The organism is Alteromonas sp. ABH4_453, from assembly GCF_056160665.1.
This window is the reverse complement of sequence record NZ_JBSWXP010000001.1, coordinates 519,043-634,385: the sequence shown is the minus strand read 5'-3', so window position 1 is coordinate 634,385 and position 115,343 is coordinate 519,043. Positions and strand designations below refer to the sequence as shown.

106 protein-coding genes (2 of these 106 only partly in view) are annotated in these 115,343 nt (G+C 44.7%); 46 read left to right on the top strand and 60 right to left on the bottom strand.

The genetic code is table 11. The features are described from left to right. A protein-coding gene (locus ACXAGV_RS02725; protein WP_474871660.1) for a chloride channel protein crosses the window boundary here: on the bottom strand, nt 1-1,410 show its 5' portion. It extends 267 nt beyond the left edge of the window; 1,410 of the gene's 1,677 nt are visible here — the first part of the coding sequence; it begins with the start codon at nt 1,408-1,410; its stop codon lies off the left edge, out of view. A gap of 106 nt (nt 1,411-1,516) precedes the next feature. Here ACXAGV_RS02725 and ACXAGV_RS02720 point away from each other — a divergent pair, with 106 nt between their 5' ends. Beyond that, nucleotides 1,517-2,224 carry a DUF6776 family protein gene (locus ACXAGV_RS02720; protein ID WP_474871658.1) on the top strand — a complete coding sequence of 236 codons (708 nt, stop codon included), beginning with the start codon at nt 1,517-1,519 and terminating at the stop codon, nt 2,222-2,224. Nucleotides 2,225-2,282: 58 nt separating this feature from the next. Here ACXAGV_RS02720 and ACXAGV_RS02715 read toward each other — a convergent pair whose 3' ends face one another. After that, a complete protein-coding gene (locus ACXAGV_RS02715; protein ID WP_474871656.1) occupies nt 2,283-3,518 on the bottom strand; it encodes a putative manganese transporter in 1,236 nt (411 codons plus the stop codon). A 76-nt stretch (nt 3,519-3,594) separates the two neighbouring features. After that, nucleotides 3,595-4,044: an azurin gene (gene azu, locus ACXAGV_RS02710; RefSeq protein ID WP_474871654.1), complete on the bottom strand. Its 450-nt coding sequence runs from the start codon at nt 4,042-4,044 to the stop codon at nt 3,595-3,597. A gap of 185 nt (nt 4,045-4,229) precedes the next feature. Here azu and ACXAGV_RS02705 point away from each other — a divergent pair, with 185 nt between their 5' ends. From ACXAGV_RS02705 to minE, 5 genes are all read left to right on the top strand, one after another. Then, nucleotides 4,230-4,568: a hypothetical protein gene (locus ACXAGV_RS02705; protein ID WP_474871652.1), complete on the top strand. Its 339-nt coding sequence runs from the start codon at nt 4,230-4,232 to the stop codon at nt 4,566-4,568. Between the two features lie 153 nt (nt 4,569-4,721). Continuing rightward, nucleotides 4,722-6,095, top strand: coding sequence for a class II fumarate hydratase (locus ACXAGV_RS02700; protein ID WP_474871651.1), 1,374 nt, complete (start codon nt 4,722-4,724; stop codon nt 6,093-6,095). Nucleotides 6,096-6,446: 351 nt separating this feature from the next. Then, nucleotides 6,447-7,229: a septum site-determining protein MinC gene (minC, locus tag ACXAGV_RS02695; RefSeq protein ID WP_474871649.1), complete on the top strand. Its 783-nt coding sequence runs from the start codon at nt 6,447-6,449 to the stop codon at nt 7,227-7,229. Nucleotides 7,230-7,259: 30 nt separating this feature from the next. Continuing rightward, on the top strand, nt 7,260-8,069 hold the full coding sequence (minD, locus tag ACXAGV_RS02690; protein ID WP_474809451.1) for a septum site-determining protein MinD: 810 nt from the start codon (nt 7,260-7,262) through the stop codon (nt 8,067-8,069). Further along, entirely contained in the window at nt 8,069-8,329 is a 261-nt protein-coding gene (gene minE, locus ACXAGV_RS02685) for a cell division topological specificity factor MinE (RefSeq protein WP_014950572.1), read from the top strand. The genes minD and minE overlap by 1 nt, the downstream gene beginning before the upstream one ends. A gap of 48 nt (nt 8,330-8,377) precedes the next feature. On the opposite strand, the gene ACXAGV_RS02680 is transcribed toward minE, so the two are convergent. Further along, nucleotides 8,378-9,211, bottom strand: coding sequence for a polyphosphate kinase 2 family protein (locus ACXAGV_RS02680; protein WP_474871647.1), 834 nt, complete (start codon nt 9,209-9,211; stop codon nt 8,378-8,380). A 248-nt stretch (nt 9,212-9,459) separates the two neighbouring features. On the opposite strand from ACXAGV_RS02680, the gene erpA reads away from it, so the two are divergent. Both erpA and ACXAGV_RS02670 read left to right on the top strand, forming a co-directional pair. Continuing rightward, entirely contained in the window at nt 9,460-9,804 is a 345-nt protein-coding gene (erpA, locus tag ACXAGV_RS02675; protein ID WP_014950570.1) for an iron-sulfur cluster insertion protein ErpA, read from the top strand. Nucleotides 9,805-9,995: 191 nt separating this feature from the next. Further along, complete coding sequence (locus tag ACXAGV_RS02670; protein WP_474871644.1) at nt 9,996-10,568, top strand: glutathione S-transferase family protein; 573 nt, start codon at nt 9,996-9,998, stop codon at nt 10,566-10,568. A 72-nt stretch (nt 10,569-10,640) separates the two neighbouring features. Here ACXAGV_RS02670 and ACXAGV_RS02665 read toward each other — a convergent pair whose 3' ends face one another. Beyond that, a complete protein-coding gene (locus tag ACXAGV_RS02665; RefSeq protein ID WP_474871642.1) occupies nt 10,641-11,633 on the bottom strand; it encodes a D-2-hydroxyacid dehydrogenase in 993 nt (330 codons plus the stop codon). Nucleotides 11,634-11,788: 155 nt separating this feature from the next. On the opposite strand from ACXAGV_RS02665, the gene ACXAGV_RS02660 reads away from it, so the two are divergent. Both ACXAGV_RS02660 and ACXAGV_RS02655 read left to right on the top strand, forming a co-directional pair. Next, nucleotides 11,789-13,600, top strand: coding sequence for a trans-sulfuration enzyme family protein (locus ACXAGV_RS02660; RefSeq protein WP_474871640.1), 1,812 nt, complete (start codon nt 11,789-11,791; stop codon nt 13,598-13,600). A gap of 200 nt (nt 13,601-13,800) precedes the next feature. Next, nucleotides 13,801-14,247, top strand: coding sequence for an SRPBCC family protein (locus ACXAGV_RS02655; RefSeq protein WP_474871638.1), 447 nt, complete (start codon nt 13,801-13,803; stop codon nt 14,245-14,247). A 102-nt stretch (nt 14,248-14,349) separates the two neighbouring features. On the opposite strand, the gene ACXAGV_RS02650 is transcribed toward ACXAGV_RS02655, so the two are convergent. Both ACXAGV_RS02650 and ACXAGV_RS02645 read right to left on the bottom strand, forming a co-directional pair. Beyond that, a complete protein-coding gene (locus tag ACXAGV_RS02650) occupies nt 14,350-15,471 on the bottom strand; it encodes an alkene reductase (RefSeq protein WP_474871636.1) in 1,122 nt (373 codons plus the stop codon). A 210-nt stretch (nt 15,472-15,681) separates the two neighbouring features. Then, nucleotides 15,682-17,001: a carbohydrate porin gene (locus ACXAGV_RS02645; protein ID WP_474871634.1), complete on the bottom strand. Its 1,320-nt coding sequence runs from the start codon at nt 16,999-17,001 to the stop codon at nt 15,682-15,684. Nucleotides 17,002-17,500: 499 nt separating this feature from the next. On the opposite strand from ACXAGV_RS02645, the gene fucP reads away from it, so the two are divergent. Continuing rightward, a complete protein-coding gene (fucP, locus tag ACXAGV_RS02640; RefSeq protein ID WP_474871632.1) occupies nt 17,501-18,838 on the top strand; it encodes an L-fucose:H+ symporter permease in 1,338 nt (445 codons plus the stop codon). A gap of 51 nt (nt 18,839-18,889) precedes the next feature. Here the strand turns inward: fucP and ACXAGV_RS02635 are convergent, their stop codons facing one another. Together ACXAGV_RS02635 and ACXAGV_RS02630 are read right to left on the bottom strand one after the other, a co-directional pair. Next, nucleotides 18,890-20,092 (bottom strand): anhydro-N-acetylmuramic acid kinase, encoded by a 1,203-nt coding sequence (locus ACXAGV_RS02635; protein ID WP_474871629.1) that lies wholly within the window; start codon nt 20,090-20,092, stop codon nt 18,890-18,892. A gap of 10 nt (nt 20,093-20,102) precedes the next feature. After that, complete coding sequence (locus ACXAGV_RS02630) at nt 20,103-21,428, bottom strand: OapA family protein (RefSeq protein WP_474871628.1); 1,326 nt, start codon at nt 21,426-21,428, stop codon at nt 20,103-20,105. Nucleotides 21,429-21,854: 426 nt separating this feature from the next. On the opposite strand from ACXAGV_RS02630, the gene tyrS reads away from it, so the two are divergent. From tyrS to ACXAGV_RS02610, 4 genes are all read left to right on the top strand, one after another. After that, the gene (gene tyrS, locus ACXAGV_RS02625) at nt 21,855-23,054 is read left to right on the top strand and encodes a tyrosine--tRNA ligase (protein WP_474871626.1); all 1,200 of its coding nucleotides are present in this window, start codon (nt 21,855-21,857) and stop codon (nt 23,052-23,054) included. A 281-nt stretch (nt 23,055-23,335) separates the two neighbouring features. Continuing rightward, the gene (locus ACXAGV_RS02620) at nt 23,336-24,046 is read left to right on the top strand and encodes a hypothetical protein (RefSeq protein ID WP_474871623.1); all 711 of its coding nucleotides are present in this window, start codon (nt 23,336-23,338) and stop codon (nt 24,044-24,046) included. A gap of 69 nt (nt 24,047-24,115) precedes the next feature. Continuing rightward, on the top strand, nt 24,116-24,643 hold the full coding sequence (locus ACXAGV_RS02615) for an RNA polymerase sigma factor (protein WP_474871621.1): 528 nt from the start codon (nt 24,116-24,118) through the stop codon (nt 24,641-24,643). Then, nucleotides 24,640-25,266: a hypothetical protein gene (locus tag ACXAGV_RS02610; RefSeq protein WP_474871619.1), complete on the top strand. Its 627-nt coding sequence runs from the start codon at nt 24,640-24,642 to the stop codon at nt 25,264-25,266. Before ACXAGV_RS02615 ends, ACXAGV_RS02610 begins: the two co-directional genes overlap by 4 nt. 15 nt (nt 25,267-25,281) lie before the next feature. Here ACXAGV_RS02610 and ACXAGV_RS02605 read toward each other — a convergent pair whose 3' ends face one another. The 13 genes from ACXAGV_RS02605 to gltB all read right to left on the bottom strand — a co-directional run bounded on the left by ACXAGV_RS02605 (nt 25,282) and on the right by gltB (nt 40,457). Then, the gene (locus tag ACXAGV_RS02605; RefSeq protein ID WP_014980153.1) at nt 25,282-25,635 is read right to left on the bottom strand and encodes a DUF1428 domain-containing protein; all 354 of its coding nucleotides are present in this window, start codon (nt 25,633-25,635) and stop codon (nt 25,282-25,284) included. A gap of 97 nt (nt 25,636-25,732) precedes the next feature. Further along, on the bottom strand, nt 25,733-27,091 hold the full coding sequence (locus tag ACXAGV_RS02600; protein ID WP_474871617.1) for an NAD(P)/FAD-dependent oxidoreductase: 1,359 nt from the start codon (nt 27,089-27,091) through the stop codon (nt 25,733-25,735). Between the two features lie 29 nt (nt 27,092-27,120). Continuing rightward, nucleotides 27,121-27,717 (bottom strand): GNAT family N-acetyltransferase, encoded by a 597-nt coding sequence (locus tag ACXAGV_RS02595; RefSeq protein WP_474871615.1) that lies wholly within the window; start codon nt 27,715-27,717, stop codon nt 27,121-27,123. Continuing rightward, nucleotides 27,714-28,115, bottom strand: coding sequence for a DUF2721 domain-containing protein (locus ACXAGV_RS02590; RefSeq protein ID WP_014950552.1), 402 nt, complete (start codon nt 28,113-28,115; stop codon nt 27,714-27,716). The genes ACXAGV_RS02595 and ACXAGV_RS02590 overlap by 4 nt, the downstream gene beginning before the upstream one ends. A gap of 136 nt (nt 28,116-28,251) precedes the next feature. Further along, nucleotides 28,252-28,656 (bottom strand): rhodanese-like domain-containing protein, encoded by a 405-nt coding sequence (locus ACXAGV_RS02585; RefSeq protein WP_474871614.1) that lies wholly within the window; start codon nt 28,654-28,656, stop codon nt 28,252-28,254. Nucleotides 28,657-28,789: 133 nt separating this feature from the next. Then, nucleotides 28,790-29,713: a cobalamin-binding protein gene (locus tag ACXAGV_RS02580; RefSeq protein ID WP_474871613.1), complete on the bottom strand. Its 924-nt coding sequence runs from the start codon at nt 29,711-29,713 to the stop codon at nt 28,790-28,792. Then, nucleotides 29,710-30,657, bottom strand: coding sequence for a cobalamin biosynthesis protein CobD/CbiB (locus ACXAGV_RS02575; RefSeq protein ID WP_474871611.1), 948 nt, complete (start codon nt 30,655-30,657; stop codon nt 29,710-29,712). The genes ACXAGV_RS02580 and ACXAGV_RS02575 overlap by 4 nt, the downstream gene beginning before the upstream one ends. Before the next feature lies 1 nt (nt 30,658). Further along, the gene (locus tag ACXAGV_RS02570) at nt 30,659-31,360 is read right to left on the bottom strand and encodes a 5'-methylthioadenosine/adenosylhomocysteine nucleosidase (protein WP_014950548.1); all 702 of its coding nucleotides are present in this window, start codon (nt 31,358-31,360) and stop codon (nt 30,659-30,661) included. A 149-nt stretch (nt 31,361-31,509) separates the two neighbouring features. Next, nucleotides 31,510-32,097 carry a DUF2726 domain-containing protein gene (locus ACXAGV_RS02565; RefSeq protein WP_014950547.1) on the bottom strand — a complete coding sequence of 196 codons (588 nt, stop codon included), beginning with the start codon at nt 32,095-32,097 and terminating at the stop codon, nt 31,510-31,512. A 209-nt stretch (nt 32,098-32,306) separates the two neighbouring features. Further along, on the bottom strand, nt 32,307-32,756 hold the full coding sequence (locus tag ACXAGV_RS02560) for a hypothetical protein (protein WP_474871608.1): 450 nt from the start codon (nt 32,754-32,756) through the stop codon (nt 32,307-32,309). A gap of 159 nt (nt 32,757-32,915) precedes the next feature. Beyond that, a complete protein-coding gene (locus ACXAGV_RS02555) occupies nt 32,916-34,433 on the bottom strand; it encodes a M20/M25/M40 family metallo-hydrolase (RefSeq protein ID WP_474871606.1) in 1,518 nt (505 codons plus the stop codon). Between the two features lie 128 nt (nt 34,434-34,561). Beyond that, entirely contained in the window at nt 34,562-35,977 is a 1,416-nt protein-coding gene (locus tag ACXAGV_RS02550) for an FAD-dependent oxidoreductase (RefSeq protein WP_474871604.1), read from the bottom strand. A gap of 13 nt (nt 35,978-35,990) precedes the next feature. Further along, nucleotides 35,991-40,457, bottom strand: a complete 4,467-nt coding sequence (gene gltB / locus ACXAGV_RS02545) for a glutamate synthase large subunit (protein ID WP_474871602.1) — start codon at nt 40,455-40,457, stop codon at nt 35,991-35,993. Nucleotides 40,458-41,117: 660 nt separating this feature from the next. On the opposite strand from gltB, the gene ACXAGV_RS02540 reads away from it, so the two are divergent. From ACXAGV_RS02540 to ACXAGV_RS02520, 5 genes are all read left to right on the top strand, one after another. Continuing rightward, entirely contained in the window at nt 41,118-42,053 is a 936-nt protein-coding gene (locus ACXAGV_RS02540) for an N-acetylmuramoyl-L-alanine amidase (protein WP_474871600.1), read from the top strand. 99 nt (nt 42,054-42,152) lie between these two features. Further along, nucleotides 42,153-44,507, top strand: a complete 2,355-nt coding sequence (gene arcB, locus ACXAGV_RS02535) for an aerobic respiration two-component sensor histidine kinase ArcB (RefSeq protein WP_474871598.1) — start codon at nt 42,153-42,155, stop codon at nt 44,505-44,507. Between the two features lie 172 nt (nt 44,508-44,679). Then, entirely contained in the window at nt 44,680-45,234 is a 555-nt protein-coding gene (locus ACXAGV_RS02530) for a PH domain-containing protein (protein ID WP_474871899.1), read from the top strand. Then, a complete protein-coding gene (locus ACXAGV_RS02525) occupies nt 45,234-46,928 on the top strand; it encodes a PH domain-containing protein (protein WP_474871597.1) in 1,695 nt (564 codons plus the stop codon). Before ACXAGV_RS02530 ends, ACXAGV_RS02525 begins: the two co-directional genes overlap by 1 nt. 116 nt (nt 46,929-47,044) lie before the next feature. Next, nucleotides 47,045-48,622 carry a sodium:solute symporter family transporter gene (locus ACXAGV_RS02520; protein WP_474871596.1) on the top strand — a complete coding sequence of 526 codons (1,578 nt, stop codon included), beginning with the start codon at nt 47,045-47,047 and terminating at the stop codon, nt 48,620-48,622. A 10-nt stretch (nt 48,623-48,632) separates the two neighbouring features. On the opposite strand, the gene ACXAGV_RS02515 is transcribed toward ACXAGV_RS02520, so the two are convergent. The 6 genes from ACXAGV_RS02515 to ACXAGV_RS02490 form a co-directional block, all read right to left on the bottom strand. Beyond that, entirely contained in the window at nt 48,633-49,889 is a 1,257-nt protein-coding gene (locus tag ACXAGV_RS02515) for a response regulator (protein WP_474871594.1), read from the bottom strand. A 129-nt stretch (nt 49,890-50,018) separates the two neighbouring features. Continuing rightward, the gene (gene prpF / locus ACXAGV_RS02510) at nt 50,019-51,200 is read right to left on the bottom strand and encodes a 2-methylaconitate cis-trans isomerase PrpF (protein WP_474871592.1); all 1,182 of its coding nucleotides are present in this window, start codon (nt 51,198-51,200) and stop codon (nt 50,019-50,021) included. 278 nt (nt 51,201-51,478) lie between these two features. Then, nucleotides 51,479-54,070: a Fe/S-dependent 2-methylisocitrate dehydratase AcnD gene (gene acnD / locus ACXAGV_RS02505; RefSeq protein WP_474871590.1), complete on the bottom strand. Its 2,592-nt coding sequence runs from the start codon at nt 54,068-54,070 to the stop codon at nt 51,479-51,481. Between the two features lie 18 nt (nt 54,071-54,088). Continuing rightward, a complete protein-coding gene (prpC, locus tag ACXAGV_RS02500) occupies nt 54,089-55,213 on the bottom strand; it encodes a bifunctional 2-methylcitrate synthase/citrate synthase (RefSeq protein ID WP_474871588.1) in 1,125 nt (374 codons plus the stop codon). A 237-nt stretch (nt 55,214-55,450) separates the two neighbouring features. Beyond that, nucleotides 55,451-56,326: a methylisocitrate lyase gene (prpB, locus tag ACXAGV_RS02495; protein WP_474871586.1), complete on the bottom strand. Its 876-nt coding sequence runs from the start codon at nt 56,324-56,326 to the stop codon at nt 55,451-55,453. Nucleotides 56,327-56,391: 65 nt separating this feature from the next. Continuing rightward, entirely contained in the window at nt 56,392-57,054 is a 663-nt protein-coding gene (locus tag ACXAGV_RS02490) for a GntR family transcriptional regulator (RefSeq protein ID WP_474871585.1), read from the bottom strand. Between the two features lie 790 nt (nt 57,055-57,844). Here ACXAGV_RS02490 and ACXAGV_RS02485 point away from each other — a divergent pair. The 3 genes from ACXAGV_RS02485 to ACXAGV_RS02475 all read left to right on the top strand — a co-directional run bounded on the left by ACXAGV_RS02485 (nt 57,845) and on the right by ACXAGV_RS02475 (nt 60,892). Next, the gene (locus tag ACXAGV_RS02485; RefSeq protein ID WP_474871583.1) at nt 57,845-60,109 is read left to right on the top strand and encodes a TonB-dependent receptor; all 2,265 of its coding nucleotides are present in this window, start codon (nt 57,845-57,847) and stop codon (nt 60,107-60,109) included. Between the two features lie 126 nt (nt 60,110-60,235). Continuing rightward, nucleotides 60,236-60,508, top strand: coding sequence for a hypothetical protein (locus tag ACXAGV_RS02480; RefSeq protein ID WP_039226219.1), 273 nt, complete (start codon nt 60,236-60,238; stop codon nt 60,506-60,508). 51 nt (nt 60,509-60,559) lie between these two features. Then, on the top strand, nt 60,560-60,892 hold the full coding sequence (locus ACXAGV_RS02475) for a hypothetical protein (RefSeq protein ID WP_474871581.1): 333 nt from the start codon (nt 60,560-60,562) through the stop codon (nt 60,890-60,892). Nucleotides 60,893-60,899: 7 nt separating this feature from the next. On the opposite strand, the gene ACXAGV_RS02470 is transcribed toward ACXAGV_RS02475, so the two are convergent. From ACXAGV_RS02470 to ACXAGV_RS02425, 10 genes are all read right to left on the bottom strand, one after another. Further along, nucleotides 60,900-61,520, bottom strand: a complete 621-nt coding sequence (locus ACXAGV_RS02470; RefSeq protein ID WP_049589067.1) for a response regulator transcription factor — start codon at nt 61,518-61,520, stop codon at nt 60,900-60,902. Beyond that, the gene (locus ACXAGV_RS02465) at nt 61,517-62,707 is read right to left on the bottom strand and encodes a sensor histidine kinase (protein ID WP_474871579.1); all 1,191 of its coding nucleotides are present in this window, start codon (nt 62,705-62,707) and stop codon (nt 61,517-61,519) included. Before ACXAGV_RS02465 ends, ACXAGV_RS02470 begins: the two co-directional genes overlap by 4 nt. Nucleotides 62,708-62,723: 16 nt before the next feature. Continuing rightward, the gene (locus tag ACXAGV_RS02460) at nt 62,724-63,053 is read right to left on the bottom strand and encodes a DMT family transporter (protein WP_071815800.1); all 330 of its coding nucleotides are present in this window, start codon (nt 63,051-63,053) and stop codon (nt 62,724-62,726) included. 27 nt (nt 63,054-63,080) lie between these two features. Continuing rightward, nucleotides 63,081-63,677, bottom strand: coding sequence for a DUF7010 family protein (locus ACXAGV_RS02455; protein WP_474871577.1), 597 nt, complete (start codon nt 63,675-63,677; stop codon nt 63,081-63,083). A gap of 131 nt (nt 63,678-63,808) precedes the next feature. Next, a complete protein-coding gene (locus ACXAGV_RS02450; RefSeq protein ID WP_474871897.1) occupies nt 63,809-65,185 on the bottom strand; it encodes an MFS transporter in 1,377 nt (458 codons plus the stop codon). Nucleotides 65,186-65,204: 19 nt separating this feature from the next. Beyond that, the gene (locus ACXAGV_RS02445; protein WP_474871575.1) at nt 65,205-65,780 is read right to left on the bottom strand and encodes a BON domain-containing protein; all 576 of its coding nucleotides are present in this window, start codon (nt 65,778-65,780) and stop codon (nt 65,205-65,207) included. Between the two features lie 23 nt (nt 65,781-65,803). Continuing rightward, nucleotides 65,804-66,400, bottom strand: a complete 597-nt coding sequence (locus tag ACXAGV_RS02440; protein ID WP_039218864.1) for a phosphoheptose isomerase — start codon at nt 66,398-66,400, stop codon at nt 65,804-65,806. Nucleotides 66,401-66,567: 167 nt separating this feature from the next. Then, nucleotides 66,568-67,656: a glycosyltransferase family 4 protein gene (locus tag ACXAGV_RS02435; RefSeq protein ID WP_474871573.1), complete on the bottom strand. Its 1,089-nt coding sequence runs from the start codon at nt 67,654-67,656 to the stop codon at nt 66,568-66,570. Nucleotides 67,657-67,815: 159 nt separating this feature from the next. Further along, a complete protein-coding gene (locus ACXAGV_RS02430; protein ID WP_474871571.1) occupies nt 67,816-68,157 on the bottom strand; it encodes a YraN family protein in 342 nt (113 codons plus the stop codon). 4 nt (nt 68,158-68,161) lie between these two features. Then, entirely contained in the window at nt 68,162-70,177 is a 2,016-nt protein-coding gene (locus tag ACXAGV_RS02425; RefSeq protein ID WP_474871569.1) for a penicillin-binding protein activator, read from the bottom strand. A gap of 141 nt (nt 70,178-70,318) precedes the next feature. Between ACXAGV_RS02425 and rsmI the strand changes: the two genes are divergently transcribed. Together rsmI and ACXAGV_RS02415 are read left to right on the top strand one after the other, a co-directional pair. Then, nucleotides 70,319-71,155, top strand: a complete 837-nt coding sequence (rsmI, locus tag ACXAGV_RS02420; protein ID WP_474871567.1) for a 16S rRNA (cytidine(1402)-2'-O)-methyltransferase — start codon at nt 70,319-70,321, stop codon at nt 71,153-71,155. Between the two features lie 106 nt (nt 71,156-71,261). Then, on the top strand, nt 71,262-71,525 hold the full coding sequence (locus ACXAGV_RS02415) for a hypothetical protein (protein ID WP_474871565.1): 264 nt from the start codon (nt 71,262-71,264) through the stop codon (nt 71,523-71,525). 56 nt (nt 71,526-71,581) lie between these two features. Here the strand turns inward: ACXAGV_RS02415 and nspC are convergent, their stop codons facing one another. From nspC to ACXAGV_RS02395, 4 genes are all read right to left on the bottom strand, one after another. After that, complete coding sequence (nspC, locus tag ACXAGV_RS02410) at nt 71,582-72,712, bottom strand: carboxynorspermidine decarboxylase (RefSeq protein ID WP_474871563.1); 1,131 nt, start codon at nt 72,710-72,712, stop codon at nt 71,582-71,584. Nucleotides 72,713-72,885: 173 nt separating this feature from the next. Then, nucleotides 72,886-74,088, bottom strand: coding sequence for a saccharopine dehydrogenase family protein (locus tag ACXAGV_RS02405; protein WP_014950514.1), 1,203 nt, complete (start codon nt 74,086-74,088; stop codon nt 72,886-72,888). 300 nt (nt 74,089-74,388) lie between these two features. After that, entirely contained in the window at nt 74,389-74,799 is a 411-nt protein-coding gene (locus tag ACXAGV_RS02400; RefSeq protein ID WP_474871561.1) for a hypothetical protein, read from the bottom strand. Between the two features lie 206 nt (nt 74,800-75,005). Beyond that, nucleotides 75,006-76,043 (bottom strand): AraC family transcriptional regulator, encoded by a 1,038-nt coding sequence (locus ACXAGV_RS02395; protein WP_474871559.1) that lies wholly within the window; start codon nt 76,041-76,043, stop codon nt 75,006-75,008. Nucleotides 76,044-76,142: 99 nt separating this feature from the next. Here ACXAGV_RS02395 and ACXAGV_RS02390 point away from each other — a divergent pair, with 99 nt between their 5' ends. From ACXAGV_RS02390 to add, 3 genes are all read left to right on the top strand, one after another. Then, nucleotides 76,143-76,571, top strand: a complete 429-nt coding sequence (locus ACXAGV_RS02390; RefSeq protein ID WP_474871557.1) for an SRPBCC family protein — start codon at nt 76,143-76,145, stop codon at nt 76,569-76,571. Further along, a complete protein-coding gene (locus tag ACXAGV_RS02385; protein WP_474871555.1) occupies nt 76,558-77,370 on the top strand; it encodes a sterol desaturase family protein in 813 nt (270 codons plus the stop codon). Before ACXAGV_RS02390 ends, ACXAGV_RS02385 begins: the two co-directional genes overlap by 14 nt. 308 nt (nt 77,371-77,678) lie before the next feature. Continuing rightward, nucleotides 77,679-78,692, top strand: a complete 1,014-nt coding sequence (add, locus tag ACXAGV_RS02380) for an adenosine deaminase (protein WP_474871553.1) — start codon at nt 77,679-77,681, stop codon at nt 78,690-78,692. A 68-nt stretch (nt 78,693-78,760) separates the two neighbouring features. On the opposite strand, the gene ACXAGV_RS02375 is transcribed toward add, so the two are convergent. Together ACXAGV_RS02375 and ACXAGV_RS02370 are read right to left on the bottom strand one after the other, a co-directional pair. Then, entirely contained in the window at nt 78,761-79,006 is a 246-nt protein-coding gene (locus tag ACXAGV_RS02375) for a DUF4282 domain-containing protein (RefSeq protein WP_039232003.1), read from the bottom strand. A gap of 172 nt (nt 79,007-79,178) precedes the next feature. Beyond that, complete coding sequence (locus ACXAGV_RS02370) at nt 79,179-80,105, bottom strand: 1-aminocyclopropane-1-carboxylate deaminase/D-cysteine desulfhydrase (RefSeq protein WP_474871550.1); 927 nt, start codon at nt 80,103-80,105, stop codon at nt 79,179-79,181. Between the two features lie 276 nt (nt 80,106-80,381). Here ACXAGV_RS02370 and ACXAGV_RS02365 point away from each other — a divergent pair, with 276 nt between their 5' ends. Both ACXAGV_RS02365 and ACXAGV_RS02360 read left to right on the top strand, forming a co-directional pair. Then, the gene (locus ACXAGV_RS02365; protein WP_474871548.1) at nt 80,382-80,870 is read left to right on the top strand and encodes a chalcone isomerase family protein; all 489 of its coding nucleotides are present in this window, start codon (nt 80,382-80,384) and stop codon (nt 80,868-80,870) included. Nucleotides 80,871-80,930: 60 nt separating this feature from the next. Beyond that, the gene (locus ACXAGV_RS02360) at nt 80,931-81,491 is read left to right on the top strand and encodes a DUF3833 domain-containing protein (protein WP_474871546.1); all 561 of its coding nucleotides are present in this window, start codon (nt 80,931-80,933) and stop codon (nt 81,489-81,491) included. 84 nt (nt 81,492-81,575) lie between these two features. On the opposite strand, the gene ACXAGV_RS02355 is transcribed toward ACXAGV_RS02360, so the two are convergent. The 3 genes from ACXAGV_RS02355 to aceK form a co-directional block, all read right to left on the bottom strand. Continuing rightward, nucleotides 81,576-82,976 carry a HAMP domain-containing sensor histidine kinase gene (locus tag ACXAGV_RS02355; protein WP_474871544.1) on the bottom strand — a complete coding sequence of 467 codons (1,401 nt, stop codon included), beginning with the start codon at nt 82,974-82,976 and terminating at the stop codon, nt 81,576-81,578. Beyond that, a complete protein-coding gene (locus tag ACXAGV_RS02350) occupies nt 82,973-83,653 on the bottom strand; it encodes a response regulator transcription factor (protein WP_474871542.1) in 681 nt (226 codons plus the stop codon). The genes ACXAGV_RS02355 and ACXAGV_RS02350 overlap by 4 nt, the downstream gene beginning before the upstream one ends. 264 nt (nt 83,654-83,917) lie before the next feature. Next, complete coding sequence (aceK, locus tag ACXAGV_RS02345; protein WP_474871540.1) at nt 83,918-85,651, bottom strand: bifunctional isocitrate dehydrogenase kinase/phosphatase; 1,734 nt, start codon at nt 85,649-85,651, stop codon at nt 83,918-83,920. Nucleotides 85,652-85,830: 179 nt separating this feature from the next. Here aceK and ACXAGV_RS02340 point away from each other — a divergent pair, with 179 nt between their 5' ends. After that, nucleotides 85,831-86,229, top strand: coding sequence for a response regulator (locus tag ACXAGV_RS02340; RefSeq protein WP_474871538.1), 399 nt, complete (start codon nt 85,831-85,833; stop codon nt 86,227-86,229). 88 nt (nt 86,230-86,317) lie between these two features. Here the strand turns inward: ACXAGV_RS02340 and arsB are convergent, their stop codons facing one another. From arsB to ACXAGV_RS02310, 6 genes are all read right to left on the bottom strand, one after another. Continuing rightward, nucleotides 86,318-87,346, bottom strand: coding sequence for an ACR3 family arsenite efflux transporter (gene arsB / locus ACXAGV_RS02335; protein WP_474871536.1), 1,029 nt, complete (start codon nt 87,344-87,346; stop codon nt 86,318-86,320). A gap of 23 nt (nt 87,347-87,369) precedes the next feature. Further along, complete coding sequence (gene arsH / locus ACXAGV_RS02330) at nt 87,370-88,053, bottom strand: arsenical resistance protein ArsH (RefSeq protein ID WP_474871895.1); 684 nt, start codon at nt 88,051-88,053, stop codon at nt 87,370-87,372. A 65-nt stretch (nt 88,054-88,118) separates the two neighbouring features. Beyond that, nucleotides 88,119-88,586, bottom strand: a complete 468-nt coding sequence (locus tag ACXAGV_RS02325) for an arsenate reductase ArsC (RefSeq protein WP_474871534.1) — start codon at nt 88,584-88,586, stop codon at nt 88,119-88,121. Nucleotides 88,587-88,720: 134 nt separating this feature from the next. Next, on the bottom strand, nt 88,721-89,065 hold the full coding sequence (locus ACXAGV_RS02320; RefSeq protein ID WP_474871532.1) for a metalloregulator ArsR/SmtB family transcription factor: 345 nt from the start codon (nt 89,063-89,065) through the stop codon (nt 88,721-88,723). A gap of 136 nt (nt 89,066-89,201) precedes the next feature. Further along, complete coding sequence (locus tag ACXAGV_RS02315) at nt 89,202-89,873, bottom strand: protein-tyrosine phosphatase family protein (RefSeq protein ID WP_474871530.1); 672 nt, start codon at nt 89,871-89,873, stop codon at nt 89,202-89,204. A 171-nt stretch (nt 89,874-90,044) separates the two neighbouring features. Then, complete coding sequence (locus tag ACXAGV_RS02310; RefSeq protein WP_474871528.1) at nt 90,045-90,812, bottom strand: hypothetical protein; 768 nt, start codon at nt 90,810-90,812, stop codon at nt 90,045-90,047. A 173-nt stretch (nt 90,813-90,985) separates the two neighbouring features. On the opposite strand from ACXAGV_RS02310, the gene ACXAGV_RS02305 reads away from it, so the two are divergent. Together ACXAGV_RS02305 and ACXAGV_RS02300 are read left to right on the top strand one after the other, a co-directional pair. Further along, nucleotides 90,986-92,254 carry a sensor histidine kinase gene (locus tag ACXAGV_RS02305; protein ID WP_474871526.1) on the top strand — a complete coding sequence of 423 codons (1,269 nt, stop codon included), beginning with the start codon at nt 90,986-90,988 and terminating at the stop codon, nt 92,252-92,254. Beyond that, nucleotides 92,251-92,895, top strand: coding sequence for a response regulator transcription factor (locus tag ACXAGV_RS02300; protein WP_474871524.1), 645 nt, complete (start codon nt 92,251-92,253; stop codon nt 92,893-92,895). The genes ACXAGV_RS02305 and ACXAGV_RS02300 overlap by 4 nt, the downstream gene beginning before the upstream one ends. A 64-nt stretch (nt 92,896-92,959) precedes the next feature. Here the strand turns inward: ACXAGV_RS02300 and ACXAGV_RS02295 are convergent, their stop codons facing one another. Then, nucleotides 92,960-94,117, bottom strand: a complete 1,158-nt coding sequence (locus tag ACXAGV_RS02295) for an S-(hydroxymethyl)glutathione dehydrogenase/class III alcohol dehydrogenase (RefSeq protein ID WP_474871522.1) — start codon at nt 94,115-94,117, stop codon at nt 92,960-92,962. Nucleotides 94,118-94,306: 189 nt separating this feature from the next. Here ACXAGV_RS02295 and ACXAGV_RS02290 point away from each other — a divergent pair, with 189 nt between their 5' ends. From ACXAGV_RS02290 to ung, 6 genes are all read left to right on the top strand, one after another. Next, nucleotides 94,307-95,185 carry a LysR substrate-binding domain-containing protein gene (locus tag ACXAGV_RS02290; protein WP_474871520.1) on the top strand — a complete coding sequence of 293 codons (879 nt, stop codon included), beginning with the start codon at nt 94,307-94,309 and terminating at the stop codon, nt 95,183-95,185. A gap of 81 nt (nt 95,186-95,266) precedes the next feature. Continuing rightward, nucleotides 95,267-97,816 carry an excinuclease ABC subunit UvrA gene (locus ACXAGV_RS02285; RefSeq protein ID WP_474871518.1) on the top strand — a complete coding sequence of 850 codons (2,550 nt, stop codon included), beginning with the start codon at nt 95,267-95,269 and terminating at the stop codon, nt 97,814-97,816. Nucleotides 97,817-98,193: 377 nt separating this feature from the next. Beyond that, nucleotides 98,194-100,659 carry a bifunctional aspartate kinase/homoserine dehydrogenase I gene (gene thrA, locus ACXAGV_RS02280; RefSeq protein ID WP_474871516.1) on the top strand — a complete coding sequence of 822 codons (2,466 nt, stop codon included), beginning with the start codon at nt 98,194-98,196 and terminating at the stop codon, nt 100,657-100,659. A gap of 121 nt (nt 100,660-100,780) precedes the next feature. Continuing rightward, nucleotides 100,781-101,725 (top strand): homoserine kinase, encoded by a 945-nt coding sequence (thrB, locus tag ACXAGV_RS02275; protein ID WP_474871514.1) that lies wholly within the window; start codon nt 100,781-100,783, stop codon nt 101,723-101,725. Nucleotides 101,726-101,881: 156 nt separating this feature from the next. Then, nucleotides 101,882-103,165: a threonine synthase gene (gene thrC / locus ACXAGV_RS02270; protein WP_474871512.1), complete on the top strand. Its 1,284-nt coding sequence runs from the start codon at nt 101,882-101,884 to the stop codon at nt 103,163-103,165. Next, entirely contained in the window at nt 103,165-103,836 is a 672-nt protein-coding gene (gene ung / locus ACXAGV_RS02265; RefSeq protein WP_474871510.1) for a uracil-DNA glycosylase, read from the top strand. The genes thrC and ung overlap by 1 nt, the downstream gene beginning before the upstream one ends. Before the next feature lie 74 nt (nt 103,837-103,910). Here the strand turns inward: ung and ACXAGV_RS02260 are convergent, their stop codons facing one another. The 3 genes from ACXAGV_RS02260 to tal form a co-directional block, all read right to left on the bottom strand. Further along, on the bottom strand, nt 103,911-104,087 hold the full coding sequence (locus ACXAGV_RS02260; protein ID WP_012519516.1) for a DUF3545 family protein: 177 nt from the start codon (nt 104,085-104,087) through the stop codon (nt 103,911-103,913). A 361-nt stretch (nt 104,088-104,448) separates the two neighbouring features. Then, on the bottom strand, nt 104,449-106,098 hold the full coding sequence (gene pgi, locus ACXAGV_RS02255) for a glucose-6-phosphate isomerase (protein ID WP_474871508.1): 1,650 nt from the start codon (nt 106,096-106,098) through the stop codon (nt 104,449-104,451). A gap of 14 nt (nt 106,099-106,112) precedes the next feature. After that, the gene (tal, locus tag ACXAGV_RS02250; RefSeq protein WP_474871506.1) at nt 106,113-107,072 is read right to left on the bottom strand and encodes a transaldolase; all 960 of its coding nucleotides are present in this window, start codon (nt 107,070-107,072) and stop codon (nt 106,113-106,115) included. A 383-nt stretch (nt 107,073-107,455) separates the two neighbouring features. On the opposite strand from tal, the gene yaaA reads away from it, so the two are divergent. Then, nucleotides 107,456-108,232 carry a peroxide stress protein YaaA gene (gene yaaA, locus ACXAGV_RS02245; RefSeq protein WP_474871504.1) on the top strand — a complete coding sequence of 259 codons (777 nt, stop codon included), beginning with the start codon at nt 107,456-107,458 and terminating at the stop codon, nt 108,230-108,232. A 44-nt stretch (nt 108,233-108,276) separates the two neighbouring features. Beyond that, nucleotides 108,277-108,630, top strand: coding sequence for an RNA recognition motif domain-containing protein (locus ACXAGV_RS02240; protein ID WP_474871502.1), 354 nt, complete (start codon nt 108,277-108,279; stop codon nt 108,628-108,630). Between the two features lie 60 nt (nt 108,631-108,690). Here the strand turns inward: ACXAGV_RS02240 and ACXAGV_RS02235 are convergent, their stop codons facing one another. Next, the gene (locus ACXAGV_RS02235; protein WP_474871500.1) at nt 108,691-109,950 is read right to left on the bottom strand and encodes an MFS transporter; all 1,260 of its coding nucleotides are present in this window, start codon (nt 109,948-109,950) and stop codon (nt 108,691-108,693) included. A gap of 666 nt (nt 109,951-110,616) precedes the next feature. On the opposite strand from ACXAGV_RS02235, the gene ACXAGV_RS02230 reads away from it, so the two are divergent. The 3 genes from ACXAGV_RS02230 to ACXAGV_RS02220 are packed head-to-tail and all read left to right on the top strand — an operon-like array spanning nt 110,617 to nt 112,170. Beyond that, a complete protein-coding gene (locus ACXAGV_RS02230) occupies nt 110,617-111,108 on the top strand; it encodes a helix-turn-helix domain-containing protein (RefSeq protein WP_080589203.1) in 492 nt (163 codons plus the stop codon). Next, nucleotides 111,105-111,827 (top strand): AzlC family ABC transporter permease, encoded by a 723-nt coding sequence (locus ACXAGV_RS02225; RefSeq protein WP_474871498.1) that lies wholly within the window; start codon nt 111,105-111,107, stop codon nt 111,825-111,827. Before ACXAGV_RS02230 ends, ACXAGV_RS02225 begins: the two co-directional genes overlap by 4 nt. Further along, nucleotides 111,817-112,170, top strand: coding sequence for an AzlD domain-containing protein (locus ACXAGV_RS02220; protein ID WP_474871496.1), 354 nt, complete (start codon nt 111,817-111,819; stop codon nt 112,168-112,170). Before ACXAGV_RS02225 ends, ACXAGV_RS02220 begins: the two co-directional genes overlap by 11 nt. Nucleotides 112,171-112,198: 28 nt before the next feature. Here ACXAGV_RS02220 and msrA read toward each other — a convergent pair whose 3' ends face one another. Beyond that, the gene (msrA, locus tag ACXAGV_RS02215) at nt 112,199-112,810 is read right to left on the bottom strand and encodes a peptide-methionine (S)-S-oxide reductase MsrA (RefSeq protein WP_474871494.1); all 612 of its coding nucleotides are present in this window, start codon (nt 112,808-112,810) and stop codon (nt 112,199-112,201) included. 447 nt (nt 112,811-113,257) lie between these two features. Here msrA and ACXAGV_RS02210 point away from each other — a divergent pair, with 447 nt between their 5' ends. After that, nucleotides 113,258-113,692, top strand: a complete 435-nt coding sequence (locus ACXAGV_RS02210) for an OsmC family protein (RefSeq protein ID WP_474806673.1) — start codon at nt 113,258-113,260, stop codon at nt 113,690-113,692. Nucleotides 113,693-113,841: 149 nt separating this feature from the next. Here the strand turns inward: ACXAGV_RS02210 and sodC are convergent, their stop codons facing one another. Beyond that, nucleotides 113,842-114,387, bottom strand: coding sequence for a superoxide dismutase [Cu-Zn] SodC (gene sodC / locus ACXAGV_RS02205; protein WP_474871492.1), 546 nt, complete (start codon nt 114,385-114,387; stop codon nt 113,842-113,844). A 429-nt stretch (nt 114,388-114,816) separates the two neighbouring features. On the opposite strand from sodC, the gene ACXAGV_RS02200 reads away from it, so the two are divergent. Then, nucleotides 114,817-115,343 carry the 5' portion of a glutathione S-transferase family protein gene (locus tag ACXAGV_RS02200; RefSeq protein WP_474871490.1) on the top strand. 115 nt of this gene lie beyond the right edge of the window, so 527 of the gene's 642 nt are visible here — the first part of the coding sequence; the start codon lies at nt 114,817-114,819; its stop codon lies off the right edge, out of view.

The window sequence follows — 115,343 nt, the reverse complement described above, 5'->3', positions numbered from 1 at the left end:
TGTTGGATCGCTTTCTAAGTAGTTAATTAACGCTTGCTCTGGCGCATCGTGAAATAGCTTGTACTCGGTATTCATTGCTGCAAGTACGCCTGTTTTCTCAAGTGCTTCACGAATAGACGAGATAGCGTAAGGGAGATTTTGATAATCAAGCTGGCGTATGAAAATAGAGCGGTTGCCAAAGAACTGCGTAGAAGTCACGTAAGCAGGCACAATTACCAACATGGCTGGTAGAATAATTTGCGGGCTGTACGATAGTTCCATAACCGCGGAAAGCGCAGCAAGAGGTGCGTGCAATACGGCGGTCAACATACCAGCTATGCCTAACAGGGCGAAGCTGTTGGTAAATTCGGGTATGTCAATAAAGTACGACAGTGGCAGTAAAAGTACGGCGCCAGCGAGCATGCCAATGACCATTACAGGGCCAATGATCCCTCCTGGAATACCGAGGCCAATAGCAAATACCGCCAAGATAACTTTAAACACTAAAGTAGAAACCAACAGCAGCGCGCCGGGGGAGCTATCAAATAAGTGCTCAACATCGATAAAGTTGGCGCCAAGGGCTTCAGGTATAAACATACCAATGGTACCGGTAATTAGCGCAGCAAGTATTAAACGCCACACCATGGAAACCGGCCTGAACCACGTCATTACCCGCATGAGCTGGCTATTAAATAATACCGCAAGCATGCCTAACAGAATACCTAGTAGCACCAAGTAAAAATACATCCACTGGCTAAATGCATTAAACGATAAAAACGAAAGCTCGTTTACTTCCCCAAATACAATGCGAGTGAGCACAGAGCCACAGGCAGCGGCCAGCATGATAGGAACAAATATGTGGATTTTGTATTCTCTAAGCACCACTTCCATTACGAAGATGACGGCAGCAAAAGGGGTATTAAACGAAGCAGAAATACCCGCTGCAATGCCACAACCAGCCAGAATTCGAATACTGTTGTAAGGCAAGCGAAGCCATTGTCCAAGAAAACTACTGCTCGATGCCCCCATATGCACAGAAGGGCCTTCTCGGCCCACGACAAAACCGCCTGCTAGCGCGAGCATGCCACCAAAAAATTGGTTTATGGTTGTCCTAAGAGGTACATAACCGTAATAGTATTTCACTCGGTGAATAACAAAGGGAATACCCAAGCGGTAATGTTTGAAGCCAGTGAGAAAAGCAATGAATAGTATTAGGCCAACACTTATAAGCGGCATGATTAGCCATACTAACCAGTCGTAAGCAAGGACTGACTTAAGCGACGATACCCCTGTTTCTTGAAGCCATTCAACGCATAGCCGAAACAGTATGATGATAAGCGCCGCGCAGGTTCCCCCTACAATGCCCAGCATGCACAACTGAATGGATGTGCGTGGATGAGCTACTTCCTCTCTTAAAGCCTGCAAGCGCATGTTGTGGTACAGTAGATTAACGTAAAAAGAAGCTTACCATAAACACCTAAAATTCATAATGTTTAGAGCGCCTTAGCGCACGGTGTTTTTTGTTGATGTAGATATCATGACGACAGATCAGTTAAAAGAAGTTTTAGGCAACTACAAGTGGACACTGTTAGTGGCGCTTATTATGTTTGCCATGGTTGGGTTCGGCTATAAGCTAGCGCGAATTATTGACGAAGGCGACAGCAAGAAAGTACAGGCTCAGCAAGAAACTATTGCTATTTTGTCTGAAGAAAACCATGCGCTTACTACCAAAGTGAATCAGCTGGAAGTCGCCATGGAGCTTGCCACGCTCGAGACGGAGAGCATTACCAATACGTTAGGCGAACAGAAAAAAGAACTAGAGGCGCAACAAGAATTACTGAGTTTCTATGAACGCGTCGTGGCGCCTGAGAAAACCGACGAAGGTTTTGCCATTGAAGGGGTAGAAGTTTTTAAGTTAAGTGACAATACCTATCAACTTAGGTTGGTTTTACTGCAATCTAAACAGCAAAAAGCAGTGATAAATGGCAGTTTAGATATTGCCGTAGTCGGTCAGCGAAACGGTGAAGCGATCACGCTGAAATCGGGCGAATCGAGCCTGCTGGCAGAAGATATCAAATACCGCTTTCGCTTTTTCCAAGCCGTTAACGTAACTCTCACTATCGAGGAAGATATAAACCCCGAATCCATTGCTTTTTCTACAAGGGTCTATCAATACAAAACCCGTAAAGGCAACTATGAGATAAGCGTGCCGTGGAATGAAGCGCTTTCTGTCGAAATAGAGTAATCGCTGTAGGGCAGCGCTTTCCTATCCGTTAATTCAACCTTTTAACGCATCGAGAGCTTTATTCAAACAAATACCAGTAGCCATAACCCACAAGAAACGCAGGAATAGCAGAGTACACTGTGGCAATAAGCGCTGCTTTGGGTGAGAGCGCAATGGCGGGAAACAAGGCATCGCCGTCATTACTTATTGCATTGCCAAGTTGTGCTGAAAACGGAACAGCGCCATTAAGGTATAAGCTGGTTACCAATATCTGCGGACCGCAACCAGGTAAGAACCCGATGATGATCGCCAAGCCAACTAAGCCGGGGCCCATGGATTGAAGCAGCCCTGCAATGTCTAGCCCAAACCAGACAACAGACAGCTCGAACATAAGAAACGCGAGTACTACCCATGCCAATACAAACTGTGTGTCTAATGCGGCTTTCTCTTGCCATTTAGGCGGAGGCAAAATTATATCTTCTTTCGTAATCGAAGCGTATCCGCTTCCCGAACCACACAAAGACCATAGTCCAAGACTCGAAATACATAACGCGGCGCCAATCAGCGTTAGTGTACTTTCACTGATAGCAAGGTAACTGTGTACGGGAAGTTGAAACGCCAAACCAAGCGCAATCGCCAACGAGGGTAAACTCGCAATCATCCAGAATACCTTAGAAAGTGATATGGCTTTGTGGCTTACTGCTTTGGGTTCATCACAGTTTTGTGATTGTTGTAGCGCACCATCAGCTTCAGGAGCCTGGTAATTATGAAATTTATTGACCGCTAGCCCCGTCATTGCACCCACCGTGACGCTGACGGCCATTACGGTTAAGGCATCTAACGGCGCTTGGGCGAGTAACAGAAATGCGGCATCTCCCATAGTGCTGGTTAGCACTGCTACCACGGCTCCAAAGCTTGTCACACCTCGCGTGTACTGCGTGACAACGATAATAGCACCGCCGCAGCCTGGCAGAGCACCAAGTAGGGCAGATAACCCTACTTCATGCACAGGGTGCGCTTTCATATAATTACCAATGGTTTCGGCTGAAATGCGCAACGTGGCGACGTAATAAAGCGCAAGCGATGCATAAACAAACGCTGCCACTTGAAAAAATGCATCTGACAACACAGACAAGGTAACCGCCCGGGTGGCGTTATAAGTAAGAAGAATGGCTATAAACAGCGGCATCAACAGCCGTTTATTGGTTAAGTAAGGAAAAAAAACGTTTCTTAATAAAGCGCTAGTAAAAGAAGGTAAGTGCTTATACCGGACCACCGCCTTAGCGCTTTTTGATGTGTGAGACGCCGTATCCATTACAACTACACCCTCGACCTACTGTTATCCATGTTTAAGGCGTGCCGAGTTACGCACGCCTAGTTTTCGCAACAACTTAGCTCGAAAGCGTAACTGTGCCTTTCATGATGCCGATGTGACCAGGGAACGAGCAGAAGAACATGTATTCTTCATCTTTACTTAAACCTTCAACAGAAAAGGTCGTCGAAGTCTGTTCACCGCCGCCAATAATGTCAGTGGCGCCAATCACACGCTTATCGTCTGGCTTAACGTAATTGTTGTCTAAACCCGCACTCATACCGTCTGTTGCTACTGCTTGTCCGTTGGCTTTTGTTGTCATCACCCAGTTATGGCCCATGGCTTGTTTTGGCAGCTGACCTGTGTGCTTCAACGTCACGGTAAACTCGCTACAACTCGCCGGGATAACGACGTTCGACGTATTGAATTGCATGGCATCGTTTGATTCCACAGTCACTTCGCATTCGTTAGCAAATGCACCAGAGGCCATAAGAAAAAGGGCTGTGCCACCAAGTAACTTCTTGATCATAAATAATGTCCTTTGAATTTTGGTTAACTTCACCTATCGGTGGAATTGGAAGATTCAATTTTCTTTACGAAAAAGAATAGCACTGGATCATTGTAAATGCTAACGATTATCATTTATATTAAGTGGTATACAAAGAGATATATAAACAAAGCTCTTTTTTATTTTTTCACGCATAAGGGATGCACATGTCTTCGATACGAAATGTAGTTCAACACGTTCGATTTGGATACAACGACAATGAGCTGAACTCAACGCTTTTAAGAAACTATCTCGATGGCGTAACTTTCGTTGCCAACTTATTGCCAAGTGATAGAGACAAATTTTCTATCTATAAAAATGCGGTTGAGGTGCTTTATGAAACCCTGTGCGATCCGCAGGTCGGTCAGCAATGGCGGCATAGTTGTTTAGAGCATTTGTACAAGCCGTTACTTAAAGCTGAGCGCTACGCGTGTAACGAGAGTGATCGAATTGCGCTTGCGAGAATAAAAATAGACATGAACACCAGAGAGCCTGTTGATCTTTGATGTACAGCAAAGGTCTGCAAGCGCTAGTGCACCATTTTTATAACTCACTTACTAGGGCCTAGTTTTCTAATGCCACTAGCCCTAATAGGATTCTGATAAAAGCGTGGCAACCACGCCGGAAAAACTAGCTATATCAACACAAGGATACGAGTCATGACAGCAACACGCACAGAACGCGACAGTATGGGCGAGCTACAGGTCCCCGAAAATGCACTCTACGGCGCGCAAACTCAGCGTGCCATTCAAAACTTCCCTATAAGCGGGCAGCGCATGCCCGAAGCCTTCGTACGCGCGTTGATTACCGTAAAAAAAGCCGCAGCACAAGCCAACATGAAACTCAAAGTGCTGGATAAAGATCGCGGCCAAGCGATAGTTAAAGCCTGTGATGAGCTGTTGGCACTTGATGATGTGATGCAGCATTTTCCCGTTGATATATTTCAGACTGGTTCAGGCACCAGCACAAACATGAACGCCAACGAGGTCATTGCTCGCTTAGCCTCTCGTTATTCTAGCGAAGAGGTTCATCCGAATGATCATGTAAATTACGGGCAAAGTTCAAATGATGTGATCCCTACCACCATTCATGTTAGCGCGGCTATTGCATTGTCAAACGAGCTTATACCGGCCGTTGAAAGTTTAGTTCGTACTATCGAAGTCAAAGCCAAGTCGGTAGCGCAATACTGCAAGACCGGACGCACTCACCTCATGGATGCGATGCCTGTGGGCATGGACCAAAGCTTACTGGCTTGGGCATCTCAGCTTAAGCAGCAGGTGAAAACTCTGCGCGCTGTGCAGCCAGCTATTCAAACCCTTGCCCAAGGAGGCACTGCGGTGGGAACAGGTGTAAACGCCCATGCGAATTTTGCTACGACATTTTCAGATGCACTAGGGGAGCTCACCGACATTGCGTTTAAGCCCGCTGACAATTTCTTTGCATTGATTGGCTCTCAAGACACTGCAGTGACGCTTTCCGGTGCGACGAAAAGTTTGGCTGTCACCCTTATGAAAATTGCTAATGACTTGCGCTGGATGAATTCTGGGCCTTTGGCTGGTTTAGGTGAGATTGCGCTGCCTGCGCTACAGCCAGGTTCATCGATCATGCCCGGCAAGGTAAACCCGGTTATTCCAGAAGCAGTGGCAATGGCTTCAGCACAGGTAATAGGTAACGATACGGCGATTACTGTAGGTGGGCAGTCTGGGAATTTTGAGTTAAATGTAATGCTACCGATGATTGCCAGCAACTTGCTTTCAAGTTTGTCGCTAATGACCAACAGTGCAACGCTAATCGGCGAGCAGGCGATAGAAGGCTTCACTGTGAATCAAGACAACATTGAAGCTGCGCTTTACAGAAACCCTGTACTTGTCACTGCACTTAATCCTGTCATTGGCTATGCAAAAGCCGCGGAAATCGCAAAAGCCGCTTACAAAGAAAACAAGCCCGTTATAGATGTGGCCGAAGCCATGACAGATATCCCCAGAGGCGAGCTAGAATCACTGCTAGACCCGAAAAAACTTACCACACCTTAAGCGCTGTGAGAAAACGAAGGTGATAAAAGTGCGATCTACGATCGCACTTTTTTTGTGGTGAAAGAGGCGTTTGTATACAAACTGGACGCACTAAAAACTCGCATAATTTACGCTTGATTAAAAACTGCTCAACGATTGGCACGTTCTTGGCTTATTCAAGGGTTAATATCAGGGTAAAACGTGTTTTAACCGGTATACAGTTGCTGTATGCGAACGGGATTTTTGATACAGTGACACAATAAATAAATTGTATAGCTGCGTAAGACAGCAACAGACACTAGCGCTAATAGGTTTTGCTTATTGTCATGGCTAATTGCTATGAGGAAAGTGACGCCTTTTCGGGAAGAAAAAATGACAGAAACTTGCTTTCGCATGAAGGGCACTACGCTCACCAGTATTGTGTTAGAAGTAATAGATTTTGAGCCAGATAATTTTGAAGCTCAGTTATCTCAGAAGGTCGCGAGCGCGCCGCAGTTCTTTACCCGTTCCTCACTGATTTTACATTTAATAAAGCCTTTATCTGCTACAGAGTTCGAGCTGCTGGTGGCGCTATGTCGTCGATTGCAATTACAGCCCATGGCCGTGAAAGGTGAGGTGGCAGAGCTGAAGCCTACCATCAATGATTTGGGGTTAGCCGATGTAAGCCAAAGCAAATTTACAGACAGCGCCCTTCGTTCGCACAAAGCGAATGGTAGTGATAACAATAACGGAAGCGGCGAAAACCTTTCTCAAACCGCACAACAAGATCAAACCGTTTCTGCGCCGCCAAAAAGTGAACCGGCTCCTGCAGCCGCAACCACGCTCAAACCTGCCAAAGTAATTAACCGTCCGGTACGTTCTGGTCAGCAAGTCTATGCCGAAGGCGGAGACTTGGTGGTAACGGCTTCTGTAAGCGAGGGGGCTGAGCTGCTTGCCGATGGTAATATTCATGTTTACGGCACACTGCGCGGCCGTGCGCTGGCAGGCGTAAAAGGCAATACGGGAGCCCGTGTATTTTGCCAGTCGTTAGACGCGGAACTTATTTCAATTGCAGGGCAATTCATTATGCACGAATCCGTGAAAGGTGAATGCTGGAAGAAACCTGCACAAGTATATTTAGAAGAAGAAACATTACGTATAGAGCCGTTGGCTTAATGCTTTGTACGCACTAATAGGAAAGAATAGATGGCAAAGATTATCGTAGTAACCTCAGGAAAAGGTGGTGTAGGCAAAACTACATCGAGTGCAGCAATAAGTACGGGACTTGCGTTAGCAGGCCATAAAACGGTAGTGATCGACTTCGATGTGGGCTTGCGAAACCTAGACCTTATCATGGGGTGTGAACGCCGCGTTGTTTACGATTTCGTAAACGTCATTAATAAAGAGGCCTCACTTAAACAGGCGCTAATTAAAGACAAAAGAACGGAAAACCTTTTCATTCTTCCGGCATCGCAAACTCGCGATAAAGACGCGCTTACCGTTGAAGGTGTGCAGGCCGTATTAGACGAGCTTAAGAAAGACTTTGAGTTTATTATCTGTGATTCGCCAGCGGGGATTGAGCAAGGCGCACAGATGGCGTTGTATTTCGCTGATGAAGCCATTGTGGTTACTAACCCTGAAGTGTCGTCTGTACGTGATTCAGATCGTATTTTGGGGATTCTTCAAAGTAAATCGATGCGCGCAGAAAAGGGCGAACCGGTTAAAGAACACCTTTTATTAACCCGTTACAACCCAAGCCGAGTTGAAAGTGCTGAAATGCTAAGTGTCGCAGACGTTGAAGAAATTTTGGCGATTCCACTATTGGGTGTTATTCCAGAATCTGAATCGGTGCTGAAAGCATCTAACCAAGGTCAGCCGGTTATTCTTGACGAAGAAGCTAATGCAGGACAAGCTTATGCTGACGCTGTAAAACGTCTGCTAGGCGAAACTGTTCCACATCGTTTCCTAGAAGCAGAGAAGAAAGGGTTCTTTAAGCGTCTGCTAGGAGGGAAATAATGGGAATTTTCGACCTGCTCAAAAAGAAGCAAAAGCCAAGCACCGCAGCGGTCGCCAAAGAGCGGTTACAAATCATTGTTGCGCACGAACGTAAAAAGCGAACAGAGCCTGATTACTTGCCAATGATGCAGCAGGAAATTATTCAGGTAATTCGCAAATACGTGACGATTGCTGACGATCAAGTATCAGTACAGCTAGACAATAACGATGATTGCAGCGTACTTGAATTGAACGTGACTTTGCCAGACAGCAATAACTAAGGCTTAATCGCTTAATTAGTTATGGCTGCCTGCCAGCGTTCTATCACCTTAGTTGCTCATTAGATCTTCATCGACATCTAGTTGTTTGGAGGCTAGCGCGATTAAACGCTCATCAAGTGGAGGCGGAGAAATTTCTACGCCTTCACTGAGTTTGGCGATAACGGCGTCAAGCACGTTAACCCTTGCTTGCCACTTAAATTCCCCGTTAATTACATGCCATGGCGCATAACGCGTGTGGGTGTGCTTGAACATGTCATTTGTAGCTTCTGCGTAGGCGTTTCGCATCTTGCGGTTATGCAGGTCTTCTTCGGTTAACTTCCAGCGCTTGAAAGGGTTGTGCAGCCGCTCTTCAAACCGCTCCCGCTGTGCGCTTGACGAAATATGCATAAAGAGTTTGATAATGCGAACCCCGCTGTCACTGAGCGTTTTTTCAAATGCGTTTATTTCGTTATAACCGCGCTGCCATACCTCTTCATCAACCAACTTATCTACACGTTCTACAAGCACTCTTCCGTAATGCGAGCGATCAAATATTTTAAGTGTGCCAGGGGAGGGGATGTGTTGCCAAAAGCGATAGAGAAAGTGTTTGTCTTGGTCTTCCTTTGCGGGCTTCGCCACAGGAAATACGCTCACGCCACGAGGGTCCAATTTCTCTGTTATACGCCTTATAGCGCCGCCTTTCCCTGACGCATCCCATCCTTCAAACACAATGAGTGCTCGTTTTTTCTGATGAAAGTAAGATTGCTGAACGTGAAAGAGTTTTTCTTGCTGTTTCACTAACGTGTCTTTGTATTCTTCTTTGCTCGTAAAGCGAGACTGTCCGAAATCGTCAAACAGCACTGGGGTAGAAGAAGGTAATTGAGAGTTGTCGGTTGTACTCATATGCCGCCCCTTTATTCGTGTATCGTCAATATTTTAGATACGTTGACCACACTGCTATTTTCTATCTGTTAGTGTTAACTAGTTTACTTAACTTTTCTATCTCAACGTGTCACTTAAAAGAAATGCCGTTAATGTGCAGTAACTTGAATCGTTAAGTTTTGCCCCAATAATTGCTAACTATCCGCAAGTATTAGATAATTGCGACCAAGCACAAAGTGCGAAAGCACGAGGTTAATGTAGAGGTGGGTATGTCTGTAGAAACGGCGTTGCCAATTGAGTTTTCAGACGCTGCAGCAGCGAAAGTGAAAGCCCTTGTTTCAGAAGAAGAAAATCCTGATTTGAAATTACGTGTATACGTAACAGGTGGTGGTTGTTCTGGCTTCCAATATGGTTTCACGTTCGATGAGAAGGTGAACGAAGGCGATATGACCATTGAAAAAGACAGCGTAACTATGGTTGTCGACCCGATGAGCTTACAATACTTGGTCGGTGGCATTGTCGATTATGTAGATGGTCTGGAAGGTTCACGGTTTTTAGTTCAAAATCCAAATGCCACGACGACCTGTGGCTGTGGTGCAAGCTTTAGCGTTTAAGGGCTTAAGCTATACACTACTGCGCTTTTTAAGCGTTGAACGTTCAGCTTTGAGCGCTTGATGTCAATACGATAGGTATACATCGCATCATTTTGTATGCCTGTCGGTTGTCTTGTTCTCAACACTTCATTTTATTTTCAAATTCCGGCTACACTGATTTCATAGAACGACTACGGTTTAGGACAGCGTTTATGAAATTATATGGCTCTATCACTTCTCCCTACGTGCGCCGCATTCGCATCGTACTTGCGTCTACAGAACATGAATTTCTCAATCTTCAAATTTTTTCAGGTGAAGATCGCGAGTTGCTCGCCTCTCGCAACCCTACGCTCAAAGTACCTTGTCTTGAAGATGACGGCCAAATGATTTTCGACTCTCGCATTATTTATAACTACCTTGCCGATAAGCTTGATCACGAAGGGTTAAGTTGGGAAGAAGAGAATCAACTAACCCTGATTGATGCAGCTAACGATTCCTTTGTTCAGCTTATGCTGCTGAAACGTTCAGACTTTGATATTAGCGAAGACAAAATGTATTACCGTCTTCAAAACGAGCGAATTGAAGCTGTGTTAGATGCGCTGTCAAACCAGCTTGATGCGGGTGGATTTAGTGGTTGGACTTATCCCGAAATCTGTTTGTACAGCATGATTGACTGGGTACTATTCCGTGAGTTACACAGCATGAAGGATTATCCTCAGCTGTTATCGTTTCATGAAAAGCACCATGATCGCATTGAGATAACGGCAACTGACCCTAGAATTTAAGCGTCAGCGTAACCCGCTACAGACAGGCTTTGTTTTAGCCTTGAGTGGATGACGAGAAGGGCTATTTAAACGCTAATAGCCCTTTGCAAAATCAAACTGGTAATTAAGCGATTCGCCGTTGATGTAACGCAGCGCATTCTCTAAAAACACGTCGGCTACGTCGCTTGGCTGTGATTCCGCTGCAGTGTGAGCGGTTACTGAAATACGAGGGTGCTGCCAAAACGAATGAGCTGGGTCGAGAGGCTCGTTACGAAAGACGTCCAATACTGCATGGGCCAATGCGCCGTTGTCTAAAACTTGCAAGAGCGCATCGTCGTCAACCGCACTGCCTCGCCCTGCGTTTATAAATACACTGTGGGGTTTCAGCGCACTAAAAAATTCGTGAGAAAGCATGTTTTGCGTAGATGGCGTGTCGGGCATTAAATTCACCACGTGGTCACATACTCTGGCAAACGCTTCGATAGTGTCGGGTGTATAAACAGCATCGGCACCTTCCACTGCTTGCCCGCTTCGGGTTAAACCCACAACGCTCATACCCAATGCGTGAGCAACGGGGATCAATGCTTGCCCAATACTTCCCAGTCCAGCAATGCCAAGCGTTTGTCCATTTAGCGGCATTCGCTTTGATGCTTCCCAAATTGGCTGAGCGGCACGCTGGTTTTGCTCAAAAGCCTTTACGTTTCTGGCATGCCCAAGCAAGTAAGCAAAAACATATTCCCGCATTAGCTTACCAAAAATTCCCTTTAGTCCGGTAAGTATGTAGTTCTTCTTATCGGCATTTAGAAGGGGAGCATTGCCTGCCCAGGTAGACTGACACCAGGTGAGTGCTGAACATGTATCAATAATTCGAGACGCAAGGTCGGGGTCTGCAAGCAGTACCGTAACGGTTTCTGAATTTACATCTTCAGGGCATTGAGCAATTTTTTTAAACGTTAAAAGCGGGAGACCATCAGCGCCTATGAAGTCGTTATTATCTGCTATTCTTTGGCGAATCGCTTCGGCAATATCATTCGCCTCATCGCTTAAAATAGTCAGTTCAATCCTCTTTGAATCCTTTGCAGCCATTCGCTTAACACTCCTAAAGTAAACTTTTCTTTCCTCTGTCTGACTGCACAATCGTAACGCCAATTGTTCTAAAAGCGTGATTTAAGTTTTACATTTTTGTAAACAGTGTTGGTGTCATGTACATGCACCTGAAGTCAATTTGCAACGGAATCGCTATGCAGTCAGAAAACAAATTCCAAAACTCAATAGATGTTGATGTAACGCACGCTAAGGTACTTTCACCTAAGCGTAACACAACCCAAGCCGAAACAACGCAGGCTTTAGTTGAGGAACAATTATCTCATTTCGGTATAAATGCTGAGAGCGACTACGGTAGGGCACTCGCCAACACCGCTCATCACTTATATGGTGCTCAAGCCAGCGTTATGCAGCTATGGGATATTACGAGTAATACGCTACAAGGACTTGATAAAGAAGACAGACTGGCTTATTTCAACGCTAAAAAGTTTCTGTCTTTTCAAATTGCCAAGATACTGGATACGTTGCAAAACCCATTTCGTGCCACGTACCAAAGTTTGTCGAGTGGCAATGGTTCGCAAGGGCACTATCCACTATTCGACAATGTCACGGCACTTTTTTCTGCAACACCCGTGGTGGTAAGAACAGCGACTTATGTGTATGCCTGTACTGAATGGGTCGACGACGCGTTTCAAGGCAAAGAATTTACTCACCAAATTTATTCACGTCTTTTAAACCCAACGAATATTTCCCTTGCTAACGCCATTGTGGATATGGAAGCGGGTCCTTACGCAGCCGAATATCTAGCCTGGAACTTCAACTCGGGCATGGCTGCCATTGATGCGTGTTTATCAAATGTTCTTAGTCATGGTGATGTACTGATTGTTTCGAGGAATGTGTACGGCGGAGTGTACCAGCTACTTCATGATTATTTCGCCCGCAGCAACCGAATGGACATACAGATTGCGTGGTTTGACGGTTATGACGCACAGAGCTTTGCAGAGTTCATGCAGCAAACTAAAACTGAACATGCGTCGCGCTTAAGCAATGGTGCGAAAATGCACGTGTATTTAGAGTCGCCTTGTAACCCACATGGTTACGTATTGGATGTGCCTGGGATCTGTGAGTTAGCGCATGCACAAGATGCGTTGGTAATGTTGGACTCCACCCTTGCTACACCTGTACTGCACCAGCCACTTCAGCATAAAAACAAAACTGCACGACCAGACTATGTGATCCATAGCTACACCAAAGATTTGTGTGGTAGCGGTGCTACCACAGCAGGCGTAGTTATTGGCGAAGGGCACCGCATGTTCCAGCCAAAAGGCAGTTCAGCAAATGGTGTTGATTGGTCACAGACCATGTTTTGGGATGTGTACTACATCAAAGGTGCGTTCTTAGACTCTGAAAAGGCCTTTGACGTATTAAACGGCATGAAGACCTTAGAGCAGCGCATGATGACCAAGGTCATCAATACGCAAGTGTTTACTGCATTTTTGAATGCCCACGATCAAATTCGCGTTAACTGTCACGCACTGCCTGAACACAGTAATGCCGGTTTGCGTGAAAAGCAGCATACACACGGCTGGCCGTGTACTTTATTCACGGTTGATATGGCGCCGGCACACCTGCCTCGCGATGTATTTGTGCGGTTCTTCGATGCCTTAGAGCCGGCATTCAGTCACCAAGTGAGTATTGGCCAGAATAATACGATAATTTTATGCCCGGCGCTGACCTCTCACTCTGAGCTCAGCTCAGACGAGCAGAAGAAAGCAGGAATAGAACTGACGACTATGCGTATCGCCATGGGTACCGACAACGTTAAACAGCTCATTGCCCACTTTATGCTAGCCGCCAAACATTTTATCGAGCCTCATGTTCCAGGGTTTTGTGAGAAGTTTATGGCAAATGCCGACATCGACAATCTGTATTTGTCGGTAAGTGAAAGAGTAAGTTCACAGCACTTTGGCAGCAAGGCCAGTATGGATTCACTGATGAAAGGTGCATAGGTTCATTTTTTAGCTCAAGAAGTTGCTTTGAGCTGTCGATAAAAAATATTGAGGATGTTCTCCTTCTCCCGGGCCTTTCCTTACGCGGGCTCGGGATTTTTTATTTATAGCAAAGGTAAATGACGCTAGAGCGCCTAACCTTTGTTATAAGGTAAGATAGACACAGATCTTTAACGTCAAAGAATATCTAAGGCAGCTTTATGCACGAGTTTAAAATTGATGTAACGCTAGATGCATCATTGCCCTTTGTTTTTGCAGCATTTCACGAGCCTGAATATCTTAGTGAGTGGTTTGCACCAGGCGATTGTTCGGTCACACAAATCATGAGTGATTTCAAGGAAGGCGGTCGCTATCGCATAAAGATGATGAATCCCAGCGGTATTGAAATGTCATTGACTGGTGAGTACGTGACTATTTTAGCGAACGAGCAGCTGTCGTTCTCTTGGGCGTGGGAAGATGATATGGAAGAGTCGGTGATGACATCAGTGGACATTCACTTCGAAAAGACCGAAGAGGGTAATGTAAGGCTAGTGCTCATTCAGCAGGGCTTTCTAAATAAGCAAGAGTGCGATCAGCACAACTACGCGTGGATGTCGTGTCTAGAAAAGCTTGCCGTATTAGCCGCTAAGAAAAAGTCGTTTAACTAGGGCATCTTTAAATAGTGAGAACGCGTTAGCATTATGCATTGATTTAATTCAAATAACGCTTTTGAAAAGGGCAGAGCGCTGCGAGGCTCTGCCCAAAGACAATCAGGTCAGCGAAGTCATCGCGTCCTTCCCACTTTTCTCACGGTAGGTTTCAAAATCGTTGTAGCCTTCTGCGCCACCTCCGTACCATGACGATGGATCGTCAAAGGACTCGAGAGGGTAACTATGCTTAAATCGTGTCGGCAGATCTGGATTCGTGATCCAAGGTCTTCCAAACGCAATCATGTCACCATCGCCATCAGATAAACGTTTCTCGGCTTCTTCTTTGGTGTAGCCACAGTTTCCAATGATCATCCCGTCGAATAGCGCTCTAAATTCAGCTAGGGTCATGGCTTCGCCTCGTTCATGGAAGCCAAAGGCCAAGCCATCCATTACGTGTAAATAACCTATCTCCAATTTGTTTAGCTGTTGGGCAACAAAGGTAAAGGTTTCACGAAAATCATCGGCCCCCATATCGTTAAATACACCGTTTGGCGATAATCTCACGCCAACGTGCTCCTTATCCCACACGCTCAATACTGCGTCCATCACCTCGGCCAAAAAGCGGTAGCGGTTATCGACACTACCACCATAATTATCGTTTCGCTGATTGCTGCGGCTATCCAAAAATTGATTGATGAGATAGCCATTTGCCGCATGAACTTCCACACCGTCGAATCCCGCTGCCTTGGCGTTAATGGCCGCTTTTTTGTAGTCTTGTACTGTGCGTTTTATATCGTCAAAGGTCATCGCCTTCGGCACTTCGTAGGGCTTTTTGCCTTTAGGCGTGTGAATTTCGTCCCCTTCAATTTTTATTGCTGATGCAGACAGGGGCAAACTTCCATTGTGGAAGTCGCTGTGTGATGCGCGTCCAGTATGCCAGAGTTGCAAAACGATTTTACCCCCTGCCTCGTGCACTCTATTGACCACCGAGCGCCAGCCCTCGACCATTTTGTCGGTATAAATTCCAGGGGTATCAACCCAGCCAATGCCTTCTTCTGAAATGGCCGTGGCTTCAGTAATAATGAGCCCTGCATCTGCGCGTTGTACATAGTGATCGCCCATAATTTTATTGGGTATGCGATCGGCGCCAGCTCTACCTCTCGTCATGGGGGCTAATACCATGCGGTTTTGCAATGTTTTTTCTGCCCAATCAAACGAGCTAAAAAGTACTGAGTCTGTCATTCTTATTCCTTATTCAACGTAGAATAGATTGATGTTGAAACGCTAAGCGTATTGGTGCTCAAAACGCTATAAGATAGTAGTGAATACAGAGATAGCGAGAAGTTGGATTGGTAGAAAGTTGTCCTTGAAACTAATTAAAAACAACGGCAGGGAATGGCATCGGTTTGAAAAAAGCGCCCGAAGGCGCTGTAAAGTGTATTGCAGGGAGATTTAAAGTATCAAAGCCGCTAGGTTTACGTCGAACCTTAGGCCCAGAACAATCGCATCATCAAGTGCCATGACTCTGTCGCGCTGTGCGAATTGGTCGGGGTTGATAATGTAATGAACGTTCGGCTGAATTCTTACGTGGTCGTTGAGTTGATAACCATAACTTAGCTCTAACATGGTTTGGCTGCTTGCTGGTGTACCAAACCCGCCGTTTATGCTTCTTAATATACGCTGATCTTCTAGCGCTTCGTCACTGTACTGTTGACGGGTAAATACGAAGCCAATGGTATCGTCGGGGCGTGAGGCCAGTGTGCCTCGCAATACAAAGCCCGCTTTTATATAGTAGTCTTCAATCAGCTCGCCCGATGTACCGGTTAGCACTGCACCGAATAGTGTTAACCCTTCTTTCGTTAGTGGGTTAGGACGAGTAACAGTTTGTTCAAAACGTGCGAATATACCCGAGCGACCGTTTCTAACAGCGTAATCATTGCCTGACTGCGCCGCATAGTTGCCCTCCTCATCAAAGACTGGGTCGGTGTAGTCTGCCCCATCGTACCAACCGCCAATTTCATAGCGTCTTGGAAGTTCGTCATTGTCCCACGTAGTTTGATATCCCAGAGTGAAGGGCACAACAATGCCTGTAGCCTCATTAGTCGCCCAATCGAAGCCGTGATCGCCTAGGTCTTGATGACTGGTGTTATCTTCATAGACGCCGGTATGAAAGTATGTTTTTGGCGAAAACCAGTATTTCGCATGACCACCCCAACTCGAAACTGGCCACCAAGTAAAGTTACTGGTTCTAAATACAAAGGTTGGGTTCCCACAAGCAGCATTGGTTTGAAAGTACTGACAAAGTTCAGAGCCTAAAAAGCTGATATTCGCTACTGTGCGGCCACCTTCCAGTTCTAAATCGCCATCTAAAAACGAGGAAGAAATCGTAAACCTAGCAAGACGGGTATTTTGGCCGCCAAAGATTTCTTGTACGGACGTACTGTTCCCAATGTAGTGCTCAGCTAAGTTTTTGCCGTGTCGGTTTGTCATGGCAATATGGATTTTAGTGTCTTTCCAGCCCGCTAGCGTATTTAAATCTAATTCCCCACCTACAAAAAGCTGACCAGCATAGGCACTGCCTCTGCGTTCACCACCGTCAATATTGGTGGCTGACTCACCCGTATAACTTGCTTGAAAGTCAAACGCGTCTTGAAACTTACTTTGTGATGCTGACGCAGTGGCGGCAACAATGGCGGTGCTTGCGAGGAGCGCTGTTTGCAAGCCTGTCTTACATCCAGAAAAGCGACGGGTAACTGTAGGTGTTTTCATCATTATTCTCTCAATTAAAAATGTTTATCAACCGCAGCTTGTTATAAGCGTGTGACTGATGACATCTACGCATTTGTTGCTAACTCCTTGTTGACGCAAGATAAATCAGAGTTAGCTAACGTTACAACGCGTTAACATATGCTTGTTTTGAACGAAATCTAACTAACCTTTTCCATTAAATCAACCTTGTTTATTTATTTCTTTTGCTACATTTGTGTGTTTTTCGTTAATAGTGGGGAGATGCGATGGCAATATTTCAAGGTGAGTAGAGAGCTCTCTGTGAAGCTTTTTATCTTGGTTATGTTGTTGTCTATTAAGAAATTTTTAAAGGAGGTTTTATCCGTTTAATAATAGTCACGCATTGTCTGTTAACGGTCGTCTACATATAAAGTCTAATCTTTAACGCAATTTTAAATAAGTAAATCAAATTGATTTATTGACAGGGGTAAATAGCAATGCTTAAATTGGTTAACTAATTTTTTACAAGCGAAAGGCCGTTACTATGAAAAACAACGCCCCTTTGGTTTCCAAAGACACATTGATTCCCTTTGTATTGTTAACAATTTGCTTTGCTGCATGGGGTGTGGCTGCGAACATGACAGACCCTTTGGTAAAGGTATTTAGTAAAATATTTACCATGTCGTCTTTGCAATCGGCATTGGTTCAATTTGCCTATTATGGCGCGTATTTTTGCTTAGCCATTCCAGCTGCTTTTATCAACAAGCGCTTTTCTTATAAAACAGGTGTATTGACCGGACTGGGATGCGCGGCCGCGGGGGCATTTCTGTTTTATCCAGCCAGTCAAACTATGACTTACGGCTTTTTCCTTGCTGCACTTTTTGTATTGGCTGGTGGATTATCCATTCTGGAAACGTCGGCGAACCCTTACGTCATGGCGATGGGAAATCAAAAAAGTGCGACACGCCGTTTAAATCTAGCTCAAGCATTTAATCCCGTTGGTACTAATTTAGGTGTGTTTTTGGCTGCAACGCTTATATTGCCAAACCTGAATCAGGCATCTGCACAAGAGCGTGCCGCCATGTCGGCAAGCGAGCTTAAAAACGTGATAGGGGCTGAGCTTGATGCGGTAATGCTCCCTTATGTAGGTATGGCATGCGTACTAGTTCTGGTTTGGGTTGCTATTTTCTTAATTAAAGCACCAATTCAAGAATCGGTTGAGTCTAGTGTGGAAGACGTTAAGTTGGGCGCCTCGCTTAAGCGGTTAGTAGCCAACAGGCATTATCGGTTTGGCGTATTGGCTCAGTTTTTTAATGTCGGAGCACAAACGTGCGTGTGGACCTTCACCATCCAATATGCAATGAAAGCGACAGGTGGCAACGAAGTGAGTGGTGGTGAAATTTTACAATACAGCATGATTGTATTTCTAATTTCTCGCTTCGTGATGACGTGGGTTATGCAGTACCTCTATCCAGCTAGACTATTAATGATCATGTCACTGATTGCCATGGCGCTATGTATCTTCATGACACAGTCTCCTAATTTAGCAGGCGTAATCGCATTGGTATCTATCTCTGCCTGTTTATCACTCATGTTTCCAACGATTTACGGCATTGCGCTTGAAGGTCTGGGTGAAGACACCAAGCTAGGTGCAGCAGGCCTTGTAATGGCAATTCTCGGCGGCGCTATCATGCCGCTGTTTCAAGCCGCCATTATTGATAGCGCAGGTGTTGTTGTGTCATATATTGTTCCAGCTATTTGCTTCTTGCTTGTAGGTGGCTATGGCTACTTCGACATGCGCGCTAAAAAGAGCAGCGCTAAGTCTCAGTCCGATATAGACGCAGATGCCCTTAAAAAGATGGAAATGGGAATAGCTAAATAGTATTTCGGAAGTAATGTGTACGGGGCCAATGATTTTATCATTGGCCCTTTTTTACGCTTTTTTATATAAGGCTCCAAGTACCGTGGCTTTAGATGCCCCTGTAACTGCGGGCACGTTACCTGGAATATCATTCATATACGCATGTGCAAACCACGCAAATGCTGCGCCTTCAACGTGCTGTGGATGAATGCCCAGAGCATGGCTGTCTGTTACTACATAATCACATAACGCATTGCTTAGATAGTCCATGAGCGTCTTATTAAATGCGCCACCGCCGCATACTACAACTTCGCTTTTTGCGCCTTCTCTATTTGTTTTAGGAAAATGCTTCACAATTTCCTGAGCGATAGTGCTACCTGTTAGCGAAAGTAGGGTAGCTTGCACGTCTTTAGGGGCTAAATTATTGTTCTTTTCTTCGCTTTGCAGCTCTGCACTAGAAGGGAAGTAATCGGCAAGCGCATTGCTTAACCAATTAATATTGAAATACTCTCTGCCAGTGCTTTTAGGTGCGGGCAAAGCGAAGTAATCATCCAGTAATAGCCTGTCTAACAGGCCTGAGTGACAATGCCCTGACGCAGCCCATGCGCCGTCTTTATCAAATCTTTTATTTAAATGAAGGCTTATCCACTGATCCATCAAGGTGTTACCGGGTCCTGTATCAAACCCTTTGGGGGACGAAGCATCTTGTTTTGGCGCAAGCAGAGAAACGTTTGCTATACCACCAATGTTCACAAGTGCTCGGTGTTTATCACCACTGGCAAATACTGCATTGTGAAAAGCGGGCACTAAGGGAGCACCCTGACCACCAAGGGCTATATCTTTGCGCCTAAAGTCGGCAATAACATCAATGCCGGTAAGAACAGCGATGGTATTAGGATCGCCTATCTGACAAGTGAAGCCGCGTATGGATGATTCTGCAAAGTGTGCTGACAATACATCGGAATTCGGGTGGTGACGTATGGTTTGGCCGTGCGAGCCAATAGCCGTAATATCCGAAGGATGTAGGTTGTTTTTTTCAAGCAGCGCTAAGGTGACCTTTGCAAAGGTTTCAGCAACCAGTCTATCAGCGATGGCCAAACTATTAAGTTCATCAGGACCTTCACTACAAAGTGCATTGAGTGCAGTAAGTAATTCGGCAGAATAAGGGATTGAATGGGCGGCGAGGGTGGTGCAAGACGTTTGCGAGATGTCGCACAGGACGGCGTCGACGCCGTCCATGCTAGTACCTGACATCAGGCCAATATATTTTGCCATTTAGTCGTCGCTATTTCATTGCAAGCATAATGCGCTTGTTATTATCTAGCTGCTCTTGGCGTATTGCGGCAATTTCCATAAACCTTTCTTTCTCTTCCTTGGCAATAGGAAGCGCCTTCGGTAGCTCAACCGTACGAGGATTTCGGTGAACACCATCCACTAAGAACTCATAGTGAAGATGGGCGCCAGTAACCATTCCTGAACTACCTAAATAGCCCACGGTTTGGCCTTGCTTAACCGTATCTCCTACCTTCACTGCACGCTTTTTAAAGTGAAGGTATTTGGTTGTGTATTTCTCGCCATGCTGAATGAATACATGGTGACCGTTATATTTATCGTATCCGGCTTTAATTACCTTACCGTCACCCGCAGCCATAATTGGCGTACCAACCGCAGCAACATAATCTGTACCGCGGTGCGCTTTCCAACGCTTTTGCACGGGGTGGAAGCGAGCTTTTGTGAAGTTAGAGCTTACATATCTAAAATTCACCGGCGCACGTAAGAAACTCTTGCGCATACTGCGCCCTTCAGGCGTGTAGTAGGTGCCATCTTCGTGAAGAATAGCGCTAAAATGCTCGCCTTGGTTGGTAAACTCCGCTGCAACGATGTCGCCGTAACCGACAAATTCACCGTCGATGTATTGCTCTTCGAATACTACGTTGAACGTATCGCCAGAACGGATCTCAATGGCGAAGTCGATATCCCAGCCGAAAATACCCGCCAAATTCATAATTTGGTTGCTGGTTAAGCCTGCATCACTGGCGGCGTTCCAAAAGCTTGAGTGAATTTCACCTTGGGCGAAGTTGTAGCGAATGTCTACATCTCGCTTTTCAAGCTCAGCGGTTAAGGCGCTGTTCTCATCCGAAGATTCTGGACGTACAAACAGGGTTTCAGTGGAAGACAGTTTGTACTTTAGCTCGCCGAAGCTGCCGTCTTTATTCGCTTTAAACGATAGTTCATCGCCGGGCAATAAAGTAACCAGTGTTTTTGTTAGCTCTCCTGCCTGCGTTACGTTATATACATCACGCGAAGTGAAGCCAGCACGCTTAAATAGCTTTGCTAATGTATCGCCACTGCGCACCTTGTACGTCTGCCATGAGGACTCTTCTTCATTTGAGAATACATTAGTAGATGGCGTAATATTTAACTCTACAGGATAGCGAACACCTGCATCTAAAATATGTGCGTCTTGATGACGACTTGCTTCTACTGACTCGCTTGGAAAAAGAATAAGCCCGCTCAGAAATAAGCTCGCAATTGCCAACCCAGTTCTGTGCTGTTTAGGTAATTTTTTATATAAATGTAGCGCTTTTGAAGCGTCTAATTTCTTTCTCATACTACTGCCCACCTGAGAAATGTTATGTGCACAACACTATTTCACATACGTTGCTTAAAAATGCAACTTTTCTCATTATATTGTTAGCGCAAATTGTTACACCCAATAGCTCTTAAACTCGTAATTGCATAATGCGCTATCTAAATATCAGTGAATGTAGGGGGAGGGCTGGAGCAAACCCTCCACCGCAGGGAAGCGGTGGCGGAGCGCCCATGGATGGGTTTACCGCGTGTTTGCGAAAGCCCTTCCCCTCTCTTTCAGTTCAGCTATATTAATACGCTAATTTTGCGTTCAAAGCTGTTGGGTTTAACAACATGAGTGTTTGTCATCCGTTTTTTGACGCGCAAACCTTTTAATGGTTCCGTTGTACGCGTAAAATGCTCGCCAATATTGAATATACAGTTTTTTTAAGAGTGTGACGTACAAATGAAAGATTGGCAAACAGCGGTAGCTGAGATTAAACGGGGCGTTGATGAGATACTCCCCGAAGAGGATTTAATTGAAAAACTAAAATCCGGCAAAACCCTAACTATCAAAGCGGGTTTTGATCCAACTGCGCCTGATCTGCATCTTGGTCATACTGTGTTGCTCAACAAGTTGCGTTCATTCCAGCAACTAGGCCACAAAGTTGTTTTTCTTATTGGCGATTTTACTGGCCTAATTGGCGATCCTACAGGTAAAAATGTAACACGCAAGCCCTTAAGCAAAGAACAGGTATTAGAGAACGCGAAAACGTATCAAGAACAGGTGTTCAAAATCCTTGATGAGGATAAAACGGAAATACGTTTTAACTCAGAGTGGATGGATGGCCTTGGCGCAGCGGGTATGATTAAACTTGCGGCAAGCCAAACCGTGGCGCGTATGCTAGAGCGTGATGATTTTAAGAAGCGCTACAACAACGGCCAGCCTATTGCTATCCACGAATTCCTATATCCACTGGTGCAAGGATGGGACTCGGTAGCCCTTGAGTCAGACGTTGAAATGGGCGGTACTGACCAGCGCTTTAACTTGCTTATGGGCCGTGAACTTCAAAAAGAGCAAGGACAAAAACAGCAGTCAATTGTGATGGTTCCGCTTCTAGAAGGCTTAGACGGCGTTCAGAAGATGTCTAAGTCGTTGAATAATTACATCGGTATTACGGACGCGCCAAACGACATGTTTGGTAAAGTGATGTCTATTTCTGATGATTTGATGTGGCGTTACTATGACCTTATCAGCTTCCGTCCACTAGAAGAGATAGCTGAGCTTAAATCTCGTGTTGCTAACGGCGAAAACCCACGTGATATTAAAATCATGCTAGCGAAAGAAATTATTGCACGCTTCCATGACGACGCAGCGGCAGAAGGCGCGCATCAAGACTTTATCCAACGCTTCCAGAAAAATGCTATTCCTGATGACATGCCAGAGCTTGAAATAGCGCTAAGCGATGAAGGCATTGCCATTGGTAATTTGCTAAAAGAAGCGAAGCTTGTTGGGTCAACGTCAGACGCCATGCGTATGATTAAGCAAGGCGCAGTTAAAATTAACGGCGACAAAGTGGAAGATACCCGTTTAGTTATTACTGAAAAAGGTGAAAACGTATACCAGGTGGGTAAACGCAAGTTTGCGCGCATTACATTAGCCTAATGTTTTTCTGAAATGTTTTGAAAGCCCGCTTAGCTAAGCGGGCTTTTTTTTGCTTGAAATATCAGCTTTAGAACGTGGTTAATAGATTTTAGTTGTCAAAAGTTATTGATATTTATATCTTTTTTAATAACCTTTTCTTTTTTTAAAAAAGTTTGTCAGGTTTTTGTCATCGCCATCGTCTATAGGGGAAAGTTAATCAATAATCCCAAATGTACGAAAAGCAGTTTACGCGTTGCAGCTTGGGGTGAAATACAAACGCTTACGCAATGTAAAAGGATAATATGATGACAACCGTAACCTCAACTCATGCAACATACCAACAAGAAAACAAAAGTCTTCCGGCAAAAGAAGCGGTCACATGGCTTAAAGAAGGTTGGCTGCTTTTTGCAAAAGCGCCATTTAAACTGTTAGGTCTTTCATTTTTAATGTTATTCACTGCTGGCCTTATTCAGGCAGTGGCGAGCCCTGTTGGTTTAGGAATATCTAAATGGGTAAGTCCGATTTTAGCTACCCTAATGTGGTTAGCAATTGCTAATTTAGCAGTAAAAGGCAAGGCTAGCCTAACGGGGGGAACGATACGTTCATGGGCAAATATTGCGTTATGGAGCTTAACCGGGCCTGCAATAGCGTGGATTCAATTTCGAATTGGCGATATGTTAATGGGGGCTGAGTCAATGGCGGCTCTAGCAAGCGGGAGTATAGTAGATGTACCCGCTTGGAAAGTGGGGCTAATGATGGGCTCGGCGACACCAATAAACCTATTGCTGCTGTTTGTACCTATGCTACTAATTTTACAGCACCATTCTATCTCGGAGTCTTTAAAAAATAGCATTGCTGCGGTAATAGGCGCTTATAAGCCCATGCTACTCGTAGGTGTCATGATGTTCTTGAGTGTTGCACTTGCGCCTTATACCTTTGCCTTATCGGGGTTAGTGTTAGGCCCTATTGTTTCATGTGTGTGCTTTGTTGCTTATCAGCGGTTGTTTCGATAATAGACCACACAATGAAACTCAACAGTACAATTACAGCGTGGAATTAAAAATAATAAAAATGGAATTGCAGTGAAAGAAACCATGCAAATAGAAAAGCTGCTCAGTGAATACGCGCCGCTCATGGCGCGTATTGCAGCAACGTTTGAAGCCAATAAATCCCTTCAAGACGAACTGATACAAGAAATGTCACTGGCGGTTTGGCGTGCTTTTGAAGGAACTTCAAAGGAAGAGGCTAGAGGCTTTCGTGGAGAGGCAAGCGTGAAAACGTTTGTGGCCAAAGTAGCGCATAACAAGGCAGTTGACCACGTGATTAAAGAGCAGCGGCGTCAAGAATTCACTCACGAGGGAGAATTTGATTCTTCTCACACAACCAGCGCTAATTCATCTCGTGATGCGACGTTACAAGAGAATGCGATGGACCTCATGACAGGCTTACGTCAGCTAGAAATTAAATACAGACAGGTATTGGCTTTGCTTTTAGAAGGTTTCAGTCAGCTGGAAATAGCCAATATGTTAGGTATTAAAGAGAATGCCGTCGCTAAACGAGTAAGTCGCGCCCGCCAACAGCTAACGCAGATAATGGAGCAACAGCCTTGAGCGATAACAAAAAAGCCTTGAGCGAAGAAAAATTAAGTATGGCCGATAACAACACCCAAATGAACGAATTAGATAAGCAACTTGCTCAGTGGCAAAGTGCCTACAAGGATGCGACACCTTCAGTAGATACAGATGCACTGATTAAAGAAACCAAGAGCGCAAGATTTAAACTTAAACTAAAAGGTGCCGTTGATTTGGTGCTCGGGCTAGCGGTTTCTGTGTGGTGTTTAACTTTGGTGTTGTTCGAGCCACTTAGCACGTATCAATTTTTGCTTTTCATTGTACTTACACCTATTCCCGCCGCCTTCGGGGCATGGGGATATTGGGTAAGGCAAAAACAGTGGAAGGTCCAGACGTTAGACGTTCAGTCAATGTTGGGGTTTAAACAAAACCAATTAAAACAACAATTACATTACTGGAAAATCAGCCTCTATGGATGCTTGGCTTTGTGGTGTGGATTGCTGGCACTCGCCGTCTTTAATGTACTGATGTTTAATGCCTTCACGCTGTGGGGGACACAGCTTTTGATAAACAGTGTGGTCGTTTTTATTGTATACCGCCGGTACAAAAAGTTAGCCGCCGACTTGCCGTCGGCGTTGGCGAAAATAGACGATATGAAATAGCTAAGAGCTGTACCTTTATAATTCAAGAATAGGAGCGAAGCCCCCATAAATAAGACGCTTACCGTCAAAAGGCATGGGGTTTTCGTTTTCCTGCATTCTAGGATCTTCCATCACCTTTTTCCAAGCAGTATCACGTACTTCTTTTGAAGGCCAAAATGCAATGGAAAACACCACGGTTTCATTTTCTTTGGCTTTAACAGCCATCGGGAAAGACGTGACTTCCCCTTCAGGGACATCGTCACCCCAAGCTTCAAGTATTTTAGTCGCACCATACTCTTTAAAAATATCGCCGGCGAGTTTGGCGTGCTCAATGTATAACGCTTTATTTTCAGTGGGAACGGCTACAGCAAAGGCATCAATGTATGACATGAGGTGACTCCGTCAAAGAATAGATACCTAAAATAGCCTAATTTATAGACAGCATGCAATGCTTAACATTAAGGTGAATCGTAAATTATAACCATTACTAGCGTTCTGCTATTTTGGCCCATTGGTACAAGCCATGCAGTGCCAGCCTTCTTGCTCTCGCAAAGGGGTAGGCTTTCAAAGGAGAGTGATAAAGTGGAAGCGATAAATCGGCGTCATTGCTACCCATCATACGTTGAGCAAGTCGCTGCCCTGCAAACGCGGCAAAAGATACGCCCGAACCGCAATAACCCATGGCGTAACCGATATTACCGCTAGAGCGGTTTAAATTGTTGCCGCTTACCTCATTGTCGATGAAAATCCGCGGCATACTGTCTAGCGATACACTTACCCAACCACTCCAAAAATAATCCATGGCGATACCGCTAAGTGAAGGGAAACTATTAAGCATCGCGCGATATAAGCGTTCTTTCTCTGACGCGTTATCGGCATCTTTACCTTTTACGGCACCACGACCGCCGAATAATAATCTGCCATCTGGCAGCACACGGTAGTAATACTTCATCATCCGCGTATCCATGAAGCTCATTGGTGCGGTTAGGCCAGACTTTGCGCGCTGCTCGCTACTCAATGGCGCAGTGACAAAAATGCTCGATTGAACAGGAAATTGCTTATTGTCTACGCTGTCATGAAAGTGCTTAGGGGTATAAGCATTAGTAGCAATGAGTATGTGTTTGGCCGAAACTGACCCGCTTGGTGTTGCGACAACATATCCGGTCTTGTGCTTTTCAATGCGAATGGCTGGCGAGTCGTAAAAAAGCGTTGCTCCAAGCTCCTTTGCTACTCTTGCATATTCGCTTACTAATTTTAGTGGGTGTAAGCATGCACCCTTTAGCTCAACGCCACCATACGCCTCTTCAATACCAAAGCGCGCAGTAAGGTCTTTTTCACTAAGTGGAGAGCTCGGTACGTTGAAGTGTGACTCAAGATGCTTAGCACTGGCACAAAGTAGTTCGGCTTGCTTTGGGTTATGCGCCAGTTTTAAATATGGTCCTTCTACCAAATCGACCTGCATATCAAAGTCTGCAATACGTTGTTTAAGCAAGTGTACCGCGCCATCAAACTCGCCCTGCATAGCTTTGGCGATGTCACGACCCCACTTGCCCTCTATGGCGCTTAAGCTCAATCGGCCGCTTCCCGAGAGGATAAAGCCCCCATTACGGCCCGCACAGCCAAATCCCGGTGAATTCGCATCAAGTAGCGTGACTTTTTGTTGAGCTTGAGCAAGAGTGATCGCAGCTGAAAGGCCCGTATATCCTCCACCAATGATGAGGTACTCAGTATTTACCTTCTTGTTTAAAGGTGGCAGTGTCGGTGGTTTATGTGTGGCATGCCAGTAACTGTTTGCTGCGGGAAGCATTGATGAAACGCCGCGTGAAATAAGGGGATCGTAGGTCATAGATGAAAACGTTTTACAGTGAGGAATGCTTAAAATTGAAGTAACATTTCCGCTCCTTCACACGCACAATAGCCCTCGCATACAGGGCAGTCGTAGCCTTCGTGAATAGATGCGTAGCGCCACTTATTAGGGTGCTTCTTTATAAGCTGCCCCCCATTTTTGGTGAAGTACTTAAATGCGCTGTTGCCCGGACTTGCCAACCAGATATGTGCTAAACCCGCTTCTGCGCCTTGAGTTTGTGCACAGTCTATAGATTTGTTTAATAATGTGCTGCCAATACCACAGCCCTGCATTGCGGGGTCTACCGTATTACATTTGAAATAACATACGGTATTTGGATCTACAGGCCAAAGGGAAGGGCTGCACCACTCATCTGCTTCCCATTGCGTATGCGCAAAGGTTAGCCTGAAACCAACAACCTTTTGTTTGTATAGGGCTACCCAGCTAGCATTAGTATTGCCAATAAAGCTCTTTGCATAGTAATCAGCAAGTAGCTCGTTGGTTAGGTAGTTATCACCGTGCACGTGATTACCAAGAGCAATCACCCCTGCAAAAAACTCAGGCGCTAGAGACTCGTAGCTGATACCACTTTGAATTATGTGGCTCAAATGATTTGTGGGCTTCATACTTTTTCTTTACGCGGGGCGTTTTTCATCCCGTCAAGGTGCACATCTAGGGCTTCAACTGATATCAATATTTCTCTTACCGACATCCATAGTGAATACAGAAGTGATACTAAACTTGCAGCAAACACCCAGTTTCCTACCTGTTGATAGGTTAGGTATATCGCTAGCATGGATACTACACAAAGAAAAAAACTACCCACACCAGCTATTTGCATTCGCTTAATAAGTTGAATACGTAATCGAAGGTTTTTTATTTGTGCTTGAGTATTCTCATCTCTCTCTTCTTTTGAAAAGTTTCGGATAATAGTTGCAAGCGTTAAAAAGCGATTGGTATAGGCTAGAAGCAATAAAGAAATCGCCGGAAATAACATGGCCGGAGTAGCAATATCTATTTTCATGGGTGTTTCATACAATCGTCGAGTAAAAAGAGTGTACCACAGGGGATTAGTTACACACAGTAATCAGCCAAGAGGTTGAGCTTACAACATCTTTAGTGCCAAAGACTAATACGAAGGAGAAGGCGGAATATTGAGTCTACATTCGGTCAACTGTCATGCCAGCGGCACTCCAGCCTAACATATCGCCTTCTAAATGCATGACTTCAGAAAAATCGAGTTCTTCCAATACTTTCATTGCCAGTTTGGCTCTTCTGCCTGAACGACAATAAATGATAATAGGCTTGTTTTTGTGGCCTTCTAATTCGCTAAGGTAGTCATTGATATTTTCATGGGGCATATTTACTGCGCCAGGAATGTGACCATCGGCGAATTCTTGCGGAGAGCGAACATCAATAAGGAGCCAGTCGTTGTTCGCAACTCGCTCGATAAGATATGGTGATGCGGCAACAGAGGCTTGCGCGGTCGCTTTCGCTGTGCACTGAAGCGACACAAACAATGCAACACTGATAACAACTAGAAAACCCGCAATAACAATCCGCATGAATAAAAACTCTTACCTTTTTATAGAAGATTAGAACCTGCTCTTATTCTGTTACACAAAGGCGCTTAAATTGAGCCAAGTCGGTGTGTATCAATTGAAAACAGCCCAGCAGGTCTAGACTTAAGTATAACGCTTATGCGCTTTCTTTAATACCTTTACAGAGTACTTTTAGTTCATTTATTAATCGCAATGAAAACCGACTGGTGACGTCTGGATCCACAACAATTAAAGGTGCTTTGAGGAAAGAGCGATGCTCACGCCAGAATACCTCAAGTTCTGAATGCGTACTTTTAGATGCCGCAATAAGTGCATGAGGTTGGCGAGTAAGTACATCTTTTAATGCGACTTGAGGATAGTCTACAGGACTGTCTGCAAATAATGTTTGAGCACCACACACATTCAGCAGTTGGTTACCCCACGCGTTGGGACCGATGGTCATAAGTGGAGCAGTCCACGAATAATAAAATACTGGTATAAGCGAGGGTTTGTCGTATTTACTTCGAAGTTCGGCTAGTTCGTTGAGAAAATCATTGGAGAGCTGGGTCGCCTGCTTTTGCGTATTTGTAAGTGCACCAAGCCTTTTAATTTCGCTGGCTATATCAGTGATATTTTCGACCTTACTGCTAAATACGTTTAGACCCATCGAGGAAAGCTTATGGATATCTTGCGGCTTATTGCCTCCATCCCATGCAAGAATTAAATCAGGTTCTAAAGCCACAATGGTAGCGATATCGGCACCTTGAAAATCCGCCACCCGCTTAATATTTTTCGCGGCGTCAGGATAGTCGCTATAGTCGCTTACACCTACAAGGGTAGGGCCTAAGCCCAAACTAAATGCCCATTCGGTAAGGTGGGGCGCAAGGCTGACTATCTTTAGCTCGACGGAATTTGATAAGGCGCTTGATTCCGAGCTTGGTGCAACATCGGCAGAAGCAAATTGATCTGAATTAGCTAGGTGTATTGTCTCGGTATCTGATTCTGAGTTAGCAAATGTGAAAAGAGGTAAATAGCTTAAAATTACAAAAAAAATGGTTTTCATCATAACTGCTGTTTTCATTGGGCTACGGCCATTGCCAGCATAGCTAACGATGCGAAGGCGCTAACCGCAATCATGGCATGAGTGACGGTATTTTTGGCCGTCAACATGTGAGAGTACTTTACCTCGTTAGCGCCTCCCACGCGGGTGTATCGAATCTTCTTGTTGGCATAAATTGCTGGTCCGCCGAGTTTAATATCAAGCACACCGCCCATAAGCGCAAGCAGTAGCGACGTTTTATCTTTCACTGGGGAGCGCTTTATGGCGCGAAACCCTTTAATAGGATGGCTGATCAGTAGTGTTGCTAGACCACCAATGACCGCGGGCGGCATATTAAGTAAGTAAACAAGATTGCGTACGGGTTTGGCAAAGAAAGTCATTGCAGGGGTTCGGAAATGCCACTGCCAAGATGTGAGCAAAAGCAATCGATAAATGAGTGCGCCTATGGGGCCTGCCACTACAAAGTAGAAAATGACGCCGCAATAAAGATAAAGAAACTTCAGCCATAGCGATTCTATCGCGGCTTTGGCAATTCCTATATCGGAAAGTGAATCGCACTGACGTGCGGTAATGGTCTGCGCCATTTCACGTGCGAGGGATTTTTTATTTCTTCCCACACTCGCCAGCACTTTTTTGTACTGTTGACGCTGGTAACCGTAGTCGAGCAGTGCGACAAGAATAATCGCCTCAAAGAATACGGGGTATTGGGCCATGTACACCAAGATGGCAACACATACTACCAATGGCGCAAGAAGAACTAGGGCGGCTAATGAGCCTGATATATAGTGCTGAGACCTACCGTATTCACGAGAGGGCACCACTTTGCGCCCCATTTGCTGAACGAGGTAGCGCATGAGCGTTAATGGATGAGTACTTTGGGGCCAGCGCCATAATGCGTCAACGGCGATAGCCAGCCAAAGTACAAATAGCGACTGGTATTGCGGGTCGCTAATTACCTCTGTCATCTTATTTTGCGAGGGCCTTAATCATTGCCATAACTAATTGTGCTGAGTGTTTAGCGGCAGTGTCTAGATACTCTTTAAAGCTCACTGACGACGTTTTTCCTGCAATATCCGACAATGAACGAATGACAAGGAAAGGCGTGTCGAGCATATGGCAAGTTTGACCTATAGCTGCACCTTCCATCTCAACCGCTTTCATGTCTGGGAAGTTTTCACGCAGTTCTGCTACAGCTTCGTCGCTACCGATAAACGCATCGCCCGTACAGATTAAACCTGTTGTCGACTGAAGCGACGTAATGCCTGTGGCAGCACTACGAGCGGCTTCCATTAACCTTGTATCGCAACGGAAATCTTCAGGCATACCTGCGCATTGACCGAGTTTGTAGCCAAAATGGGTTAAATCGGCATCATGGTGAATAACGTGACTGGCGATCACTAAATCACCGATGTTTAGATTCTTGTCGAAACCTCCGGCAGAACCGGTATTGACAACAGCATCAGGGGCGTACTGTTCGATAAGTACAGTAGTAGCAATTGCTGCAGCCACTTTACCAATACCGCATTTTACTAGCACCACTTCTATGTCGTTAAGTGTACCTTCGTAAAACGTCAGGTGCTTCCACTGGGTTTCTTTTACATTCCAAAGTGACGCTTTAAGTAGCGCAACTTCTTCGTCCATTGCACCTAAAATACCAATTTTTTTCATAACTTTACCGACGGTGTTGAGGGAGTTTAACGAATGAATTAATTGTATAAGGAAAACGGGCAAACTGACAGAAAAATGCCTCTGTTACCGCTATTTGAGAGTAAGAAAATAGCAAAGCAACAAAGGCCAGGGGAAGTGGGGCTTATGTCTTAAGCTGCAGCTGGTCTGCTTGAACGCACTGGGCGAGTCGGGCGCTTTGGTGGCTCTGGATTATGCGTTGGCAGCTGCGCCATTTTTTGCTGTAAACGGCGATAAGGAATGAGTTTGTTTTCCAAACACTCGCGAATATCGTCAACGGTATAACCAGACTTAACTTTAATTCTTGCATGAGGAAGGCCAGCAGCATCAAGGGCTCCGGTTACAAACCAGTCTTTTTGTGATTTATAACCATCTTTGCCTTGGCTATGAACTAAGTCGATAGCAAGAACAGGACTCATGTCGTGTTTATCTACTAATACAAAGTCGAGCTGTCTGCTAGAAGCTCTGCTGATGGCTTGGCTTGCCGTCTTTTTATTTGCAGACTGGCGAACCGCCACTAAATCGTTAAGACGCACACGGCACACTATGCGAAACTCTCTTCCCATAGCCTGTTCGATAAGGTTTAAAAAAGAGTGCTCAACGGGGGTGAACAATTGCGGCTTTCGCCTAAATGGAAATGCGACACCGCCGTCTGACAACTTTATGGCACCCAGTGCAACGACAATAAGTAACATCATTAGAATAATTGCCAATTCCATCGTAACCCTCGCAAATATCAATAGTTAAAGCCCACGGAATGCGTAATAAAGAAGCCTGCTAAAATGTTTATATCGAAAAAAGCTTGGGCTCCGTTTTCAGTTTGAGCGTCATAAAAATGACACTCACTGTTACCGTGGAGTAGTTATTGATGATTTTGCAAAGCAGATGCCAACATGAGTAGATTTTTTAGTTGTCTTGCTAAAAGGGCTTATTTCGTTGTGGATGTAACAAGAATATCCACTTGAGAGCCGGTGTTATCGGGGCTGATTATTACTCTGACCCCTTTATCTTCTGAGGATAACAACGTGCGGCCGCTAACAGGTGTGTGAGTTTTTAAAGCGGGGTGCGCCGTTTGGTAAACATTCAGTAATTCACTCGGGGAGCGAGGAGAGTGGTAAACCATTACTCCAGTCTTGGTTTCGTCAAATGCTTGGCATTGTCTTGCATCATCAGAAATCTTAACTTGCTGAAAATCAGAAGGGCAAGACATGATGCTTGGCTTACTAGGTGATGAGTCAACGCTCTGTTTCTTGGCTTGGTTGTTAACTTGCGCATTTAATGAAGCGTCAACAACAATGGTATCAGCTAAGCTGGCATTGCTCGCTGCTATCGCCAATGTTAGACACAATGTAAGTTTCTTAATGTTTAAATGCTGCATAGATAGATTCTTCACCAGATGTTCGATGTCTTTAATTGCTTAAACGATAGTAGAGTCGTAACTCCCGCGCTTCAACTAAACCTTGGTCTATTAACGTATATTAGTGAGGTTTTCCGTATAGGTTTTGGTTTAAAGCATCACTTCATCATTACAACTCTATTACTGGTCATAAGGCGTGGTCAGTAATTGATATAGCGCATTTGTTCCACTGTAAAAGTTCCCTATACGTAAGTTTTCATTAGGGGCGTGTTGATTGTTATCAGCATTGACTAATGGAATAAGAATTACCGGCTTTTCTATACTGTTTACGAGCGGTGCGGTTGGAACAGTACCCCCCATCATTGGAATAACTACAACTTTCTCATCGCTTACAGACTCTAGTGCCTTTTGCGCCCATAGACCAACTGGCTCATCGAGGGACGTTTGTAGTGCTGCAGTGCCGTGGCTAACTTCTATAAGGATGAGTTTTTCATGCTTTAGACGGGTTTCTTTTGATGGCAATTCGTCCACAATGTGATATCCCTTAGCTGTTATATAGTCTTTTAACAGCTTAACTTGTCTGGACGAGTGAGCCTCTTTTGTAGTTCTAATATCGATCGACGCTGTAGCGCTAGCGGGAATGATTGTCCTTACTGCTGTTGTGCTTGCAGCGCTCAATCCATTGATATTTAGAGACGGAAGGCTAATGGATTCATAGTAGTTGCCACCTACAGACTCTGACTTTGCTACCCCAAGGCGTGCCAATAGTGCAGTTTCATCAATAGGAATGTCTCGAAGCACCTGTTTTGTTTCTTCTGACAAAGGAGCGTCTCCGTAATAATTAGGAATAGTCACCTTGCCATTTTCATTTTTCATCCCTGCTAAGAGTGTTGAGAGCATAAAAGCGGGGTTTTGAATGTAGTTGCCAAAGTGTCCACTATGGCTATCAGAATTTGGTCCGAAAAGAGTGAGCTTGACCAGTGTTGCACCGCGATGACCGAAAACCACGGTAGAAGCGTTGGATGGATGCATGGGACCGTCTAACATTACTACGGCATCTGCAGAAAGCTGCGCTTTGTTTTTTTCTATCACTTTTGCGAGGGTAGGAGAGCCTCCTTCCTCGTTTGAATCAAGGAGCACTTTAATATTAACTGATGGCGTCACCTTATTCGTCGAAAGTGAGTTTATGGCTGCTAGTAACATCATAATTGGGGCTTTGTCGTCAGATGCCGAGCGTGCAAAAATACGCCAATTAGGGTCATAGTCTTTATCGAGTAAAGAGAGTGGTTTTTCAACCCAGCTGTCATTTTCTTCGATTTTTAAAACAGGCTGCCAAGGACTGTCTTGTTCCCACAACTCAGCGTTAACCGGTTGTCCATCCATATGCGCATAAAAAAGCAGGGTAGGGGCATCTTTCTCAGCTAGCATGTAGTCAGCATACAGCATCGGCATGCCGTTGTTTTCCAGCAGCTGAGTATTAAAACCATACTCGCTGTATTTCGTTGCCGTCCAACGCGCAACCTTTTCTATATCAGTTGCTGATTGCGTTGCAACGTTGGGTAGCGTGAGATATTCCAAGTAGTCTGCGAACACAGCTTTAACCGAGTGAGTGGTAAGTGCGTTACTTTCCTCTGCCTTGGCGCAATATGAAACGGAAACTAAAAATAACCCGTAAAGTAGCCCTATCCGCAATCTCATGATGTCATCTCTTTATTCAACTATTTTATCTAATGTAAATCGTATCTCTTTATTTTTAAATAAAAAAAGCTCGATAGCAGAACTATCGAGCTTTTCGTGAATGGACAATAGGCCTCAATTAGCGAAGATTAAACGCCGATGTAATCCATAATTCCTTCTGCGGCTTTACGGCCCTCGTCGATAGCGGTAACAACCAAGTCACTACCACGCACCATATCACCACCAGCAAAAACTTGTGGGTGTGAAGTTTGGAAAGCAAACTTACCCGCAGAAGGCGCGCGTACGCGACCTTTCTCATCAAGCATAATGCCGAAATCGGCAAACCATGGCGCAGGACTTGGTTGGAAACCAAATGCGATGATAACAGCATCTGCTTCAAGTACGTGTTCAGAACCTTCTACTTCAACAGGGCGGCGTCGACCATTTACATCTGGCGGCCCCATTTCAGTTTTCACGAACTTAACGCCACAGGCTTTTCCGTTTTCATCAACGGCTATATCAAGAGGCTGTAGGTTGAATTTAAACTCAACGCCTTCTTCTTTCGCATTAACAACTTCGCGGCGTGAACCAGGCATACTTTCTTCGTCACGACGATATGCACAGGTTACTTGCGCAGCGTCTTGACGAATTGAGGTGCGTACACAGTCCATGGTGGTATCACCACCACCTAGCACAACCACACGCTTGCCTTTCATATCAACAAAATCAGCAGGATCTTTTTCAAGGCCCATTACGCGGTTGGTGTTGGCTATAAGGAAAGGAAGTGCATCATATACGCCTTCAACGTGTTCGTTATCGAAACCACCTTGCATCGACTTGTACGTCCCCATGCCTAGGAATACAGCATCGTACTTGTCGATTAGATCCTGGAACTGGATGTCTTTACCAATTTCGGTGTTAAGTACGAACTCAACACCCATCTCGGTAAAGATTTGGCGGCGTAGCTTGATTACGTCTTTCTCTAATTTAAAAGACGGGATACCAAATGTAAGTAGGCCACCAATTTCTTCGTATTTATCGTAGACAACAGGTTTAACGCCGTTACGAACTAAAATGTCAGCACATGCTAGACCCGCAGGACCGGCACCTACAATTGCTACTTTCTTGTCGGTCCATACTACGTCAGACATATCTGGGCGCCAGCCCATTTTGAATGCCGTATCGGTAATGTACTTTTCAATACTACCGATAGTAACTGCACCAAAATCGTCATTCAGTGTACACGCACCTTCGCACAGTCTGTCCTGTGGACATACGCGGCCGCATACTTCCGGCAAACTGTTGGTTTTATGAGAGAGCTCCGCAGCTTCTAAAATACGGCCTTCGTTCGCCAAGCTTAACCATTGTGGAATATAGTTGTGTACAGGACACTTCCATTCACAGTATGGGTTACCGCAGTCCAAGCAGCGATCTGCTTGGCCTTCGGTTTGAGTTTGGCTCAGCGGTTGATAAATTTCCGCGAACTCTTGTTTACGTACCATGATCGGCTTTTTCGGCGGATCGATACGTTCAACATCGACAAATTGATATACGTTCTTTGCCATAAACTAAATCCTCCTACTGAGCCTGAATGCGTAATTCAGCACTTGAACGACTGATGTGACCAAGCAAGTTTTTCACATCACTGGTTTTTGGCTTAATAAGCTTGAAGCGTTTCAGCGTTGCGGCGAAATCAGTAAGCAACGACAACGAGTGCTCGCTTCCTGTTTCTTCGTAATGCTGATTAATTAAGCCGCGTAAGTGCTCAGCAAGAATTGCTTTATCTTCAATTGGCATTACATCGACCAGTTCGGCATTTACACGGTTATCAAGGTCGTCGCCATCATCCATAAGGTACGCAAAACCACCTGTCATACCGGCACCGAAGTTAACGCCAACCGGACCAAGTACAGCCACGATACCGCCTGTCATATATTCACAGCCGTTATCACCAATGCCTTCAACTACTGCGATAGCACCAGAGTTACGTACGCCAAAGCGCTCGCCAGCACGACCAGCTGCAAACAGCTTACCGCCTGTTGCACCGTAAAGGCAGGTGTTACCCATAATGGCGCTGTCGTGGGCGTCATAAGAGATATTGCGAGGTGGGTGAATAACAAGCTTACCGCCGGTCATTCCTTTACCTACGTAATCGTTGGCATCACCTTCAAGGTGCATATGCAGGCCGCCAGCGTTCCACACACCGAAGCTCTGACCCGCTGTACCGGTAAGCTCAACTTTGATAGGTGTATCTTCAAAGTCGTGGTTACCGTGGTGTTTTGCTATTTCACCTGATAGCAACGCGCCGACAGAACGATCTGTATTGCGGATTGGGTATTTAAGGGTAATAGATTTACCGTCAACAACCGCTTGCTGGCCGTCTTTAAGCATCTGCGCGTTCAATTCACCTTTATCGATAGGTGCGTTGGTCGTTTGTGAGCAGAATAAACGCGTATGGTCGCCTGCTTTAGGCTGCGCTAGCAACGGAGACAAATCTAAACGGTTTTGCTTAGCGGTAATGCCATCTAAAACTTTAAGTAGCTCTGTGCGACCAACAAGGTCGTCGAACTTAGCAACACCCATAGAGGCCATAATTTCACGTACTTCCTGAGCAATAAACTTGAAGTAGTTCATCACCATGTCAGGTAAGCCAATGAAGTGGTCGTCACGCAGTTTTTGATCCTGCGTTGCAACACCGGTCGCACAGTTGTTCAAGTGGCAAATACGTAGATATTTACAGCCTAAAGCCACCATTGGACCTGTACCAAAACCAAAGCTCTCAGCGCCTAAAATACCGGCTTTTACTACGTCTAAGCCTGTTTTCAAGCCACCGTCGGTTTGAACGCGTACTTTGTGACGTAAGCCGTTTTCAATAAGCGCTTGCTGAGTTTCAGATAAACCAAGCTCGAACGGACTACCCGCATACTTAACTGATGTTAGCGGGCTTGCACCTGTACCGCCGTCGTAACCTGAAACGGTGATAAGGTCGGCATAGGCTTTCGCTACACCCGTTGCAATGGTGCCAACACCCGGCTCAGATACTAGCTTAACGGATATAAGTGCCGTTGGATTAACCTGTTTCAAATCGAAAATTAGCTGTGCCAAATCTTCAATTGAATAAATATCGTGGTGTGGAGGTGGTGAAATAAGGGTTACACCCGGCACAGAGAAACGTAGCTGTGCGATGTATTTATTTACCTTATCGCCTGGAAGCTGACCACCTTCACCCGGTTTTGCACCCTGCGCCACTTTAATTTGAATAACGTTTGCGTTAACCAAATAGTGAGGCGTTACACCAAAGCGACCTGAAGCCACCTGCTTAATTTTAGAGTTCTTTTCAGTTCCAAAGCGAGAAGGGTGTTCGCCACCTTCCCCAGAGTTAGACTGACCGCCCAGGCGGTTCATGGCAATCGCTAGCGCTTCATGCGCTTCAGGGCTTAGTGCACCAATTGACATTGCCGCAGTATCAAAGCGTGGGAATAAGTTTTCCGGTGCTTCTACTTCACTAATATCAATAGGGTCGCAATCAGGGTTTAACGCTAGCAAGTCGCGAATGTGCGCAGGCGCACGCTCGTTAACAAGTTTCGCATATTGCTGATAGTCGTCGTAGTCACCAGACACCACAGCCTTTTGAAGCGTACTGACTACGTCTGGGTTATAGGCGTGATATTCGCCACCGTGCACGTATTTAAGCAAGCCGCCGTGATCGACAGACTTACGCTTAAGCCATGCAATGCGGTTTAGGTTGATAAGATCTTGATGGAAATCATCGAAGCCCGCACCTTGTATGCGTGAGGTCACACCATTAAAGCATAACTTCATCACTTCGTTGTTAACGCCCACCGCTTCAAACAACTTAGAGCTACGGTAGCTAGCAACGGTGCTAATACCCATCTTAGACATAATCTTATACAAGCCTTTGTTGATACCCTTACGGTAGTTCAACGTGGCCTGCATAGGAGAAATATCCAGCTCACCTTTTTCGCAAAGCTGCTCAATGGTTTCGTATGCTAGGAACGGATAAACCGCAGTAGCACCTAAACCAATCAACACGGCAAAGTGATGCGGGTCGCGGGCACTTGCTGTCTCAACAACAACGTTCGCGTCACAGCGCAATGACTTTTCAACGAGACGGCGCTGTACCGCACCTACCGCCATTGCTGCTGGGATAACCAAACGGTTTTGCTTAATGTTTCTGTCAGACAGAATAACGAATGCTGCACGCTTGTTCTTAACCAGCATTTCTACTTCGTTACACACGCGTTCAATGGCTTTCTTCAAGCCTTCTTGCGGTGCGTATTGAAGCTCTACAACCTCTGAATAGTAGTTGTCAGGGTTAAATTCACGCAGTTGCTTAAGATCGGTATACATTAATATAGGTGAGTCGAACAATACGCGGTCAGCGTAACCTGAGGTTTCGCTAAATACGTTTTGCTCGCGGCCAATACAGGTTGCCAACGACATAACGTGGTTTTCACGTAGCGGGTCGATAGGCGGGTTAGTAACCTGTGCGAATTGCTGACGGAAATAGTCGTAAACCGTACGCTGACGAGATGACATAACCGCCATTGGCGTGTCATCACCCATTGAACCAACGGCTTCTTGACCGTCTTTCGCGAGTACTTTTACAACTTGTTGAATTTCTTCATAGCTGTAGGCGTGTAGCTTGTGGTACACCGCCATGGCATCGTCGTCAAACACGCGTTTACCAATTAATGACGCGTCAAGCTTTTCAATTGGCGTTAATCGGCGAATGTGTTTTTCTAGCCACTCTTTATATGGATGACGCGCTTTTAAGTCGTCATCAATTTCAGTAGAGCGCCAAATTTTGCCTGTGTATGTGTCTACAGCAAGCATTTCACCTGGGCCTACGCGGCCTTTTTCAATTACGTCAGCTTGCTCGTAATCCCAGATACCTACTTCTGAGGCTAGGGTAATGAAACCGTTCTTAGTGATGACGTAACGTGCAGGACGTAGACCATTTCTATCAAGGTTACAGGCTACGTGGCGACCGTTAGTTAAAACGATACCCGCTGGGCCGTCCCATGGTTCCATGTGCATAGAGTTGAACTCGTAAAATGCACGAAGATCATCGTCCATGGTTTTGTTATTTTGATAGGCTGGTGGAACAAGCAACCGCATAGCACGGAATAAATCCATACCGCCGGCTAAGAATAGCTCCAGCATGTTATCCAGCGATGATGAGTCTGATCCTTCAGTATTAACAAAAGGTGCTGCATCTTTAAGATCTGGAATAAGTGGCGTTGCAAATTTAGCTGCACGTGCCATGGCCCAGTCGCGGTTTCCTTTAATGGTGTTAATTTCACCGTTGTGCGCGAGGAAACGGAAAGGCTGAGCAAGCGGCCAGCGTGGTAGTGTATTTGTTGAGAAGCGCTGGTGGAAAACGCAAATTGCACTTTGCATACGCTCATCGGCAAGATCGTGATAAAAGGCGGGTAAATCTTTTGGCATTACCAAGCCTTTGTAGATAGTTACCAAGCCTGACAAACAAGCTACGTAAAAATCGGGATCTTTTTCAAGGCGTTTTTCAGCGCGGCGGCGGATCATGTACAAACGACGTTCAAGGTCGCGTTTTCTCCAACCTGCTGGCGCGTTCACAAATACCTGTTCAATTTGCGGAACACCCGTTAGCGCTAATTCACCCAGCACTGAGTGGTCGACAGGCACTTCGCGCCAACCCACTACTGAAAGTGTTTCTTTTTCTAGTTCTTCATTAAGTACTTCACGCGCGGCTTGCGCAAGTACCGGGTCCTGACTTAAGAAAATCATGCCCACGCCGTATTTTTTGCTGAGTTTCCAGCCATTTTCTTCGGCGATTGCATGGAAGAACGCATCCGGTTTCTGTAGTAATAAACCACAGCCGTCACCGGTTTTCCCGTCAGCGGCAATACCGCCACGATGCTGCATACGGTCTAAACCGTGAATAGCAGTCGTTACCAATTCATGACTGGCTTCCCCGTGAGTGTGCGCTATTAAGCCAAACCCACAGTTGTCCCGGGAATCATTGGGATTATATAAACTCATCTCTTAACTCCTTCAACCTTTTGACTGGGCAAGGTATGCGTTGCGTGTAGATGCGCCTAGGTTTGCGTATCACAACATTATTAGACGTCTTTTAGGCCTGCGAGCGTTATTGCTAGCGGCGTGCGCCTTTCTTGTCGTTATTTATTATTAGAGGATTCCAGTCGTTTCCGCATTTTTATGCATTATTGCGATGCGGGCCGTACAAAATACCCACATTGAAAAATAAAATCAAACGCTAAAAGTATAAGCTTTATAGTGAATTAGTATAAATATAATTAAATTCTTTTTTATCAAGCACATAAGTAACTTATGTCAGAATTGTAACAAAAATGTTATCAACTAATAAAACGAGATACTTAACGTTCACTAAATGATATTGGTTCTCATTTAACTTTTTATTGTGAATAATTATGCGTTTAGCGCGTGGTTTTATGTTGTCAACGGGTGTTTTGTTTGTATTTTTATTAACTTGTAAAGGTATGGTTCCACTTACATTAGTACTTTGCTATATTGGTTAAAAATTATTCGCGTGTAAGGTTAGAGTTGATAGCTTTAACACTTGCTACGGCATTCGTGTAATTTTCACGGAGTGCATAGGTGACAGCAAGAGAATAAAAATTCACTGAAAGCATATGCTATCAAGCCAATGAGGGCTATTGAATGAAAGCACTACACGCAATATCCAATTATGCCTTTGATATAAACAACCATTTATTGACGGGTGAAAACGTAAGTTTTAAGTCGTCCCCCAACACTTCTGGGTATTTTCAAGACGGCCGCCCCGACACCATCGTTATACATTTCACAGCAGGGAGTAGTCTTGCTTCTTCTGTGAATGTGCTAACTAATCCAGATAATAATGTGTCGGCTCATTTTGTTGTGGGTCGAAATGGCAACATTGTTCAAATATTGCCGACCAATAAAATAGCGTGGCATGCTGGAGACAGTCACTACGAAGGTCGCAGTGGGTTAAATCAATATTCTATTGGTATTGAACTAGACAATGCTGGCCAGCTAAAAGCAAGAGGAAACGGCGCGTATGAAAGCTGGTTTGGTGAGAGCTATAGTGAGTATGAAGTATTAACAGCGCAACACAATAATCAGCAGACCATCGGTTACTGGCACAAGTATACCGACGTACAACTTGCAAATACGCTTTCTCTTTGCAAAACATTGTGCAGGCATTACAACATTTCTACTATTGTTGGGCACGATGAAATCGCGCCGTCACGAAAGGTTGATCCCGGGCCCGCTTTTCCCATTCAAAAATTTAAGGCTATTGTTTTACAAGGTAATAGCGAAAAATGGGCCAATGAAAAAAATGAGTCGAATTCACAACGAGAAGCCCACGATCAATTACAGCGTGATCTTGGCAGTGCAGTAAAGCGGGTGGCTAATGTAAGTGCTAATTCACTGAATGTGAGAAGAGGTCCCGATCTTTCATACCCAACGATCGAAAATGGATTGCACAAGGGCGAGGTATTAAAAATACTAGAAAAGCAGGGAGAATGGGCGAAAGTGTCTTACACAAAAGTAGGGTGGGTGAATACTCGCTACCTAAATGAAATTACTGAAAAGTCACCTTTCAAATCTTGAAGTCGAGCAGGAAGGTAGGTTTCTGCTTTGACAAACCGCATTCCCGAAAAGGGGAAAGCCTGATAGGATACAGACAAAATAAGTTTAGATTAGACGTACATGCATTCAGATTCACCAAACGATTCTTGGGCAATCCGCTTTGCTCAATTTGTTCAGCGTTTTGGCACTCTAAAGCTCAGCATCTTATTTGTTGTTCTTTCGCTTGTGTTCACGCTAGGCGGTTCTTACGTGATACGCGTAAGTATGGGAAGTCAAGTTCAACCCGATGATTTCATAAGTGCCGTCATTCTTACCATGCTGTCTGCGCCATGGGTTCTCTACTTTTTCAGTGAACTGATTAAGCAGCTAGAGAATTCGCGTACTAATCTTAAAGAAGTCGTTAGTCAGCTAGAAAGTTTACGTGAAGAAGACGTTTTTCTTAACCGAGAATTACAGAGCAATATTCGCCAGCTAAATCATGAAATAGAACAGCGTAAGCAGGCTCAAGAAGAGCGTGAAGCGCTATTTAAAGATTTAGAAAAAGAAATTCAGGATAAATCCGAACAAGAGGCCCAAGCGCGACGTCTGTCCACACTCTTACGCTCCATTATCGATGCCTCGCCAGACTTAATCTACTATCGCAATGAAGAAGGTCGATTTGCGGGCTGCAACCGCATTGCCGAGTTGATGACGGGTAAAACTGAGCAAGAGCTGCTTGGTTTAACGCCAAAAGATGTATATGAAGAAGAGTTGGCACGGCAAATAGTAGCGAGTGATCACGAAGTACTAGAAACCAATGCAAGTATTACGGAAGAACTGTGGCTTCGCTTTGCTGACGGCCGACGTCGCTACTTTGAAATGAAGCGCGTACCTTTCTTCGATAAAGAAGGCAACCGCTTGGGGCTACTATCATTCGGTCGCGACATGACTGAGCGTAAACAGGCTGAAAATGCTGCGGCGAAAGCTAGCACAGATAAAACGCGCTTTATCGCGACCATCAGCCATGAGCTTCGTACACCATTGAACGGTATTGTTGGCTTAAGTCGCATGCTGCGTGATACCGAGTTAAGCGACGAGCAATTTAGCTGGGTTAGTACAATCTACGCAAGTGCCATTACGCTAGGTAATATCTTTAACGACATTATTGACCTAGATAAATTAGATAGAGACAAACTTGAGTTAAGTCTTAAAACTATATCGTTGAAAGATTTTACCGAGGAACTCAGTAGTATTATTCGCCTGTTGGCCGCTGACAAACAGCTAGAGCTTAAAACAACAATCAACGAGCCACTTCCCCGTCTTGTTGAAATAGATGGCACGCGCCTTCGTCAAATTTTGTGGAATATATTGTTTAATGCAGTGAAATTTACGCAAAAAGGCCACGTAAGCTTATCTGTTTCATCAACGAAACCTGATGGTGATAAAGCTTACGTTACCTTTATTATCGAAGACACCGGTGTGGGTATTCCAGAAAGCGAAATTGAAAAGATTTTTGCTATGTATTATCAGGTCGATCACCCTGACCACCAATCGGCCACAGGTACCGGTATTGGATTGGCTATTTGTAAGCAAATGGTCGACTTGATGAAAGGTGAAATTCACGTTTCAAGTAAAGTGGGTAAAGGCACCCGTTTTGAAATAGTGTTGCCAGTTCAAATCTCTAATAGCCCAATGAAAGTGGCGCAGCTTCAAGTGACAGGGCTTAATATCTTGTTAGTAGAAGATATTGAATTAAACGTTATGGTAGCTAAGGCCTTGCTTGAAAAGCTTGGTCAAAAAGTCGATGTGGCTATGACCGGGCAAGAAGCTATAGATAAAGTCAGGGAAAACCAGTACGACCTTATCTTGCTCGACATTCAGCTGCCTGATATGACAGGATTCGATGTAGCAAGCACGATTATTGAGGAAGATTTGGTCATGCAAACGCCTATTGTCGCGCTAACGGCAAACGTCATTAAAAAGCGCGATGAGTATTTAGAAAACGGTATGGACGATGTGATTGCAAAGCCAATCAAGAAGTCTCGGGTTATTGAAGTGTTTAATGAGTTGTTCCATGCACCGCCCGCGCCGCTGGAAATTGACGGTGAAGTAGAGCGCCCTGAACCGAATAAAACATTAAGTAACATTTTAGATATGGACTTGTTGCAGATGTTAGTGGATACCATAGGGGACGAAATGGTGCGTGCTAGCGTAAAAGTGTTCCAAGAAAAAATGCCGGAATACATGGAAATACTGCAGCTAAGCTTAAGTGCCGACGAAAAATCGGAAGTTTGCTCACAGGCTCACAAAATAAAAGGCGCCGCAGGCTCTGTAGGCTTGGCTCGTGTACAGCGAATTGCTAACCAAATTCAGCAGGGCGACCACCCTACATGGTGGGAGAACGTGCATGATTGGGTAGAAGAACTGCAAATGGCTGTTCAACACGACATGAAGGCACTACACGATTGGTTAAATGAACAGCAGGTTGACGACTAGTTGACGCGGTGCGTCCTTTAATAGGTAGTGCGAAAAAGAGGGCTTGCCCTCTTTTTTGTTATCAAGACAGCGGTAGGCTAGACGTTAAGAACAGCGTTGCTATTCAGCTAAATGGCTCTCAAAGAGGTGGTGGGCTGTTTACATCTATTTAGTGGTAAAAGGAATTAATGTGATGAGAACAAGCGCACAACAAGAGATCGTATTTTCGAACAATCAACTCAGCGTGGATGAAATCCCCTCACTTCAAACACTCGCGTTACTGCCTATTTCTAAGAAGTACCGAGCACTCAATATTTTCTCAATTGGATTGATAGCCTTAGTGCTAATAGGTATTGCCTCCGCGGTTAGATTCCAAAGCTTTTGGTCAATCCCAGAAGGATTACTACAAGCTTATCCATATGTTATTACAGGTATCGTCGCTTTAGGCAGCATGTGGGCGTCGTATCACTTCTTTGCTGATGTACGCATATTTTATGCGATTCGAGAGCAAGATATTAGCAAACAGTCAGGGTTAATTTTCAGAAAACACTCGTGCCAACCTATTTTGCGTGTTCAGCACGTCGAAGTTAATCGTGGTCCTTTGGACAGATGGGCGGGCCTTGCTTCACTTCAGGTATTTTCTGCTGGTGGAGAAATGCATACTTTTGAAATACCTGGGTTAAGCATTGAAAGAGCTGAGCAGCTACGTGAGTTTATACTTGCTCATAAAGACGTTGGTGCGCGCTAATGACGGTATCAGAAACGCCCTCAAGCGAAGCTCCTGAACACAATCTATCAAAACAGCAAAAAACAGATGCTGCTGTGAGAGAACCGACGCTTAAAGTAGAAACGGGTGACGCGTGGCAGCGTCTCTCTCTTATTTCTATTTTGTACTTTACTATTCGTAATTTTTCCGCCTCGGCACAAGTGCTTATCTACACCATTCCCGCGCTAGCCATATCGTTTAATATTTGGGATAACCTGCTGTCCCCTGAAGTGCTAATCGGTGCCGGGATCCTTTTCTTATCTACCAGTAGTAGCGGCGTAGTAAGCTTTTTAATGTACAAGTTTCGCGTGCACAACCAACACGTTGAGATTCACCATGGTGTGTTTCAGCGCCGCTATACCAACTTGCCTTTGTGGCGCATTCAAAACGTAAAAATAGAGCGTCCTTTTTATTATCGCCCGTTTGGATATGCTTTAGTGGTGCTTGATACCGCAGGAAGCGGTAAAGAAGAAGCGAAAATAGTGGCGGTGCCAGAAGACTATGCTGAAGCGCTGAAAAAGCAGGTGTTGTATGAAAAAGCGCATTACGAAGTGGGTGAGAGCAATGAGCTATCTGGTTCTGATTTCTCTGACGGTGAATCGACCGATGAAATGAGTCCGTCTTTGCGAACACAAAGCATGGGACAAAGAGCGACAGCTAACCCCAATGTAAGTGAAGAGATGTTAAATCGACGCTCTGTAAAAGACATTATTATTCATGGTATTACCAATAATCGCGTGTGGATCATTTTGGGAGCTGCCGCGCCTTTTTATGACGACGTATTTGGCGTTGTGTCAGAGTGGTTAGCCGACAAGGGCTTACAGCTAAATCAGCTGGTTGGTGAACAGACGGTTGCTTGGTGGCAATTTGGACTTTATGCATTTGTCATTCTCATGATGCTTATGGCGTTAGTGGCGCTACTTAGCGTAGGCGGCGCTCTTTTCACGTTCTATGGCTATACGCTTTCACGATCGGGAGACAGATATATCCGTCGCAGCGGCTTGCTCAATAAGCTGGAAGTAAGCATGCGTGCTTCACGCATCCAAATGATTACGGCGAAGCAAGACTGGCTGGATAAAATATTAAAGCGAGTCAATTTGTATTTTGAGCAAAACTCTACGGCTGTGCAGCAAATGCAAGAACTCATGTCGCCAAACAAGCTTATTGTGCCATCAGTAACTGAAGACGAAGCCTTTGAACTCAGTCAAGAAGTGATGCCTGGCTGTGATTTGCGTGGACAGCATTATCAAACTATAAGTCGGCGCTTCATTCGGTTTTGGCTGCTAGCAGCTTGGACTACTCCACTTCTCGGCATTTTCGTTGTTGGCGCAGTAACATCTCATTTAGACATTATGATTGGAGCAGTCTCAACTTTTATCATAGTGGCCCTTTTACTAACACTTAGATGGTGGCGGTGGGGAATAGCCTACGATAACAAGTACGTTTACATAAGACGGGGACGAGTAGGCGTAGACTATCAGTGCTTCGAGCCCTACAAAGCGCAGCAAGTTATTGTTAAGCAGAGCGTGTTTATGAGGCGAAAAAAACTGGCTACAATTAAATTTGTACTGGCCTCGGGGGCGGTGACTGTGCCGTTTCTACCAGAAGACTACGCTAACAAACTAGCAGATAGTGTGTTATTTGAGGTGGAGTCAACCAGAAAGTCTTGGATGTAATGTAAGGCACTTCTATAACGCTATTTTTTTGTTCACTACTTTTATTCGCTGTTTTTTATGCAAATAGCGCGAGTTTGTGTAAAGGTAGGTATCAAGTTACACAACCCTACGTTTATATGGATATTCTAGATTACAGTGTCATCGCGTTTTACCTCATTGCGTTACTCGCCATCGGCTTTAGCTTGCGCGGACAGCAGTCGAAGAAAGATTACTTTCTAGCAGGTAGAAGCTTAGGTTGGAAACCGCTGTTATTATCAGTTATGGCGACGCAGCTTTCTGCGGTCAGTTTCATTTCCGCTCCCGCATTTGTCGGCTTTCGTGAGGGAGGAGGCTTGATTTGGCTCTCTTATGAACTTGCGGTGCCTTTAGCCATGTTGTTACTTGCTACCCTTGTATTACCAACCCTGTACCGAAGTGGTGTAGTGAGTATATACGACTACCTTGAACGTCGTTTCTCTATCTCTACCCGTATTTGTATCAGTGTTGTATTCCAATTTAGCAGAGCCTTTGCTACCGGCATAATGGTTTACGCGCTATCCATTATATTGCAAGGAACCATGCAGATTTCATCCACGCAGGCAATCTTACTCATTGGTGTTATTACCATTTTGTATTCCTTGCAGGGCGGCATGAGGGCCGTTGTATACGGTGACGCTGTTCAAATGGTGATTATTGTAATGGGCACTGCAATTTGTATTGCGTTTGGTCTTAACGCATTGGGCGGTTGGGAATCCTTTCTACAATTACTTCCTAGCGAACGAGTTTCTACCCTTAATTTCTCCTCTCTAGGTTTTGACGGAGACGGCTTCGGCTTTTTACCTATGGTATTAGGAGGCGTTATCCTTTATGCCTCTTACTATGGGTGCGATCAATCTGAAGCGCAACGAGCACTGTCAGCTAGTTCAGAAAGCGATCTAAAAAAGATAATGCTAGCCAACGGCATTTTCAGGTTTCCAATAACACTTCTATATTGTTTAGCGGGCTTGGTGATAGGCACGTTAGCGTTCAACGACGCTAACTTGCTATCTCAAATTCCTAAAGATAATCCAGACTGGCTTATGCCGGTATTTATTCTTAACTATTTACCTCATGGGCTTATCGGCTTGCTTGTGGTCGCTATTCTTGCTGCAGCTATGTCATCACTGAGTTCTGCTATCAACTCCCTTGCAGCTGTTTCACTGGAAGATTATTTCAAGTTGAAGGGAAAACAAGCCAAATCTGAACGCTATCTTCGCAACGCGAAATTAGCGGGGCTGATATGGGGTGTGATTATTTTGCTGCTTTCACTCAATGCTGGCGATATAGCGCCTACCGTAATAGAAGCGGTGAACAAAGTGGGCTCTGTCTTTTTTGGCCCTGTCTTGGCTGTGTTTCTACTTGGCATACTTACGAAGAAGGTAAATGCCACACAGGTCAATATCGGCCTAATGTGTGGTGTGCTGACTAATTTGTCGTTCGCATTTTTTGTCGAGGACGTGTTTTGGTTTTGGTGGAATGTAACGGGATTCACTGGCACAGTAGTGCCAGCTATCATTATCTCTACCTTGTCGCCTAGTGATAAGGGCAACGTGTGTTCGGTTGCAGATTCGAATGAAGGCAATTTACTTATTGATAAGTCAATTGCCACTGTGTTGGTAGGCTACTTCGTCGTGCTGGTTTTTATTAGCTATATGTTACCAACTTGGCTTCTGTAGAGGCGGCATATCAAGCGTGAGCAGTTTTAGTGACTGAATCTCGTAGAATAATCTGATCTTTACCTGCGTGCTTCGCTTCGTACAAGCGCGCGTCGGCCACTTCTAATTGCGACTCCAAACATTTGTGCTCTTCAGCACATACTCCGATGCTGCACGTAATGTTGAATTTGTGGTTGGTAAAAATAGTAGAGCGCACTGCATCCATAAACGCTGAAAGCGCAGATAGATACACTTTAGGTGGCCTTACCGATACCACGGTAAACTCTTCGCCACCGTAGCGAACAATAAGGTCGTCTGGGAAGTAATCTTTAAGCAGCGCCGCGAACTCTTGCAATAACATGTCACCCGTTTTATGGCCGTAGGTATCGTTTACACTCTTGAAGTTGTCAGCATCGATCATAGACACAATGACATTCTTTCTCGACGTTTTATTGGCAAATAACTCTTCTGCTTTTTCGTGTAGAAAGCGTCGGTTGTAAACCTTTGTTAGCGCATCTAAATTGGCGGAGTCACGAATGGTTTGAATCATTTCTTGGGATTCAAGGTTTTGCATTACTCGGCAGTAAAATTCTTCGTGATAAAACGGCTTAGATAAAAAGTCATTAGCGCCACTTTTAATAAATTTAGACGTGAGCACGCTGTCGCCGGTGGCTGAAAGCCCAATAAAGACTAAATCTTGCATTCGTCTTTCGTGGCGAATGGTTTTAACAAGTTCATAGCCATCCATATTGGGCATTCTATGGTCCGCGATCACCATTTTGATATCGCGATGGTTTTCAAGCACCTCAAGCGCTTCAAGACCGTCGTTGGCCTCATGCACCTGAAACTGAAATTTACGGAGTAATGAACAAATATGGTTGCGGCTCGTTTTTGAATCCTCTACAACAAGTACTTTAGTAGTGAGGTTTTTCCGTAGGCGATCAACTAATTTAGACACTTGAAGGTATGAGTAACGAGATTCTTTTGTAATGTAGTCCAACACGCCTTGATCCAATAACTGAGCCCTAGTGAATTCGTCAAAATTCCCAGTAAGTACGATTGTTGGGACGTTATATGAAAGTGCAAGTTCCACACTTTCACCATTAGGGGCGTCGGGAAGATTCAAGTCGACGATAGCTGCCAAGTATTCGGTATCGCTCTCAAGCGCACTTCGGGCTTCAGCGAGGTCTTCACAAAGATCACAGGTAAAGTGAGGGTTATCCTCAATGAGTTTGTTTACTATCTTTCGGACAGTTAAGCTGTCTTCTACTACAAGAACTTTATACATGTGATTTACTCAAGGCATTTGACTTATGATAATAACCAATAAAATATAAAAAAGCCCTCAATGAGAGGGCGTTTCATACTTATGTCTAAATAAGGTTTTTCTAATGTTTTATTGTTTAGACAGGCGCTACTAACTTTGCTCGACGGGCACGCGCACTGCACCTTCCATCAAAATTCGTGCACTGCGGCTCATCACAGCTTGCTTAATTTGCCATTTGTTATCTTCAAACGTCGCTTTTGCACCTACTCTTAACGTCCCTGATGGATGCCCGAAGGTAACAGAGTCTCTGTCACTTCCACCAGCTGCAATATTGACCAGTGTGCCTGGTATAGCCGCAGCGGCTGCGATAGCTACCGCTGCCGTGCCCATCATTGCATGGTGAAGTTTACCCATTGATAATGCGCGAACCAATACATCGATGTCTGAGCCTAAAATATCTTTGCCGCTTGACGCTTTATAACCTCTAGGAGGTGCAACAAACGCAACCTTTGGGGTGTGCTGTCTGCTTGCGGCTTCGCCTACATCTTTAATCAGGCCCATTTGAACAGCGCCGTGTGCACGAATGGCTTCGAATTTAGAGAGGACTTCTGCATCGCTGTTAATGTCGTCTTGCAGCTCAGTGCCTGTGTAGCCAAGATCTTCGGCATTGATAAAAATAGTCGGAATACCCGCATTTATCATGGTCGCCTGAAGAGATCCTACGCCAGGGACTTCCAGCATGTCGACTAATCGTCCCGTGGGGAATATAGCCCCTTCACCGTCTGCTGGGTCAACAAACGCAACTTCTACTTCCGCTGCAGGAAAGGTAACCCCGTCTAGCTCAAAATCACCGGTTTCCTGTACTTCGCCATTAGTGATGGGCACCTTGGCAATAATGGCTTTATTGATATTGGCTTGCCAAATATTGACAATCGCAATGCCGTTTTCGGGTATTTTATCCTTGTCGACAAGGCCATTGGTTATCGCAAATGCGCCTACCGCTGCGGTTAGGTTTCCGCAGTTACCGCTCCAGTCGACAAATGGCTTGTCTATGGCAACTTGCCCAAACAGATAGTCGACGTCATAACTCTCTCTTTCACTTCTGCTCAAGATAACAGTTTTGCTGGTGCTTGACGTCGCACCGCCCATACCGTCTGTTTGTTTACCGTACGGATCTGGGCTGCCAATTACGCGAAGAAGCAGGGCATCACGTGCCGGCCCCGGCTTCTGCGCAGCCTTTGGCAAATCAGTTAAATTAAAAAACACACCTTTACTGGTACCGCCACGCATATAGGTAGCCGGTACTCGAAGTTGTGGCGCATACTTTGTCATGCTTTTTCCTTTTTGGGGAGGAGAGGAGGTTGGTTACGATTTGAAACACGCTGTGAACACGTCCGTGTGCGCTCCCCAGCCGCATCCTTGCGGCTGGAGGGTTTCAAATCGTAACCAACCTCCTTCCAAAAAATAGTAAACCCTGTCAACAGAAGTTAGCTTGTTAAGGGAAAACAGAGTTGGGTGCGGGACCCTCAATTCGCATGGATGCGAATTGGGAGCCTACATGGATGTATTCACGGCGTGTCCTGCTACCGGCTCAGTTCTTCCCAGCTGAATCAGCTAGCTTCAGCTTCCAAGAAGTCTTTGGCGAAGCGTTGTAATACGCCGCCTGCGCTGTAAATCGAGACTTCTTCTGCTGTATCTAAGCGACAGGTTACCGGCACGTCTAGTTGCTCGCCGTTTTGACGGTTCACTACCAGTGTTAGCGTTGCACCTGGTGACGGTTCGCCGCTTACGTCGTAAGTTTCTGTGCCATCTAGCTCTAGTGTTTTACGTGTAGTGCCCGGTTTAAACTCGAGGGGTAATACGCCCATACCAATAAGGTTAGTACGGTGAATACGCTCGAAACCTTCAGCTACAATCACTTCAACACCCGCAAGACGCACACCTTTGGCTGCCCAGTCTCGCGAAGATCCCTGACCGTAGTCTGCGCCTGCAACAATGATCAGCGGCTGTCTGCGGTTCATGTAGGTTTCAATAGCTTCCCACATGCGCATCACTTTGCCCTCTGGCTCTACGCGCGCTAGTGAACCTTGCTTCACTTCACCATTTTCAAGCACCATCTCGTTGAACACTTTCGGGTTCGCAAGGGTAGCGCGCTGTGCGGTTAAGTGGTCACCACGGTGCGTGGCGTACGAATTAAAGTCTTCTTCCGGTAAGCCCATTTTATGAAGGTATTCACCTGCCGCGCTGCTGGCTAAAATAGCGTTTGAAGGAGACAAGTGATCGGTAGTGATGTTGTCACCTAAAATAGCCAGCGGACGCAACCCTTTCATGGTGCGTTCTGCATCCATTGCTCCTTCCCAGTAGGGCGGGCGGCGAATGTAAGTGCTCATTTCACGCCAGTCATAAAGCGGGTTAATGTCTTTGCCATAGTCAACGCTTAGGTCGAACATTGGTTCGTATACTTTTCTAAAGTGCTCTGGCTTCACCGACTTCGCAACAATAGCATCAATTTCTTCGTCGCTTGGCCAAATGTCTTTAAGGGTTACCGGGTTGCCGTCTTTGTCGGTACCTAATACATCCCTTTCAATATCAAAACGAATCGTACCGGCGATGGCGTAAGCTACAACCAGCGGTGGCGATGCCAAGAATGCTTGTTTTGCATAAGGGTGAATACGGCCGTCGAAGTTACGGTTACCCGACAACACTGCTGTTGAGTAAAGGTCGCGGTCGATGATCTCTTGCTGAATCTTAGGGTCTAGCGCGCCGCTCATACCGTTACAGGTAGTACACGCAAATGCCACAACGCCAAAGCCTAAATCTTCCAACTCGCTCATTAAGTTGGCTTCTTCAAGGTACAGCTTAACGGCTTTAGAGCCCGGTGCTAACGAGCTTTTCACCCACGGCTTACGGGTTAAACCACGCTGGTTAGCATTGCGCGCAAGCAGGCCTGCTGCAATAACATTGCGCGGGTTTGACGTATTAGTACAGCTTGTGATTGCCGCGATAATGACCGCGCCATCAGGCATTTTGCCTTCTTCTTCCTCCCACTTCGCTGCAATTCCTCTGCTTTCTAAGTCGCTAGTAGGTAAACGTGCGTGAGGGTTAGACGGGCCAGCCATATTACGGCCAACCGCAGAAAGGTCGAACGTTAGCACGCGTTCGTATTCGGCAGTGTCTAAATCATCTGCCCATAAACCAGTATGCTTAGCATATTGCTCTACCAATGCGATTTGTTTTTCTTCACGCCCTGTAAGGCGCAAGTAATCGATGGTTTGCTGGTCAATATAGAACATAGCTGCAGTGGCGCCGTATTCTGGTGTCATGTTTGAAATGGTAGCGCGGTCGCCCAGCGTCAGGTGCGATGCACCTTCACCGTAGAATTCAAGATACGCAGATACCACGCGCTCTTTACGCAAGAATTCAGTTAACGCTAACACGATATCGGTTGCGGTAATGCCTGGCTGTGGTTTGCCGGTAAGTTCAACACCTACAATGTCAGGCAAACGCATGTAAGACGCACGGCCTAGCATAACGCTTTCGGCTTCAAGACCGCCAACGCCAACGGCAATTACACCAAGCGCATCAACATGCGGGGTATGGCTGTCGGTACCTACTAGTGTGTCAGGGAAGGCCACGCCGTCGCGAGCTTGAATAACCGGCGACATACGCTCCAAGTTAATTTGGTGCATGATGCCGTTACCCGGCGGTATAACATCAACGTTTTTAAACGCCGTTTTCGTCCAGTTGATAAAGTGGAAACGGTCATCGTTACGTCTGTCTTCAATTGCACGGTTTTTTTCAAACGCATCTTTTTCAAAGCCTGCGTGCTCTACAGCTAATGAGTGATCCACAATCAGCTGCGTAGGAACAACGGGATTAACCTTCGCCGGATCGCCGCCTTTTGCTGCAATAGCATCGCGAAGTCCCGCTAAGTCGACAAGTGCAGTTTGACCCAAAATGTCATGACACACTACGCGAGCAGGAAACCACGGAAAGTCTAAGTCACGCTTGCGATAAATCAGCTGCTTTAGTGAGTCGGTGAGCATCTCAGGCGCGCATTTGCGCACTAAGTTTTCAGCCAGTACACGCGAAGTATAAGGTAGCTTGGCATAGGCGCCTGGTTCAATAGCATCTACCGCTTCACGAGTATCGAAAAAATCGATACCCGCGTTTGGAAGCGGTTTACGGTAATCAATATTCATAAAACCCCAACCTTAATCTTAAGCGCGTTCGCTAATAGCAGGCACTGGGCGCAGTTCTTCGCCTGTGTATTCTGCTGATGGACGAATAATACGGTTGTCAGCGCGCTGTTCCATAACGTGTGCCGCCCAACCAGTTAGGCGTGACATTACAAAGATTGGCGTAAATAGTGGCGTAGGAATACCCATAAAGTTATACGCAGAGGCATGGAAGAAATCAGCGTTACAGAAAAGCTTCTTCTCGCGCCACATCACTTCTTCACAACGAACAGACACAGGATAAAGCACGTTGTCGCCTACATCGGCAGCTAGTTTCTCAGACCATTGCTTAATAATTTCATTACGCGGATCTGACTCAGAATAAATCGCGTGACCAAAGCCCATGATTTTCTCTTTACGCTCAAGCATGCCCATCATTTTTTCTTCAGCATCATCGGCAGACGTAAAGCCTTCAATCATTTCCATAGCGGCTTCGTTAGCGCCACCGTGAAGTGGGCCGCGAAGTGAACCGATAGCACCCGTTACGCAAGAATGCATATCAGATAGGGTTGATGCGCAAACACGTGCAGTAAAAGTAGATGCGTTGAATTCATGCTCTGCATAAAGAATTAGCGAAACATGCATTACTTGCTCGTGCAGTTCACGTGGCTTTTCGCCGTGAAGCATGTGAAGGAAGTGACCACCAATTGAATCGTCATCGGTTTCAACGTCTACGCGCACGCCATCGTGCGAGAAGCGGTACCAGTAACAAATGATGCTAGGGAAACACGCTAACATACGATCGGTTACGTCTTGCTGCTCATCGAAGCTGGTTTCCATTTCAAGGTTACCTAGCATTGAACAGCCCGTGCGAAGTACATCCATTGGGTGGGCATTTTTGGGAATGCGCTCTAGCACTTCTTTGAGTGCTGTTGGAAGACCGCGCATACCGCGAAGCTTAGCTTTATAAGCGTCAAGTTCAGACTGGTTAGGTAGCTTGCCCTTAAGGATAAGGTACGCTACTTCTTCAAATTGACAGTTTTGCGCTAAGTCTTTTACGTCGTAACCACGATACGTTAAACCAGAACCTGATTTACCTACGGTTGATAATGCTGTTTTACCTGCAACTTGGCCGCGTAAACCCGCGCCACTTAACTGTTTAGCCATCTTGTTGTCTCCGGTCTTGTGTAATTTGTAAGGTACTTTTAATTGATAACAATGAGTAATTTGAACGCTTGAAGTTGGCGGGCACATTGGCTGCAGGGACAAAGCACAGTCCCCTGCCACGCCGTGAACCCATCCATGGGGGCTCCGTCTCGGCATCCATGCCCCAAAGGGGCAGGGAACTGTACTTCACCCCTACATCTTCGTGCCCGCTAACTTCAAGCTGAATTTATCTGTTTACTAATTTTTGCCTTCGGCGAATAGGGCATCTAGCTTTTGTTCGTACTCGTGGTAGCCAAGATAATCGTACAGTTCCATGCGTGTCTGCATACTGTCGACAACGGCTTTTTGGTCGCCGTTTTCAAGTATAGATTTGTACACCATTTCTGCTGCTTTATTCATCGCACGGAATGCACTTAGTGGGTAAAGCACCATGTCGGCCCCCCATTCACCAAGCTCTTCTTTGTTCCATAGTTCGGTTTTGCCGAACTCAGTGATATTGGCAAGGATCGGAACGTCTAGCGCTTCAGCAAATGCACGGTAATGTTCTTCGGTTTGCACTGCTTCGGCGAATATGCCGTCAGCACCCGCTGCAACATAGGCTTTTGCACGTTCAATGGCTTTGTCTAAACCTTCTTGTGCGAACGCGTCGGTGCGCGCCATAATGAAAAAGTCTGGGTCAGTTCTGGCGTCAACTGCAGCTTTTATGCGGTCTACCATTTCTTCTTTGCTAACAATTTCTTTATTAGGACGGTGACCACAGCGCTTTTGTGCAACCTGGTCTTCCATATGAACTGCCGCCGCGCCTGCTTTTTCCATATCGCGAATGGTTTTGGCAATGTTAAATGCTCCGCCCCAACCTGTGTCGATGTCTACCATAAGCGGAAGATCGCATGCGCTGGTAATGCGCTGAACGTCTGCAATCACATCGTTAAGCGATGTCATGCCTAAATCGGGTAGGCCGTAAGATGCATTCGCTACGCCGCCACCTGATAGATAAATAGCTTGGTGCCCAATAGCCTTTGCCATCATGGCAGTATATGCGTTAATGGTGCCGACAATTTGTAGCGGTTTGTTGTTCTCTAATGCGGTTCTGAATTTCTTTCCTGCACTCATGATAATCACTCGCTTATTTGAAAGTAGGGTAGAGGTGAATTAGGTATGAAGAAGACTGAGTGGTGTTAACCATGATTAAGCTTCTTCTCAATATTATTTTTTGAATAAAGAATATGGCGACGCATTAGCATTTCAGCTAGTTCCTCGTCGCGATTGGCAATAGCGTTAACGATGTGTCTGTGTTCATCAAACGCAGTGCTTACGCGAGGGCCAGCCATACCGAGTTGTACGCGATACATACGAACAAGGTGGTAAAGCCCGTCTACAAGTACGCTGATGAGATGATCGTTTTTACTGCCGGTTACAATTCTGTAGTGAAAGTCTACATCGCCGGCTTCTTGATAATAGCTTTGACCGTCTTTTACTTTGTCGAAGTGGCTATCAAGCAACGACTGCATGTCGGCAATTTCTTCATCGCTCATGTAGCGTGCGGCCAAACGGGCGGCCATACCCTCTAGCGCTTCGCGTACTTGGTATAGCTGAATAAGGCCTTCGGGTGACAATGCAACCACGCGGGCACCTACGTTAGCTTTACGTTCCACCAAGTGACAAGTAGCGAGACGATTGATGGCTTCACGAATAACGGCGCGACTGACTTCATACTTTGTCGACAATTCCATTTCACTAAGCTTACTGCCTGCTGGAATGATGCCCTCAACAATGTCCTTTCTTAATTGAAAGAAGGTGCGGTCGGCATTGGTGATGGCTTGTTCGCTTTTTACTAACACTTTACATCGTCTTTAATTAACTAATGTCGACAATATATGTATTTTAAAGGGTTTTTTCAACCTTTATGAGCCTAAATTGTCGACAACAAGCGTAAACTGTTGGTCTTATAGAGGTGTCTAAAAATATTGCTTAAACAGGTGTAGTAAGCTTGGGTTCTATCCGAAAATAAACGACAAACTAGTTGTCGAAACTCGCTTTCTCACGTTATCAATGAGGGGGCATGAAAGTTTGGGTAGTGTATTGATTCGAATTATGTATCGTAACCTGCGTCACAACAAAAATATCTATAGTGAGTAAGTTGATTAAAGTTTGTCCGTTTGGTCTAGGCATTGATTGCTCATCTCAAACGGGCTTTATCAGGACATTAGTTTATTTATTTTTCTGATATTTAAGCTTTTTTGTGAACTTTTAAGAAGTTGTAATCTTGCTGCTTAACCTAACCAATTAGTCTAATTTTAAAGTTTTATTTTAGTAAAAGTGTAATATTTTACTTTGCAAGATCACAATCTAACGGTAACATATCGTTCCAGTCTTCAAGCCTAAATTCTTATACTGAGTTTTAGGGGACTGGAAAAGTATTCACTACTTTTAAAGCAGAGTTTTATTGAAAGTAAGTTTGTAATGTTTTATTGCGACTTACTTTTTTAATGCCTGTAATCCAGTATTAGCACAAGGTCATGTGCGCCTCTTAATTCAGTGAGTTTAGCCTTTCAAAGTTCCAAAGAAGAACTTGAAGCAGCCTATAACAACAAAATTATACCTAACACTCACGCAAAAAGGGGTTACACCATGAAAACCAATACTGACGTGTCTAAGACTCTCGCCAGTAAGCTTTCACCTGTCGCACTAGCAGTAGCGATGACCGTTCCAGCTCTTTCAAACATTGCTGTTGCTCAAGAAGCTGAAGCAACTGAAGAACAACAGTTTGAAGCCATTACCGTTACCGCGACAAAACGCCCTCAAGTTATTTATGAAGTACCAATTGCTATCAGTGCTTTTGACGGCGATAAGTTAGCTTCTCAAGGTATTACTGACCTGACCGACGTTGGTAAGTTTGTACCAAACCTAAATGTTACTGGTTTTTCTGCTGGTCACACGTCTTCAGTGAACCCGTTTATTCGCGGTATTGGTCTTCAAGATCACCTTATCACCACCGACCCAGGTGTTAGTGTTTATGTTGATGGTGTTTACCTAGGCCGCCAAGTTGGTCAAAACTGGAGCCTTAACAACATTGAGCGTATCGAGGTACTTCGCGGCCCTCAAGGTACTCTATATGGTCGTAACTCTATTGGTGGTGCGATTAACATCATCACTAAAGAGCCAGACCAAGGCGATGTGACTAAAATCAATACTGAGTTTGGTACTCGCGGTCGCGTAAAAGCAGACCTTTTTGTTAACCACGCTCTATCAGAAACTGTTGCGTTCAATATGAATTTAGCTTTCAACAAGCGCGACGGGCTTGGCGAATTCATCAACGTGCCAAATGCTGAATACGACGTAGGTGAAACTGAAGATATTTCAGGTCGTGTTTCACTTAAGTGGGAGCCTTCAAATGATTTCCGTATGGTGTTAACAGCAGACGCGAACAACGGCGACGGCGGCCTTCGTCCTTACACTGTTTTAATTGATGAAGTGGGCTCTGCACGTTACTTCGGTGGCGGTAATGGCCTTGGTGTAGAGCTTCGTAATACAGATGTTACGCCTGAAGGTGCTGATATCTACGACAACGCAACGGGTACTGAAGCAGTAACTGGCGTATCGAACGAAGCGCGCGGTATTTCATTGACTACAGAATGGGACATCAACGACGACTACACAGCTAAAGTGGTAGCAAGCCAACGTACATCAAAGTACAAGGCTGGTCTTGACGACGATGGCACTGTTTTCTCGCTAGACCAATTCCCTGAGCGCGGTGAAGCAGATCAAACATCGATTGAACTTCAGCTTAACGGCTATATCAACGAATATACTGACTTCGTAGCCGGTCTTTACTACTTCAACGAAGAAGGTAGCAACCGCCAAGGAGATGACTCTAACTTCGATGGTGGTCCTAACTTACTTGCACTAGACCAAGAAACTACGTCAAAAGCAGCATATGTAAATGTACGTCACGATTTGACTGACGAACTAAGTGTGTCTGGTGGCCTTCGTTACACCAAAGACGAAAAAGACGCATCTGCGAACGTATTCTCTGCACTTGGTACTATTTATGATTCAAACGATTGGGACGAAGTAACTTGGGAGCTTGCTACAAACTATACGTTTGAAAATGGCATGACAGGTTATGCGACTATTCAGTCTGGTTATCAGTCTGGTCAGTTCCCAGCGCGCCCTTACTGCCTAATTGGCCAGTTCTTTGGTGCTGGTGGCTTCGATGATATCGAAGGTGCACAAGCAGCAGTTCGCGCAAACAACTGTTTCACAGCTTCAGACAATATAACCGCTACTAACTATGAAGTAGGTATTAAAGGTCGTGTGAACGATTACTTCGACATTAGCGTTGCTGTATTTAACACCGAGTTTGAAGATCTTCCTTACCAAGTTAGCCGTGTAAGCGAAGGTGGTTTTGATACAGCAAACCTTGTTGTTGAACAAACTTCTCGTGGCGTCGAAGCAGATGCAACATTTAGTTACGGCAACTTTAGCATGATGACCAGCATTGGTTATATGGACGTTGATGTTGAAGAGCAAGACGGTTTCAACCCTGTTGCACCGCTTACGCCTGACCTAACGTTAGCAATTGGTCCGCAATATACCTTCGAGCTTGATGGTGGCGATTCAATTCGCGTGCGTGCTGATTACTCATACCGCGCTGAAATGTATGGCGAGCCGACTTCTGCACCTGAGCGTATGACTGAGCTAGATAGCCGTGAGCTAGTAAACTTCGACATTGCTTACACGCCAGCGAATGATGCGTACACCGTAGCCCTTTACGGTCGTAATATTTTCGATGAGCGTTACGACAATGCACGCTTGAATACAGGTGACTACATCCTGCAAATTCTAAGCAACGACGCAAGCGAGTTTGGTGTTAGGTTCTCAACTGAATTCTAATAGCTCCAACGAGTTACAATTATAAAGCCAGTCTAAAGACTGGCTTTTTTTGGCTTATTTTTTCTTGTTTTATCTTCATTATTAGCATAGTTTAAAAACTGTTCTAAAAATGCCCAGCAACTATTTATGAAAGTGAAAGCACTTTACGGTATTGGTTTTCTTGTTGTTAATATGCTTTTGTCAGGGTGTACCTACACGGTGTATTTACCCGACGATGAAGATATAAACGCGAAGAAAAACGGCAAGGTTGCAGTTGCTAAACCTGAATTTGGTAACCAATGTCGTTATAGCGGAAACGGTGAGTATGGCGCGTGCCCAACGTCAAATAGCGAAATGGTTGGAACATCTTGTTCTTGTCCAACACCTTCAGGGCAGATTATGGGAACGGTGTCGAAATAGTAGACGTGCTTTTGTAGTAAGTAGGGCCTTTCAATCATACGGAGATGGAGCGTGGGATTGTTTACCAGTTTTAAAAAATCGCGGTTAGAAAAAAAGTTTAAGAAAAACGAATGGGTAATCATTCAACCTATTCCGTTCGCTCAATTTGAACAACTTATCGTAGACTATGTAGACGGAGGTTGGGAAATAGAAGATGACTATGAACGGCTCGCTGAAACGACCGCTAAGTGGCAGTGTGAATTACGCAAAGGTACGAGTATTTTAACCTGCGTTTGGACCGCTAAACAGCAAGGTATCGTATACGGTCCCGAACGCGTGCTTACCGGTTTGTCTGAAAAGCTAAATATACCGACGTCTACAGCAATTGCTACGACGTGGTTTTAAGCCTTTATTAGAGCCAACCTTTTTGTTTAGCTATGCGAGCAGCATCAACGCGGTTGGTCGCATCGAGCTTTGAAATAGCCTCTGAGAGGTAGTTTCTTACCGTACCTTCAGATAAAAACAGTGATTGAGCAATGCCTTGGGTTTTAAGCCCTTCTGAAGCAAGTTTTAGTGCGGACATTTCTTTTTGCGACAGTGGATTGTTGTCGTCAAGAGCCATGATGGCGAGCTCAGTCGAAATTACCTTTTCTCCCGCAGAGACTTTGTGAATGGCATCTATCAGGTAGTCGCTGTCAGACTCTTTCAATATAAAACCCTTAACCCCTAAACTTAATGCACGCTTGATGTAGCCTGGTTTAGAAAAGGTAGTCATTAATACCACCTTGGTATTGAGACTTTGCTTTGCAATGTGGGCGGCTAGATCTAGCCCTGAAACCAGCGGCATTTCAATATCGCTCAAAATAATGTGTGGTGCAGGGTTATCATTCAAATAATCAATGGCTTCCTTTCCATTACTGCACTTTTCAACAATGGTTAAGTCGTCTTCTAATGACAGAAGCATGGCAATGGCATCGCGAACCAGCGACTGATCTTCAACAATCAAAATAGTAGTTGGCGCTTTTGAGTTCATAGGGAAGCCTTATGTGACAAAGCTTGCTCGGCGGTAAGCTGAACCCTGACAATAGGGTGGGGAAGGAAAGAAATGTCCACATCCGCATGAATAGACGCCGCGCGTTCTCTAATTCCCATTAATCCGTTTCCTTCTTTAATTGATGCGGTGTTCTCAACTACGCCATGATCTTTATAGGTCATTTTCACGGTTTGCTCATTAACTTCAAGACCAAGGGATACCGCGTTACCGTTTGAATAGCGTAAGGTATTGGTTGTCAGCTCTTTGATAATGAGCGCAAGCTGGCTTTCTTGTTTTGAAGTCAGCTGCATCAAAGCGCTGTCATCAATAGTGGTTGCAACGTTAAAACCGTTTTCTTCTAACAGTGATTTGTCTTTTGCTATTTCATCGCTAAGTGAGAGCTGCTTAATATCTGACACCGCCTGGCGAATATCGCTTAGCAACGCTTGCGAAAGCTGCGCCAGCGCTTTTACCTCTCGATGCGCATCTGCAACCTTGTCTTTACTTAAAAGTTTATCGGCCAGCTGTGCTTTTAATGAAATAGAGCTTAGCGCGTGGCCTGCAACATCGTGTAAATCCCTGCCAATTCGTTCACGTTCAGCAATTGCAGACAATACGCGTAATGCTTCAGCCTGCTGGCTTTCTTTTAGGCTATGAAGGGTTTCCTTGCGCTCCATAACACCAAAACCGAACAGCACTAAGCTGTTGATTAAAGATGCGACTAAAAGAAAATGGGCATTTTCAAACATGGAAATGTGAAGCGTGATAAGCACGGTCATCATTACGCTTATGCTCATTAACCCTGTTTTCAACGAGTTGTAATAACCGATGATAAAAGCGATAAAACCGATAATGGTTGCGCCCCCAGGATTTTGAAAACTACATGCTACTGAAAGCATAAACATGAGTAGCAGATAAGTGGGCAGTGTGCTGATAGGCTGATTTATGGCTTTGATGTAAAGAATGACAAAGCTAAGGTATCCGAGGGTTTGGAACGCCCACATTTCCATGGGAAGAGGCCTGGAAATAATGAGGGGGACAAAGAAGAACAGCGAAAAAAACAAGCTTCCGTGAGACCAGCGCCTCTTCCGGCCACTTCCTAAAAGCGGTAGATCAGGCGCGGTGCTAGCGATTTGGGCGGCAGGCACTGCGCGGTTGATATCTGGTATGCTTTTATTACTGAGCATTGTGAGTACTTCGTCCCTATTGAAATACAACGGCTGACTTGCTGGTGATAAGCAAAGTGCCAGAGATAATTAACATAATACCCAGCACGGCATAAATGTCGAAAGTTTGTTTCCAAAATACCACCGAAGCAGCGGTGATAAGCGCAATACCCATGCCTGACCAAATGGCATAGGCGACGCCAATTCCCATGTTTTTTAAGACCATGGCAAACAACATACCTGACACGGTATAGAAAAATATAGCGCCGTAGCCAAAGGCCCATTTCTCCCATCCGTTCGACATTTTAAGCAGCATGGTAGCAGTAACTTCGGTGATAATTGCAACTGCTAAAAGTAAGTAAGTCATCGTATGTTCCTTCTTGTTAAAGTGAAATTAGTTAGATTTGATTGTTTGAAAACGGCGTTCAAGAGTGATGAGCGACACAATGTAGACAGCGACAATTACAGCCGAAATTACTTCTACTCGTGCTTCCGGAAACAGGTACCAAGCTACAACAATGCCGAAGGTTCTTGCGATCGTGTGAAAATAGCCAACCCAATGCTCTATCGCCCAGGATAAAGGCATCCACATTAGTCCTGCGAGAATACCGATACTCAGCGGCACGGTTGTGTGGTCAATAGCGGCAACCGGAAGGGCGATGGCAAAAACCAGTAGGCTCATAAACATACCAACAAAGAAAAGGCGGTCGAAGCTGTTCTTTACTGCGCTGTTCGCAAAGAATCTTTCACCAGTAAGGTAAGACAAGCCTACGCCTAGATAGAAAATTGCCCCTGTGCCGATATAAAGCATCCAGGTTATGGTGAGCTCAGATACAAAGGGAGCACTGATTCCTAGTAAGGCCCAAACCAATGTGCCAGCCAGCGGCATTGCAATAAACCTTTTCTTTTTGAAGTCTTCGCGCTGTTGTTCCAATGAAAGGGGGGAGCTTTGATCATTGGTTATAGAAGTGTGATTTAGGATATGTTCCATTTGCTTTACCCAGTGTTGTAACGTCGATGGGTAAAGTATGCAAAAGTATCTCGAATTACGTTAGTCACAAACGTCACCAATCGCATGTGACAATTGTCACCAGCTCTACTCACCAACCCTGTAGGTCTGGTTTAGCGGGCTTTTTTCGCCTTGCGCTTGTTTAACACTGAGTCACCGTCCTCTTTCGATAGCATTAAACTATCGTAAATACTTACTAATGCTAGAGTGCCCATAAACAGCATGGATAGGGTAAATGTTTGTAAGTTAGGCGTATCGGCGCTTTGACCTAAAATTAATGCTGCTGTGGCAATAGCAAGTGCTGATAGGGTTATACCAAGGCCGCGATTCATCTGCATTAAAATAGCACCTAGCGTATTCGCATCTCGCATTTTATTTGGCGGCACATCGGCAAAAGCAATGGTGTTTAACAAGGTTAAGTGCATTGAACGAGTTACGCCATTGGCAAATAAAATAACGGCAATAGTAAATGAAGAGGTGGAGTGGTTTACCGCTGCCAGCGCAACAAATCCAAAAGCGATGAGCACGCCGTTCACCACAAGCACACGTTTGAAACCAAACGTATTCATAATCCACGTTGTTGCTGGCTTTATCGCCAAGTTTCCAGCAAAAAGCCATAGCAAGAGGGAGCCTGCTTCTACAGGCGAGTAGCCCAACCCAAGCTGCAACATCAGCGGCACCAGAAACGGTGCACTACCAAGCGCCACGCGCACAACAGAACCTCCGTAAACAGAGAGTCTAAAGGTTTTGTGCTGCATGGCGTCAAAGGAGAAGAGTGGATCTCTGGCTTTTTTGACATGCCGTATAGCAAATGTCATGAGTACCAGACCAAGGGAGATGACGCCAAGTGATTGAATATGTTTGTCGTTGGCGCTGGCAAGAAACTCAATACCAGCCATAAAAAGCGCGAAGCCGATCCCCGTGAGTAAAAAGCCCTTAATATCGAATTTGCCTACGTTACCTTGAGTATTTTTAAGGAGATACAGTGATGCGATAACAGCGATAAAACCCAGTGGAATATTCATGTAAAAAATCCACTGCCAGCTAAAATGCGTCGCTATGTAGCCACCGAGAACGGGCCCTAAAAGCGGTGCGCTTAATGCTGGCCAAGTGATAATGGCTACGGTTTTTACCAGCTTTTCCTTTGGCAAGTCCCGCAGAACTACTAATCTTCCCACGGGAACCATCATCGCCCCGCCTAAACCCTGCAGAATACGAGATAAAGTAAATTCAAATAAGCTGGTACTTAGGCCGCATAGCACTGATGCTATGGTAAATACGGCAATCGCAGCTACGAATATGGTACGAGCACCAAATTTGTCAGCGGCATAACCACTTAATGGAATAAAGAGTGTTACGGCTACCAAGTATGCCGATACACCAATAGATAGGTGGGCTGCCGGCACATTGAAGTCGGCAGCAATGACAGGTAGTGCTGTGGTGATAACCGTGGCGTCTAAAATTTCCATAAAGAGTGCCCCTGCAACCAAAAGGGCAGTGGAAAACTCTTTATTGAACAATTTCAAAAGCTCTAACTACGCGCGCGACACCCGTAATATTACGAGCAATATCTACAGCGGCGGTGGCTTCAAAATTGGTTAATCTCCCCATCAGGAATACTTCTGAATCTTGAACCACTACCTTTACTTGTAAAGCAGGCACGCGCTCATCTGCAACAATTTTTGTACGCACTTTCGATGCTAGCCAGAGATCATTTGCTTGTGTGCCGGCACCTATAGGCTCACCAATGCGTATTTGATTATGAATTTTCTTAATGTAGCTGACTTCCTGAGCATGGCTGACGGCCTCGTCAACAAGTCCTTGATTTGGTGCTTGACCGGTAAGCAGCGCAACACCGTTATAAACATCAGCTTGAAGGTTAGCCTGCGCTTTAAGCGCATCGCTTTTCGACCATTGATACGATATCGCTGCGTCGGCATTCTGATCGTCAAGTTGCGTACCTACCGTGCGCCTGTCGTTAGCGACCTTTGCTGCCATAGCACCGGCTGCGCCAACGGCCACTACGCACCCTTGCAATGTAAGAATTGAGGCTAGTAGTGAAGCCAGTAGTCCTAGGTTTTTCACGTGTTTACTCATAGTTAATTTAATTACTCATCGCCGTGATCTGAGGGAAACAAGCTGTCGTCAATACATTCACATAAATTGTGAATTACCAGCAAGTGCACTTCTTGGATGCGCGCGGTTCGGTTAGACGGTACGCGAATTTCTACGTCATGTTCGCTCAAGAAGCCCGCCATCTCACCCCCGTCTTTACCGGTAAGTGCGACTATGGTCATATCGCGAGAAAGCGCCGCTTCCATTGCTGCAATAACATTGCGGGAATTACCGCTAGTAGAAATGGCTAGAAGTATGTCGCCGGGCTGACCTAAAGCTCTCACTTGTTTAGCAAATATTTCGTCGTAGCTATAGTCGTTAGCAATAGACGTAATGGTTGACGTGTCTGTACTTAACGCTATTGCCGGTAGGCTAGGGCGGTCGCGCTCGTAGCGGTTCAACATTTCAGATGAAAAGTGCTGAGCGTCGCCCGCAGAGCCGCCGTTTCCGCAGCTCAGCACTTTATTGCCTCTTATTAATGCTTCAACCATCATATATGCAGCTTTTTCAATGTGCTCTGGTAGTGTTTCCGACGCTGCTATTTTTGTCTGAATACTCTCGGTAAAATTCGCTTTTATTTGTTCAATCATCTGACGTCTCTTTGTTTTCAGCTATCTACAGGTCGATTTATAATGGCTGTACTATCGTGGTTACAAGCACGATCTAACGTTTCGACCAGTACTTGTGAAATATTTGCCCAAGCCTCGCTATCTTAATTTGAAAATACAGCTTGGCATGAATGGGCCTTAGTGGTTATTTATTGAAGCGAGCGAAAAAACTCAACTAAGTTTCTTGCTTCATCTTCAACCTTGAAATTTTTTACAACGTGCTCGCGACCAGCTTTGCCCATTTCTGCAAGTTTATCCATATCTGAAAGCAGCAAATCCATATGTTCAGTAACAGATTGCTGGTCTTGGGTAGGCACTATGTAACCGTCTATGCCGGGTCTTACAATATCTTCCCATGCACCAGCCTGTGTCGCTAGTACCGCCGCACCAGCACTCATGGCCTCAGGAACAGTTAAACCAAATCCTTCGTTATAGCTAAGTGCACTAACTAACGACAATGCACTAAATATTTTCGGAATTTGTTTAAACGGTAACTCACCTGTGAAAATAATTCGGTCAGTTAAACCAGCTTCGGAAACTTTCCCTTTAAGTTGATTAACAAACTCTTTGTTGTTAGTAGAGATGGCGCCCACCACTACCGCATTTACATCAGGGTATTTAGGTAGAATTTTAATGCACGCTTCCACAAAAAGATGAACACCTTTTTGCTCTCTAACTCTGCCCAAAATGCCTATACCGTATTTCCCGCCGTAACCTAATGATTGCCACGCTTTTTCCTTGTTTTCGGCTGGCGCGTAGTTGTCTATTTGCACACCGTGAAGATTTATCTTGGCAGGTGGTTTGTTTAAATACTTGGCGGAGCGGTTACTCATTGCAATAACAGCGTCCATTTTATTGCTTAACCATACGGTTGAAGGTGAACGCTCACGTTGAGCGGCTGAACTGAATATAAGCTTTATTTTGGCTCGAAAAACATATTTAAGGATTACGCCTTGAATCATCTCGTCAACGCGACGTGCATGAAAAATTCGCCATTTACCATTACTAAGCGGACGTCGACACATTTTGGCAACCTCCCAAAACGTAATCGTCATCGCTGGATCTGAAACGAAATGCTTGCCCATGATACGCAAATTGACCATGTGTTTTTGAAACGACGTCACTTGCAGCATGGTGGATGTTACACCAGAAAAGTTGGCACTTGAGTTGCCAACTATTAACTCTATTTCTTGGTCATCAACACTGCTAGGCGATATCTTTCTTTTGGGGTGACTCATTATATGTAGGAACCTAAGAAACTCACATCAAATAAATGAAAGCTTGTAAAACTAAGATAAAACAAACGTAATGCCTTATTATTAAAGACGTTGCCATTTATTCTCGAACGCGTTTACATCCAGCACACTTATATAATCCTCTTAAAGTAACATTAGCCTTCAGCCTACGTTCTTTAACCATTGAAGATTGCTACCGTCTATCGCAATAACATCTATTCGTAAGGGGGTAGATGCCGGATTCATTCCATTATCTAACAAATAAAAACCAAACGCAGCCTGAATTCGTTGTAGCTTTTTGGCAGTAACAAACTCTAACGCACTGCCAAACTGATTTCGTTTTCGGTATTTTACTTCAACGCACACTATTGTGCTGCCGTCTTGCATCACAATGTCGAGCTCGCCACGCCGCGTATGGTAGTTTCGACACCGAAGAGTAAGGCCTTGTTCCAATAGATATTTACAGGCCCTGTCTTCTGCTGCATTCCCTTGCAGTGTTGACATAGTTTTACTCCGAAAGCATTTGAACTTTTTCGTTACGAATAATGGCTTGTGGCTGTTTACGTATTACTTCACCTTGCTGGTTAAGGGACAGCGTGCCCGTTAACCCCTCGTGTGAGAGATATTTCAGCGTGTTGAGCATTCCTAGCTGTGGTAGCAACTGGTAAGCGTCAAAACCAAATGCAAACAAACGTTTCTGCATGGTATTTTGATTTTGCCATGCCTGTTCTACTTCTTGTTGAAGAGGTTGCCAACTATGCGAAGGCATTAACCAAGGCATGTCAATAAAATGTACATTCTGAAGGTCACGCCATTGGTTTTTTCCGCTGTCGTAATCCATTGAACGCGATGTGGCATATACAGGAACTTGTTTTCCATCGTATGGATTTAAACTCGCTTCAATAATTGGGTTAAGTAGCTCTGTGTCTTGCGGAGACGCAAATGCGACAATGGCATCAATATCTCGTCTACTTCGAGGCATATTATAGACCTCATCGTTGGTCATATACTCAATTTGATTAATGCGATCATTGCTTTGGGCTACGTCTAGGGCCTGAGTGATACCTTCGCGAAGCGAATTACTATCGTTAAATGTCACCGAGGTAATGTTGGTACGACGTTTGTTCTCTTGATCGTTAAGCGACTTCCAGTGTTTTTTAAACGTGGTGTCCATTCGCTGATACAAACTGCTTTGAGCGGCGATAACGATGGGCGCTCGATAGCCTTTGCTAAAAATATGCTCTGCCAATTGTTTGGCTTCATCTTCTGGTGCTAAACCGAAATAGTTCATTGAATACGCTAGGTCTAGTGTATCTAACTCACTTTTTGACTCGGCAACTGCTAATCTGCTCCCAGAACTTTGCAAGTCGTCATCTAGCAATGACTTAGGTGATGCTACCACTGAATTATTTGGTGACGTACCGTTTGTAATTGCAGGAGCGGTGAGCTCTTCTGGACGGTTTAAGGCCAGTACGTTAACGCCAACAGGTAAATTAGGAATTAAGCTTTCGACGGTATCTTTAAGTAGCGGGCCAACGATGAATTTAGTGTCGCCAATTTCATTAAGCAAATGCTGAGTGTCGACCTCGTTTGTGTCGATAAAGCGAAGACGCGGAAGCAAGTGTTCATCTTGGCGTTTTTCTACATCAGTGTAGTAGGCGGACATTATCCCATTTTTAACCGCTTGTCCTGTACGCGCTAACCGCCCAGAAAGAGGCAGTAATACTGCAATGTCACTCGCACTAGCGTCGGTAAGTTGTGTCGCCTTAAGTACATTGTCAGGTAATGTGTTTTCTAAAACGTGGCCTCGGTAAACTTGTTGAAAGTTTTGAAGCTCTCTTGCCAATGATGCGGGGGACGATGCATTCTTTTCAGTTAACTCTCTAAGTGTGATAAACGGGGCGAGGGCAGGGTATGCTCGACCTACTTCATGAAGCCCGTCTTTTGGTATTGTAGTTAACCACTGCCAAACCTGCTGTACTTTCTCTTCGTCTGATAGATTGGTTTGCAGAAGGCTATTTGCTGCTGCGGCATAGTTGCCTTGTTGCGTGAATAGCTGAGTTTGAAGCTCTGCTTTTTGAAGTGCGGTTTCACCTGTAGCCTTTACGCCATCCAGCATGGCCAATAGTTCTTCTACCGAGGCGTTAGGCATACCCGCATAGGTCTTAGTAACCAAAAGGGAATAATATGACTGGTTACCCCCTGAAATACCGTCTTCTTTTACCTCATACAGTACTTGCTGGGCTAATACAGGCTGTTGATTTTGAAGGTATAGATCGGCTGCTTGCAGCAAAAGTGCATCGCGCTGTTCTTTATTGCGGGTACGTTCCCATATTTTTTTTGCTTCAAGGAGTTTGTGCTCGGGCGTAACCTTTTCTTCAACCTTTGTGGTTTGAATAGGGGGAGGTTCCACCACCACAGGCTTTGACTGAGTTTTGGGTGTACTTCCACAGCCCGATAACAGTAATACCGAAGTAACAGCTGTTAGCGTAAAAATTTTTCCAGCTTGTCCAATATGACGCACAGTTTCATTCCTTTTACATCGTTATAGGCCAAGTTTATCTTAACCAGTATGAAAATCTACGCTTGCCAGCATAATCTGGACTAATGGCGTGATACACTTATCGCATAACCTTCCAATTCAACGTAAGACTTAACCACTGTTATGACAGACACCGCCACCTTATATATTGTTCCTACGCCTATCGGCAATTTGGATGACATAAGCGCTAGAGCAATACGCGTACTAAGTGAAGTAAGCTGGATCGCTGCCGAGGATACTCGTCACAGCGCAAGGCTTTTACAGCACTTTAATATTGGCACGAAGACGCTTTCTCTTCACGAGCATAATGAAGACAAACGCACAGCAATGCTGTGCGAGCGCCTGAAGGGCGGTGAGTCGGTAGCATTAATCAGTGATGCCGGTACGCCGTTAATCAGCGACCCAGGCTTCGTTTTGGTACGCAAGTGCCGTGAGCAGGGAATTCCGGTTAGCGCGCTGCCTGGGCCGTGCGCCGCCATAACGGCATTAAGTGCGTCAGGACTGCCTACAGACAAATTCACATTTGAAGGCTTTTTGCCAGTTAAAACCCAAGCGCGGGAAGGTGTATTATCAGCGCTATTAGATAGAACTTTTACCACGGTTTACTATGAAGCGCCTCGTCGAATTCTAGACACAGTTACCGACATTCAGCGTGTATTAGGCGAACGCCACATTGTCGTGGCTAAAGAGTTGACTAAAACCTTTGAAACCTATGTAAGTGGTAACGCGCAAGATGTGATTGATTATCTTAATGCCGATGCTGCACACCAAAAAGGTGAGTTCGTTGTTATGATAGGCCCTGCTAAGATAAGTGACCAAGCAATACCTAGTGAAGCAATGTCACTCCTAAACACTTTGTGCGAACACATGCCGTTGAAAAAAGCCGCGGCTGTGGTAGCAAGTCATTATGGCTTGAAAAAGAATGCGCTTTATCAAGCAGGACTTGACGCAAAAGAGTAAGTTGTCGCAATCGAGATTGATCTTAAGCGCTATTTGCGAAATACAAAGTAGCAGAGTTTACACTAACCATTATTGAAGAACGGGTTGAATGCTAAAGGAGGCGCAAATGACAAAGACACTTAAGATCACTATGTCCGAAGGTAAATGGCTAGTTGATATATTCTCTCAAGCGAACGACTCTGGCGTTTATGATTTAATTCATCCAAATGATGTGAAAGAAGTCTTATTGAACGAAGGTGAGATGTACGGTTTTCACTACAGTTTGCAGGGGAAGCCTGGTACTTCTTTCAAAATTGCATTAGACGATGACGTACTAGCTGAAGGTGAGATCGACAGGTCTGAAGTGGCGTCGGGTAGTGGGGTAATTTAAACCTTGTTTAATAAAAGAAAACCCGCATGAGCGGGTTTTCTGGCCTGAAGATCTGTTTAAGACAAACGTCCTTTAAAGTCTTCGTAGCTAAATTCGCGAACCAGTTCAAAGTCGCCGTTAGAGCGCAGAATACCAATAGCAGGGTGTTCTACACCGTTAAAGAATGTGGTTTTTACCATGGTGTAATGCATCATATCTTCGAACTGTAAACGATCGCCAGCTTTTAACGGTGCGTCAAATGAATATACATCAATAACATCGCCAGCAAGACATGAATTTCCGCCTAGCTTTACGTTATACGCTTTTTCATCTGGCATACCTGCACCTAAAATGGCAGGGCGGTAAGGCATTTCCAAAACGTCTGGCATGTGAGCGGTAGCCGAGATATCTAGAATGGCAATATCACCATCGTTTTCTACCATATCTACCACTTCACAAATTAATGGGCCTGTTTGCCATGCAACAGCAGAACCTGGCTCTAAAATTACGTCTAGGTGTGGGTAACGCGCTTTAAAGTCTTTTAGCGTTTTTATAAGGTGCTCTACATCATAACCTTCACGGGTCATAAGGTGTCCACCGCCTAGGTTCAACCATTTTAATTGACCTAGCCATTTACCAAAGCGTTTTTCGATGGCCTCAAGGGTACGTGCAGTAGCAAAAGAATCACACTCACAAAGGTTGTGGCAGTGAAAACCCTCGATACCCGTCAGATCTACGCCTTCTAGTTCACTGGCGCGTATGCCTAAGCGCGAACCTGGTGCAGCTGGGTCGTACAGTGGTGTATCGGCTTCTTGATGCTCAGGGTTTATGCGAAGGCCTAACGACACGTCCGCTAGTACTTCTTTGTGTGTATTCCACTGGGTTAAACTATTAAATGATAGGTGATTAACAAGGCTCGCTAATTCCTTCGCGTCATTAGCTTTGTACGCAGGAGAGTAAGCATGAACTTCTTTACCCATCTCTGCAGCAAGTTTCGCTTCCCATACCGAACTGGCTGTTGCTCCGTGCAAGTACTGTTTGATGATGTCGAAGCAAGACCACATAGAAAAGCCTTTAAGCGCCAAGATAATACGTGCGCCAGATTCGTCTTGAACCCGTTTCATCAGCTCAAGGTTTTTAATTAACTTTGCTTCTTCCAGCACGTAGCAAGGAGAGGGAATGTCACTGCGTTGAGTTAAATCGGTCAATGGGATAAAGCTCCAAAAAATAAAACTGCTTTCAACATTTATCAAACGCCTAATGTATTACATTACAGGTCGTAGCTCAAAATTACGCTGTATCCTACGTTCTTGTAATCTGATCTAGATTTAAATAGTGGCGTTAATAAAAAGGGCGCTTGAATTAAGCGCCCGAATATCAATTATTTAGTGAAAGGGCTACCTTCACATTCAAGTACGTGCCATGGTAGGCCGTGCTCATTAAGCATGTCCATGAATGGGTCTGGATCGAATTGTTCCATGTTCCATACACCCGCTTCTTTCCACGTGCCGTTAAGCATAAGCGCTGCGCCAATCATCGCCGGAACACCTGTGGTGTAAGATACGGCTTGCGCACCAACTTCTTCGTTACATTTAGCGTGGTCACAGTTGTTGTAGATAAAGATAGTTTTTTCTTTGCCATCTTTAATACCTGTGATGTAGGTGCCAATGCACGTCATGCCGCTATAGCCTTCAGCAAGTGAACCCGGATTAGGCAGTACTGCTTTTAAGAACTCTAAAGGCACAATCTTCTGACCTTGGAATTCAACTGGCTCGATGCTAGTCATACCAATACCTTCAAGTACGCGAAGGTGGTTAAGATAAGCATCACCAAATGTCATCCAGAAGCGTGCACGCTTAAGGGTAGGGAAGTGCTTAACGATTGACTCTAATTCTTCGTGGAACATCAGGTAAGACGCACGAACACCAATATTTTGATAGTCTAGGTCTTCGCGTACGCTTAGCGGATCTGTTTCTTTCCATTCGCCATTTTCCCAATAGCGACCGCGCTGGGTAATTTCACGTATGTTGATTTCAGGGTTGAAGTTAGTCGCAAAAGCCTGACCATGATCGCCGCCATTACAATCCACGATATCAAGGTAGTGAATTTCGTCGAAATAATGTTTTGCTGCGTACGCTGTGTAAACGTTAGTTACGCCAGGATCGAAGCCACTTCCAAGAAGCGCCATAATGCCCGCGTCTTTAAACTTGTCTTGGTAAGCCCACTGCCATGAATATTCGAATTTCGCTTCGTCTTTTGGCTCGTAGTTGGCGGTGTCTAGATAATCCGTGTTAGTGGCAAGACATGCATCCATAATCGGAAGGTCTTGATACGGCAACGCTAGGTTGATTACTAGGTCTGGTTTTACTTCGTTGATAAGTGCTTCTACTTCTTTTGCGTTGTCGGCATCAACAGCGAAAACACCCTTAACGCGATCTGCACCTACTTCTTGTTGTAGTGCTTCACACTTAGATACCGTGCGGCTTGCTAAGTAAATTTCGTCGAAATGTTGCGGTAAACGTGCACATTTTTTCACAGTTACCGACGCAACACCGCCAGCACCAATAATTAAAACGCGAGACATAATAACTAATCCCTAATTTTGCTAATGAATTTTGGGCTGAATGCTAGCAGACCAATGGGATTTGGCAAGCAAAGACAGCCCATGACAGTACAAAAAATTTTAATCGTAACAACGAATGTACAAGGTATTGCACGCCAACCAGCACCCTACCTTTTAAAGGCCTCATTATTTACCATTAATGGTCCACGCCGAGGTACGTCATTTAATTGATGTTTGAGCTGATACGAAAACAGACACGTTTTTGATATCACTCACGTGTTTGCAATTCCGCTCAGTTAAAAGTCTAAAATCACTAGAATGCTAGCGAGTAACCGTGTCTATTGGCGGTGAAATTACAATTTTGCCATCAACTTTGTAATAAGGGTAAAGAATCAAACGCTCTTCATGGTTTGGCGTCGCTGTCGCAATAGCAATGGCGTCGAGCGTTTTACTGTCTTGCGTATTAACTGCCGCAGCATAGACTAATACGCTATAGCTGTTGGTGTCGGTGGTGGTATCGATAATTCGCCACTGAAGCTGCTCTATAAGCTGCGCCTCGCGCTTCTTATCTTGCTTTTCATCGTTGAAAATACAACCTACTCGGCCGTTTTCATAGATGGCGGCAAAGGGATAAAACACATCGCATACAGGTAACATAAGCTCACATAAGCTTAGTGACTTCGACACAAGTACGTTTAATGGCGTTGGCAATGTAACTGGACGGTCGATCATAGCGCATCTCCTGTGAGTTAGCGTTGCTGGACACTTGCAAATACCTACGCTTACAACGTCACATTAGTTTAATATTCTTTATTGCGAAAGGTGAACATTGTTTTTTCATACTAAAAGGTTATTAGACTTAATTAAGCGATTACAGTGTGTTTGTTCGCTCTGATAAGGCGCGTTGAAGTCTGAATGAAAGCATAGTTGAAACCCTTTTATCTGCGCGCTAAAAGTTGTTTTTGGTACTTCAACGGTGTTGTTGAGTACCATTTCTTAAAAGCGTGGGTGAATGATGATTGTTCCTGAAAGCCCAATAAATCTGCGGTATCAGCAATGCAGTGATGTTTCAGCAAATCATCTAGGCGGGCTTTGCGTTCGCTGTTGAGAATTTGTTGAAAACTGGTGCCACTTTGCTTCAGTTTGCGCTGCAAGGTGCGTGGACTGATAAAAAGCGCATTGGCTACGCGTTGCTGATCGCAGCCTTTTAAGGTTGGATTGGCTTTTAAAAGCGCAACGACTTTATGACTTATGTCTTCATGCTGGTTGGCGTTGAACTGACTATTGGCAAATTGAACACGGTCACCGCCTTTGCTCGCCATTAGTTCTTCTTCGGATACTTTTACCAGCGCACTAAACATCGCCTTATTCTCACTGGTAAATGGAATATGTAAAAGCTGCTGAGGAAAAATGATGGCGTTGGTCTGAGCGTTATCAACCACCTCACAATTGAACCACATCGCTAGCATGGCTTTTTCTGAATCGCCCAAAGCAAAAGTAAAGGTGACGGCATTAAGTTCACAGGCAGAACCTAATATTTTGTAGACGGTGGCTACCCAAGCAGTGGTGTTGCGCAATACCATTTGCTTGCAATCTGCGCTTTTGGGTACCCACTCAACGCGGGTATTGTCAGGTTCGAAAAATACGCTAGTGGTACCAATATCAGCGACTAAAGCGTCAAAGCGGGTTAGCGCATTTATGGCTTGAGCCAAGTTTTCGCAACTTTCAACAAGATAACCCAGCACCCCATAATCTTTCGCCTGAATATGTTTACCCAGTTCAAAACCAAATAGCGAATTGTTGGTTAATGCTACTCCTTGGTTTAACAACTCGATGTAGACATCCATCTCAACACGCGAAGAGCCAGACAGTGAGTCATGCTTTTGAGTAGTTAATGAAACATTGTCGGCATTAACGCCTAAGCTAACTAAATAGCTCACCGTACTTTGGATATAGGCTGAGGAAACTGATAGCATATGCTTGTCGCAAAATAACAAAAATACTGTCGCATTAACGCAAGATAAAATAGAAATGTCAATTTATGCTGGGAGCCATCAGAAAAGGAAATAACGTAGATGGTTAACGTTTACTACCAAAAAAATATTGCTGCAACGCCCAAAGAACTGCGCGATACGCTGCTTGATCACCAGAATTTAAGCGATTTTTTCAACGCGTCGTTTAAGGTATTGAAAGTAGAAAATGATAATGAGATTAGCGGCGGAAAGGGCTGCGTAAGAGAAGTCACTATTCTGGGAGTACGCTTTAAAGAAGAAATTGTTCGTGCAGATACCAACGGCATTGAGTATAGAGTGGTTGATGACTTTCCAGTGAAGGCGCACAGGGGCGCTATTGCGTTCACGTCACAAGAAAATGTTACAAAGGTTTCTTATCGCATAACCTGTCGCGCCCCCTGGTACATGCCTAGCTGGTTACTGTCGCACCTACTGCAAAACGATATTGAGCAATGTCTAGATAAGTTAGGAGCACGCTTTGATCCCCGTTGAACTTATATTGTTAGGCTTGAGCCCCGTATTTCTACTGTGTGTTTTTGTTGAATTTAAAAAAGCACGACAGTTTTACAATGTAAAAGACAGTGTGAACAATGCCTTACTTGCACTACTTCATCAGGGCTCTGATGCCTTGGTATTGCTACTACTGATGCCTTTTTTTATTTGGTTGCACCAGTTTTCACTATTTAAAATAGAGCTTAGTGCACTGTCACTTTTTGCAGGTTTTATCCTTCAAGACTTTTTGTACTACTGGTTTCATCGTGCTTCACACAACATACACTGGTTTTGGCTAGCGCATGTGGTACATCACAGCTCGACAAAAATGAATTTCACAACGGCTTTTAGGCAAAGCGTTTTGTATCCTTTTGTGGGCATGTGGCTGTTCTGGGTACCAATGATTCTTATTGGTTTTTCGCCAAGTCTGGTCTTTGCCATTGTCGCTATCAATCTGGCTTATCAGTTTTTTGTGCACACTCAGACAATTGGAAACCTAGGCTGGGTAGAGCGTATCTTGAACACGCCTACGCATCACCGTATTCATCACGCAACGAATAAACCATATATCGATAAGAATTACGGTGGCGTACTTATTATATGGGATAAGTTATTCGGCACTTTCGCTAAAGAAGACGAAACGATAACGATAAAGTACGGCATTGTAGGAAAAATGCCTGAGGACAATCCTCTTAGCGCCAACTTCAGTCAAATAGGTGTGCTTCGTGAACAGCTTCAGCACGCAAAAGGGATAAAAGCAAAGTTAAAGAGGTTTTTTGGCTATCCTGTAGCAGATTGATACTAATGGTGCTCGTGCGCCTGAATTATGTTTTTACAACACATTCAATTTGCACACATTCATTGGCAGAACCGCACCAAAGTAAAGCATATTGTTGACCGAGATGAAGCAAAGTGGGAATGCCATTTAAATAGACTTTCCAAACTCAAGGATCCGCAACCTCTAGAGTTGTATTACAACCAACAGCGTCTGACTGAATTTGCTTTCCTTAGGCGCACTTTTTGCAGATTAACACCTTATCAATTGGTAACAACATACTAGCCAAGCTTTTACAGTAGTTAAAAGCGCCAAGGAAATAGGGAAGTTAAATGAAAAAGTTTATTGAAAATATGCCAAAAGCCGAACTTCACGTTCATATCGAAGGCACATTAGAGCCGGAGCTAAGTTTTGCCTTAGCGCAGAAAAATAACGTTTCACTAAAAGCCAAAACACCTGAAGAAATGATAAAGGCGTATGATTTTTATGATTTACCTTCTTTCCTCGATATTTACTACGCGGGTATGAGCGTGCTCATAGAAGAGGATGACTTCTACCAGCTTACTATGGGATACCTTAAGAGAGCCGCAGCCCAGAACATCGTTTATGTTGAGCTTTTCTTTGACCCCCAAGCTCATACAATTCGAGGTGTGAGTTTCGATAGCGTTATTAACGGAATACATGCAGCGCAAAAAGATGCGCGCACTGAATTGGGTGTAGAAAGTCAGCTTATCCTGTGCTTCTTGCGAGATATGTCGGCTGAATCAGCAATGGAACATCTGCAGCTAGCTAAGCCCCACCTCAACAAGTTAGTCGGCGTCGGGCTCGATTCCGACGAGAAAAATAACCCGCCATTAAAGTTTGAAGAAGTATTCTCAAAAGCGCGATCATGGGGTCTTAAACTGACAATGCACTGTGATGTTAACCAAGACAATACGCAAGAGCACATACGTCAAGTAATTGAGGATATTGAGGTCGACAGGATTGATCATGGTGTAAATATTCTCGAATCTGATGCTTTATGCGAGCTTGCAAAATCAAAAAATTTGGGATTAACGGTCTGCCCTGTTTCAAACAAATTTGTTGTTCAATCACTCACTTCTAGTGAGTTGAAACAAATGTTGGAAAAAGGGTTGCTGCCGAGTATCAATTCAGACGATCCGTCTTATTTCAGAGCCTACTTGAATGAGAATTTAATTGCCCTACAAGAAGAAGGGCAATTCAGCAAAGAGGATTTAATCACGCTTGTTGAAAATAGCTTTAAAACCAGTTGGCTTTCTGAAAAGCGTAAATTAAATTATTTAGATACGCTGAAACGTTACACGGACACTGTTGCAGTAGCGTAATTTTGCTTTAAGTATTTCGTTTTAATTAAAGGTGCTGCGCAGAGCGGCACCTTTAACAAGGAATAACGTTACTCTTTGTTAGCAATTTTCTGAAGGTTGCTGTGAATTTTGAAAAGTACGATAAGCAGTTCGCACCAGATTCTTGCGCCAATACAGCCAGACACGATAATAAATAGGCCGTATACAAAACTCGCGTCGTACCCTACAAACATCGTTGTTACGCCACTTACCACAGATCCTAGAAGCAATAGCCAGTACACGAAAGTGATAATCTTAGGGGTTAACATTGAGTCGAAGAAGAAAATATCTTTCATAATCATTCCTTGATGAAGTTTGCAGGTAGCAAGCGCTAATGTTTATGCCGCATCCTGCGACAAACTTCTTGTTGTTATCGTTGTTTAGTGTTTAAAAGAATTGTGAGCAAGCTCACAGGGATAGTTGTAACACCGAAAGGTAGTGAGCGCAACACTCTGTTATAAAAGGGTTTTATCTTGCGCCTTGCAAGCCGCCTGTGTGCAGCACAACAATGCGTGACCCGTCTTCAAACATACCTTTGGCCAGCATATCTTTAACTGCCCAAAAGGCTTTGCCGGAATAAACAGGCTCGATATCAAATTCGAAAGCATTATTAAAATCGTTGCAGAAGGTTCGAAGCTCATTGGGAGCTTTGGCGTAACCACCAAAGTGGTAGTTGTGGTCAATATGCCAATTTGATCGACCAAGCGAGGCTGGAAGAAATTGTTCGACTAATCCTTCTAAGTAGTCTTCACCCTTCAGCACGCCAACACCGACAGCTTTGCAGCCAGTGTGATGGAGAGTGTCTTTCGCATTATTTTTATTACGTTTATTTAATGCATTGATTATTCCCGCTAGTGTTGCTCCACTTGCCACAGGAGCAACAATAAAATCAAAGTCTATGTCGATTTCATCAATCATGCCCTTTATCCCTTGAAGCGCTTGTGCTTGGCTTCCTCCCTCAGGAATGATCATCGCGTCAGATTGCTGCTTAAGATGAAGTAGATATGCGCTATCGTTTCGCTTTTTGTAAGTGACTCGGTCTACATAGTCGATGCGGGTGCCCCAACTTTTTAAATCCTCAATCATGGGTGTAGGTGCAGCGCTGTAGTCACCGCGGATAATGGCGTTAAAGGAAATGCCCAATTCATGACAAATAAAGCCTAGTGCATGCAGGTGGTTTGAAAAGCCACCACCGAAACTCACTATCGTTTTTGGCAACGGGCTGGTGAGCGCATGACTTAGCTTTCGCCATTTATTACCTGACATTACAGGGTGAATAACATCATCACGTTTAACAAATAGCGATACCTTGCCGGCACCTTCCCAATTTGGCTTAAATGGGATTAGCGGTGAGGGCAGGGTTAGTGACATTTTAAAATCATCAAGGGAAAGCACAGCGAGAGCCTTTTGTCAGTTGATCAAATGTGTGAAGGCAAGAGTATAACTAGATACAAATTCAATAAAAGACCTGTAATTCTCGTTACGCGTCATAAGAGCATAATTATGATTACAAAAACGTATGGCCTTTTTCGCCAGCTGTCAGCCAAGTCCTTATCCATGCCCCGAAAAAGTGTTAGTGGCGTATGGAGATATTCGAACTGTAGCGCTAGCAAGGCTGCGAAAATCTTTTCCATCATCCTTTTTGTTTCGTTATCAACAAGTGGGCTAACCATGTCAAACAATGCGGTTGCGCAAGAGCCAGATGTTAAGCACATCAGCAATTATGTTCCCAATGCAAAGCTCGTCGGGAAAGGCATGTTTTCCTACTACTTCTGGGATGTGTATACCGGTGAGCTTTACGCGCCTGAAGGTGAATACGCCAACCAGCCCCCCTTTGCACTCAAGTTAACGTACCAGCGAGACTTGGAAGGCAAGAAAATTGCGAAGCGCTCTATTGATGAGATGAAGAAGCAAGGAGACCTATCGGCTGACGACTCAGACAAGTGGCTTTCCCTAATGAATAGTATTTTTCCAGACGTCAGCGAGGGCGACGTCATTACTGGTATTGCCACCGAAGATGGCACAACTGTGTTCTATGTGAATGGTGAAAAGGCTGATGAAATTGAAGACAAAGCATTTACACAGCGTTTTTTTGATATCTGGTTAAGCGATAAAACGTCTGAGCCAAAATTTAGAAAGAAGTTATTGGGAAATGGATAAGGGCAACGCTTTATTAGCATTACGCCAAGTCTATCTCGTCAATCGATTAAGGTTACGAAAGTGATAAAGAATACGGTGAAGTTTGTTTTAGGAATCGGAATTGCCGCTTTAACGGTGGCAGGGCTATCTGGATGCTCTGTTTCAGTCGATGGTGAAGACTACAGGTCTGTATCGCCTGTTTTCGATATTGAGCAATTTTTTGATGGGAACGTTAAAGCCTGGGGCATTGTTCAGAACCGCTCGGGCGAGGTGGTGCAAAGGTTCGTAGTAGACATCGATGGTTCAGTAGATGGCGATACGTTAACCCTTGATGAATCCTTTAATTACGGTGTGGGCGACGGTCCAACGTCCCGTACTTGGACCATCGTAAAGCAGAGTGATAATAGCTATGTGGGTCGCGCGAGTGACATTGATGGTCCAGCCAAAGGCACAAGCTTTGGCAACGCATTTAACTTTCATTACGAGATGGATTTGCCGGTGGATGACACTACCTATTCAGTGACGTTTGACGATTGGTTTTGGGCATTTGACGACAGTACTATGATGAACCGTTCGTATATTCGTAAGTTTGGCATTGTGATGGCAGAAGTCACCATATTTATGCAGAAGCAAGCAGGCTAAGACGTAATCAATATTGATTGATAACGAGCGTTGAGGATATTAATCAACTTTATTTGCTCGAAAATACACTCAATAGACAGAGTCTCAGCGCTTGAACGTAAATACAACGCCCAACCCGTGACCTTTTATAAGCGGGTCGTGGACGAACCAAATATGGCCATCGTGTAGTTTTACGATGGCCGAAACGAGTGATAGACCTAACCCGTTTCCTTTACTGGTTCTACTGCCATCAGCTCGATAAAATCGACGTTCAAGATTAATGATTTCATGTTCACCTACACCTATCCCCGCATCGTTAACGGCGATGACGATGTGCTTCGCTGTGGTAATGAGTTGTACGGTGACCATACTCTTTTCATTCGAGTACTTGATAGCATTGTCCACCACGTTGGCTATTGCCTGAAAGACTAGATTAGGATCGGCGAGCATCGACACTGACTCAAGCTCGCCAGTTAGTGTAATGTCACGCTCTTCTGCGAGGGGATGATAAAGATCAACCACGTCTTCGACAATAGCTCGCACGTCCGTAGTACAGAAGCCCTCTTTTTTGTTTGTGGTCTCAAGGCCGCTTATTCGTAATAAGCTGTTGAACATATTAAGCAGGTTGTCAGCTTCTTGAGTTGTCTCATTGCGAAGTTCATCGTCTTCAATTTTTTCTAACGTGTTGCGGAGTCTGGAAAGCGGTGTTCGCAAATCATGCGCAATACTGTCTGTTACTGACTTGATGTTATTTACCGAACTTTCGATAGTGTCGAGCATTTGATTGAAAACGAAAGAGAGACTGCTCAAATCATCCCAATTACTATCAATCTCCAAACGTTCTTCAAGACTGCCGGTTTTTATAATTTTGTCTGCGGTCTGCGACATGCGGTTGATTCTATTGACGACATAAACAGCGATGGCAAAGCTAAGAACACTCAATGTGCAAAGTAAAATTACAATAATCCAACTGAAGGTTTTGCCAAACCATTGTGCGCTGTATAGATCGTCAATGCCACGACCAACATAAAGTACGTGCTCACCAAGCGTAACTTCTTTCATTAACGCTTGGCGCAGCGTTTTTCTTGTTGCGCTATTAGGCCTAGTGATAACGATTTCCGAGGTATTAAAACTAGCGCCTTCGTGGCGCTCAAGAACAAGGGGAATTGACGACAAATTGCCAGACACTACCTGTTCGTCTTTACTCAGAGCAACAAATGAACGTAGGTGGTCGGAAGCTGAGGTGATTGTTGAGCCACTTGGTGAATGTAGACCATTGTCTTTGGCTATCGCCAATTTAACCGCGTCAATACCTAGGTTTTCATAGAGAGTGATAAGCGCGTTTGTTTTGGCATTAACAGCAGCATTGGACTCGGATATAAACAAGTCGCTGCTTGTTAATCGCCAAAAATAAACAATTAAAACAATAGCGATACAGGCCAGAGTGGTGAGCAGTACGCCTACGCGAAAACTTGAACTACGCGTAAAGTCGCGTATCGCAATCATGCAAGCCCGTCCGCTATTCGATACCCTGTGCCTCTTACGGTTTCGATAAGCGGGACATTAAACGCCTTATCCACTTTTTGACGCAAGCGGCTAATGTGAACATCTATCACATTCGTTTGCGGGTCAAAATGATAGTTCCAAACCTGCTCAAGCAGCATGCTTCGCGTCACGACTTTGCCCTTGTGACGGAGCAGGCATTCAAGCAATTGAAATTCTTTAGACTGCAGGTCAATCTCTTGATCGCCACGCAATACTTTGCGATTAACTAAATCTAGCGTCAGATCGCCAACTTTAATCAAGGTTTTGTCTTCGTTTTCTTTATTGCGACCAGCCAAACCTTCAACGCGAGCGAGCAGTTCCTCAAAGGCGAAAGGTTTGGTTAAGTAATCGTTAGCGCCGGTGCGAAGGCCTTTGACCTTATCTTCAACTTGGCTTTTGGCACTTAGCAATAAAACCGGAGTCGTGTTCCCTTCCTCGCGAAGCTTCTCAAGCACAGAGAAACCGTCGAGTTCGGGTAACATTACGTCGAGGATTACCGCGTCTAGTTCGTTACTAGCGGCTTGTTGGTAGCCTGACGTTCCATCACCTACAGTAATACATTCATGCCCTTCACCCAACAGTCCATTTGCAATGTGCGAGGCAACCTTTGGATCATCTTCTACAAGTAGCACTTTCATTATTACGACTCTTTTGTTTATCTACATTCATGCACTTGTTCGGCGTTGCTGGAATCGGATTTCGGTATTTACTAAGCAGCAAGCGAAAACAAGCAGTCGAAAAGCGGTTTTGCTTTGCCTCTTTTACGAGCTATATGGCTTGAAACGATCACTTTTACGCTTTTTCGCATTTAGCTAAAATTTGTCCTCATATGTAGAGCTCTTGCTCACTTTAAACGTCAGGTTAATGTGATAGAGAAGATGCTATTTACTTGCTTATTTAGCCTACCCACCTTTGTCAAAGCGCATGCTCGGGTTATAAGGGGTAAAATGCTGCACATCTCCACGGGCACACTTCTTTTGTACTTCATGCCAATACTCTGGTGTCATCAAATCTCCATGCAGCGACTTTAGGATATCTTTGAACTTACGCTTACCTACAATGAAGTGCTCGAACTGCTCGGGGAATACGTCATTAGGCGCTACTGAGAGCGTATCAATAGCATAGGGGTCATCAGATTTTGGCAATTCCCTGAAATTACGTTCGTTCATTAAACAAATTTCATCGTAGTCATAGAAAATAACGCGCCCATGACGGGTAATACCGAAATTTTTGTGCAGCATGTCTCCGGGGAATATATTTGCCATAGCAATTTGTTTAATGCAAAGCCCAAGCTCATCTAGTGCACGGGTAATTTTCTCTTCATCTGTTTCTTCTTGTAGATACAGATTAAGCGGCGTCATTTTACGCTCAATATACATGTGCTTGATGATAAGTTCTGTCTCAGTAAATTCTAAACTCGATGCACAAGTTTCTTTTAGTTCTTCAATAAGCTCAGGTTCAATTCTATCTAACGGGAATCTGAAATTAACGTATTCATGGGTGTCAGCCATTCGGCCCACACGATCTGACATTTTAACTAACTTGTAGCACTCTTTTACGTGCTCACGCGTGATTTTCTTACTTTCAGCAAACTCGTCTTTAATGATTTTAAATACCACCCCGTAGGAAGGCAGGTGGAAAACCATCATTACTAGGCCGCGAATGCCTGGCGCGGCTTCGAATTTGTCACTCGACTCGTCCATATGCTGTAAGAAGTTGCGATAGAACACTGTTTTACCGTGCTTATAGTGTCCCATTGCCATATACAGCTCGAAGTGCTTTTTATTTGGCAATAGCTCTTGAAGAAAGGCGGCAACTTCTGCAGGGTTTTGGGTATCAGCCATAAAATAGCTGCGCGCAAATCCGAAAATAACGCTCAAGTCTTTGCGATCGGTCAGCAGTGCATCCACAAACATATGGGGCTCGTTATACCTGCGCATTGCAATAACAAACGGCAGGGTTTCGTCGGGCATGCAAATTCGCCCAATCAGGTAAGCGGCTTTTCCTCGGAAAAAAGTAGGTTTTAGTATTTCTACTGCTTGAACACTGGCTAACTGCTCTTTATTCAGCCGTGCGCGAAGCGCTGTTTCAAGGTTTTGTAAGTCTCGTTCAAAGTTTTCAAACGGAATATTGTAACGGTAAATTTTAAATATCGACTCATACATTTCACGTACGGTGGTGGTGGTGTCGAAGCTATTAACTACTTTGTCTCGGTCTTGGCCAGGCAGAAAACACCGACTAGGCAGCACGAACATCATGTCGTTGTCGATTTTTCTATGCTTAAACAAGCGGCCAATTACAGAATTATAAAATGTTTCAGCCAGCTCAAACTGCGGGTGGCCCTCAAGCTGTAAAGCAAATACTTTTTTTAGCTCTTGCCAAAAAGCATCATCTTTTTGATGCACCTGAGTGAGCTGATAAATTTCGGCAACCGCATCTGACAGGCTTTGTTCATAAATAGTAATGCGCTCTTTAGAGGCTAGCTGGGTTTCTTTCCAATTGCCCTTTTCAAATCTTTCTTGAGCGCCCCGTGTAATTCGGGTGAACCATCGGTAACTCTTATCGAAATGAGACAGAATCTGATAGGCAACTTTTCTCACCAAGCTTTTGTCTTGGGTCGCAGCTAACTCTTGCATAGGGATGTTTTCCTTTTTTGTTACGCCTTATATCTACCACAAAACATGCTAATAAGAGAGGAGAGTTTGGTGTCGCTATCGAGTAAGTAGCCAATAATTCGATGTTTTTATTATTTTCTTATACTTTCGTTTAATGTATTCTAATGGTGGATTAGTAACCAATTATAAGATTGTAGTTGATGGGTTTTAATATTCTAATTTGTGATGATTCAGCGCTGGCACGTAAAATGGCCAGGCGCAACTTACCTAAAGGTTTTGCTGAGGCTATCTATGAAGTGTCCAATGGTATGGACGCGCTAGAGGTGCTGGGGCATCATACCATCGACCTAGTATTGTTGGATTTAACAATGCCAGTGTTAGGTGGTCTTAGCGTATTAAGTGAAATTAAGCGTCGCCAGCTTGAGACGTTTGTTATTGTTATTTCAGGCGACATTCAGCCCATAATGCAACAAAAAGTGATGTCATTGGGCGCACTGGGTTTTATTGAAAAACCGATTAAACGCGAAGAGTTAACCTTGGTGTTACAGCGCTTTGGTTTTATTCTTCCTGATACTTATAAAACACCAATTGCAGTTTAGAATTTGAATTCATAAAAAAGAGCGAACCACAGGTTCGCCCTTTGTTGTTTTCCCACTATCATCGCTGCTTATATCTTCTAAGCATTACTTAGTCAAACCAGTGGCGCGTTTTGTTTGCAAACCACACTAGCGAAAGCATAACGGGCACTTCAACTAATACACCCACCACAGTGGCAAGTGCTGCGCCGCTGTGTAAACCAAATAGCGAAATAGCGACGGCTACCGCCAATTCAAAAAAGTTAGACGTACCAATCATACATGCAGGTGCTGCAACATTATGCGGCAGTTTCATACGTTTTGCGGCAAAGTAAGCAATGGCAAAAATACCGTAAGTTTGTATTAGTAGCGGTATTGCAATAAGCACGATGTCTTGCGGCTGCGATAAAATAGTTTCGGCCTGCAGACCAAACAAAATAACAATAGTGAGAAGCAGGCCAACAACTGAAAAGGGTTTGAACTTGCTAACCAATGCGTCGACAGCGCCATTTCCTTGCGTGGCATTGCCTTTATTTTCCAAGTGACGGCGCGTGATATAACCCGCGACCAATGGCAATACAACATACAGTGCAACAGAAAGTAGCAGGGTGTCCCAAGGAACTGTGATGTCTGTCACACCAAGTAGCATGGCGGTAAGCGGTGCAAAGGCAACGACCATAATAAGGTCGTTAATTGATACCTGAACTAGGGTGTAATTAGCATCCCCTTTGGTAAGGTGACTCCACACAAATACCATCGCTGTACATGGAGCTACGCCCAGTAGAATCATGCCCGCAATGTACTCAGTGGCGGTTTGCGGGTCTACCCAGTCGGCAAAAATGCCCTTAAAAAATAGCCAACCCAATAGTGCCATAGTGAACGGCTTTATCAGCCAGTTAATCACCAAGGTGAGTACAAGGCCTTTCGGCTTTTTACCCACATCTTTAATTGAGCCAAAGTCTATTTGTACCATCATTGGGTAAATCATTAGCCAAATAAGTATTGCCACTATCAGGTTTACGTGCGCATATTCAAGCGCCGCAATAGACGCAAATACGCCCGGCATGGCATAGCCTAGGCCGACCCCTGCAATAATGCAAAGACCTACCCACACTGATAAATAACGTTCAAAGAAACCCATCTCTACTCACCTTTGTCTTAATTTTACAACGATTTTTGATTAACGCGCTTGCTCACTTCGTCTGCGCTTTCAACGCGCTCAGAATAGCGATCCACAAGAAACTCTTTGTTGTCGCGGGTAAGCAATGTAAATTTCACCAGCTCTTCAACTACATCTACTATTCGGTTGTAGTAAGGTGACGGTTTCATGCGACCATCGTCTTCAAATTCTAAAAACGCTTTTGCCACAGAAGACTGGTTAGGGATGGTTAACATGCGCATCCAGCGGCCTAAAATGCGCATTTGGTTTACCGCATTGAACGACTGTGAACCGCCTGATACCTGCATAATGGCCAGCGTTTTCCCTTGTGTAGGACGCACTCCACCAAGGCTAAGCGGTACCCAGTCGATCATGCTTTTCATGATGCCCGTCATGCTGCCGTGACGCTCTGGTGAGCACCAAATTTGACCTTCAGACCACAACATAAGCTCGCGCAGTTCTTTAACTTTTGGGTGTGACTCATCTTCAGTATCAGGCTGCGGCAAACCGCGCGGGTCAAAAATTTTGGCCTCTGCACCAAAATATTCGAGCAAGCGGGCTGATTCTTCTATAACTAGGCGGCTATAAGAACGTTCTCTAAGTGAGCCGTAAAGCAATAAAATGCGCGGCTTGTGGCCTGAAAACCTTGCTGCAAAGTTAGCCATAATGGGTTTGTGCATTTGCTCCATTACCGCGTTATCAGAGGGGCTTTCAGCTGTTGTTATTTCCTGTTCCATTGATTGACCTTTGCTCATTACTGGGCGCCTAATTTTGATAGCGCCTCTTTAAACGCTGCTTTATCTAAGTTTTTCTCGGCAAGCTCTGCTAATGCCGCTACACGCTTTTCAATAATATCGATGGTGTTATTGAATGCTTCGGCTTTCTCATGCTCGCTACCTTCTAACTTAGACGGGTCTTCTAAGCCCCAGTGCACCTTAAGTGATTTGCCGAAATAAACGGGGCATGATTCACCCGCTGCTGAATCACAAACGGTGACAACCAGATCGGCTTCATAATCTTCAAATTCATCCCACGACTGGCTTTTAAGCCCGTTTGTATCAAACCCGCGCTCCGCAAGGTATTTAATAGAAAGTGGGTGTACTTCACCGACAGGCTGGCTGCCCGCACTGCGTGCTTCTACATTACCGCTAGAGGCATTAGTGATGGCTTCGCAAAGAATACTGCGGCAACGGTTGTGCGTACAAATGTATAAAATCTTCATGTAAAAACCTTATTTAAATGGCTGAAGCTACTTTAGTTAGCTATCAAAAAGTTGAAAAAATACTGAAAAACAGAAAACTGGCGTCCTCCCGAGATGCAATTATCACGACTGACGAGCATCACAACATTTGGGTGTTAGCAGTTTTCACAGGACAAGTTTGCTAATGGCTCATTGATGTATGCATTATTGTGGGCCGCGGTATTCTTTATAACGTCCAATGCCCAAACGGGGAGATCAGGATGGAGCTGGTAATACACCCATTTGCCCTTACGAGTATCGAGCACTAAACCGCACTTTCGTAAATCTGCAAGATGGCGCGAAATTTTGGGCTGGCTTAGTTGAAGCGCATCGGTGAGGTCGCACACGCATAACTCGCCTTTTACGCTAAGCATTAGTAGCGTCTTTAAGCGAGTGTCTTCCGACAGGCATTTAAAAAATGCTAGGGGCGCTAGCTGCGCAGGTTCACAACAATTCGACATAAAATCATCACATATGAAATTTCGTATGTGATGTATCATATACGAAATTTCATATGTGTCAATAACGCATCTGAAATTTCATATATGTGTAATAGGAATGAAGTGGTTTAAAAGCTAATTAAGGAAGCGCTTAAATCTATTGGCTTTCAGGAGCGGCGGCCTCAAACGACATTGCTACTTGTTTACCGTTTACCCCATTGTAATGAGAAATAACGTCGTTCATAAACGCGTACCATGTCGGGTTCGGGTGCCAAATAGCCATAAGGTCTTTTTTAGCATTTTGTTCACTTTCGCCCAGTACGTTAATTCTATAAAGATAGGTAAAAGCAGCACCCCGCCAATTCAGTTTACAGTGAGTGAGTACCTTGTCTTCGTTAACATCTACGCTTTGCATAAATGCCGCGTAGTTTAAAAAGTTTGCGAGCGTTGGGCCTTCCCAATCTACGGGCACATTAAAGTAGTCGATCCCTAATTCTGAGGTAGTTAAAATCTCACTGGTTCGATTTCCTGGGATCAAGTCTATAACGTGTGTCACCCCTTCCTCTTTTAGCAAAAAAAGATGAGAGGCATCAGGCAAGCCTGAAGAATACATAAAGGGTGCGTTTTTTTGGTAGTTAGTGAGCGTCTCAAGGGTAGGAGTGGTCATGTCTTGCGACTCGTCACTCGCTTTTAATGCCGCGTTCACAGGTGCACTTAAACCTAGCCCTAAGCTAATACAGGCCGCACTAAAAGCGAGACTACGCTTAGACGTTTTTAATGATAGTGTCCCTTTCAATATTTGAAGTGCTGCTGATTGGTGCTTTTTCATAATTTAGCGCTCGATGTTGATACTGGTTAGTGGCGGTGTTGTTGCCATTTCTTACGTTACACACTTGATTGGTTGTTGTCCAAAGGGGCAATGCCACCGCTATGTAAACAGGCCCTAACCGTGGCATTGATAACAACTGCCGAATTGAATTTTCATTTATCACTTTTAAGTTTAACTTTTCACTGCCTTAGGTTTTAAAGAAGCCTTGTTGCGATCAGTTGATTTTACTTTGTATTTACAGCTAAGCCAGATTGAAAAAGGCACGCCTATGAGGGCAGGTAGAACCCAGCTGATAATTTGAAGTGACGGTGAGCCTTCAAATAATGCGCGTCCTCCAAAGGCAAAAAATGCGGTATATGCACCAATACCAGAGCCGATGATATGCCCAATGTGCTCAGTTACCCACGAACCTGCTACGATATCTTTTTGATAAACATAGCGCACAATACCAATGGCATTTAACAGTGCGATAGGGGCAAAGATACAAGTTAGCGTGATACCGTACGTAATACCCTGATACAACGCAATGGAAGCGACGACAAAAAGCAGTACGGGTAGCCATAAATATTCAATTGTGCGCAGCTGCTCAAGATTTTGCTTCACTTTAAGCACCGCTAGAGAATGCCTTACGTTGTTCCACACCAACAGGCTCAACATCAGCAGAAAGAGATATTGACCCCTAAGGTATGCAGTGAAATAAGCCACAGACTCAAAGTGCTCGGGCATTGTTGGGAAGATGACTAGCGGAATAAATAGCACCATTGTAGAGCTGATAACGCCACTAATAGACGTAAATAGCATCGCTTTTATGTAGTAACCACCAAATTGCTTGTGTGCTTTACCGCCCTTTTTCGTAAGACTAGGTACCCAAAAAAGTAAAAGTGACAGGGCACCCGTTAAAATATGAAGCGTTACTATAAAGCCGTGAATTGTTTGCATCTTGCTTTCCTTTGGCAATGAACAAAATTGTAGGCTTATAGTGATAACTTCACGAGATTGACGATAGTGCCAAAAGTCACGAGATAAAAAGTGACTTTTGGCCTATGCATTAGATGGTATTTTTTGACAAAGTAGCGTTAGTAAAAAATAAAAAGAAAGGTTGCTAGGAAAAAATGAAAATATCGATCCCTGCCTACAAGCAGGTGAAAATGGATGTAGAGCATGCTTCGGCACTTATAACTTGGTTAGTGATAAGTTGCTCTGCGCTCTATTTTCTTATCAACCAATTTTCGTTGGTGCATTGGCGCACACTATCGGCAGCGACCATTTTTATTACACTAGCGATTTGCTTTACCATCATAAGTAAACACCGACTAAACCACAGCTCAAGTCTATATATTTTGGGTTTTATGTATTTGATTGCGGTTGTTAGTCAGTTAGTGGTTCCTTATGTTTACCTCGCTATTTTCGTAGTGATATGTTGTGCCATTCTCCCTTACTACGTGCCGTGGAAGCAGTGCGTTACCCTTTCTGTTCCAATTTCCTTACCTACCGCTATTATTCAAAGCGCAGTATGGAATGAACAGTATGCGTTGTTAACTGGCGCGCTTTTTTGGACATTCAATGTATTCGCTATGATTATGTCGAACACGGCCATTAAAGAATCGAAAGCGCGAGAAGAGGCTGATGCATTAAATAGACAATTATTAAGTACTCAGCAGTTAATGAAGCAGGCACTTACACAAGATGAACGTCTGCGCATAGCGCGAAATATTCACGATGTATTAGGGCACCATTTAACGGCGCTCACTATCAATCTACAAGTTGCGTCGAGAAAAGCGGATTTATTAGAGAGCACTGAATCGAAAGACATTAAACAGCACGTTGGTCAGTCCCACAGTATTGCAAAGCTATTACTCTCTGATGTCAGAGAAGCGATTTCTGATATTCGGGAAAATGCGGCTATTGATTTTAGTTTAGCGGTAAACGCACTGATTAAGGACTTGCCTAGACCAGCGGTGAATTTAGACATTGACGATAACTTAGTGTTAACCAACGTGCGAATTGCCGATTGCCTTTTGAGATGTATGCAGGAGGCGCTGACTAACGCGATCCGTCATTCACAGGCGCATTATTTCTCTATCTCACTTTCGCACTGCAACGGCGCTTATAACCTACTAATGCAAGACAGTTTGGTACCGCTTACTGCTGATAGCAAACTAGACAGTAAACAGCCATCCAGCAAAAATATTTCATGTAGTCATGCAGAAGGCGTTCTGAAGGAAGCAGGGCCGAGCGAATCGGACACTTCAAGTCATGTGGTGGCTGGTAATGGCCTTAAAGGAATGCAAGAGCGGGTGCAAGAGCTACATGGATCTATAAGCTGGCAGCAAACCGAGCAGGGTTTTCGCATCGAAATTCACATTCCGGAGGGCGAATGAAAACACGCCTTATTTTAGTTGAAGATCAAATGCTGGTGAGAGAAGGCATCAAATCGCTTTTAGGGCTCGATGATAGCGTTGAGGTTGTTGGCGAATATGAGAATGGTCAGCAGCTCATCGATAGTGAAAACGCTTTAAACTGTGATGTGATACTGATGGACATTCGCATGCCCAAACTATCGGGTATTGATACTTTGCTTGCGCTAAATGACAGAAAGATAGCTACACCTGTGCTTATGCTCACTACGTTTGACGATCACGAACTGGTAAACGGCGCTATGCGCGCTGGAGCAAAAGGGTACCTGCTTAAAGATGTGTCGCTAGAAACCTTGGTAGACACTATTACACAAATAAAAAATGGCAAAACGCTGATTCAGCCTGCGGTGACCGAAAAAGTGTTGCAAGGCTTGAAAGGACTGAACGTAGAATTTGAATCATTCGAAAACCCAGAGCCTCTTTCTGAAAAAGAAGTCGAAATTCTCCGTTTGATCGCTGCGGGTTACAGTAATAAAGAAATTGCAGATGCGATGTTCAAATCAACAGGCACCATTAAGAACCAAGTTTCTTCAGTCATGGCTAAGCTTGGTGTAAGAGATAGAACGAGGGCTGTGCTCAAAGCGTTAGAGCAGGGGGTATTGTAATCAATAAAAGGAGAAGCAGAGCTTCTCCTAAAATGTTGCGATATGTTCAACTATGTGGGAGAGCTTATTTATCCATATGGACAACTGAGCGGATGCTTTCGCCTTTATGCATCAAATCAAAGGCTTCGTTTATTTCATCAAGACCCATGGTATGAGTGATAAACTCTTGAAGACCAAAGTCACCATTTAGGTATTGTTCAACAATTCCTGGTAGCTCTGAGCGACCTTTAACTCCACCAAACGCAGAGCCGCGCCATACACGACCTGTCACTAACTGGAATGGACGCGTTGAAATTTCTTGTCCTGCGCCTGCAACACCAATGATTACTGATTCACCCCAACCTTTGTGGCAGCATTCAAGCGCAGAGCGCATAACGTTCACGTTGCCAATACATTCAAATGAGTAGTCAACGCCGCCGTCAGTCATTTCAACAATCACTTCCTGAATAGGCTTGTCGAAATTCTTAGGATTGACTAGGTCAGTTGCGCCAAGCTGTTCCGCTAGGTCAAATTTGCTCTCGTTAATATCAATACCAATAATGCGACCAGCGCCCGCCATGCGCGCACCAATTATGGCTGACAGTCCAATGCCGCCTAGGCCAAAAATAGCAACCGTGTCGCCTTCCTGTACTTTCGCCGTTTTAAGTACAGCACCCATACCCGTAGTTACACCACAACCAAGCAGGCAAACTTCGTCTAACGGCGCGTTTTTGTTTACTTTCGCTAGCGATATTTCAGGTAAAACTGTGTACTCAGAAAACGTTGAGCAGCCCATATAGTGATAAATTGGCTCGCCATCTTTAGAAAAACGACTTGTGCCATCTGGCATTAGGCCTTTACCTTGCGTATCGCGCACTGCTTGGCAAAGGTTAGTTTTGCCTGACTTACAGAACTTACATTCGCCACACTCTGCTGTATAAAGAGGAATAACGTGGTCGCCAACTTCTACACTTGTAACGCCTTCGCCCACCATTTCAACAATACCGCCACCTTCGTGACCTAATATTGAAGGAAATACGCCTTCTGGATCATCACCTGATAATGTAAATGCGTCAGTGTGGCACACGCCGGTTGCAACAATGCGCACTAGGACCTCGCCTTTCTTAGGAAGCTCTACGTCCACTTCTTCCATCTTTAACGACTCACCTGGGCCCCAAGCCACCGCAGCTTTTGACTTAATGTGGGTTTGGCCCTCTTGCAACGAATCTTTAAACGATGCCATGTGATAACTCCTTAATTATAAATCTTTGATGTTGTTTTATAGGGCAAAGTATAGGAGACGGATTACTAATGATAAATACATTTTAAGTAAATCACTTTTTCATAATTGTAATAATTGATTTGGCAAAATAGAATGTACTTAAATAAACCAGCGCTGTGTTGAACAACGCTAAACTAACGAGTGGCGATAATGAAATATCTAGAAGGTATAGCCGAGTTTTGTGCCGTAGCTGACGTTGGCAATTTTACTGGGGCTGCAAATAAGCTAGATACGTCAGTGGCACAGATAAGCCGTAAAGTGGCATCGCTAGAAAAACAGCTTGGCGTTAAGCTATTGCAGCGCACAACGCGAAGCGTATCCCTCACTGAAGCGGGCATGCAATACTTCCAGCAGGCAATGCCTGCGTTAAAAGCGCTCGAAGATGCCCAGCTAGCTGTAAGCGCGCTTCAGGCGTCTCCGCAAGGGTTGATTAAGCTCACCGCTCCCGTAGCGTTTGGCGAAGCGTTTATTGCCCCTTTGCTTAATACCTTTATGCAAAAGTATTCAGGCATTAGCGTGCAGTGTACCTTTTCAAATGAAAAGCTTGATATTGTCGAGCAAGGCCTCGATCTGGCTATACGCATTGGCAAATTAGAAGACTCTACCTTGGTTGCTAAAAAGCTGGCTACCCGACATTTATTTGTTTGTGGAAGTAGGGATTATTTTAACGAGCAAGGACAGCCTAAAAGTATTGAAGAGCTAAAAGAGCACTCGTTGCTGGTGGGGTCACAGCCATATTGGCGTTTACTTATCGATAATAAAATTCAATCAATTCCAGTGCAGGGGAGAGTACGGTATAACAGCGGGAATGCCTTATTCAGCGCCGCAATTGCTGGTTTAGGTATTGCACAACTGCCTGGGTTTTATGTGCGCAAAGCACTAGCTTCAGGTCAACTACTTGAACTTTTCCCCGAGTATAAAGACAAGCGAGAGGCTATTTGGGCGGTATTTCCTTCAAACCGAAATGTTGCACCCAAAATTAGACTGCTGGTGGATTTTTTAGCTCAACACCTTGTTTCAGACAGTTGAAGCGCCCTCGCAAAAATAGTGATCGAAATACAGCGCCTGTATCTAAATATTCTTTAATAAAGGTGATATGCAGGTGATGAAGTGCACAATGATGAGGGAAAAATTCACGTACGCGGTGCTCGTGTACACAACTTAAAAAATATCAGTATTGATATACCACGAAATGAAGTGGTGGTGTTTACTGGTGTATCTGGCTCAGGAAAATCTTCTTTGGCTTTCGGTACGCTTTACGCAGAAGCTCAGCACCGTTATTTAGATTCAATATCACCTTATGCCAGACGGTTAATTGAGCAGGTGGAGAAACCTGACGTAGACGCAATTGAAGGCTTACCGCCTGCTGTGGGCCTACACCAGCGTCGAGGCGCACCTTCCGTTCGTTCTTCCGTTGGCAGTATCACCACGCTTTCTAATAGCCTGCGAATGCTTTATTCGCGTGCAGGCGACTATCCCGAAGGGCAGAACATTGTCTACGCAGACGGCTTTTCTCCTAATACGCCAGAAGGTGCATGTGAACACTGTGACGGTATTGGAAAAGTTTTTGACGCACAAGCTCATCGCCTTGTACCCGACGACAGTCTCACCATACGTGAGGGCGCTGTGGCAGCTTGGCCTGGTGCGTGGCAGGGCAAAAACCTAGTAAGGGTACTGTTATCGCTAGATATCGATGTTGATATTCCATGGCGTGAACTGCCTCAAAAAACGCGTGACTGGATCTTATACACCGACGAAATGCCTCAGTTACCTGTATACCGAAACTATAATCTAGCGCAAACCCGCAAAGCGCAACAAGAAGGTGAACCTGCCAGCTACAATGGAAAGTTTATCAGCGCGCGCCGTCATGTGCTTGATACCTTCAAAACGTCTCAAAAAGAGAAAATGAAGCAGCGAATCGCTCCCTTCATATCTGTTGAAGCATGTCCGGTTTGCCGTGGAAAAAAGCTTAAGCAAAATGCGCTGGCAGTGAGAGTTGATGGCTTAGATATTATTGATTTTTCAAGGCTGCCATTACAGCAAGTTCACGAAAAGCTTCAGGCGTTAAGAAATTCAGTCAACTGCGATACTTCAGAGCGTGGTCAGGTAATACGCAATATTACCGCCGACATTATTGAAAGAGTGAACCCCATAATAGCGCTTGGGCTTCATTACCTTTCGTTAGATAGAAGTACAACAAGTATCTCAGTAGGCGAACTACAGCGATTGCGTCTGGCGACTCAGCTTAAATCAAACTTATTTGGCGTTGTCTTTGTGATGGATGAACCCTCATCAGGTCTTCACCCTCGCGATGTAGAAGGGCTTATTCACGCGCTTCACAATATTACCGAAACGGGAAATTCACTGCTCGTTGTCGAGCATAACCCTTACGTTATCAAAGGCGCTAACTGGGTCGTAGATGTAGGGCCGAGGGCTGGAGTGAACGGCGGTGAGCTTGTTTATAGTGGGCCGGTTAAGAAGCTGGCAAGCATTAAAAACTCCCCAACGGCAGACTATGTGTTTAACAACAAAGCCCTAAGCCAGCGTATAAAACGTAAATCATCAGGGGTATTGGGTTTAAAAGACGTGTCCAGGAATAATGTCAGCCATGTTGATATTGATATTCCACTTGGTGTGATGACCTGTGTTACAGGCGTTTCCGGCTCTGGAAAATCGAGTTTGATTAGCCAAGCATTAGTTGAGTTAGTCAAAGATGGTTTACGTTCGGCTGAGAAAGAAGGGAAGCGAGCGAAAGAAGCGAAAGAGACGAGAAAAACGAAAGAACTGTTTACTGACGCCAATTCACTTCTTGCTCAAGACGCTTTTTCTCATGAAAGTGAGGCGCAGCAAGGCCGCATTGAAAGCGGGCTTGAAGCGTTAAGCCGTATAGTTGTGGTAGATCAATCTCCCATCGGCAGGACACCCCGTTCTACATTGGCGACCTATACCAGCATATTTGATCAAATCAGAAATTTATTTGCTTCAACCGAAGAAGCAAAATCCCGTGGATACGATGCGGGCCATTTTTCGTTTAACGTCACAAAAGGGCGATGCCCACATTGTGAAGGTTTGGGTGTGGTATCGGTAGAACTACTGTTTATGCCGAGTGTTTATTCCCCCTGTACCGTCTGTAACGGCCAGCGCTTTAACGATAACGTACTGGAAGTTGCTTACAACGAACATTCTATTGCTGATGTATTATCACTTACGGTTGAAGAAGCACTATCTGTATTTGATAGTAATCAAGTCATTACGCGAGGACTTCAAACCTTAATGAACGTAGGGCTTGGCTATCTAACCTTGGGGCAAAGTGCCACTGAGTTATCAGGCGGCGAGGCGCAGCGCATTAAATTAGCGTCGGAACTTAAACGTGCTCAAAATGCTAATACTCTATACGTCCTTGATGAACCTACAACCGGTTTACACCTTTCAGACACTTCGCTACTTATGCAGCATTTAACCAGCTTAGTTGAAGCAGGGAATACGGTAGTGATGGTTGAACATAATATGCAGGTGGCTGGGGCTTGCGATCACATTATAGATATGGGGCCAGGCGCTGGTGATGAGGGAGGAAAAATAGTTGCTGAAGGTAGCCCTGAGGACATTGCGAAGGTTCAACAAAGTGCAACAGCTCCATTTTTGAAGGCGAGTTTGGCCTAGAAAGCTTTCACTGAATGAGTGTGGTTTGAGTGAATCTAGAAATAAGTACCTCTTCAAAGCCACTTAAATACGAGTAAGCCGAATAAGAAACTGCTTAAACGCGCATTTGTACCTTAAAAAGAAATATTAATTAAGGAGTGTTTCACTTTTTGCAATACAGTGTGGTGAAAACTGCGGTTGACATATAGACGTCTATACGGCAAATTGCTTGTATGAAAAAGATTCTACTTACTCGCACCGCCATTATGTTAATTACCACCTTAAAAAGGGCGGTCGCTGACTAGTGCAAGTAAGCAAAAGACAACGAAAGCCCGCCTAACACAGAGCGGGCTTTTTTTTACACACGTTTTAGCATGCGTAACCTTAAGGAGCAGCATATGAAAGTCTTAAAGTTTGGGGGTTCTTCTCTAGCCGATGCACCGCGATACATGCGCGTTATGGAGATTAGCACGGCGACCCACCAAACCGACGGTGCTGCGGTTGTACTCTCTGCCCCAAAGGGGGTAACGAACGCGCTTTCACTACTTTGTGAACAAGCAGCCGCGGGTGAAGATTTCCAGCCATTATTCGATAAGTTGAACGACACGGTTACCGGCATTGCCAACGACCTGAACAATGAGTTCGACGGGTTTGAGCACGCAAGCGTGGTGGAATTTATTGCTGGTCACTTATCAGTATTAAAACAGCACCTTGAAGGCATAAAACTTCTCGGAGTTGCGCCAGACAACGTTGCTGCCGGTATTCTAAGTATTGGTGAGTACATCTCGGTGACGCTTTTTAGCGCTATGCTATCGGCTAAAGGCATTGCAAACCGCGTTATCGACCCAGTTAAATATGTACTTGCTGAGGGCGATTACCTAGACAGTATTGCCGACGTATCGCTAAGTAAAGCACGTTTTTCAGATATACCTACCGATGGCAGTGAGTTTCTTGTCATGCCTGGGTTTGTTGCTGCTAACGAAGCGGGCGAGAAAGTCACGCTTGGGCGTAACGGCTCAGACTATTCAGCGGCCATTTTAGCGGCGTGTATAGACGCAAATTGCTGTGAAATTTGGACAGACGTAGACGGTGTTTATAACGCTGACCCGAATCAAGTTGAAGGGGCAGTGTTGTTAGACAAGCTTACCTATCAAGAAGCGATGGAGCTGTCTTATTTCGGTGCCAAGGTACTTCATCCGAAAACTATCGGTCCTATTGCCCAACACCACATCCCTTGTTTGATCAGAAACACACTAAACCCAGCTGCGCCAGGTACGCTAATCAGCAATGAAAAAAGCGAGGTGTGGACGTCAGTTAAAGGTATTTCACAGCTTGATAACGTCACAATGTTTAACGTTGCAGGCCCTGGCCTTAAAGGCATGGTAGGTATGGCAAGTCGTGTGTTTGAGGTGATGTCGAACGCCAATATTTCAATAAGCCTTATTACCCAGTCTTCTTCAGAATACTCAATCAGTTTCTGTATCCAAAGCAAAGACGCCAGCCGAGCGTTAACGCTTCTTGAAGATGCGTTCGCGCTAGAGCTTCAAAATCAATTGCTAGACCCCATTGAAGTGCGTCATGACCTGGCCATTGTTACTTTGGTTGGTGACGGTATGCGTCAAACTAAAGGGTTGGCAGCGCGTTTCTTTAACTCGCTTGCCCAAGCGCGGGTGAACAACGTTGCTATTGCTCAGGGCTCTTCAGAACGTTCTATTTCAACAGTAATCGAAAGTAAGCGTGCCAAGAAAGCAGTAAAGGTTATTCACCAGAATTTTTTCTCTGACCGCCATACCATAGACGTATTCCTAGTAGGGTGTGGCAATGTAGGCACTGAACTGCTAGGTCAGATAGAAAAGCAACAACCTGCATTGCTTAAACGCAATGTACAACTGCGCGTATATGGCATTGCGAACAGCCGTAAACTGCTGTTAAACAGCCAAGGTGTTGATTTAAGCGGTGACTGGAAAGCGGCACTTGATTCTGCAAGTGAAGGCTTAAGTGTAGAGCGTTTAAATCAGTTCGCAAACGATAACAGCTTGGTAAATCCGGTTATTGTTGACTGCACTAGCCATGAAGCGGTTGCACAGCAATACGTTGATATGATGGAAAGCGGTTTCCACGTAGTAACGCCTAATAAAAAGGCGAATACCTCTGCTATGTCTTACTACCGCAAGTTGCGTAAGACTGCACTTAATACGAATCGGCAATATCTATATGAGACAACAGTAGGTGCGGGCCTTCCTGTTATCGATAACCTACAAAAACTATTCAGCGCAGGTGATGTGCTTCACCGTTTTGAAGGTATTCTTTCAGGCAGCCTATCTTACGTATTCGGCAAGCTTGAAGAGGGCATGAGCTTGTCGCAAGCGACGCAAACCGCCAAAGACAACGGTTTTACAGAGCCAGATCCCCGCGACGATTTAAGTGGTATGGACGTTGCTCGCAAGCTGCTTATTATGGCTCGTGAAGCTGATTTAGAGCTTGAGCTATCTGACATTGAAATTGAGTCTGTGCTGCCAGAAGGTTTTGCTGAAGACTGTTCAATTGACGAATTTATGCGCCAACTTCCAGAGCTAGATGCCTCGTTTGGCGAAAAGGTTGAAGCGGCCAAAGCAGAAGGTAAAGTGCTTCGTTATATCGGCAGCATTGAAGATGGAAAATGCAAAGTAAGCATTCAAGCTGTACCGGCTAGCAATCCGCTTTCTCAGGTGAAAGACGGTGAGAATGCGCTTGCGATTAACAGTGATTACTACAGCCCAATTCCTTACGTGATTAGAGGTTATGGAGCAGGTGGTACGGTAACGGCGGCAGGAGTGTTTGCTGACATTTTGCGCACTATGCCGTGGAAACAAATGGCGCACTAAGAGCTAAATAACGCTTAGCTTGCTTAGCATAACGAGTAAGCGGCTAGAGTAAGAAATTCGAAGGTGCGACTTAGGCCAGTGATTTATCGCGTTAAGTTGCACGCGAAGTAAGAGAAATAATATGAAAGCATTAACGGCCTTTGCGCCAGCTTCAATTGGAAATGTAAGCCTAGGCTTTGATGTATTGGGCGCAGCGCTTGCCCCAGTTGACGGCACTAAGCTTGGTGATGAAGTTGAAATAAAAGCGGCAGAATCATTTTCGTTAGAAACCGTCGGACGCTTTGCTCACAAACTTCCTGGCGATGCAGATAGCAATATCGTCACTAAGTGCTACCACTACTTTTGTGAGCAAATGGAAAAGTCTGGAAAACCGACTTCTCCTGTAGCTCTGACCCTTCACAAAAACTTACCTATTGGAAGTGGCTTAGGCTCGAGTGCTAGTTCAATCGTTGCAGCTTTCGCAGCGCTTAATGCTTTCTTCGGCAACCCGTTTAATGAAGATACATTGCTGATCATGATGGGTGAGCTAGAAGGCCAAATCAGTGGCAGCGTGCACTACGATAACGTAGCACCGTGTTACTTGGGCGGCATGACACTAATGACGGGTAGCGACGCGCCGGTCACGCTATCATTGCCTTTAAACGACGATTGGTACTATGCCGTTTGTTATTCGGGCATTAGCGTATCGACAGCAGCTGCTCGCGATATCTTACCTAAGCAGGTGGATATGGCGACGGCGCTAACCTTTGGTCGACAGTTAGGCGTGTTTGTTCACGCTTTACATGCGGGTAACTTTGACTTGGCGGCGTCGGTAATGAACGATGTTATAGCCGAACCTTACAGAAAATCGCTACTGCCTGGCTTTGATGAAGCGCGTGCATTTAGTGAGCAAACGGGGGCGCTTGCATTCGGCATTTCGGGCTCGGGGCCTACAGTGTTTGCTGTATGTCCAAGTAAGGCGCAAGCGGAAGAAGTCGCAGCATATTTAACTGCAAATTACATTCAAAATGAAGATGGCTTTAGCCATGTGTGCCAAATACCAAGCCAAGGTACTATTATTTGTTAAAAGCACATGATTTTTCAAAGGTACATGGTTTCCTAAAGGCTCATGGTTTCTTTAAGGTACATGATTTCTTAAAGTCATAGTAACTTGTAAAAGCACAGTGATTTTTTAAAAGATTTAAAGGGCAGAGTATTTGCCCAAATAAAAAGGTAACAGCAAGTGGAATTGGTAAATTTAAAAGATTCATCGGACACAGCAAATTTTGCTGAAGCCGTTAAACGTGGCTTAGGCAAAAAACAAGGGCTTTATTTTCCAGAGCATATTCCTACCCTAGATAACATTGACGAATTGTTAGAAAAGCCATTTGTAGAGCGCAGTATTGAAGTACTTCGCGCGCTTATCGGCGATGAACTGAACAATGGCGAACTAGAAGAAATTGTTAAAACGGCATTCGCTTTTGGTGCGCCAGTCGAGCAGGTTAACGATAACGTGTACTGCCTAGAACTTTTCCACGGCCCAACGCTGGCGTTTAAAGATTTCGGCGGCCGTTTCATGGCGCAAACCCTGTCGCGCATTAGCGAGGGCAAGCCAGTAACTATTTTAACCGCAACGTCAGGTGATACAGGTGCTGCGGTTGCTCACGCGTTCCACGGTATTGAAAACATCAACGTGGTTATCTTGTTCCCTAAAGGCAAGATCAGCGCGCTACAAGAAAAGCTATTCACAACACTTGGCGGTAACATTCATACTGTTGCTGTAGAGTCTGACTTTGATGCATGCCAATCGTTAGTCAAAACTGCGTTCGACGACCCTGATGTACGCGAAGGTCTTCACCTAAACTCAGCAAACTCAATTAATATCAGCCGTTTACTAGCGCAGGTATGCTACTACTTTGAAGCGGTAAGTCAGCTGCCTAAAGAGAAGCGCGATCAGCTTGTTATTTCAGTACCTAGCGGTAACTTTGGTAACCTGACCGCAGGCATGATTGCTAAATCTTTGGGTCTACCTATTAAGCGTTTTATCGCGGCAACTAACCTAAACGATACTGTGCCTCGCTACCTAAAAACCGGCGAGTGGGACCCTAAAGCGACCGTTGCAACTATGTCTAACGCGATGGATGTGAGTCAACCGAATAACTGGCCGCGTATTGAGGCGCTTATTGAGCGTGGTTACATCGACAAAGCGTGTCTTAAAGGTGAGATGGTTGACGAAGAGTATACCCAGCTTGCTATGCGTCAATTAGCGCAACAAGGTTATACCAGTGAGCCACATGCCGCTATTGCCTATCGTGCAGTAAGTCACGATTTAGAAGACGGCGAAATTGGTTTGTTCTTGGGCACTGCACATCCAGCCAAGTTCAGAGAGACAGTAGAAAACGTGTTAGGTAATCCTATTAGCCTACCTAAAGCGTTGGCCGATGTAGCAGGCGAAGACAGCCTAGCGGCAGACTTACCTGCGTCTTACGATGCGCTTAAACAGCACATGATGGATTTGCTTAAGTAATGACATCATCTGCATCAACATGGCAAAGCGCGCTTAGTGATGAAAAGCAAAAAGACTATTTTGTTACGTTGCTTGAGCGCGTGAAGCAGGCGCGTGAAGCGGGAAGCGTTATTTACCCGCCTCAGCCTGATGTATTTAATGCGCTGAAATATACGCCGCTAGACCAAGTTAAAGTCGTGATCTTAGGTCAAGATCCTTACCATGGGCCTAATCAAGCCCATGGTCTCTGCTTTTCGGTAAAAGCGGGTGTTAAAACGCCTCCATCGCTTAAAAACATGTACAAAGAGCTATTAACCGATATTGTTGGTTTCACCGAGCCTAATCACGGCATGCTGACGTCATGGGCGGAGCAAGGGGTATTGCTACTTAATACCGTATTGACCGTTGAGCAGGGCAAAGCACATAGCCACGCGAAATGGGGATGGGAGACCTTCACCGATAAGGTTATCGATGTGGTCAACGAGCACTGCCAAAACGTTGTGTTTCTTCTTTGGGGAAGCCATGCGCAAAAAAAAGGCAAGCACATAGACCGTGAAAAACACCTAGTCTTACATGCACCTCATCCATCGCCACTCTCAGCACACAGAGGCTTTTTAGGTTGCAAACACTTCAGCCAAGCTAACCAATATCTTATTGAAAAGGGCAAAGACCCCATCAATTGGCAGGTATAGCATTAGCTTTAGGCTAAGCATCTAAAGCACACTAGAAAGTAAAAAGGCCGCCTGTGTAACAGGCGGCCTTTGTTTTATCTTTCCAGTGTTTCTAGCTCGTACTCGAACCCACAGTCGAGTTCGGCCAGTTCTTTTTCTAATTTGTAGCGATCTTGTAGCGCTTCGATTTCTCTCCACTTACGTTTTTTGCTTTTGGTTTTTGCTGGGCTTGCTTCGATGTCTAGCATGGCAAATAGATCTGACTTATCCACTGGGATCTCCTTTTTATACCACTACAACTAATACAGAGTTTTTGTTTTTAATTCCCTCTGTACAATTTTGTATCACAGCCACAACTAAAATAAAATAGTTTAGTTTACCTTTTATTAACAAATTGTGACGATATGATGACAAGGGTAAGGAAAGAACAGTGTGTTTAAAGCGTAAACAATAACTGTATGTATTTGATCCTATTTGTTTTATTAGTAATCAATTATACAGTGATACGGAAATCAAAAATGTCTGTCGTATAGTCGATGAAAACCGCAACAAAAAACGGCTAGCTTCCGAAAAAGCTAGCCGTTCAGTTTGTTATTTGCACCAAGTGGGTGATTTTAAATCACCTCGCATTCCTTATTTTGGTGCATTCGCTGCTCTGAATTTGGCAATCAATTGTTGTGTTGAAGCGTCGAAATTATCTTTGTCTGCTTCGCCTTGAATGCCTGCAAGTACTTGGTTTCCTAATACTTTACCTAACTCTACGCCCCATTGGTCGAATGAGTTAAGGTTCCAGATAACACCCTGAACGAATACCTTATGCTCATACATTGCAACCAGCGCGCCAAGTGTTTTAGGCGTAAGGCTGTCGAATAAGAAAGTATTGCTAGGCTTATTACCTGGCATGGTTTTGTGAGCGGCCAAGCGTTTGCGTTCTGTGTCGTCTAGGCCTTTACCGTCAAGGTCTGCATAACACTCTTCAAAGGTTTTACCCTGCATTAGCGCCTGTGTTTGACCAAAACAGTTAGACGCAAGCATGGCATGATGCGTGTCATCCTGGTTAGGTACGTTAAGCGGCAGCATAAAGTCAGCAGGTATAACGCCAGAACCTTGGTGAATAAGCTGGTGGAAGCTATGCTGGCCGTTTGTACCTTCACTACCCCAAATAATTGGGCCAGTAGGGTAGTCCACGTTCTCGCCTTCTTGCGTCACTTCCTTACCGTTACTTTCCATATCTAACTGCTGTACGTAAGCTGGTAAGCCACGAAGATAGTGGTAATAAGGCAATAGAACATGCGACTGTGCATCGAAAAAGTTTCTGTACCAAACGCCTAACAACGCAAGCAATACAGGCATGTTTTCTTCAAGTGGTGCAGTGGTGAAATGGGTATCCATCTCAAACGCACCGTCAAGCAAGCCTTTGAAGTTTTCAAACCCAAGGGCTAGCGAGATAGGCAGGCCAATGGCAGACCACAGTGAGTAACGACCGCCTACCCAATCCCACATAGGGAAAATATTGTCGGCGCTAATACCAAACTCTGTGGCTGCTTTAACGTTTGAAGACACAGCTACAAAGTGTTTAGCGATATCTTCTTGTGTACCGCCAGACTTTAAGAACCAGTCTTTAGCCGTAAGTGTATTTTGAAGTGTCTCTTGGGTAGAGAATGACTTTGATGACATGACCACCAAAGTTTCTTCAAAATCTACGCTAGATAGCACATCATGAATGTGGCAACCGTCAACGTTAGCAACAAAGTGAACTTTCACGGCATCAACCGTATGCGGCTTAAGTGCCTCGGTCATAATCTTAGGACCAAGGAACGAACCACCAATACCAATTGCCACAATGTGCTTGATAGGCTTGCCGGTATAACCTTTGTGTTCACCGCTGTGAACTGACGCTGTAAACGCTTCAATTTTGGCAAGCGTAGCATGCACTTCAGGCATGACGTCTTCGCCATCTACCAGTACTTTACGGTCAGAGAAGTTACGAAGCGCGGTATGCAGCACAGCGCGGCCTTCTGTTGAGTTAATTTGCTCACCAGAAAACATCGCGTCGCGAAGGGTTTCTAGTTTGCACGCTCGAGCGAGGTCGAAGAGTCCTTTAAGCGCGTCATCATTTACACGGTTTTTCGAGTAATCAAGAAAAATACCGCAGGCTTCAAGCTGCATCTTATCCGCCCGATTTGCATCTTGTGCAAACCAGTCGCGCATGTGGGCATCTTTTACCGTTGCAGCAAGTTCAGATAGCTTTTTCCATTCAGGAAGAGAAGTTAAAACACTCATTGTTTCAATAGCCCTTACGCGCTTAGTTTTTCGCGAAGCATGGTTTCAAGTTTTTCCTGATCTGCGGCAAAGTTGCGGATGCCTTCAGACAGCTTTTCGGTTGCCATTGCATCTTCGTTCATCGCCCAGCGGAATTCGCTTTCTGTTAAGCGGTCACCTGGTGTTTTTGTAGCGCCATTGTCTTTAAGTTTAACCTCTAGAGCGCCAGGTTCGTTTGCCAGTTCTTCTAGCAGTGCTGGGCTAATGGTTAGACGATCACAACCTGCCAACGCTTGAATTTCACCAATGTTACGGAAGCTTGCGCCCATTACTACGGTATTGTAGCCGTGGTCTTTGTAGTAGTTGTAAATTTTAGTTACAGATACTACGCCTGGATCTTCATCTGGTGCGTATGACTCAGTACCGGTCGCTTTTTTGTACCAGTCTAAAATGCGCCCTACAAATGGAGAGATAAGATAAACACCGGCCTCTGCACAAGCTTGTGCCTGGGCGAAGCTAAATAGAAGCGTTAAGTTACACTGAATGCCTTTCTTCTCTAGTTCCTCTGCTGCCTGGATACCTTCCCAAGTAGACGCAATTTTAATAAGAATGCGTGACTTATCGATACCCGCGTCTTCGTATAGCTGAACCAAACGCTCTGCTTTTTCGATAGTGGCGGCAGTGTCGAACGATAGGCGTGCGTCTACTTCAGTTGAGATTCGGCCTGGAATAGTTGCAGAGATTTCTTTACCAATGGCCACTGCTAGTTTGTCTGCAGCATCAGTTAACTGTTGGTCAGCGTCGTTTGACTGAAGCTTTGCCCATGCTACAGCATCATCAATTAGGCTTGCATATTGAGGAAGACCGGCCGCTTTTAAAAGTAGCGACGGGTTAGTTGTGGCATCTACTGGTTGATACTTTTTAATGGCATCGATGTCGCCCGTGTCGGCAACAACGGTAGTGATATCACGTAATGAAGCTAACTGATTGCTCATAATTCTCTCTGTTCTTTATCAAAATAAATTTGGACAACTCGCTGGAAAAGCCAGTTGAATAAAACGGTTCGCTTGCGCGTGTGTAGGGCTTCGCGCTTTCGTTTTCTTTTTGCAAAATACGTATTCCACTAAGGAACGAGGCAAAAATAAATTTAGCGCTTTGGTCATCAAGACACACACCTAGAAGATGCATCTGACTTATTGTTTGAATATTTTTTTGTACTGCTATTTATATCAAACCCGTGTGACAATTCATACATTGAATAATGACAAATTCACTAATCGGATTTCTCTGTTAAGCCAATTTACGTCTTTCTTATGCTATTTTGCTTTTTGAAGCGTATCAGGTGGTACAATACCAGTATAAAATTTAAGGAGTCGAAATGTTAGTTGTAGTATCACCAGCAAAAAACCTAGATTTTGAAAGCGAAGTTCCTGTGAGTCAGTTCACTCAGCCTGCCATGCTTGAAGACACTGAGCGTTTAATGGAAGTTTGCCGCACCTTATCGCCTGCTGACTTATCATCTCTGATGAAGATAAGCGATAAGTTAGCAACATTGAACGCCAACCGTTTTGCTGAGTTTTCTACGCCATTTTCGCCCGATAATGCACGCCAAGCAATGTATGCGTTTAATGGTGATGTGTATACTGGGTTGGATGCTTACTCGCTTGATAGCGAAACGGTAGAATATGCGCAAAAACATCTTCGAATTTTGTCTGGCCTCTACGGATTGCTTCGTCCTTTAGACTTAATGCAGTCCTATCGTTTAGAAATGGGCACTAAATTAGCAAACCCTGAAGGTAAAGATCTGTACGCGTTTTGGGATGATCGCATTACTTATGTGCTAAATAAAGCATTAGAAGCACAGGGTGACAATGTGTTGATCAACCTTGCTTCAAATGAGTACTTCAAAGCAGTGAAGAAGAAGTCTTTAGATGGCATGATCATCACGCCAACATTTAAAGACTGCAAGAATGGTCAGTATAAAATTATCAGTTTCTTCGCGAAGAAAGCCCGTGGTTTAATGGCGCGTTATATTCTTGAAAACCGTGTAGAAGACGTAGAAGGTCTGAAAAACTTCGACGTAGATGGCTATGTGTTTAGCGAAGAACAAAGTTCGTCAACGGAACTTGTGTTTCTGCGTAACCAGGAAAGTTAATAACGCCCGTTCATCCATAATCACCTTAAAAGTAGGACATAAATTTGAGCATATTAGTTCGCAATTTACCTAAAACATTTACTCAGGAAAATCTTGAAGACTTGTTTTTCGAGTTTGGCACCATAGCGTCGTGCGACTTGGTGATGGATGAGGCTTCTGGCTTATCTAAGGGCTTTGGTTTCGTAGAAATGAGCACGCAAGAAGAAACCGATAAAGCCATTGAAAAACTTAACGCCAAAATTATCGACGGTAAGAAAATTCGTGTTAAGTGGTCAAATCAAGAGAAGAAGCAGGCTGAAGCGATAGCTAGTGCGCCAGCGCCCAAAAGAGACATTCCCGAAGATGTGTGGGGAAGTGCTTCTGGCAATAGCTCTGAGCGTGAAAACGACCCCGAGTAAGACCGAGGGAATACAACTAACAAGCGCTGACAACGAAAGTTGTCAGCGCTAAACCTTCATTTAACCAGATACGGTTGCTGTTTGTACTTGAGTATTGCGAGCAGTCATAACAATGGCCAGCCACACCAATACACCACCACCGGCAAGCGCTAGGCCTACCCAACCCGTTGATGTATAGCCATAACCCGCTGACAGCGTCATTCCAGCCAACCAAGGGCCAAGCGCATTAGCGGTGTTAAAAGCAGCATGGTTCATGGCGCCGGCTAAAGTCTGAGCCTCGCCAGCGACGTCCATAAGCCTTGTTTGCAGCGGCACCACCATGCCACCACCGATACCAATGAAAAACAGTGATGCTGCCATTAAGTATGGATTCCCCATCGACGCGGCGTAAGCTGCAGCTGATAGGCCCAGTAAAACCTGAAATGTAATCGCTGAAGTCAGTAGCCTGCCTTCAGAATAGCGGCCTGCAATAATGTTGCCCAAGGTAACGCCTATGCCATAGATAAGCAATGTAGCCGATATTCCCCACTCAGGTGAAGAGGTTGTATTGAGGTAAGAGGCACTAAAGTAAGAATACACGGAGAACATGCCTCCAAAGCCAATTGCGCCCATGAGTAATACAAGCAGTACGTCTTTGTTTTTCAGAGCTTTAAGTTCGGTTAGCGGTTTGGCATCTGGATTAGGTCCGCGGTATGGTGCTGTTTTCCACACCATAAGTGCAGTCACTAACGCAAAGGCTGAAATAATAAAGAAGCCAGTTCGCCATCCGAACATTTGCCCAATACCGCTAATTGACGGCACACCAATAATATTGGCAATAGCCAAGCCTAAAATGACGTTGCTGACAGCTTGCGCCCGTTTGTTTTTACCGGCAATGTCTGCAGCAAAGAGCATGGCAATGCCGAAGTAAGCGCCATGAGGAAGGCCAGCAATAAAGCGCGCTATATTCATTGTCCATTCTGACCACGCTAGTGCTGTTAGCAAGTTTCCGCCAGCATAAAATACCATCATTGAAATAAGCATGGTGCGTCTTGCAAGCCTGGAAAAAAAGATAGTGATAAGTGGCGCGCCCACTACAACACCAATGGCATAAGCACTAATTGCGTGACCGGCGACATTTTCAGTAATGCCAAAATCTTCTGCAAAGTAAGGCAATAAACCCATTGCCGCAAATTCGCTGCAACCGATCACAAAGGTTCCGAAAGCCAGCCAAAAAGTTATGGTGGCCAGTGAGTATTCACCCAATGCTGAGGGCTGCTCTGAAGAGGCCTGCTTTGAAGAGGCATGGTCAGAAAGAATCTTGTCAGTTTGATTCGTCATAAACGTCCTTTTGTTCATTGAGTTCAATCAATCACTTACTTAGTGGCTGTTTTAGCGAGGGGCTGTTGAGCTTTGCTGTGCATTTTTACAATGTTTGTGTGTCATCAAAGATAAAAGACACTCAGCAGACTAACGCTTTGACGAAACGCAAAAACCGGCTCAACAGAATGTTTGCCGGTTCTCTTCGAATAGTCGCCCTTATCATCGATAATATTTAGTAACCATCGATAATATTTAGCAATGATCAACAACCCACAGGTTCGTGCTTTTCGTATTCGTTTAATGCAAGAGATCGTAGCATCGCTCAGACAACAAGTAACGGTAACTGATAAGGTTTCGTAATCAATTCAGCGATTTAAATGTAGTGCTTTTGTTAATAAATTACGCCGGACCTTTTGCGTTAGAAAGTCGAATGGGCGTTAAAAAAAGTGAAGGTGACTGTTTTCTGTGCACAAATATTGGTTACTTTTTAGTTCATCACTTTGTCATCTTTTAACATTTGTCACGTTTTCCAATCGTGGCGTGAGCACAACGCCGTATCTATGCCCCCATTGAAAACAAACTTCTTGACTTTGAGGTGTTCTATATATAGAACGTTCTTTAAATAGAACAAAATGAAGTTGGTAAGCTGTGAATCAATCAACGCTCAACATTCTCGGAAGGCATTTGCAGAAACTCAGGCAAGACAAAGGTGTCTCGCTGTCGCAATTGGCAGCAGGGGCAGGTATCGCTAAATCTAACCTTTCAAGATTAGAGCAGGGCAATGGCAACCCGACGCTAGACACCATTTGGCGATTAGCTAAACAACTAGACGTTCCGTTTGGTCAGCTAGTTCAGCCTCTTAGCGCAAGCGTTGGAGAAAAGGGGGTAGAAGTTCGTTTAATTGAGCAAGGACAAGGTATCCCGAACGTTGATGCTTATTGGATGTCAGTTGCACCGAATACTTTTCGAGAGGCAGAAGCTCACGCCACAGGAACAGAAGAAACGATTACCGTTGTTAGCGGCTCTCTTGAAGCTGGGAATAGTGGAAATACTCAATGGCTGCATCCGGGTCAAAGTCTAGCATTTAACGCTGATTTGCCTCACGTATACAAAACGGGAGACGAGTGGGCGACATGTCTTATCACAATCGTTTATCACAAAGAGGCAAAGGAATGAGCCAACTTTCATCAAAGAAAGGACTTAAGCAAGGGGTTATTGACGGGTTACCTTTGTTAGGTGGTTATATTCCTGTAGCTATTTCATTTGGCGTGATCGCAGTTCAAGCCGGGTTTTCTACGCTGGAAGCCACGCTAATTTCTATATTTATTTACGCAGGCGCGTCGCAGTTTCTTTTGGTAGCCATGGTGGCATCAGGTGCGCCACTTTGGCTAGCGGTTTGTATGACGTTATTAGTTAATGTGCGTCATGTGGTTTATGCGCCCAACTTGGTGCCTTATTTACCGCAAAGTAAAGCTTGGCCGTATTTAATGCACGGCCTTACTGACCAGATTTTTGCGCTAGCCCATACTCGCTTGCCGCTAATGGACGATGCTAAAAAGGTAGATTGGTTTAAAGGTGTATCTATGGTAGCGTGGCTTAGCTGGATCGTAGGGACGGCGCTTGGCGGTATCGCAGGGGACTCCCTTACCCAACAATGGCCAATATTAGACAGCGTGATGCCCTTTGCCTTACCTGCACTTTTCCTTGTGCTACTCGCGCCTAAATTCTCAAGTAAATTGTGGAGCGCTACCTTGCTCGTTACAATGACGGCGGCTCTCTTTTTGGCTCTCAGCGCCTTTAAAAACGCTGCAATTCCGTTGGCAGCACTATGCGGTGCGATAACCTTTTATCTTCTCACCTCGCACGTTGAAAGGAAGCAATCTCATGCACGTTGATATCTGGACAGCTATTGTTGTTGCGGCCATCGGAACATATGCATTGCGCGTGGGCCCGTTGCTGTGGACTCAGCGTCATTTTAATAAACACAAGGCCAACAACACTGAGGCGCGTTTACCTACGTGGCTAAGCGTGCTAGGGCCGTTGATGATTGCCGCTATGCTAGGCGCGTCACTTATTCCAAAAGCACCGTCAGCGGCGAGTTGGATTGCAACCGCAATAGGCACCGTTGTCACTTTGCTTGTTTGGCGCAAATTCAAAAGCTTAGGGCTGCCAGTGTTTTGCGGCGTGCTTTCTTTTGGTGTGGCTTTTGGTTTAGCTCGTGGTATCGCTTTGGTTTAGCGTTGGGCGTAGATGTTAAGTTGCTGGGCTAAGACTTATTCTTACCCAAGGCTTTCTCGCCCCAAATTTCTTCCAAGCGCTGGTCACGCCCACAGTTCCATCGGTAGAACTTATAGCGAACGGGACTTTTTTTATAAAAATCTTGATGGCCAATTTCGTCGCCTTTTATCGGATAAAAGGTAGAATCATCGAGTATGGGCGTTACCACCTTTTTATTGGGAAATTGGGCTACCACGTCAGCTTTTGATTTTTCTGCTATAGCACGTTCTTTATCGTTCGAAACAAAAATAGCGCTTAAGTAGCTGGGTCCTTTATCACAAAACTGACCTCGGTCATCAAAAGGGTCAATGTTTACCCAAAAATGATCAAGAATATCATTATAAGAAAGCATATCGCCGTCGTAGGTGATCTTTACCGCCTCAAAGTGTCCCTTGTGATTGCCATTATAAGTCGGATTTGGCGCGCTTCCGCCAATGAACCCCGACACCACATCAGTAACCCCGTCTAGCTTTTCAAAATCAGACTCCATGCACCAAAAGCAGCCCCCAGCTAGTATGGCCTCGTCGGCACTTGTTGATGGCGTAAGAATCGAAGCGCTCAACGCTGTGCTAATTAAAACTGCAGAAAGTGTTAATTTCATCATTCACCTTTTATGTGTTGGTTTAACGTTGTAGCGACCTTCGCGTTTAATTCTTCAGGCCCCAGTTTGCGAAGATATACGGTTAACAAATAAAGAACGGTTTAAGCTGAAATTAATTTCATCGCGGTGCAGCGAGTTAATTCGATTTTGTTTTACAAGCGTACACTTTTTACAAGCGAACATTTTTTCTAAGCGCACATTGCGAAGCTTGAGGCTTGGCGCGAAAGCATAGGTTCAGAAAAAGACTAGGAGGATGTAAGTAAAATTTTCATCTCACTCTGTAGTCTTCTTTCAAAAAGGGAACTGTCTTTAATTCGTCCCATTTACAAGACGGGGCTGTAAAGCCCCTATGACAAGGGATAGAGCGATTTCTTATGATCGGCAGAGCACTTGCATCTTATCCAACTACATGAAAATCAGTTTAGTTGAAATGAAAGGAAAGATGATATGTCGATAGTCAAATCAGGTAGTGCAGCATATAAACCTTTAGGTAAAAAAGGGAAGGGCAGTATTTCAACGGAAACCGGTGCTTTATCGAACCAGCCTTATGGTTTTAACACGCGGTTTGAAGATGGAAAGGGAACCAACCCCGAGGAATTAATTGGTGCGGCGCATGCGAGTTGCTTCACCATGGCACTTTCTTTTGCGCTTTCAGACGCGGGATACGATGACGGCGAGTTAAATACCACTGCAAAAATCAGTTTAGAGAAAAACGATGACGGCTTTGAAATAACTCAATCGGCACTAAGCTTAGATGCTGAGGTTGAAGGGATTACCGAAGATGAGTTTGAGAAAATTGCACAGGAAGCAAAAGAAAATTGCCCAGTATCTCAACTTCTTAATGCCAACATCACATTGGAATACCGATTGAATAAGGGATAGAGGTTATCACTATTCTTGTTGATAGATAGGACTCGCTCTGTTAGACAAGAGCAGGCAAGTTATTTTTATCAAGTGAAATATAAAAAAGCGGCTTTAGAAGCCGCTTTTTCGTATAAGATGTTGATTGCATAACATGAGGTGGCGTTAGTTTATTTCCCAATTACGCCACATGCTACGCGATCGCCGCCGCCACCTAATTTTTCAGGTGAATCAGAGTAATTGTCGCCACCTGCGTGAATCATTAAGGCGCGGCCTTCAATATCATCTAACTCAAGCTCTGGTGCAAAGATAGGCTGGGTCGCGTTTCCATTTTCATTAACATAAAGCACGGGTAGATCGCCCTCGTGACCCTTTTCAGACCAAGGAGCACGGTGTTTACCGGTATCCTCTGGATCGAAATGGCCGCCCGCTGCACCGCCCAACACTTTTTTTCCATCTTTCATTGCTGGTGAACAGTCGCCATTTTGATGAACATGAAAACCATGAATGCCCGGCGTTAACCCTGAAAGATTTGGCGTAAATACTACACCGTCATCATCATAACTGCTCACCAATACTGAGCCCATGCTCATCCCTGTTTCTAGGTTATTCATTATCACTTCTTTTTCATTACTATCATGATGGCCTGCGAAACTGCTCGCACTTAACACCAATGTCAGTGAACCTGCTAAGGTAGATAATAAACGTTTCTTCATCGTGTTCTCCTTCACTCAATTATTAACGAATTCGTTAAAAGCATTGAAGTTAGATGAGCATAAAGTGAACCAGTGTGGCGCATAACTCAGGGATACTACGCAAGACTAGGAATACTCGGGCGTTGAAGCCACAACCCAGTTGTGTGTTAGCGCATAGTTACTGGCATTTACGGAAATCATTATATTGGTTACGTGAAAAAGTTACCGACTATTACATTAGCTTTTTAGCTTTTTAGCTTTTCCTTCTTCTTTTCACCCTCCTTGTAGGCAACCTCTTTATATCGTCTTTGGATATGCAGCGTCTCCATAGGTAAGCGGCACTGTCATACAGAAGTTACAGTGTTAAAACTCAGTAACAATATGGCAGTAGCACTTTTTTCCTATTCGACTTACAGTTAGCACTAATTAGTGCTATCAAAGGACATAGGCATGTACACACTTTATGGTTATCCGAAAACCCGCTCGGTTCGCGTGGCATGGGCACTGGAAGAGCTAGGTTTACCTTTTGAGTACAGCTTAGTTGACTTAAAGCAGGGGCAACACCTGTCAGAAGAATTTCAAGCCATTAGTCCAGCCTCGAAAATTCCAGCGCTTGCGACCCCAGAAGGTACCTTGGCGGAATCGGCGGCTATCGTCACTTTTTTAGCTGAACGTCACGGCATGCATGAATTCATTCCAGAGCCTGGTAGCTTCGAGCGAGCCAAATATGAAGAAATGATGTTGTTTCTTACCAATGAGTTAGAGCAACCCATTTGGAATTTAGCAAAGCACACCTTTGCGTTGCCTAAAGAGCAAAGACTTGAACAAATGCGTGATGTAGCGGTGTGGGAGTTTAAGCGCGTATTGCCGGTATTTTCTTCTATGCTGGGCGATAAAGAATTTGTATGTGGCACCATGTTTACCATGGCCGACATAATAGCAGGTCATATTTTGGCATGGGCAAAAGGCAGCAAGCT

Coding starts and splice junctions, on each gene's coding strand:
- ACXAGV_RS02440 (WP_039218864.1), bottom strand. CDS start 66,400: ATGATTGAACAAATAAAAGCGAATTTTACCGAGAGTATTCAGACAAAA.
- ACXAGV_RS02585 (WP_474871614.1), bottom strand. CDS start 28,656: ATGCGGATTGTTATTGCGGGTTTTCTAGTTGTTATCAGTGTTGCATTG.
- ACXAGV_RS02350 (WP_474871542.1), bottom strand. CDS start 83,653: ATGAAAGTGCTACTTGTAGAAGATGATCCAAAGGTTGCCTCGCACATT.
- minC (WP_474871649.1), top strand. CDS start 6,447: ATGACAGAAACTTGCTTTCGCATGAAGGGCACTACGCTCACCAGTATT.
- ACXAGV_RS02515 (WP_474871594.1), bottom strand. CDS start 49,889: ATGTATAAAGTTCTTGTAGTAGAAGACAGCTTAACTGTCCGAAAGATA.
- ACXAGV_RS02435 (WP_474871573.1), bottom strand. CDS start 67,656: ATGAGTCACCCCAAAAGAAAGATATCGCCTAGCAGTGTTGATGACCAA.
- thrA (WP_474871516.1), top strand. CDS start 98,194: ATGAAAGTCTTAAAGTTTGGGGGTTCTTCTCTAGCCGATGCACCGCGA.
- ACXAGV_RS02235 (WP_474871500.1), bottom strand. CDS start 109,950: ATGACGAATCAAACTGACAAGATTCTTTCTGACCATGCCTCTTCAAAG.
- ACXAGV_RS02465 (WP_474871579.1), bottom strand. CDS start 62,707: ATGCTCAGTAATAAAAGCATACCAGATATCAACCGCGCAGTGCCTGCC.
- ACXAGV_RS02455 (WP_474871577.1), bottom strand. CDS start 63,677: ATGGAACATATCCTAAATCACACTTCTATAACCAATGATCAAAGCTCC.
- arsB (WP_474871536.1), bottom strand. CDS start 87,346: ATGGGTTTCTTTGAACGTTATTTATCAGTGTGGGTAGGTCTTTGCATT.
- ACXAGV_RS02470 (WP_049589067.1), bottom strand. CDS start 61,520: ATGAACTCAAAAGCGCCAACTACTATTTTGATTGTTGAAGATCAGTCG.
- ung (WP_474871510.1), top strand. CDS start 103,165: ATGACATCATCTGCATCAACATGGCAAAGCGCGCTTAGTGATGAAAAG.
- erpA (WP_014950570.1), top strand. CDS start 9,460: ATGTCTGTAGAAACGGCGTTGCCAATTGAGTTTTCAGACGCTGCAGCA.
- aceK (WP_474871540.1), bottom strand. CDS start 85,651: ATGCAAGAGTTAGCTGCGACCCAAGACAAAAGCTTGGTGAGAAAAGTT.
- ACXAGV_RS02645 (WP_474871634.1), bottom strand. CDS start 17,001: ATGATGAAAACACCTACAGTTACCCGTCGCTTTTCTGGATGTAAGACA.
- ACXAGV_RS02540 (WP_474871600.1), top strand. CDS start 41,118: ATGAAAGCACTACACGCAATATCCAATTATGCCTTTGATATAAACAAC.
- arsH (WP_474871895.1), bottom strand. CDS start 88,053: ATGGAGCAAATGCACAAACCCATTATGGCTAACTTTGCAGCAAGGTTT.
- ACXAGV_RS02520 (WP_474871596.1), top strand. CDS start 47,045: ATGGATATTCTAGATTACAGTGTCATCGCGTTTTACCTCATTGCGTTA.
- tyrS (WP_474871626.1), top strand. CDS start 21,855: ATGAAAGATTGGCAAACAGCGGTAGCTGAGATTAAACGGGGCGTTGAT.
- ACXAGV_RS02560 (WP_474871608.1), bottom strand. CDS start 32,756: ATGCAGCATTTAAACATTAAGAAACTTACATTGTGTCTAACATTGGCG.
- ACXAGV_RS02715 (WP_474871656.1), bottom strand. CDS start 3,518: ATGGATACGGCGTCTCACACATCAAAAAGCGCTAAGGCGGTGGTCCGG.
- ACXAGV_RS02290 (WP_474871520.1), top strand. CDS start 94,307: ATGAAATATCTAGAAGGTATAGCCGAGTTTTGTGCCGTAGCTGACGTT.
- ACXAGV_RS02365 (WP_474871548.1), top strand. CDS start 80,382: ATGTCAAACAATGCGGTTGCGCAAGAGCCAGATGTTAAGCACATCAGC.
- ACXAGV_RS02415 (WP_474871565.1), top strand. CDS start 71,262: ATGACAAAGACACTTAAGATCACTATGTCCGAAGGTAAATGGCTAGTT.
- msrA (WP_474871494.1), bottom strand. CDS start 112,810: ATGAAATTAACACTTTCTGCAGTTTTAATTAGCACAGCGTTGAGCGCT.
- ACXAGV_RS02340 (WP_474871538.1), top strand. CDS start 85,831: ATGGGTTTTAATATTCTAATTTGTGATGATTCAGCGCTGGCACGTAAA.
- ACXAGV_RS02680 (WP_474871647.1), bottom strand. CDS start 9,211: ATGAGTACAACCGACAACTCTCAATTACCTTCTTCTACCCCAGTGCTG.
- ACXAGV_RS02525 (WP_474871597.1), top strand. CDS start 45,234: ATGACGGTATCAGAAACGCCCTCAAGCGAAGCTCCTGAACACAATCTA.
- ACXAGV_RS02575 (WP_474871611.1), bottom strand. CDS start 30,657: ATGACAGAGGTAATTAGCGACCCGCAATACCAGTCGCTATTTGTACTT.
- ACXAGV_RS02400 (WP_474871561.1), bottom strand. CDS start 74,799: ATGATCGACCGTCCAGTTACATTGCCAACGCCATTAAACGTACTTGTG.
- ACXAGV_RS02320 (WP_474871532.1), bottom strand. CDS start 89,065: ATGTCGAATTGTTGTGAACCTGCGCAGCTAGCGCCCCTAGCATTTTTT.
- sodC (WP_474871492.1), bottom strand. CDS start 114,387: ATGAAGAAACGTTTATTATCTACCTTAGCAGGTTCACTGACATTGGTG.
- pgi (WP_474871508.1), bottom strand. CDS start 106,098: ATGAGTGTTTTAACTTCTCTTCCTGAATGGAAAAAGCTATCTGAACTT.
- ACXAGV_RS02375 (WP_039232003.1), bottom strand. CDS start 79,006: ATGAAAGATATTTTCTTCTTCGACTCAATGTTAACCCCTAAGATTATC.
- ACXAGV_RS02550 (WP_474871604.1), bottom strand. CDS start 35,977: ATGGCAAAGAACGTATATCAATTTGTCGATGTTGAACGTATCGATCCG.
- ACXAGV_RS02315 (WP_474871530.1), bottom strand. CDS start 89,873: ATGAAAAAGCACCAATCAGCAGCACTTCAAATATTGAAAGGGACACTA.
- ACXAGV_RS02665 (WP_474871642.1), bottom strand. CDS start 11,633: ATGGCTGCAAAGGATTCAAAGAGGATTGAACTGACTATTTTAAGCGAT.
- ACXAGV_RS02395 (WP_474871559.1), bottom strand. CDS start 76,043: ATGCTATCAGTTTCCTCAGCCTATATCCAAAGTACGGTGAGCTATTTA.
- ACXAGV_RS02295 (WP_474871522.1), bottom strand. CDS start 94,117: ATGGCATCGTTTAAAGATTCGTTGCAAGAGGGCCAAACCCACATTAAG.
- ACXAGV_RS02460 (WP_071815800.1), bottom strand. CDS start 63,053: ATGACTTACTTACTTTTAGCAGTTGCAATTATCACCGAAGTTACTGCT.
- thrB (WP_474871514.1), top strand. CDS start 100,781: ATGAAAGCATTAACGGCCTTTGCGCCAGCTTCAATTGGAAATGTAAGC.
- prpC (WP_474871588.1), bottom strand. CDS start 55,213: ATGGCTAAACAGTTAAGTGGCGCGGGTTTACGCGGCCAAGTTGCAGGT.
- ACXAGV_RS02310 (WP_474871528.1), bottom strand. CDS start 90,812: ATGCAAACAATTCACGGCTTTATAGTAACGCTTCATATTTTAACGGGT.
- ACXAGV_RS02325 (WP_474871534.1), bottom strand. CDS start 88,586: ATGAAGATTTTATACATTTGTACGCACAACCGTTGCCGCAGTATTCTT.
- fucP (WP_474871632.1), top strand. CDS start 17,501: ATGAAAAACAACGCCCCTTTGGTTTCCAAAGACACATTGATTCCCTTT.
- rsmI (WP_474871567.1), top strand. CDS start 70,319: ATGACAGACACCGCCACCTTATATATTGTTCCTACGCCTATCGGCAAT.
- ACXAGV_RS02565 (WP_014950547.1), bottom strand. CDS start 32,097: ATGGAATTGGCAATTATTCTAATGATGTTACTTATTGTCGTTGCACTG.
- ACXAGV_RS02480 (WP_039226219.1), top strand. CDS start 60,236: ATGAAAGTGAAAGCACTTTACGGTATTGGTTTTCTTGTTGTTAATATG.
- ACXAGV_RS02655 (WP_474871638.1), top strand. CDS start 13,801: ATGCACGAGTTTAAAATTGATGTAACGCTAGATGCATCATTGCCCTTT.
- prpF (WP_474871592.1), bottom strand. CDS start 51,200: ATGACAAAGTATGCGCCACAACTTCGAGTACCGGCTACCTATATGCGT.
- ACXAGV_RS02720 (WP_474871658.1), top strand. CDS start 1,517: ATGACGACAGATCAGTTAAAAGAAGTTTTAGGCAACTACAAGTGGACA.
- ACXAGV_RS02300 (WP_474871524.1), top strand. CDS start 92,251: ATGAAAACACGCCTTATTTTAGTTGAAGATCAAATGCTGGTGAGAGAA.
- ACXAGV_RS02355 (WP_474871544.1), bottom strand. CDS start 82,976: ATGATTGCGATACGCGACTTTACGCGTAGTTCAAGTTTTCGCGTAGGC.
- ACXAGV_RS02570 (WP_014950548.1), bottom strand. CDS start 31,360: ATGAAAAAAATTGGTATTTTAGGTGCAATGGACGAAGAAGTTGCGCTA.
- ACXAGV_RS02650 (WP_474871636.1), bottom strand. CDS start 15,471: ATGACAGACTCAGTACTTTTTAGCTCGTTTGATTGGGCAGAAAAAACA.
- ACXAGV_RS02705 (WP_474871652.1), top strand. CDS start 4,230: ATGTCTTCGATACGAAATGTAGTTCAACACGTTCGATTTGGATACAAC.
- ACXAGV_RS02530 (WP_474871899.1), top strand. CDS start 44,680: ATGAGAACAAGCGCACAACAAGAGATCGTATTTTCGAACAATCAACTC.
- ACXAGV_RS02225 (WP_474871498.1), top strand. CDS start 111,105: ATGAGCCAACTTTCATCAAAGAAAGGACTTAAGCAAGGGGTTATTGAC.
- ACXAGV_RS02220 (WP_474871496.1), top strand. CDS start 111,817: ATGCACGTTGATATCTGGACAGCTATTGTTGTTGCGGCCATCGGAACA.
- yaaA (WP_474871504.1), top strand. CDS start 107,456: ATGTTAGTTGTAGTATCACCAGCAAAAAACCTAGATTTTGAAAGCGAA.
- ACXAGV_RS02700 (WP_474871651.1), top strand. CDS start 4,722: ATGACAGCAACACGCACAGAACGCGACAGTATGGGCGAGCTACAGGTC.
- arcB (WP_474871598.1), top strand. CDS start 42,153: ATGCATTCAGATTCACCAAACGATTCTTGGGCAATCCGCTTTGCTCAA.
- ACXAGV_RS02580 (WP_474871613.1), bottom strand. CDS start 29,713: ATGAAAACAGCAGTTATGATGAAAACCATTTTTTTTGTAATTTTAAGC.
- ACXAGV_RS02210 (WP_474806673.1), top strand. CDS start 113,258: ATGTCGATAGTCAAATCAGGTAGTGCAGCATATAAACCTTTAGGTAAA.
- ACXAGV_RS02405 (WP_014950514.1), bottom strand. CDS start 74,088: ATGTCTCGCGTTTTAATTATTGGTGCTGGCGGTGTTGCGTCGGTAACT.
- ACXAGV_RS02635 (WP_474871629.1), bottom strand. CDS start 20,092: ATGGCAAAATATATTGGCCTGATGTCAGGTACTAGCATGGACGGCGTC.
- ACXAGV_RS02555 (WP_474871606.1), bottom strand. CDS start 34,433: ATGAGATTGCGGATAGGGCTACTTTACGGGTTATTTTTAGTTTCCGTT.
- ACXAGV_RS02390 (WP_474871557.1), top strand. CDS start 76,143: ATGGTTAACGTTTACTACCAAAAAAATATTGCTGCAACGCCCAAAGAA.
- minE (WP_014950572.1), top strand. CDS start 8,069: ATGGGAATTTTCGACCTGCTCAAAAAGAAGCAAAAGCCAAGCACCGCA.
- gltB (WP_474871602.1), bottom strand. CDS start 40,457: ATGAGTTTATATAATCCCAATGATTCCCGGGACAACTGTGGGTTTGGC.
- tal (WP_474871506.1), bottom strand. CDS start 107,072: ATGAGCAATCAGTTAGCTTCATTACGTGATATCACTACCGTTGTTGCC.
- minD (WP_474809451.1), top strand. CDS start 7,260: ATGGCAAAGATTATCGTAGTAACCTCAGGAAAAGGTGGTGTAGGCAAA.
- ACXAGV_RS02305 (WP_474871526.1), top strand. CDS start 90,986: ATGAAAATATCGATCCCTGCCTACAAGCAGGTGAAAATGGATGTAGAG.
- ACXAGV_RS02595 (WP_474871615.1), bottom strand. CDS start 27,717: ATGAAGCCCACAAATCATTTGAGCCACATAATTCAAAGTGGTATCAGC.
- ACXAGV_RS02620 (WP_474871623.1), top strand. CDS start 23,336: ATGATGACAACCGTAACCTCAACTCATGCAACATACCAACAAGAAAAC.
- acnD (WP_474871590.1), bottom strand. CDS start 54,070: ATGAATATTGATTACCGTAAACCGCTTCCAAACGCGGGTATCGATTTT.
- ACXAGV_RS02430 (WP_474871571.1), bottom strand. CDS start 68,157: ATGTCAACACTGCAAGGGAATGCAGCAGAAGACAGGGCCTGTAAATAT.
- add (WP_474871553.1), top strand. CDS start 77,679: ATGAAAAAGTTTATTGAAAATATGCCAAAAGCCGAACTTCACGTTCAT.
- ACXAGV_RS02605 (WP_014980153.1), bottom strand. CDS start 25,635: ATGTCATACATTGATGCCTTTGCTGTAGCCGTTCCCACTGAAAATAAA.
- ACXAGV_RS02630 (WP_474871628.1), bottom strand. CDS start 21,428: ATGAGAAAGAAATTAGACGCTTCAAAAGCGCTACATTTATATAAAAAA.
- ACXAGV_RS02590 (WP_014950552.1), bottom strand. CDS start 28,115: ATGAAAATAGATATTGCTACTCCGGCCATGTTATTTCCGGCGATTTCT.
- ACXAGV_RS02600 (WP_474871617.1), bottom strand. CDS start 27,091: ATGACCTACGATCCCCTTATTTCACGCGGCGTTTCATCAATGCTTCCC.
- azu (WP_474871654.1), bottom strand. CDS start 4,044: ATGATCAAGAAGTTACTTGGTGGCACAGCCCTTTTTCTTATGGCCTCT.
- prpB (WP_474871586.1), bottom strand. CDS start 56,326: ATGAGTGCAGGAAAGAAATTCAGAACCGCATTAGAGAACAACAAACCG.
- ACXAGV_RS02670 (WP_474871644.1), top strand. CDS start 9,996: ATGAAATTATATGGCTCTATCACTTCTCCCTACGTGCGCCGCATTCGC.
- ACXAGV_RS02660 (WP_474871640.1), top strand. CDS start 11,789: ATGCAGTCAGAAAACAAATTCCAAAACTCAATAGATGTTGATGTAACG.
- ACXAGV_RS02485 (WP_474871583.1), top strand. CDS start 57,845: ATGAAAACCAATACTGACGTGTCTAAGACTCTCGCCAGTAAGCTTTCA.